The 113735-nt window shown below is 63.3% G+C and carries 109 protein-coding genes and 1 tRNA gene (1 of these 110 running past the window's edge); 79 read left to right on the forward strand and 31 right to left on the reverse strand.

The genetic code is table 11. The annotated features are described in order from the left end of the window. From BLT75_RS16485 to BLT75_RS16505, 5 genes are all read left to right on the forward strand, one after another. Positions 1 to 411 (forward strand): Lrp/AsnC family transcriptional regulator (locus BLT75_RS16485; protein WP_143028586.1); only part of this gene is annotated, 411 nt, incomplete at its 5' end. 161 nt (positions 412 to 572) lie between these two features. Beyond that, positions 573 to 1715 carry a glycine cleavage T C-terminal barrel domain-containing protein gene (locus BLT75_RS16490; RefSeq protein ID WP_093034597.1) on the forward strand — a complete coding sequence of 381 codons (1143 nt, stop codon included), beginning with the start codon at positions 573 to 575 and terminating at the stop codon, positions 1713 to 1715. A gap of 23 nt (positions 1716 to 1738) precedes the next feature. Beyond that, positions 1739 to 2188, forward strand: a complete 450-nt coding sequence (locus BLT75_RS16495; RefSeq protein ID WP_093034218.1) for an OsmC family protein — start codon at positions 1739 to 1741, stop codon at positions 2186 to 2188. Between the two features lie 22 nt (positions 2189 to 2210). After that, the gene (locus BLT75_RS16500) at positions 2211 to 3011 is read left to right on the forward strand and encodes an enoyl-CoA hydratase (RefSeq protein ID WP_093034221.1); all 801 of its coding nucleotides are present in this window, start codon (positions 2211 to 2213) and stop codon (positions 3009 to 3011) included. Between the two features lie 2 nt (positions 3012 to 3013). Continuing rightward, positions 3014 to 4645, forward strand: coding sequence for an acyl-CoA synthetase (locus BLT75_RS16505; RefSeq protein ID WP_093034600.1), 1632 nt, complete (start codon positions 3014 to 3016; stop codon positions 4643 to 4645). Between the two features lie 234 nt (positions 4646 to 4879). Here BLT75_RS16505 and BLT75_RS16510 read toward each other — a convergent pair whose 3' ends face one another. Then, positions 4880 to 5656, reverse strand: coding sequence for a DeoR/GlpR family DNA-binding transcription regulator (locus BLT75_RS16510; RefSeq protein WP_093034224.1), 777 nt, complete (start codon positions 5654 to 5656; stop codon positions 4880 to 4882). A gap of 255 nt (positions 5657 to 5911) precedes the next feature. Between BLT75_RS16510 and glpD the strand changes: the two genes are divergently transcribed. The 11 genes from glpD to tpiA all read left to right on the forward strand — a co-directional run bounded on the left by glpD (position 5912) and on the right by tpiA (position 18604). After that, the gene (glpD, locus tag BLT75_RS16515) at positions 5912 to 7510 is read left to right on the forward strand and encodes a glycerol-3-phosphate dehydrogenase (RefSeq protein ID WP_176828093.1); all 1599 of its coding nucleotides are present in this window, start codon (positions 5912 to 5914) and stop codon (positions 7508 to 7510) included. Positions 7511 to 7523: 13 nt separating this feature from the next. Continuing rightward, complete coding sequence (locus BLT75_RS16520) at positions 7524 to 8612, forward strand: ABC transporter ATP-binding protein (RefSeq protein WP_093034606.1); 1089 nt, start codon at positions 7524 to 7526, stop codon at positions 8610 to 8612. An 11-nt stretch (positions 8613 to 8623) separates the two neighbouring features. Continuing rightward, positions 8624 to 9700: an ABC transporter ATP-binding protein gene (locus BLT75_RS16525; protein ID WP_093034227.1), complete on the forward strand. Its 1077-nt coding sequence runs from the start codon at positions 8624 to 8626 to the stop codon at positions 9698 to 9700. Continuing rightward, positions 9700 to 10569 carry a carbohydrate ABC transporter permease gene (locus tag BLT75_RS16530; RefSeq protein WP_093034230.1) on the forward strand — a complete coding sequence of 290 codons (870 nt, stop codon included), beginning with the start codon at positions 9700 to 9702 and terminating at the stop codon, positions 10567 to 10569. Before BLT75_RS16525 ends, BLT75_RS16530 begins: the two co-directional genes overlap by 1 nt. A gap of 12 nt (positions 10570 to 10581) precedes the next feature. Then, a complete protein-coding gene (locus tag BLT75_RS16535; RefSeq protein ID WP_425441144.1) occupies positions 10582 to 11424 on the forward strand; it encodes a carbohydrate ABC transporter permease in 843 nt (280 codons plus the stop codon). 23 nt (positions 11425 to 11447) lie between these two features. Further along, positions 11448 to 11720, forward strand: coding sequence for a DUF2160 domain-containing protein (locus tag BLT75_RS16540; protein WP_093034236.1), 273 nt, complete (start codon positions 11448 to 11450; stop codon positions 11718 to 11720). 87 nt (positions 11721 to 11807) lie between these two features. Beyond that, on the forward strand, positions 11808 to 13526 hold the full coding sequence (locus BLT75_RS16545) for an ABC transporter substrate-binding protein (RefSeq protein WP_093034239.1): 1719 nt from the start codon (positions 11808 to 11810) through the stop codon (positions 13524 to 13526). Between the two features lie 137 nt (positions 13527 to 13663). Continuing rightward, entirely contained in the window at positions 13664 to 15151 is a 1488-nt protein-coding gene (gene glpK / locus BLT75_RS16550; protein ID WP_093034242.1) for a glycerol kinase GlpK, read from the forward strand. Continuing rightward, positions 15152 to 16297: an iron-containing alcohol dehydrogenase gene (locus BLT75_RS16555; protein ID WP_093034245.1), complete on the forward strand. Its 1146-nt coding sequence runs from the start codon at positions 15152 to 15154 to the stop codon at positions 16295 to 16297. It abuts the gene before it with no gap. A gap of 12 nt (positions 16298 to 16309) precedes the next feature. Next, positions 16310 to 17728: a pyruvate kinase gene (pyk, locus tag BLT75_RS16560; protein ID WP_093034248.1), complete on the forward strand. Its 1419-nt coding sequence runs from the start codon at positions 16310 to 16312 to the stop codon at positions 17726 to 17728. Positions 17729 to 17836: 108 nt separating this feature from the next. Then, the gene (gene tpiA / locus BLT75_RS16565) at positions 17837 to 18604 is read left to right on the forward strand and encodes a triose-phosphate isomerase (protein ID WP_093034251.1); all 768 of its coding nucleotides are present in this window, start codon (positions 17837 to 17839) and stop codon (positions 18602 to 18604) included. A 246-nt stretch (positions 18605 to 18850) separates the two neighbouring features. Here tpiA and truB read toward each other — a convergent pair whose 3' ends face one another. The 3 genes from truB to rbfA form a co-directional block, all read right to left on the reverse strand. Next, on the reverse strand, positions 18851 to 19768 hold the full coding sequence (gene truB, locus BLT75_RS16570) for a tRNA pseudouridine(55) synthase TruB (protein WP_093034254.1): 918 nt from the start codon (positions 19766 to 19768) through the stop codon (positions 18851 to 18853). A gap of 78 nt (positions 19769 to 19846) precedes the next feature. Continuing rightward, a complete protein-coding gene (locus BLT75_RS16575) occupies positions 19847 to 20584 on the reverse strand; it encodes a phosphodiester glycosidase family protein (RefSeq protein ID WP_093034257.1) in 738 nt (245 codons plus the stop codon). Continuing rightward, the gene (gene rbfA, locus BLT75_RS16580) at positions 20581 to 20976 is read right to left on the reverse strand and encodes a 30S ribosome-binding factor RbfA (protein WP_093034260.1); all 396 of its coding nucleotides are present in this window, start codon (positions 20974 to 20976) and stop codon (positions 20581 to 20583) included. Before rbfA ends, BLT75_RS16575 begins: the two co-directional genes overlap by 4 nt. A gap of 87 nt (positions 20977 to 21063) precedes the next feature. Between rbfA and dapB the strand changes: the two genes are divergently transcribed. The 5 genes from dapB to BLT75_RS16605 all read left to right on the forward strand — a co-directional run bounded on the left by dapB (position 21064) and on the right by BLT75_RS16605 (position 25897). Then, positions 21064 to 21873, forward strand: coding sequence for a 4-hydroxy-tetrahydrodipicolinate reductase (gene dapB, locus BLT75_RS16585; RefSeq protein WP_093034263.1), 810 nt, complete (start codon positions 21064 to 21066; stop codon positions 21871 to 21873). Positions 21874 to 21979: 106 nt separating this feature from the next. Beyond that, complete coding sequence (locus tag BLT75_RS16590; protein ID WP_093034266.1) at positions 21980 to 23404, forward strand: circularly permuted type 2 ATP-grasp protein; 1425 nt, start codon at positions 21980 to 21982, stop codon at positions 23402 to 23404. Positions 23405 to 23407: 3 nt separating this feature from the next. Further along, on the forward strand, positions 23408 to 24352 hold the full coding sequence (locus BLT75_RS16595) for an alpha-E domain-containing protein (protein ID WP_093034269.1): 945 nt from the start codon (positions 23408 to 23410) through the stop codon (positions 24350 to 24352). Positions 24353 to 24355: 3 nt separating this feature from the next. After that, positions 24356 to 25156, forward strand: coding sequence for a transglutaminase family protein (locus tag BLT75_RS16600; protein ID WP_093034271.1), 801 nt, complete (start codon positions 24356 to 24358; stop codon positions 25154 to 25156). A gap of 9 nt (positions 25157 to 25165) precedes the next feature. After that, positions 25166 to 25897 (forward strand): proteasome-type protease, encoded by a 732-nt coding sequence (locus BLT75_RS16605; RefSeq protein ID WP_093034274.1) that lies wholly within the window; start codon positions 25166 to 25168, stop codon positions 25895 to 25897. Positions 25898 to 25933: 36 nt separating this feature from the next. Here BLT75_RS16605 and BLT75_RS16610 read toward each other — a convergent pair whose 3' ends face one another. Next, entirely contained in the window at positions 25934 to 28147 is a 2214-nt protein-coding gene (locus tag BLT75_RS16610; RefSeq protein ID WP_093034277.1) for a DEAD/DEAH box helicase, read from the reverse strand. 148 nt (positions 28148 to 28295) lie between these two features. Between BLT75_RS16610 and BLT75_RS16615 the strand changes: the two genes are divergently transcribed. Beyond that, positions 28296 to 29036: an SDR family NAD(P)-dependent oxidoreductase gene (locus BLT75_RS16615; protein ID WP_093034280.1), complete on the forward strand. Its 741-nt coding sequence runs from the start codon at positions 28296 to 28298 to the stop codon at positions 29034 to 29036. On the opposite strand, the gene BLT75_RS16620 is transcribed toward BLT75_RS16615, so the two are convergent. Genes BLT75_RS16620 through pepT form a run of 3 tightly spaced genes read right to left on the reverse strand, consistent with a single transcriptional unit; the run spans position 29030 to position 32073 of the window. Beyond that, positions 29030 to 29977, reverse strand: coding sequence for an ornithine cyclodeaminase family protein (locus BLT75_RS16620; RefSeq protein WP_093034283.1), 948 nt, complete (start codon positions 29975 to 29977; stop codon positions 29030 to 29032). The two genes, BLT75_RS16615 and BLT75_RS16620, sit on opposite strands and share 7 nt — an antisense overlap. After that, complete coding sequence (locus tag BLT75_RS16625; protein WP_093034286.1) at positions 29974 to 30831, reverse strand: alpha/beta fold hydrolase; 858 nt, start codon at positions 30829 to 30831, stop codon at positions 29974 to 29976. The genes BLT75_RS16620 and BLT75_RS16625 overlap by 4 nt, the downstream gene beginning before the upstream one ends. A 3-nt stretch (positions 30832 to 30834) precedes the next feature. Then, positions 30835 to 32073, reverse strand: a complete 1239-nt coding sequence (gene pepT, locus BLT75_RS16630; RefSeq protein WP_093034289.1) for a peptidase T — start codon at positions 32071 to 32073, stop codon at positions 30835 to 30837. Between the two features lie 172 nt (positions 32074 to 32245). On the opposite strand from pepT, the gene fghA reads away from it, so the two are divergent. The 3 genes from fghA (at position 32246) to BLT75_RS16645 (ending at position 35427) form a co-directional block, all read left to right on the forward strand. Then, complete coding sequence (gene fghA, locus BLT75_RS16635; RefSeq protein ID WP_093034609.1) at positions 32246 to 33079, forward strand: S-formylglutathione hydrolase; 834 nt, start codon at positions 32246 to 32248, stop codon at positions 33077 to 33079. A 3-nt stretch (positions 33080 to 33082) separates the two neighbouring features. After that, positions 33083 to 34534 carry a Si-specific NAD(P)(+) transhydrogenase gene (gene sthA / locus BLT75_RS16640; protein WP_093034292.1) on the forward strand — a complete coding sequence of 484 codons (1452 nt, stop codon included), beginning with the start codon at positions 33083 to 33085 and terminating at the stop codon, positions 34532 to 34534. Between the two features lie 143 nt (positions 34535 to 34677). Further along, entirely contained in the window at positions 34678 to 35427 is a 750-nt protein-coding gene (locus tag BLT75_RS16645; protein ID WP_176828095.1) for a GntR family transcriptional regulator, read from the forward strand. Here the strand turns inward: BLT75_RS16645 and pqqE are convergent. The 5 genes from pqqE to pqqA are packed head-to-tail and all read right to left on the reverse strand — an operon-like array spanning position 35412 to position 38504. Continuing rightward, a complete protein-coding gene (gene pqqE, locus BLT75_RS16650) occupies positions 35412 to 36485 on the reverse strand; it encodes a pyrroloquinoline quinone biosynthesis protein PqqE (protein ID WP_093034298.1) in 1074 nt (357 codons plus the stop codon). The two genes, BLT75_RS16645 and pqqE, sit on opposite strands and share 16 nt — an antisense overlap. Then, positions 36478 to 36756, reverse strand: a complete 279-nt coding sequence (pqqD, locus tag BLT75_RS16655; RefSeq protein ID WP_093034301.1) for a pyrroloquinoline quinone biosynthesis peptide chaperone PqqD — start codon at positions 36754 to 36756, stop codon at positions 36478 to 36480. The genes pqqE and pqqD overlap by 8 nt, the downstream gene beginning before the upstream one ends. Next, positions 36753 to 37496 (reverse strand): pyrroloquinoline-quinone synthase PqqC, encoded by a 744-nt coding sequence (gene pqqC, locus BLT75_RS16660; protein WP_093034304.1) that lies wholly within the window; start codon positions 37494 to 37496, stop codon positions 36753 to 36755. The genes pqqD and pqqC overlap by 4 nt, the downstream gene beginning before the upstream one ends. Then, a complete protein-coding gene (gene pqqB, locus BLT75_RS16665; protein WP_093034308.1) occupies positions 37493 to 38380 on the reverse strand; it encodes a pyrroloquinoline quinone biosynthesis protein PqqB in 888 nt (295 codons plus the stop codon). Before pqqB ends, pqqC begins: the two co-directional genes overlap by 4 nt. 16 nt (positions 38381 to 38396) lie before the next feature. Continuing rightward, positions 38397 to 38504 carry a pyrroloquinoline quinone precursor peptide PqqA gene (gene pqqA, locus BLT75_RS16670; protein WP_093034311.1) on the reverse strand — a complete coding sequence of 36 codons (108 nt, stop codon included), beginning with the start codon at positions 38502 to 38504 and terminating at the stop codon, positions 38397 to 38399. 244 nt (positions 38505 to 38748) lie between these two features. On the opposite strand from pqqA, the gene BLT75_RS16675 reads away from it, so the two are divergent. From BLT75_RS16675 to BLT75_RS16780, 22 genes are all read left to right on the forward strand, one after another. Then, complete coding sequence (locus BLT75_RS16675) at positions 38749 to 39141, forward strand: c-type cytochrome (RefSeq protein ID WP_093034314.1); 393 nt, start codon at positions 38749 to 38751, stop codon at positions 39139 to 39141. Between the two features lie 82 nt (positions 39142 to 39223). Next, the gene (locus BLT75_RS16680) at positions 39224 to 40951 is read left to right on the forward strand and encodes a PQQ-dependent dehydrogenase, methanol/ethanol family (RefSeq protein ID WP_093034317.1); all 1728 of its coding nucleotides are present in this window, start codon (positions 39224 to 39226) and stop codon (positions 40949 to 40951) included. Between the two features lie 72 nt (positions 40952 to 41023). Next, on the forward strand, positions 41024 to 41818 hold the full coding sequence (locus BLT75_RS16685; protein WP_093034320.1) for a transporter substrate-binding domain-containing protein: 795 nt from the start codon (positions 41024 to 41026) through the stop codon (positions 41816 to 41818). After that, entirely contained in the window at positions 41815 to 43110 is a 1296-nt protein-coding gene (locus BLT75_RS16690) for an ABC transporter substrate-binding protein (RefSeq protein WP_093034323.1), read from the forward strand. The genes BLT75_RS16685 and BLT75_RS16690 overlap by 4 nt, the downstream gene beginning before the upstream one ends. A gap of 15 nt (positions 43111 to 43125) precedes the next feature. Next, positions 43126 to 44124 carry a beta-propeller fold lactonase family protein gene (locus BLT75_RS16695; protein ID WP_093034326.1) on the forward strand — a complete coding sequence of 333 codons (999 nt, stop codon included), beginning with the start codon at positions 43126 to 43128 and terminating at the stop codon, positions 44122 to 44124. After that, positions 44114 to 44875 carry a hypothetical protein gene (locus BLT75_RS16700; protein WP_093034328.1) on the forward strand — a complete coding sequence of 254 codons (762 nt, stop codon included), beginning with the start codon at positions 44114 to 44116 and terminating at the stop codon, positions 44873 to 44875. The genes BLT75_RS16695 and BLT75_RS16700 overlap by 11 nt, the downstream gene beginning before the upstream one ends. After that, the gene (locus BLT75_RS16705) at positions 44872 to 45663 is read left to right on the forward strand and encodes an ABC transporter ATP-binding protein (protein WP_093034331.1); all 792 of its coding nucleotides are present in this window, start codon (positions 44872 to 44874) and stop codon (positions 45661 to 45663) included. Before BLT75_RS16700 ends, BLT75_RS16705 begins: the two co-directional genes overlap by 4 nt. Beyond that, positions 45660 to 46541: an ABC transporter permease gene (locus BLT75_RS16710; protein ID WP_093034334.1), complete on the forward strand. Its 882-nt coding sequence runs from the start codon at positions 45660 to 45662 to the stop codon at positions 46539 to 46541. The genes BLT75_RS16705 and BLT75_RS16710 overlap by 4 nt, the downstream gene beginning before the upstream one ends. Before the next feature lie 44 nt (positions 46542 to 46585). Further along, positions 46586 to 48175 carry a class I adenylate-forming enzyme family protein gene (locus tag BLT75_RS16715; RefSeq protein ID WP_218128957.1) on the forward strand — a complete coding sequence of 530 codons (1590 nt, stop codon included), beginning with the start codon at positions 46586 to 46588 and terminating at the stop codon, positions 48173 to 48175. Beyond that, positions 48172 to 49899: a thiamine pyrophosphate-binding protein gene (locus BLT75_RS16720; RefSeq protein ID WP_093034337.1), complete on the forward strand. Its 1728-nt coding sequence runs from the start codon at positions 48172 to 48174 to the stop codon at positions 49897 to 49899. The genes BLT75_RS16715 and BLT75_RS16720 overlap by 4 nt, the downstream gene beginning before the upstream one ends. Continuing rightward, the gene (locus BLT75_RS16725; protein WP_245706564.1) at positions 49896 to 50699 is read left to right on the forward strand and encodes an SDR family NAD(P)-dependent oxidoreductase; all 804 of its coding nucleotides are present in this window, start codon (positions 49896 to 49898) and stop codon (positions 50697 to 50699) included. Before BLT75_RS16720 ends, BLT75_RS16725 begins: the two co-directional genes overlap by 4 nt. Before the next feature lie 10 nt (positions 50700 to 50709). Continuing rightward, a complete protein-coding gene (locus BLT75_RS16730; RefSeq protein ID WP_093034340.1) occupies positions 50710 to 51687 on the forward strand; it encodes a quinone oxidoreductase family protein in 978 nt (325 codons plus the stop codon). 11 nt (positions 51688 to 51698) lie between these two features. Beyond that, positions 51699 to 52163 carry an Ohr family peroxiredoxin gene (locus BLT75_RS16735; protein WP_093034343.1) on the forward strand — a complete coding sequence of 155 codons (465 nt, stop codon included), beginning with the start codon at positions 51699 to 51701 and terminating at the stop codon, positions 52161 to 52163. Positions 52164 to 52165: 2 nt separating this feature from the next. After that, entirely contained in the window at positions 52166 to 53392 is a 1227-nt protein-coding gene (locus BLT75_RS16740; RefSeq protein WP_093034346.1) for an acyl-CoA dehydrogenase family protein, read from the forward strand. Continuing rightward, positions 53389 to 54426, forward strand: a complete 1038-nt coding sequence (locus tag BLT75_RS16745) for a phosphotransferase family protein (protein WP_093034349.1) — start codon at positions 53389 to 53391, stop codon at positions 54424 to 54426. The genes BLT75_RS16740 and BLT75_RS16745 overlap by 4 nt, the downstream gene beginning before the upstream one ends. A gap of 26 nt (positions 54427 to 54452) precedes the next feature. Beyond that, positions 54453 to 54905: a (2Fe-2S)-binding protein gene (locus BLT75_RS16750; protein WP_093034352.1), complete on the forward strand. Its 453-nt coding sequence runs from the start codon at positions 54453 to 54455 to the stop codon at positions 54903 to 54905. A 14-nt stretch (positions 54906 to 54919) separates the two neighbouring features. Further along, entirely contained in the window at positions 54920 to 57187 is a 2268-nt protein-coding gene (locus BLT75_RS16755; RefSeq protein WP_093034355.1) for a xanthine dehydrogenase family protein molybdopterin-binding subunit, read from the forward strand. Between the two features lie 87 nt (positions 57188 to 57274). Beyond that, a complete protein-coding gene (locus tag BLT75_RS16760; RefSeq protein ID WP_093034358.1) occupies positions 57275 to 58318 on the forward strand; it encodes a TRAP transporter substrate-binding protein in 1044 nt (347 codons plus the stop codon). Positions 58319 to 58437: 119 nt separating this feature from the next. Beyond that, entirely contained in the window at positions 58438 to 59256 is an 819-nt protein-coding gene (locus tag BLT75_RS16765; RefSeq protein ID WP_093034361.1) for a TRAP transporter small permease subunit, read from the forward strand. Then, complete coding sequence (locus BLT75_RS16770; protein ID WP_093034364.1) at positions 59256 to 60704, forward strand: TRAP transporter large permease; 1449 nt, start codon at positions 59256 to 59258, stop codon at positions 60702 to 60704. Before BLT75_RS16765 ends, BLT75_RS16770 begins: the two co-directional genes overlap by 1 nt. A gap of 19 nt (positions 60705 to 60723) precedes the next feature. After that, complete coding sequence (gene bktB, locus BLT75_RS16775) at positions 60724 to 61902, forward strand: beta-ketothiolase BktB (protein ID WP_093034366.1); 1179 nt, start codon at positions 60724 to 60726, stop codon at positions 61900 to 61902. Positions 61903 to 62015: 113 nt separating this feature from the next. Continuing rightward, positions 62016 to 63134, forward strand: a complete 1119-nt coding sequence (locus BLT75_RS16780; protein WP_218128958.1) for an epoxide hydrolase family protein — start codon at positions 62016 to 62018, stop codon at positions 63132 to 63134. A gap of 60 nt (positions 63135 to 63194) precedes the next feature. On the opposite strand, the gene BLT75_RS16785 is transcribed toward BLT75_RS16780, so the two are convergent. Next, positions 63195 to 64007, reverse strand: coding sequence for a class II aldolase/adducin family protein (locus BLT75_RS16785; RefSeq protein WP_093034372.1), 813 nt, complete (start codon positions 64005 to 64007; stop codon positions 63195 to 63197). 103 nt (positions 64008 to 64110) lie between these two features. On the opposite strand from BLT75_RS16785, the gene BLT75_RS16790 reads away from it, so the two are divergent. From BLT75_RS16790 to BLT75_RS16830, 7 genes are all read left to right on the forward strand, one after another. Beyond that, complete coding sequence (locus BLT75_RS16790; protein ID WP_093034617.1) at positions 64111 to 65022, forward strand: LysR family transcriptional regulator; 912 nt, start codon at positions 64111 to 64113, stop codon at positions 65020 to 65022. Between the two features lie 181 nt (positions 65023 to 65203). Further along, a complete protein-coding gene (locus BLT75_RS16800; RefSeq protein ID WP_093034378.1) occupies positions 65204 to 65680 on the forward strand; it encodes a YaiI/YqxD family protein in 477 nt (158 codons plus the stop codon). Between the two features lie 785 nt (positions 65681 to 66465). Beyond that, a complete protein-coding gene (locus BLT75_RS16810) occupies positions 66466 to 67428 on the forward strand; it encodes a DMT family transporter (RefSeq protein ID WP_093034384.1) in 963 nt (320 codons plus the stop codon). Between the two features lie 10 nt (positions 67429 to 67438). Further along, a complete protein-coding gene (locus tag BLT75_RS16815) occupies positions 67439 to 68059 on the forward strand; it encodes an HAD family hydrolase (RefSeq protein ID WP_093034387.1) in 621 nt (206 codons plus the stop codon). Beyond that, a complete protein-coding gene (locus tag BLT75_RS16820; RefSeq protein WP_093034390.1) occupies positions 68056 to 68970 on the forward strand; it encodes an ornithine cyclodeaminase family protein in 915 nt (304 codons plus the stop codon). Before BLT75_RS16815 ends, BLT75_RS16820 begins: the two co-directional genes overlap by 4 nt. A 156-nt stretch (positions 68971 to 69126) precedes the next feature. Next, positions 69127 to 69543, forward strand: coding sequence for a universal stress protein (locus tag BLT75_RS16825; protein ID WP_093034393.1), 417 nt, complete (start codon positions 69127 to 69129; stop codon positions 69541 to 69543). A 38-nt stretch (positions 69544 to 69581) separates the two neighbouring features. Beyond that, positions 69582 to 71231, forward strand: a complete 1650-nt coding sequence (locus BLT75_RS16830) for a BCCT family transporter (protein WP_093034396.1) — start codon at positions 69582 to 69584, stop codon at positions 71229 to 71231. Between the two features lie 8 nt (positions 71232 to 71239). Here BLT75_RS16830 and BLT75_RS16835 read toward each other — a convergent pair whose 3' ends face one another. Continuing rightward, positions 71240 to 72133: a LysR substrate-binding domain-containing protein gene (locus BLT75_RS16835; protein WP_093034399.1), complete on the reverse strand. Its 894-nt coding sequence runs from the start codon at positions 72131 to 72133 to the stop codon at positions 71240 to 71242. 103 nt (positions 72134 to 72236) lie between these two features. Between BLT75_RS16835 and BLT75_RS24130 the strand changes: the two genes are divergently transcribed. Further along, on the forward strand, positions 72237 to 72464 hold the full coding sequence (locus BLT75_RS24130) for a hypothetical protein (protein ID WP_143028587.1): 228 nt from the start codon (positions 72237 to 72239) through the stop codon (positions 72462 to 72464). A 2-nt stretch (positions 72465 to 72466) separates the two neighbouring features. On the opposite strand, the gene BLT75_RS16840 is transcribed toward BLT75_RS24130, so the two are convergent. Next, positions 72467 to 73705, reverse strand: coding sequence for an MFS transporter (locus BLT75_RS16840; RefSeq protein WP_093034402.1), 1239 nt, complete (start codon positions 73703 to 73705; stop codon positions 72467 to 72469). A 150-nt stretch (positions 73706 to 73855) separates the two neighbouring features. On the opposite strand from BLT75_RS16840, the gene zapE reads away from it, so the two are divergent. Next, on the forward strand, positions 73856 to 74917 hold the full coding sequence (gene zapE, locus BLT75_RS16845; RefSeq protein ID WP_093034405.1) for a cell division protein ZapE: 1062 nt from the start codon (positions 73856 to 73858) through the stop codon (positions 74915 to 74917). Positions 74918 to 75056: 139 nt separating this feature from the next. Here the strand turns inward: zapE and BLT75_RS16850 are convergent, their stop codons facing one another. Genes BLT75_RS16850 through BLT75_RS16865 form a run of 4 tightly spaced genes read right to left on the reverse strand, consistent with a single transcriptional unit; the run spans position 75057 to position 81342 of the window. After that, positions 75057 to 76331, reverse strand: a complete 1275-nt coding sequence (locus BLT75_RS16850; protein WP_093034408.1) for a bifunctional folylpolyglutamate synthase/dihydrofolate synthase — start codon at positions 76329 to 76331, stop codon at positions 75057 to 75059. Then, positions 76328 to 77284: an acetyl-CoA carboxylase, carboxyltransferase subunit beta gene (gene accD / locus BLT75_RS16855; RefSeq protein WP_093034411.1), complete on the reverse strand. Its 957-nt coding sequence runs from the start codon at positions 77282 to 77284 to the stop codon at positions 76328 to 76330. The genes BLT75_RS16850 and accD overlap by 4 nt, the downstream gene beginning before the upstream one ends. Before the next feature lie 58 nt (positions 77285 to 77342). Then, positions 77343 to 78233 (reverse strand): CPBP family intramembrane glutamic endopeptidase, encoded by an 891-nt coding sequence (locus BLT75_RS16860; protein ID WP_093034415.1) that lies wholly within the window; start codon positions 78231 to 78233, stop codon positions 77343 to 77345. Further along, the gene (locus BLT75_RS16865) at positions 78223 to 81342 is read right to left on the reverse strand and encodes an ABC transporter transmembrane domain-containing protein (RefSeq protein ID WP_093034418.1); all 3120 of its coding nucleotides are present in this window, start codon (positions 81340 to 81342) and stop codon (positions 78223 to 78225) included. Before BLT75_RS16865 ends, BLT75_RS16860 begins: the two co-directional genes overlap by 11 nt. A 267-nt stretch (positions 81343 to 81609) precedes the next feature. Here BLT75_RS16865 and BLT75_RS16870 point away from each other — a divergent pair, with 267 nt between their 5' ends. From BLT75_RS16870 to BLT75_RS25110, 4 genes are all read left to right on the forward strand, one after another. Then, entirely contained in the window at positions 81610 to 82371 is a 762-nt protein-coding gene (locus BLT75_RS16870; RefSeq protein ID WP_093034421.1) for a DUF6478 family protein, read from the forward strand. 13 nt (positions 82372 to 82384) lie between these two features. Then, positions 82385 to 82762 (forward strand): hypothetical protein, encoded by a 378-nt coding sequence (locus BLT75_RS16875; RefSeq protein WP_093034424.1) that lies wholly within the window; start codon positions 82385 to 82387, stop codon positions 82760 to 82762. A gap of 115 nt (positions 82763 to 82877) precedes the next feature. Further along, a complete protein-coding gene (locus BLT75_RS25105) occupies positions 82878 to 84356 on the forward strand; it encodes a calcium-binding protein (RefSeq protein ID WP_093034427.1) in 1479 nt (492 codons plus the stop codon). Between the two features lie 329 nt (positions 84357 to 84685). Beyond that, a complete protein-coding gene (locus BLT75_RS25110) occupies positions 84686 to 86293 on the forward strand; it encodes a calcium-binding protein (protein WP_093034430.1) in 1608 nt (535 codons plus the stop codon). 185 nt (positions 86294 to 86478) lie between these two features. Here the strand turns inward: BLT75_RS25110 and BLT75_RS16890 are convergent, their stop codons facing one another. The 5 genes from BLT75_RS16890 to BLT75_RS16910 form a co-directional block, all read right to left on the reverse strand. Continuing rightward, complete coding sequence (locus BLT75_RS16890) at positions 86479 to 87810, reverse strand: S41 family peptidase (protein ID WP_093034433.1); 1332 nt, start codon at positions 87808 to 87810, stop codon at positions 86479 to 86481. Between the two features lie 6 nt (positions 87811 to 87816). Further along, positions 87817 to 88953: a murein hydrolase activator EnvC family protein gene (locus tag BLT75_RS16895; protein ID WP_093034436.1), complete on the reverse strand. Its 1137-nt coding sequence runs from the start codon at positions 88951 to 88953 to the stop codon at positions 87817 to 87819. Next, the gene (gene gpmI, locus BLT75_RS16900; RefSeq protein ID WP_093034439.1) at positions 88950 to 90467 is read right to left on the reverse strand and encodes a 2,3-bisphosphoglycerate-independent phosphoglycerate mutase; all 1518 of its coding nucleotides are present in this window, start codon (positions 90465 to 90467) and stop codon (positions 88950 to 88952) included. Before gpmI ends, BLT75_RS16895 begins: the two co-directional genes overlap by 4 nt. Before the next feature lie 255 nt (positions 90468 to 90722). After that, positions 90723 to 90798 (reverse strand) — tRNA-Ala (locus tag BLT75_RS16905). A 184-nt stretch (positions 90799 to 90982) separates the two neighbouring features. Next, entirely contained in the window at positions 90983 to 91303 is a 321-nt protein-coding gene (locus tag BLT75_RS16910) for a TIGR02300 family protein (protein ID WP_093034442.1), read from the reverse strand. A 101-nt stretch (positions 91304 to 91404) separates the two neighbouring features. On the opposite strand from BLT75_RS16910, the gene BLT75_RS16915 reads away from it, so the two are divergent. From BLT75_RS16915 to BLT75_RS16945, 7 genes are all read left to right on the forward strand, one after another. Further along, positions 91405 to 92085 (forward strand): M48 family metallopeptidase, encoded by a 681-nt coding sequence (locus BLT75_RS16915; protein ID WP_143028588.1) that lies wholly within the window; start codon positions 91405 to 91407, stop codon positions 92083 to 92085. 63 nt (positions 92086 to 92148) lie between these two features. Then, on the forward strand, positions 92149 to 94005 hold the full coding sequence (locus BLT75_RS16920) for an adenylate/guanylate cyclase domain-containing protein (protein ID WP_093034445.1): 1857 nt from the start codon (positions 92149 to 92151) through the stop codon (positions 94003 to 94005). Positions 94006 to 94049: 44 nt separating this feature from the next. Further along, positions 94050 to 94703, forward strand: a complete 654-nt coding sequence (locus BLT75_RS16925; RefSeq protein WP_093034448.1) for a GntR family transcriptional regulator — start codon at positions 94050 to 94052, stop codon at positions 94701 to 94703. A 69-nt stretch (positions 94704 to 94772) separates the two neighbouring features. After that, positions 94773 to 95786 carry an ABC transporter substrate-binding protein gene (locus BLT75_RS16930; RefSeq protein ID WP_093034451.1) on the forward strand — a complete coding sequence of 338 codons (1014 nt, stop codon included), beginning with the start codon at positions 94773 to 94775 and terminating at the stop codon, positions 95784 to 95786. A 6-nt stretch (positions 95787 to 95792) separates the two neighbouring features. After that, a complete protein-coding gene (locus tag BLT75_RS16935; RefSeq protein WP_093034454.1) occupies positions 95793 to 96560 on the forward strand; it encodes an ABC transporter ATP-binding protein in 768 nt (255 codons plus the stop codon). Next, positions 96553 to 97341: an ABC transporter permease gene (locus BLT75_RS16940; RefSeq protein ID WP_093034457.1), complete on the forward strand. Its 789-nt coding sequence runs from the start codon at positions 96553 to 96555 to the stop codon at positions 97339 to 97341. Before BLT75_RS16935 ends, BLT75_RS16940 begins: the two co-directional genes overlap by 8 nt. A gap of 41 nt (positions 97342 to 97382) precedes the next feature. Further along, positions 97383 to 98528, forward strand: a complete 1146-nt coding sequence (locus BLT75_RS16945) for a lytic murein transglycosylase (RefSeq protein ID WP_093034460.1) — start codon at positions 97383 to 97385, stop codon at positions 98526 to 98528. A gap of 89 nt (positions 98529 to 98617) precedes the next feature. Here the strand turns inward: BLT75_RS16945 and BLT75_RS16950 are convergent, their stop codons facing one another. Both BLT75_RS16950 and BLT75_RS16955 read right to left on the reverse strand, forming a co-directional pair. After that, positions 98618 to 99580: an acetyl-CoA carboxylase carboxyltransferase subunit alpha gene (locus tag BLT75_RS16950; RefSeq protein ID WP_093034463.1), complete on the reverse strand. Its 963-nt coding sequence runs from the start codon at positions 99578 to 99580 to the stop codon at positions 98618 to 98620. Positions 99581 to 99668: 88 nt separating this feature from the next. Beyond that, positions 99669 to 100265, reverse strand: a complete 597-nt coding sequence (locus BLT75_RS16955; RefSeq protein WP_093034466.1) for a LysE family translocator — start codon at positions 100263 to 100265, stop codon at positions 99669 to 99671. A 72-nt stretch (positions 100266 to 100337) separates the two neighbouring features. Here BLT75_RS16955 and BLT75_RS16960 point away from each other — a divergent pair, with 72 nt between their 5' ends. Continuing rightward, positions 100338 to 100790, forward strand: a complete 453-nt coding sequence (locus BLT75_RS16960; RefSeq protein ID WP_093034469.1) for an Lrp/AsnC family transcriptional regulator — start codon at positions 100338 to 100340, stop codon at positions 100788 to 100790. 134 nt (positions 100791 to 100924) lie between these two features. Then, positions 100925 to 101506, forward strand: a complete 582-nt coding sequence (locus BLT75_RS16965) for a PA14 domain-containing protein (RefSeq protein ID WP_093034472.1) — start codon at positions 100925 to 100927, stop codon at positions 101504 to 101506. Positions 101507 to 101542: 36 nt separating this feature from the next. Here BLT75_RS16965 and BLT75_RS16970 read toward each other — a convergent pair whose 3' ends face one another. Together BLT75_RS16970 and BLT75_RS16975 are read right to left on the reverse strand one after the other, a co-directional pair. Beyond that, entirely contained in the window at positions 101543 to 102163 is a 621-nt protein-coding gene (locus BLT75_RS16970; protein ID WP_093034475.1) for a hypothetical protein, read from the reverse strand. A 64-nt stretch (positions 102164 to 102227) separates the two neighbouring features. Continuing rightward, a complete protein-coding gene (locus tag BLT75_RS16975; protein ID WP_093034478.1) occupies positions 102228 to 103190 on the reverse strand; it encodes an L-malyl-CoA/beta-methylmalyl-CoA lyase in 963 nt (320 codons plus the stop codon). A 296-nt stretch (positions 103191 to 103486) separates the two neighbouring features. Here BLT75_RS16975 and dgcN point away from each other — a divergent pair, with 296 nt between their 5' ends. The 5 genes from dgcN to BLT75_RS17000 all read left to right on the forward strand — a co-directional run bounded on the left by dgcN (position 103487) and on the right by BLT75_RS17000 (position 108863). After that, positions 103487 to 104488, forward strand: a complete 1002-nt coding sequence (gene dgcN, locus BLT75_RS16980; RefSeq protein WP_093034481.1) for an N-acetyltransferase DgcN — start codon at positions 103487 to 103489, stop codon at positions 104486 to 104488. 78 nt (positions 104489 to 104566) lie between these two features. Continuing rightward, a complete protein-coding gene (gene dgcA, locus BLT75_RS16985) occupies positions 104567 to 105532 on the forward strand; it encodes an N-acetyl-D-Glu racemase DgcA (protein WP_093034484.1) in 966 nt (321 codons plus the stop codon). 12 nt (positions 105533 to 105544) lie between these two features. Next, a complete protein-coding gene (locus BLT75_RS16990) occupies positions 105545 to 106393 on the forward strand; it encodes a DUF6544 family protein (RefSeq protein WP_093034487.1) in 849 nt (282 codons plus the stop codon). 50 nt (positions 106394 to 106443) lie between these two features. Further along, positions 106444 to 107304 carry a D-amino-acid transaminase gene (locus BLT75_RS16995; RefSeq protein WP_093034490.1) on the forward strand — a complete coding sequence of 287 codons (861 nt, stop codon included), beginning with the start codon at positions 106444 to 106446 and terminating at the stop codon, positions 107302 to 107304. A gap of 365 nt (positions 107305 to 107669) precedes the next feature. Further along, positions 107670 to 108863 carry a CaiB/BaiF CoA transferase family protein gene (locus BLT75_RS17000; protein ID WP_143028589.1) on the forward strand — a complete coding sequence of 398 codons (1194 nt, stop codon included), beginning with the start codon at positions 107670 to 107672 and terminating at the stop codon, positions 108861 to 108863. Here the strand turns inward: BLT75_RS17000 and BLT75_RS17005 are convergent. Together BLT75_RS17005 and BLT75_RS17010 are read right to left on the reverse strand one after the other, a co-directional pair. Next, positions 108847 to 109161, reverse strand: coding sequence for a DUF1244 domain-containing protein (locus BLT75_RS17005; protein ID WP_093034495.1), 315 nt, complete (start codon positions 109159 to 109161; stop codon positions 108847 to 108849). The genes BLT75_RS17000 and BLT75_RS17005 overlap by 17 nt on opposite strands. A 67-nt stretch (positions 109162 to 109228) precedes the next feature. Further along, positions 109229 to 109966 (reverse strand): N-formylglutamate amidohydrolase, encoded by a 738-nt coding sequence (locus BLT75_RS17010; protein ID WP_093034498.1) that lies wholly within the window; start codon positions 109964 to 109966, stop codon positions 109229 to 109231. 117 nt (positions 109967 to 110083) lie between these two features. Here BLT75_RS17010 and pyk (BLT75_RS17015) point away from each other — a divergent pair, with 117 nt between their 5' ends. From pyk (BLT75_RS17015) to rplT, 5 genes are all read left to right on the forward strand, one after another. Next, complete coding sequence (pyk, locus tag BLT75_RS17015) at positions 110084 to 111529, forward strand: pyruvate kinase (RefSeq protein WP_093034501.1); 1446 nt, start codon at positions 110084 to 110086, stop codon at positions 111527 to 111529. Between the two features lie 28 nt (positions 111530 to 111557). Further along, the gene (locus tag BLT75_RS24135; protein WP_143028590.1) at positions 111558 to 111782 is read left to right on the forward strand and encodes a hypothetical protein; all 225 of its coding nucleotides are present in this window, start codon (positions 111558 to 111560) and stop codon (positions 111780 to 111782) included. 75 nt (positions 111783 to 111857) lie between these two features. Next, entirely contained in the window at positions 111858 to 113168 is a 1311-nt protein-coding gene (gene murA, locus BLT75_RS17020) for a UDP-N-acetylglucosamine 1-carboxyvinyltransferase (RefSeq protein WP_093034503.1), read from the forward strand. A 124-nt stretch (positions 113169 to 113292) separates the two neighbouring features. Then, on the forward strand, positions 113293 to 113493 hold the full coding sequence (rpmI, locus tag BLT75_RS17025; protein ID WP_093034621.1) for a 50S ribosomal protein L35: 201 nt from the start codon (positions 113293 to 113295) through the stop codon (positions 113491 to 113493). Positions 113494 to 113508: 15 nt separating this feature from the next. Then, on the forward strand, positions 113509 to 113735 hold the 5' portion of the coding sequence (gene rplT / locus BLT75_RS17030) for a 50S ribosomal protein L20 (protein WP_093034506.1). The gene runs 139 nt beyond the window's last position; 227 of the gene's 366 nt are visible here — the first part of the coding sequence; the start codon lies at positions 113509 to 113511; its stop codon lies beyond the right edge, outside the window.

Genomic DNA, 113735 nt, shown 5'->3' on the forward strand with positions numbered 1-113735 from the left:
CTGGCGGAGATTGTCAATTTGTCGCCGACGCCTTGTCTGGCCCGCCTTGCAAGATTGAAGGCCGGGGGTTTCATACGCGGCTATCATGCGGATATCGCGCTTGATCGCGTGTGCGATTTCACCCAGGTCGTCGTGACGGTTTCGCTGACACATCACCGCAAGTCTGATTTCGACCGCTTCGAGGGCCATATTCGGGCGCTGGACGAGGTCACGGAATGCATCGCCACCGGCGGCGGCATGGATTATGTCCTCCAGGTATTCACCCCGAACCTGGCGGTTTTTCAGGAGTTGATGGAAACCCTGCTTGCGGCCGAACTTGGGATTGACCGCTACATGACCTACATCGTGACGCGCCATGTCAAATCCGCCCAGCCGAATCTTGCCCGATTGGCGGCCAAATCCGGCAAATGACGAAACCCGTCTGAAAAGTCTGCCGGCCTGTCGGACATCAGTCCGTTTGGTCTCTCCAAGGCCTGTTTTCAGTCCACGCCCGGCCCGTCTGTGCGAGTAATTCTCACCCAGTTCAAAACAGTCCGCGGCTGACCGGCCCGGCGGTGCAAAGGGTGAAAGAAATGATGAAATCAGACGGCTTCGGGTTCGGCACACAGATCCGCAAATCTCCCTATTTCGACGCCACCGTGCGCTGGGGTGCCAAGGGGTTCTCGGTTTACAATCACATGTACATCCCGCGCGATTTCGGCGATCCGGAACAGAACTTCTGGAACCTCGTGAACGACGCGATCCTGTGCGACGTGGCGGTGGAGCGCCAGGTGGAGATCACCGGGCCCGACGCCGCGAAGTTCGTGCAGATGCTCACCCCGCGTGATCTTTCGAAAATGGCCGTGGGCCAGTGCAAGTACATCCTGATCACCAATGCCGACGGCGGCATCCTGAACGACCCGATCCTGCTGCGGCTGGCGGAAAACCACTTCTGGATCTCGCTGGCCGACAGCGACATCCTGCTCTGGGCGCAGGGTGTGGCGGTGCATTCGGGCATGGATGTGCAGATTGGCGAACCCGATGTCTCGCCCCTGCAGTTGCAGGGTCCGAAATCGGGCGAGATCATGCGTGCGCTGTTCGGCGAAAGCATCATGGATCTGAAATACTACTGGCTGCGCGCGGTCGAACTGGACGGCATTCCGCTGATCGTGTCGCGCACCGGCTGGTCGAGCGAGCTGGGCTACGAGCTCTACCTGCAGGACGGATCGCGCGGCGACGAGCTGTGGGAAAAGATCATGGCGGCGGGCAAGCCGTTCAACCTGCAGCCGGGCCATACTTCGTCGATCCGCCGGATCGAGGGCGGCATGCTGTCCTACCATGCCGATGCCGATATCAACACCAACCCGTTCGAACTGGGCTTTGACCGGCTGATCAACCTGGACATGGAAGCCGACTTCATCGGCAAGGCCGCGCTGCGCCGCATCAAGGAACAGGGTGTCAGCCGCAAGCAGGTGGGCCTGGTCATCGGCGGCGAGCCGCTGAAGGGGCCGAACACCACGTTCTGGGCGATCAACCGGAATGGCGAACCGGTGGGCAAGGTCACATCCGCGATCTATTCGCCGCGCCTGGAGCAGAACATCGCCCTGGCGATGGTTTCTGTCGACAACGCAGGGATCGGCACCGAACTGGAAGTCGTCACCGCGTCCGGACCGGTCCGCGCCACGGTTGTGGAAGTCCCCTTCTACGACCCCAAGAAATCGCTGGCCGTGGCCTGAGCGGAAAACGGGAGACACGCGAGATGTCTGACCTTTCCATCCAGTTGCACTGGCACCGCACCACGCCCGAGTTGAAGCCGGGCGCCTATTCGGCCGAGCACATGGTGCAGTACAACAGCAGCTTCGATGTCATGGCTGATGCCGCCCCGGATTGGGGCGGCGATCCGGCCAACACCAATCCCGAGCAGGCGCTGGCCGCGGCCCTGTCGAGCTGCCACATGATGACCTTCCTGGCGCTGGCGGCCAAGGCCGGATGGCCGGTCGCCAGCTATCACGATCACGCGGTCGCCCACCTGGGCAAGAACCCTCGGGGGCAAATGTCGGTGACACGCATTGACCTGCACCCGGTGGTCCGCTTCGACACCGGCTTTCAGGTCGGCGACGAGGAAATGGACCAGATGCAGGACCGCGCGCATCGCTACTGCTTCATCGCCAACACGCTCGCCGACAGTGTCGACGTCAACATCCTGTAACCCCGTCCAAGGAACGCCACCAATGCAAGCCGACGATATCCTTCTGCACGATCTGGATGACAAGGGCATCCTGCGCCTGACCCTGAATGACGGCGCCCGGCGCAATCCCCTGTCCGAGGCGATGCTGACCCGGCTTGGCACGGCCTTCGCCGAGGCCGGGGCCGATCCGGCGGTGCGCGTCATCATCCTGGCCGCGAACGGACCCGCCTTCAGCGCCGGTCACGACCTCAAGGAAATGACCGCCGGCCGGGCCGGTCCCGACCGCGGGCGGGCCTATTTCACCAGGATCCTGGGGATGTGCTCGGACACGATGCAGGCGATCATCACCTGCCCCAAACCGGTGATTGCCGAGGTCGCGGGGATTGCCACGGCGGCGGGCTGCCAGCTGGTCGCCAGCTGCGATCTGGCGGTTGCGGCGGATACCGCGCAGTTCAGCACGCCGGGCGTGCATATCGGCCTGTTCTGTTCGACCCCGATGGTCGCCCTGTCCCGCAATGTCGGCAACAAGCACGCGATGGAGATGCTGCTGATCGGCGACATGACGCCCGCTGCCCGCGCTGCCGAGATCGGTCTGGTCAACCGGGTGGTATCGCCCGAGGCGCTGCGCGGAACCACCCTGGAAATCGCCGGGAAAATCGCGGCCAAGTCCAGCATGACGCTCGCCACCGGCAAGCGCGCCTTCTATGCGCAGCGCGAGATGACCCTGGGCGAGGCTTACGATTACGCCACCCGCGTCATGGTCGAGAACATGCTGGCCCGCGACGCCGAAGAAGGTATCGGCGCCTTCATCGAAAAACGCAGCCCCCAATGGCAGGATGCCTGAACATGGCCAATCCTTATAACACCGGTCTCGACCGCAACCCGGCAAACTACCAGCCGCTGACGCCACTGACGTTCCTCGAACGGGCTGCCAGCGTCTTTCCCGATCATGTCGCCATCGTGCATGGTGCCTTGCGGCGCAGCTATGCCGAGTTCTACGCCCGTTCGCGGCGGCTGGCCTCGGCCCTGGCCGGGCAAGGGATCGGGCGCGGCGATACGGTGTCGGCGCTTCTGCCCAACACACCGGCCATGCTGGAATGCCATTATGGCGTGCCGATGTGCGGTGCCGTGCTGCACTCGATCAACACTCGGCTCGATGCGGCCATCATCGCGTTCCAGCTGGATCACGCGATGTCGAAAGTGGTGATCGTGGACAGCGAATTCATGCCGCTTATGCAGGAGGCGCTGGCCCTGGCCGAGGTGTCCCCGCTGGTGATCCAGTGTGACGACCCCGAATATGACGGTGCGCGCGTCGAGGTCGAAGCAGGGGATTACGAGGCTTTTCTGTCCGGCGGCGACCCCGACTATGCCTGGCTGATGCCGCAGGACGAATGGGACGCGATCTCGATCAACTACACCTCGGGCACCACGGGCGATCCCAAGGGCGTGGTCTCGCATCACCGCGGCGCCTATCTGCTGGCGCAAGGCAATGCGTTGACCACCTCGATGCGCAAACACGCGGTCTATCTGTGGACCCTGCCGATGTTCCATTGCAACGGCTGGTGTTTCCCCTGGACCCTGTCGGCGATCATCGGCACCCATGTCTGCCTGCGGCAGGTGCGGGCCGCGCCGATCTGGAACGCACTCGCGGACGAGGGTGTCACCCATCTGTGCGGCGCGCCGATCGTGATGTCGCTGATGATCTCGGCGCCGGAGGCGGAAAAGCGCCAGCTCGACCGGACCGTGCAGTTCTTTACCGCCGCCGCCCCGCCGCCCGAAAAGCTGCTGGCCGACATGAAAGAAGCCGGCTTCGACGTGACACATCTTTACGGCTTGACCGAAACTTACGGCCCGGCAGTGGTCAATGACTGGCACGAAACCTGGTCCGACCTGCCCAAGCCCGAACAGGCGGCGCTCAAGGCGCGCCAGGGTGTGCGCTACCTGCCGCTGGAAGGGCTCGACGTGCTCGATCCCGAAACCATGCTGCCGGTGCCGCGCGATGGCCGGACCATGGGCGAGGTGATGTTCCGCGGCAACGTGGTGATGAAGGGCTATTTCCGAAACCCCGAAGCCACCGGGAAAGCCTTTGCCGGCGGCTGGTTCCATTCGGGTGATCTGGGTGTCATGCATCCAGACGGCTATATCCAGCTCAAGGACAGATCGAAGGACATCATCATCTCGGGCGGGGAGAATATCTCGTCGATCGAGGTCGAAGAGGCGCTCTATCGCCATCCGGCCGTCGCCGTCGTGGCTGTCGTCGCCATGCCCCACGAAAAATGGGGCGAAACGCCCTGCGCCTTCGTCGAACTGGCCGAGGGGCAGCAGGCCGATACCGAAGCCTTGCGCGCCTGGTGCCGCGAACAGCTTGCTCCCTACAAGGTTCCGGGCAGATTCGTGTTCACCGCAATACCCAGAACCTCGACAGGAAAGATCCAGAAATTTACCCTGCGCGAGCAGGCACGGGAAATCGCCTCCTGATCGGGGGAGCAGCACTCCAGCCAATGGAGTGCACTGCATTCTAGACAGCCGTTCTGGATGACCAGGAAACTTTTGGGGGAAACCCCGCATCGCCAATGCACCGTGGCGCTCAACGCTTTCGGACATTGGCGATGATGCATTTTCAGGTATTCCCGGATCGCGTCAAGCAGGCCAAGAACCTTGGCCCGCATGCAAATCAGGCGAGCGCGCGTTGGTTGTCCGGGTCAATGGGATCTAGATCCCTTCCCTGCTTTCGGCCACGACCACCTCTGTATTCCAACCCCGACAGGCGGCCAGCAACTGCGGTGACAATTTCCTGTCCGTAAAAAGAACATCGACATCTGCAAGAGACGCGATCTTCGCAGGCGCGCTCCTTGAGAATTTCGTGTGGTCTGCGACCAGGAAGACCTTTCGGGACTGCCGGATAATGGCGCGGCTCACGCTCACCTCCTGGACGTCGAAATCCAACATGTCTCCGTCCTGATCGAGCGCGGAACAGCTGATGACGGCCAAGTCGAACTTGAATTGCAGGATCGAGTTTTCAGCAATGGTTCCGATGAGGCCGCCATCCGTGCGGCGGAGATGTCCTCCGGTCACGATGATCTGACAATCCTGGTTCTGAACAAGGATGTTCGCCACGTTCATATTGTTCGTCACCAGCATCAAGCCCTTGTGCTGGATCAGTTCCTGCGCCACGGCCTCGGTCGACGTACCGATATTCAGGAACAGGGAAATATTGTTGGGAATACGCGCGGCGCACACGCCTGCCATCCTGGTCTTGGCTTCCTGATTCAGCCAACGGCGCTCTTCGTAGCCGATATTTGTCGTGCCAGAGGGCAGAACGGCGCCGCCATGGACGCGCTCAAGCTTTCCGGCATCCGCCAGATCCTTCAGGTCGCGTCGTATCGTTTGCAGGGTGACTCCGAAATGATCCGCGAGACCTTCGACGGTAACCTTGCCGTCGGTGCGCGCGATTTCCAGAATTTCGGGGTGGCGGAATGTTTGAGACATGGTTGGTTTTTCGAATCCCCGGTTCGATGGGTGCCTGTACGCGGTCTGGACCGACTTTTGCCAGAAACGAACATTTTAGCAAATCAATTTTCGTAAAAGCACACAATTTCCAGTGTGATAGGGCCGAAAATTGACAAATAACCATCTGATATAACTGTATTAATCAAAAATCGAACAAAACCGAACAAAAGTGCTTGCCTAACGCTGCGTCGCTTGTCAAAAATAGAACATAAACGCGCCTTGGAGGAGATTCGCGTGAAACATTCCAGACAAACTGGGGCACTGGACCTATTCATCATCGGCGGCGGCATCAACGGGTGCGGCATAGCTCGGGATGCGGCGGGGCGTGGGCTCTCTGTCGGTCTGGCTGAGATGAACGATCTGGCCTCGGCCACATCCTCTGCGTCCACGAAACTCTTCCATGGCGGATTGCGGTATCTCGAGTATTTCGAATTCCGTTTGGTGCGCGAGGCGCTGATCGAGCGTGAGACGCTGTTGAAGGCGATGCCGCACATCAGTTGGCCGATGAGGTTTGTGCTTCCTTATCATGTAGATATGCGCTTTGAATCGGACACGCCGACGTCCAAGCTGCTTGGCCTTTTCATGCCCTGGATGAAGGGACGGCGCCCCGCTTGGCTGATCCGGCTGGGACTGTTCATGTACGATCACCTGGGGGGGCGCAAAATCCTTCCGGGGACGAATACGCTTGACCTGACTGGGACAAAGGAAGGTGCGCCGCTGCAGGAGCGCTTTGCCAGGGCTTATGAATATTCCGACTGCTGGGTCGAGGATTCCCGCCTAGTGGTGCTCAATGCCCGCGATGCCGAAGCGCGCGGCGCGCAGATCATGACGCGCACGCAGGTTATCAGCGCATCGAGCGAAAATGGCGTCTGGCGCATCGAAACGCGCAATACCGAAAACAACCAGTTGCGAACCTTTCATGCGCGCATGCTGGTCAATGCCGGTGGCCCCTGGGTCGGCGACATCATCCAGACCAAGGTGCGGCTGAATTCACGCGAAGGCGTGCGCCTGGTGCGCGGCTCCCATATCGTGACCCGCAAGCTCTATGATCACGACAAGTGCTATTTCTTTCAGGGCACGGACGGGCGGATCATCTTCGCCATCCCTTACGAGACGGATTTCACCCTGATCGGCACGACCGATGCCGAGCATGCCGACCCGTCGGTCAGACCGGAATGCACCCCGGAAGAACAGGACTATCTGCTGAGCTTTGCCAACCAGTATTTCAAGCGGCAACTGACGCGGGACGACGTGGTCTGGACTTATTCCGGGGTGCGCCCGCTTTACGATGACGGCGCCAGCAGCGCCACGGCGGCGACGCGGGACTACACGTTGAAAGTAGACACCAGCGCGGGCGCGCCGATGCTCAACATCTTCGGTGGCAAGATCACCACCTATCGTCGCCTTGCGGAAAGCGCGATGGAGAAGATTGGCGAACACCTGACCCTGGCGAAGGGGAAATGGACTGCCGGCGTTCCATTGCCCGGCGGGGACTTCCCGGTGGACGGTGTGGCGAGGCTGATCGCGGAACTCAAATCCGGATTTCCGTTTCTGACCGATTTCTGGGCGCGGCGGCTGGTACGGGCCTACGGCACGGAAGCGGTCGACATTCTCGGCAACGCCAAGCATGTTTCTGAACTTGGGCAGGATTTCGGCGCCACGCTGACCGAGGCCGAAGTTTCCTGGCTCATGACATATGAATATGCGCGCACGGCAGAAGACGTGATCTGGCGGCGCAACAAACTGGGGCTGCGGCTGACCGCCGAGCAAGTCCGCGCACTTGATGATTGGATGGCGCAGCATCGCCATCGCACGCCCGCGGCAGCGGAATAAGGAGGAGAACCTGATGACGCTGGAACTGAAAGGCGTATCAAAGACCGTCGAGGGGCAGACACATATCTACCCGACGGATCTGACGCTGGAGAAGGGCACGATGAATGTGCTGCTTGGGCCGACCCTGTCGGGCAAGACATCTCTGATGCGGCTGATGGCCGGTCTGGACGTGCCCGCCACGGGCCGGGTTCTCTGGAATGGCGAGGATGTTACCGGCCAGCGTGTCCAGGACCGCAAGGTCGCGATGGTCTATCAGCAATTCATCAACTACCCGTCGATGAGCGTTTATGACAACATCGCCTCGCCGATGAAGCTGATGGGTGTGGACAAGGCCGAGATCGATCGCCGCGTCCGCGAAACGGCCGAGCTGATGAAGCTCACACCCATGCTTGAGCGCAAGCCGCTGGAATTGTCCGGTGGTCAGCAGCAGCGCTGTGCGCTGGCACGCGCTCTGGTCAAGAACGCCGGTCTGGTGCTGCTCGACGAACCGCTGGCCAACCTCGATTACAAGCTGCGCGAGGAACTGCGGGTCGAGATCCCGAAGATCTTCGAAGCCTCGGGCTCGATCTTTGTCTATGCCACGACCGAACCGGAAGAGGCGCTTCTGCTGGGCGGAAACGTCGCCACGTTGTGGGAAGGCCGCATCACCCAATTCGGCCTGACGCCCTCGGTCTATCGCCAGCCGGTGGATGCCACCACCGCACGCGTTTTCTCCGATCCGCCGATGAACTTCCTGCCGATCTCAAAGACCGGCAACCGCATCATGTTCGGCAATGGTCAAAGCGCGCCAGCCACCGGCAAACTCGCCGAGCTGGTGGATGGCCGTTACACCGCCGGTTTCCGTCCGAACCACCTGGAAATCGGCCGGCATACGGCGGACGCGATGGAATTCAAGGCGACGTTGTCGGTGACCGAGCTGACCGGATCGGAAACCTTTGTTCACCTCGCCCACCATGGCGAACGCTGGGTCGGCCTGATCCACGGGGTTCATGAATTGACCCTTGGCGAAGAGCTCAGTGTCTGGCTCGACCCCCGGCACGTCTACATTTTCGGCGAGGACGGCAAGCTCGTGGCGCCCGCCGCCTATGCGCTTGCGGCCTGAGGGAGGACACAATGGCCAAGATCACACTCGATAATCTGGCGCATTCCTACCTGCCCAATCCGCGCAGCGAGGATGACTTTGCGTTGAAGGAACTGAACCATGACTGGGACGATGGCGCGGCCTATGCGCTGCTGGGCTCCTCAGGCTGTGGCAAGTCCACACTTTTGAACATCATTTCGGGGCTGTTGCACCCGTCGCAGGGCCGCATCCTGTTCGACGGCAAGGACGTGACCCGCGCGCCCACCGCCGAGCGCAACATCGCGCAGGTGTTCCAGTTCCCGGTCGTCTACGACACGATGACAGTACACGACAACCTGGCCTTCCCGCTGCGCAATCGTGGCCGGGACGAAGCCTATGTGGCGGAACGTGTTCAGGAAATCGCCCGCATGATCGGCATGGAGGACATGCTGAAGAAAAAGGCGCGCGGACTGACAGCGGATGCCAAGCAAAAAATTTCGCTGGGCCGCGGCATGGTGCGCAAGGACGTGAACGCGCTCTTGTTTGACGAGCCGCTGACGGTGATCGACCCGCATATGAAGTGGGAGCTGCGCACCCAGCTCAAAAAGCTGCATCACGATTTCGGCCACACCATGATTTATGTGACTCATGACCAGACCGAGGCCCTGACCTTTGCCGACAAGGTCGTGGTCATGTATGACGGGCGCGTCGTGCAGATCGGCACACCCGAAGAACTGTTCGAGCGGCCCGAGCATACTTTCGTGGGCTATTTTATCGGTTCGCCCGGTATGAACGTGATCCCGGCGCGGATCGACGGGAACAAGGCTTATGTGAACGGCTCCTATGTGCAGCTGGCGCGGGGCTACGGGGCACTGGACGGCAAGGTGGAGATCGGCGTTCGTCCGGAATTCGCCCGCCTGTCGCAGACCGAAGGCCTTCCGGTCAAGGTGCGCCGTGTCGAAGACGTGGGTCGTCACAAGATCATCCGCGCCGAGTTCTTCGGTACCGACATCAACATCATCGCGGGTGAAGACGACCGCATCAGCGCGGACATGAACCGCGTCACCTTCGATGCCGCGCATGTCAACGTCTACGCCAACGACTGGCGCGTGCAAGGGGAGGCCGCGTAATGGAAAAGACAGTCAACCAAAAGGCATGGTTCCTGGTCCTGCCTGTGCTTTTGCTGGTGGCCTTTTCGGCGGTGATCCCGCTGATGACCGTGGTCAACTATTCCGTTCAGGACACGTTCGGAAACAATCAGTTCTTCTGGGCCGGCCTCGAATGGTTCGAAGAGATGCTGCGCTCGGAACGTATGTGGGACGCGCTCGGCCGTCAGCTCATGTTCTCGGGGATCATTCTGGCCATCGAGATCCCGCTGGGCATTTTCGTGGCGCTGAACATGCCGAAATCAGGTTTCTGGTCCTCGTTCTGCCTTGTGCTGATGTCGCTCCCGCTGCTGATTCCGTGGAACGTGGTGGGTACGATCTGGCAGATCTTTGGTCGCGTCGATATCGGCCTGCTGGGCTACACGCTGGATGCGCTTGGCATCAACTACAACTACACGCAGGATATTCTGGCAGCCTGGGTCACCATCATCGTGATGGATGTCTGGCACTGGACCTCGCTTGTGGCACTCTTGGCCTTTGCCGGTCTGAAATCCATCCCCGATGCCTATTACCAGGCGGCCAAGATCGACCAGGCCTCGCGCTGGAAGGTGTTCCGCTTCATCGAACTGCCCAAGATGATGGGCGTGCTGATGATCGCGATCCTGCTGCGCTTCATGGACAGCTTCATGATCTATACCGAGCCGTTCGTCGTCACCGGCGGTGGCCCCGGCAACGCGACCACGCTGCTGTCGATCGACCTCGTCAAGATGGCGCTGGGACAGTTCGACCTCGGACCCGCGGCTGCCTTCTCGATCATGTATTTCCTCGTGATCCTTCTCATCTCCTGGGTGTTCTACACCGTGATGACCAACCTCGATAAGCGGGAGGGCTGAGTGATGGCCGACATGACCGTAAACCAAACCGCATCGCGCGGGCTGTCCCTGCCCAAGATCAACAGCCGCGCCGTGGTGATGACTCTCTATCTCCTGTTCCTGCTCTTGCCGATCTACTGGCTCCTGAACATGAGCCTGAAGACCAACACCGAGATCCTGAACGAGTTCACGCTCTGGCCGCGTGACCTGACATTTGCCAACTACGCCACGATCCTCACCGATCCGGCCTGGTACATGGGCTATGTGAACTCGTTGATCTACGTGAGCCTGAACACGGTGATCAGCCTCGCGGTGGCCTTGCCTGCGGCATATGCCTTCTCGCGTTATCACTTCATGGGCGACAAGCACCTGTTCTTCTGGCTGCTGACCAACCGCATGGCGCCTCCAGCGGTCTTCGCGCTGCCCTTCTTCCAGCTCTACAGCTCAGTGGGTCTGTTCGATACGCATATCGCCGTGGCGCTGGCGCACTGCCTGTTCAACGTGCCGCTCGCGGTCTGGATCCTCGAAGGGTTCATGCGCGGTGTCCCGAAAGAGATCGACGAGACCGCCTATATCGACGGCTACAGCTTTGGCGCCTTCTTCGTGAAGATTTTCACACCGCTGATTGCCAGCGGCATCGGGGTCGCCGCTTTCTTCTGCTTCATGTTCTCGTGGGTGGAACTGCTGCTGAGCCGGACGCTGACCACTGTGGACGCCAAGCCCATCGCCGCGATCATGACCCGGACGCAAGGGGCCAGCGGCATCGACTGGGGCGTGCTGGCCGCCGCCGGTATCCTGACCATCGTGCCCGGCGCGCTCGTGATCTACTTCGTCCGCAACTACATCGCCAAGGGCTTTGCCCTGGGCCGCGTGTAAGCCTGAAACAGGGAGAATTTCCAATGGACTGGATGGCATGGACCTGGCCGACCGCGATCTTCTTCGCCGTCATCGCCACGCTGCTGATCACCTTCACGGTGCTCGCGATCAAGTTTCCGGAAACGCCCCGCACGGGCATTCTTCGGATCGAAACGACGAGAGGCGACCGGCTTTTCATCACCCTACTGGGTTCGGCCTTCATCAATCTGGCCTGGCTCGGGATCGTCGGGGCGCATCAACCTTACGCCCTCATCGTTTGCCTTGCCTATGCCGTCACGGTCTTCCGCTGGGTATAGGCACGGGCTCCGTGGCCGGGACAGGAGGAGATCCGGCCACGTTCAAAAATTCCTCATTCATCGGTTCAAAATGGGAGGACAAAACCAATGAACCTTAAACTCAACCTCAAATCCACCACAGCGGCGCTGCTGGTCCTCGCGGGTCCAGCCTTTGCCGACATGGATGCCGCCAGGGCGTTCCTCGACGCGGAGATCGGCGATCTGTCGTCGCTTTCCCGCGCCGAGCAGGAAGCGGAGATGCAGTTCTTTGTCGACGCGGCCAAGCCGTTCGCCGGCATGGAGATCAAGGTCGTTTCCGAGACCATCACCACGCATGAATACGAAAGCCAGGTGCTGGCGCCGGCCTTCACCGCGATCACCGGCATCAAGGTCACCCATGACCTGATCGGCGAAGGTGACGTGGTCGAAAAGCTGCAAACCCAGATGCAGTCGGGTGAGAACATCTATGACGCCTATGTCAACGACTCCGACCTGATCGGCACCCACTGGCGTTATCAGCAGGTGCGCAACCTGACCGACTGGATGTCCGGCGAAGGCGCGGCAGTGACCCTGCCGACACTGGATCTGGAAGATTTCATCGGCCTGAGCTTTACCACCGGTCCGGACGGTAAAGTCTACCAGATGCCGACCCAGCAATTCGCGAACCTCTACTGGTTCCGCTATGACTGGTTCAACGACCCCAAGAACCAGGAAGACTTTAAGGCGGCCTACGGCTACGACCTTGGTGTTCCGGTCAACTGGTCGGCCTATGAGGATATCGCCGAATTCTTCACCGGCCGCGACCTGTCGCACCTGGGTGTCGAAGGCGAAGTCTTTGGCAACATGGACTACGGCAAGAAAGACCCCTCGCTCGGCTGGCGTTACACCGACGCGTGGATGTCGATGGCCGGCATGGGAGACGTGGGTGAGCCCAACGGTCTGCCCGTGGACGAATGGGGAATTCGTGTGAACGAAAACTCCCAGCCCACCGGTTCCTGCGTGGCCCGTGGCGGCGCGACCAACTCGCCCGCGGCCGTCTACGCCGTGACCAAGGCCATCGAGTGGCTGAACAAGTACTCGCCGCCCGCAGCCGCCGGTATGACCTTCTCCGAGGCCGGCCCGATCCCGGCGCAGGGCAACGTGGCCCAGCAGATGTTCTGGTACACCGCCTTCACCGCCGACACCGTGAAACCCGGCCTGCCGGTGATGAACGAGGACGGCACGCCCAAGTGGCGCATGGCGCCCAGTCCGCATGGCGTCTACTGGAAGGAAGGACAGAAGGTCGGCTATCAGGACGCAGGGTCCTGGACGCTGATGAAATCCACCCCGGTGGATCGTGCCCAGGCGGCCTGGCTCTATGCCCAGTTCGTGACGTCGAAAACCGTGGACGTGAAGAAATCCCACGTGGGCCTGACCTTCATCCGCGAGTCGACCGTGCAGCATGACAGCTTCACCGAGCGTGCGGACAAGTTGGGTGGTCTGGTGGAATTCTACCGTTCGCCCGCCCGTGTCGCATGGTCGCCCACCGGCACCAACGTCCCGGATTACCCGAAGCTGGCCCAGCTGTGGTGGCAGAACATCGGCGACGCCATGTCGGGCGCCAAGACCCCCCAGGAAGCGCTTGATGCACTCTGTGCCGATCAGGAGCGGGTTCTGGAGCGTCTGGAGCGTGCGGGCATCCAGGGTGACATTGGTCCCAAGCTGAACGAAGAGATGTCTGCCGAACACTGGTTCGCCCAGCCCGGCGCGCCTTATGCCAAGCTTGAGAACGAAGACGAAGAACCCAAGACCGTCAGCTATGACGAGCTGATCGCGTCCTGGAAGTAATCCGGGTTTCTTCCCAAGGAGCGAGGCGCACCAGCGCCTCGCTCCACCTTGCACAATCCCACCAAACCTCAAGCCCGAGCAGGGCGGTGTTGCCACCGCTCAAAAGTCTTGCGGCCAGTCGACAAGGTTGAGATCCCATGAAGTACGTTCTTGCTGTTGATCAGGGCACGACCTCCACACGCGCGATCCTCTTTGATGAAAACCTGAGGCTGGTGGCGACGTCCCAAGATGAATTTGCCCAACACTTTCCGCGCTCCGGTTGGGTAGAGCATGCCCCGGATGACCTTTGGGCCTCTTCCGCCGGAACCTGTCGTTCCGTGATCGAGCGCGCGGGCGTGGCACCGCAGGACATTGTGTCGATCGGCATTACCAACCAACGCGAAACCACGATCGTGTGGGACAAGGCCACGGGTCAACCGATCTACAACGCGATCGTCTGGCAGGACCGCCGTACGGCAGACTATTGCGAGGAACTGCGCAAAGCGGGTCATGGCGAAATGTTCGCCGACCGGACGGGCCTACTTGTCGATCCCTACTTCTCGGCCACCAAGCTCAAATGGATCCTCGATCACGTCGAAGGTTCCCGCGCGCGCGCCGCCCGTGGCGAGCTTCTTTTCGGGACGGTTGACACCTACCTGATCTGGAAGCTGACCGGTGGCAAGGTTCATGCCACCGATGCGACCAATGCCGCGCGCACCATGCTCTATGATATCCGCAAGGGTCGATGGAGCAGCACTATTTGCGCGCTCTTCGACATCCCGATGCAGATGTTGCCCGAGGTCAAGGACAGCGCTTCCGACTTCGGCAGAAGCCGCGCGGACCTCTTCGGCCGCGAGATACCCATTTGCGGCGTCGCGGGCGATCAGCAAGCCGCCACACTCGGCCAGGCTTGTTTTGAGCCCGGAATGCTCAAGGCCACCTACGGTACGGGCTGTTTTGCGCTGTTGAACACGGGCGGCACGCCGGTACGGTCGAAGAACCGCCTGTTGACAACGATTGCCTACCAGTTGAACGGAACGCCGACCTATGCTCTGGAAGGGTCGATCTTCATCGCCGGAGCCGTTGTTCAGTGGCTGCGAGACGGGTTGCGCATCATTCATGAAGCCTCGGAGACGCAGCCTCTGGCCGAAAAGGCGGATCCCTCCCAGAACGTCGTTCTCGTGCCCGCCTTCACGGGGCTCGGTGCACCTTATTGGAACCCGGAATGCCGCGGGGCCGTATTTGGCCTGACCCGGAATTCCGGTCCCAACGAACTCGCCAAGGCCGCACTGGAAAGCGTGGCCTACCAGACTCGGGATCTGCTGGATGCGATGACGTCGGATATGGGGCCAGCGGCTCAGGCCTCGGTCTTGCGGGTGGATGGGGGCATGAGCGCATCGGACTGGGCGATGCAGTTTCTGGCCGACATCATCAATGGGCCGGTTGACCGGCCGCAGATCCTGGAGACCACGGCCCTGGGGGTTGCCTGGCTCGCAGGTATGCAGGTCGGCGCGATGCCGGGGCAGGACGAGTTTGCAAGGCTCTGGGCGCTCGACCGCGAGTTCACGCCACAGATGGCACAAGCCGTCCGCGACGAGAAATACAGCGCATGGCGCCGCGCTGTCGAGAGCACCTTGGCGTTCTGAATGCAGACGGTCTTCCAAATCAATGTGCCGACATCCGTGCGGTTCGGCACCGGGGCGATCCAGGCATTGAGATCGCTCTTGCCCGCTCATCCTGGCCTTGTTTTGCTCGTGCGTGGGGCCTCGGCGGAAACGTCGAAACCCGTCCGGGACGTTTTCGAGGCGTCGGGCATCGCCTTTTGTCAGGTCCAGGCCCAGGGAGAGCCGACCATCGCATCGGTCAACGCCGCCTTCTCCGAGGTCGCGCCGAAGGATGTGTCGGCCATAGTTGCTTGTGGTGGCGGATCGGTTCTGGATACGGCCAAGGCCCTGCGGTTTTGCATCGATATCCGCTCCACATTGCCCGACGATCTGAGCGCGCTGGATGCAGAGGCGCTGAACCGCCCTTCGTCATTGCCCCTGATCGCCATTCCAACCACCGCGGGCACCGGGGCCGAGGTGACTTGCAATGCGGTGCTGGGCACCGCGACATCCAAGACCAGTATCCGCGGTCAGGGTCTTTATCCCGATGTGGCGCTTGTTGATCCCTCGGTCATGTCGTCGGCGCCGAAGCACGTCATCCTCGGCGCGGGACTTGATGCAGTCACACAAACGATAGAGGCCTATACATCCTGCAAATCCACGCCGTTCACCAACGCATTGACGGAGCCCAACGTGCGGATTGGGCCACAAGCGCTGCGCGCTGTCGTGGAACGAGGTGACGTCGCCGGGTGGAACCGGATTGCCTGGGTCAGCCTGAGCAGCGGCCTTGCACTGTCCAACGGAGGGTTGGGCGCGGCGCATGGTCTGGCGGCCGTACTGGGGGCGCGTCTGGGCGCACCGCATGGCCTTCTCTGCGGGCGGCTTCTGGGACCGGTCTTGCTTAGGAACCGCGCCGGAGCAGAGCGCGGCTCTGACACGTTCCGAAAGCTCGAAGCCTGCATCGGAGCTCTGGCGGACGCCTTTCCGTCCCAAGACATGAGCGCGCCCTTGTCGGGTTTTGATGCCTGGCTGCAGACACATCAGGTTCCGCGACTGAGGGACTATGGGGCCGAAGTCTCGCGCTTTGACACGGTTGCCGAAGCGGCAGTCTTTGCCTCGTCCAGCACAAAGAACGCCGTTCCTCTGAAAACGTCGGATTTCAGGGAAATCCTTGATGCCGCTTTTTGAACCTGGAATGCCATGACACCCAACCGAACGAACACAAAAATACTCGCAACGCTGGGTCCCGCATCCCGCGACAAAGATGTCATCCGGGCACTATTCGAACGAGGGGCCAATGTCTTTCGGTTGAATATGAGCCACGGCGATCACGAAACGATTGCCAAGACCCATGCAACCATCCGCGAGATCGAGACTGAACTTGGCCGTCCCATCGGGATCCTCGCCGACCTGCAGGGCCCAAAGATCCGCTGCGGCACATTTGAAGCCGGGACATATATCCTGCAACCAGGCGACACGTTTACGTTTGACGATAACCCTGCACCGGGGAACAGCGAACGCGTGCAGCTTCCGCATCCCGAGATCCTTGCGGCATTGAACGTGGGTTCGACAGTGCTTGTGAATGATGGAAAACTGCGGCTCGAAGTGCGCGCGTGCTCGGAGACATCGGCGACCTGCGAGGTCTTGGTCGGCGGACAAATATCGGACCGCAAGGGCGTGAACCTGCCTGATGTTCTGTTGCCTCTGAGCGCACTCAGCGACAAGGACCGGCTCGATCTGGAATTCGTATGTGAACTGGGGATCGACTGGCTCGCCTTGTCCTTTGTACAGAAAGCCTCGGATATTGCCGAGGCAGCCTCGCTGGTGAAGGGCAGAGCACGGATCATCGCGAAAATCGAAAAGCCGCTGGCGGTCGAAAACTTCGATGCCATCCTCGCAACGGCCGATGGAATCATGATTGCACGCGGCGATCTCGGCGTCGAGTTGCCGGTTCATCAGGTCCCGCGGGTGCAGCGGAGCCTGGTCGCCAGGGCGCGCGCTGCCGGCAAGCCAGTTGTCGTCGCAACTCAAATGCTTGAGAGCATGATTGATGCGCCGGTTCCGACCCGGGCAGAAGTCTCTGACGTTGCAACCGCGATTTATGACGGGGCAGATGCCGTCATGCTTTCGGCGGAAACCGCCGCGGGCGCCTTCCCCCGAGAGGCGGTCAGCGTGATGTCAGCCGTCGCGCGGGAGACGGAAGCCGATCCCAAATATGCTGCGCTCATGAAGGAGCGTGAACCAGATCTCGCTGAAATAGATACGTCCCACGCCATTGCGGCTGCGGCGCGGGAAATCTCGGACCGGGCCCGGATCTCCGCGATCTGCTGCTTCACGCAGTCCGGCACGACGGCCTTTCTCGTTGCGCGCGAAAAGCCGAGCAAACCTGTTCTGGCGCTTACGCCCAGCGTACAGACCGCGCGGCAACTTTGCCTTGTCTGGGGACTGCAAAGCGTGGTCGTGCCCCAGGCTACTCGGTTCAAGGAGGCGGGACAGTTCGCCTGTGCACAATGTCTGACGCATGGCGTTGCCCGGAAAGGCGACGAAATCGTTTTCACGGCGGGCGTGCCGATTGAGGACGCCGGAACCACCAACATTCTCCGGGTTTGGAGAGTTTGATTTTGCATAAGATGTTAGCGCTAAAGGTGGTGTGGCGACAGTATCAGTCAATGGGGCTGATCGGATTGAACGCAATCTCCTGCGCATGATCCTGAAAGGGGTAGGGAAATGAACACAGTGACCTCTGATGCGCCGTTCCTCGTCATCGGAAACTGGAAGATGAACGGGTCGCGCACGCTTCTGGGCGATTTCGCTCGAGAGTTGTCAGCCCAAAGCCCGGCGGGCTGCAAACGGATCCTCTGTCTGCCCTCCGTGCTGCTGACTTCAGGTGTTGTCTCGTTGTCCGACGTTGACGTGGAGCTTGGCGCGCAAGATTGCAGCGAGGCACCATCGGGGGCACGGACGGGGGAAGTGTCCGCCGGTATGCTTGTCGAGGCCGGGGCGCGCTGGGTGATCGTCGGACACTCCGAAAGGCGAGCGGCGTTTGGGGAAACAAGCACAGCGGTGCGCGACAAAGCGCACGCCGCCGCTGCTGCCGGACTTGTTCCCATCATTTGCATCGGAGAAAGCAAGACCGATCGGGATGCGGGGCGGCACCTTGATGTCATTCTCGAGCAGCTGGAGTTGTCGATGCCGCCGGTCGCGAATGAACTCCTGTGTGTCATCGCCTATGAACCGGTCTGGGCCATCGGAAGTGGCCAGAGCGCATCCGCGGATCAGGTTGCGGAGGCGCATGGTGTGATCGCAAACTGGCTCAATAAGAAAGATTGCCGGATACCGGTGCTGTATGGTGGTTCGGTCAAGCCGGATTCGGCGCCAGAACTTGCGCGGCTGCCACATGTGGATGGCTTTCTGGTCGGCGGTGCGTCGCTTGAGCCCGCGTCGTTTGAAGACATTGCCAAACAGGCTGCCAAGGCGCGGTTGCCGATGTCGTGAAGGTTAATCCGACATCCTGTCCGGAAAGATATGCCACTCCGCCTATGTTGTTTGGATCAATCTTCCAAATCATCCAGAATCTCGCGGCCGTCGGTATGAGTGTCCGCTCTCCCTTGTGCTTGGCAGTTGACCGTTACAGCAGGTTTCGGTCCTGCACCTGCGCGTATCGTCAAGCCGTTCCGCAGGTGACAAGCTGTCGTGCGGTCATCAGGGCGCACGCTGTTCGATCTCCGTAAAACAGGTGCTTTACCCTTCCGAAGGCGTGACAAAGACCCTCACCGGGTGCAACTCGCCCGATTTGTAGATTCCGACGGCAACCGGGCGTCCCTGGAACGAAGCCCAGGCCTCCTCGCCGTATTCGGCGTCTCCGGGATAGACCATGCCGGGATTGCCGTTGCGCAGACGCACAACGCCTTCGGGTGTGCATTTCAGTTCGGGCAGGTCGGCCAATCCGGCTTCGAGCGGCATCAGGTATTCGTCGAGCGCGGGCGTCTTGGCCAGTGCATCGACCTGCTCGAGGCTGATGCCGTCCTCGGCTTCGAAAGGGCCGGACCAGATGCGGCGCAATTCCCTCACATGGCCGAAACACCCCAGGGCCGCGCCCAGATCACGGGCGATTGCGCGGACATATCCGCCCTTGCCGCAAGTCATTTCCAGCACCACATGATCGGCGTCTGGCCGGTCCACCAGCACCAGTTCCTCGACCCAGAGAGGGCGGGCCGCGATTTCGAAATCGGCATCTTCGCGGGCCAGTTTATAGGCGCGCTGCCCGTCGATCTTGACCGCCGAGAACTTGGGCGGGACCTGCATGATCTCGCCCAGAAAAGGCGTCAGCGCCTCCTTGATCTGTGTGTCGGTTGGTCGCAGGTCGCTTTCGGCGATCACCTCGCCTTCGGCATCGTCGGTGTTGGTTGCCTGTCCCAGCCGCACGGTAAACACATAGGCTTTCAGCGCATCGGTGATATAGGGGACAGTCTTGGTCGCCTCGCCCAGTGCGATCGCAAGGACACCGGTGGCATCTGGGTCGAGCGTACCCGCATGGCCGGCCTTGTTGGCGCCCAGAGCCCAGCGCACCTTGTTCACGACAGCGGTCGAGGTGATGCCGGCAGGCTTGTCCACCACCAGCCATCCCGAGATATCGCGTCCCTTGCGTTTGCGTGCCATGTCGTCCTCATTCGATCCAAGGCGCGCCGGTTAGCCCATTGTCGTCAGCCTGTCAAATCGGCATGGGACACTGGCCGGTCACGAACCGGCTTCGACCACACCCACGATCGGCCCCATTGAGAAGCCCGGGTCCGAACGCCCCAGTTGCGGGGCGAAGAGGCGCGAAATGTTGCCATCGAAATAAAGCGCGTTGGGCGTTTTCAGCACATCCCGGAACAGGCCGGCAAATTCGTGGAACGTCACCGAATTGCCCGAGATCGCAAAAACCGCGCGCGTGCCGTCCGCGCTGGTGCCGACCCCGTTTCGGAGGTAGCGCGAAGTCGAATCCGGCAGAAAACGCGGATGCAGCGCGCCGTCGATCACCAGCATCGGGCCCGACTGGGTGGCATGGGTGCAATCGGGTTGATTGGCCTGATAGGCCAGCGTCTCGATGACATCCGCGCGTTGGGGCCGGATGCAGAATACCCCGTTGGGAAGCAGGCCAAAATTGCCGGGACCCGCGTTCGGGATCACGCGCTTTTGCTCGATCCCGTTTTCCACGTAGTGCCCGACCGGCGAGCGATCGACGTGATACATCCCGGCGTTCATTGCAAATGCCAGCCGTTTGCCCTCGGTCTGCAGGGCCGAGGCCACTGCCGAAAACTGGCCCAGAAGACGGCCTTCGCCATCGTTCAGGAACAGGCGCAAGTCCTCTGTGCGCGGATCGACTTCGCACACGGAATAAAGATTGCCCTGATGGGTCAGGTCACGGCAGTCCACCGCAGCGGCAGAGCCGGCTACGACAAATGCGAGGAAGGCCGCAACCGTGCGGATCACTCGTCAAGATCGCGGCGCACCGCGTCCTGATCGAACATGCGCCGGGTTTCGTCGAGCCGGTCAAAGGTCTCGTCTAGCCGGAATCGCAGGTCGGGGGTAAATTTCAGTCCGAGCTTCTTGCCGACGATGCGACGCAGTTCGCTCTTGTTGCGGGCGAGGAGTTGCAGCACGTCCTCCTGCCCCTTGCCGCCCAGCGGCAGGACGAAGGCGGTCGCGATCTTGAGGTCGGGTGAGGTGCGCACCTCTCCAACCGTGATCGACAGGCGGTTGAGATCGGGGTCATGCACATCGCCGCGCGCCAGCACCTCGGACAGGGTGCGGCGGATCACTTCGCCTACACGCAACTGCCGCTGCGACGGGCCGGGGCCATCGTGGAACTTGTTCTTTGCCATGGTTTCGATCTACGCCCAAAGCCGGGCTTTGCCAAGCGGCCCCGAACAGGCTAGGACGCATATTGCCAAGGACAGGAAGGACGACCCATGACCCATATCCCAGGTATCGTGATCACCGGAGCCTCGGGCCGCATGGGTCAGATGCTGGTGCGGACCGTATCGGCCAGCGACAAGGCGCGTCTGGTGGGGGCGGTGGAGCGTCCCGGTCATGACTGGATCGGACGGGATGTGGGCGAGGCGATGGGCGGCCAGCCTCTGGGCGTCATCGTCACCGACGATCCGCTCGAGGCGTTTTCCAAGGCGCAGGCGGTGATCGACTTCACGGCGCCGGTCGCAACGCTGGAATTTGCCGCCCTGGCGGCGCAGGCCCGCTGTGTTCACGTGATCGGAACGACCGGTATGACGCCCGAACAGATCGCGGCGCTGGAGCCCGCATCGCGTCATGCCGTGATCGTGCGCGCGGGCAACATGAGCCTTGGCGTCAACCTGCTGGTGCAACTGACGAAGAAGGTCGCCGCCGCGCTGGACGAGGAATTCGACATCGAAATCATCGAAGCGCATCACCACCACAAGGTCGATGCGCCTTCGGGAACCGCGCTGATGCTGGGCGAGGCCGCCGCCGAAGGGCGCGGGGTGATTCTGGATGAGGTGGCCGATCGTGCGCGCGACGGCATCACCGGCGCCCGCCAGCGCGGCGCTATCGGGTTTCACGCCATTCGGGGGGGCGATATCGTCGGCGAGCATGATGTCCTGTTTGCCGCGCCGGGCGAGCGGATCGTGCTGCGCCATCTGGCGACCGACCGGGCGGTGTTCGCGCGGGGAGCGCTCAAGGCCGCGCTCTGGGGGCAGGGCAAGGCACCTGGTCAATATGACATGGTCGACGTTCTGGGGCTTTGAGCTGACTTCGTCCGCATTGCCTAATTTTTGAGCACGAATCGGGAAACCATAGGGCGTCCCATGCAAGGCGATTGTCTTTCCTCTGGGTCTGCCTAAACTCGACCCCATGAAACAAGGTCAATTGTTCGACGAGATGTGGGGAATGGACGGCGCGCTGCGCGAGGCCTATTCCGATTTCAACGGTTGGTTCGAAAGCGAAGATCCCTCCCGTTTGCGCAAGAAACAGGCAGAAGCGGAACGTCTGTTCCGCCTTACCGGCATCACCTTCAATGTCTATGGGCGTGCCGAGGCGACCGAGCGCCTGATCCCCTTCGACATCATCCCCCGCATCATTTCGGCCCGCGAATGGTCGCGCCTGTCCCGCGGCATCGAACAGCGGGTAAGGGCAATAAACGCATTTCTGCACGACATCTATCATCGCCAGGAAATCATCCGTGCTGGTCGGTTGCCTGTCGAAATGATTGCGAAGAACGCGGCGTTCCTGCCGCAGATGATCGGCGTATCGCCGCCGGGTGGAGTCTATACCCACATCGTGGGTATCGACCTTGTGCGCACCGGGCCCGACGAGTTCTTCGTGCTTGAAGACAACGCCCGCACCCCTTCGGGTGTCAGCTACATGCTCGAAAACCGCGAGACCATGTTGCACATGTTCCCCGAACTGTTCTCGCAGAACCGGGTGCAGCCGGTCCAGAACTACCCCCGTCAATTGCGCCGTTCCCTGGCGGCTTGCGCCCCGACTTCGGCGGGTGACAGGCCAACGGTGGCGGTGCTTACTCCGGGCATCTACAACTCGGCCTATTACGAACACAGTTTCCTGGCCGACAAGATGGGTGTCGAACTGGTCGAGGGTCATGACCTCAGGGTGGTGGACGGGCGCGTCGCGATGCGCACCACGCGTGGGTACCAGCCGATCGATGTTCTTTATCGCCGGGTCGACGATGATTTTCTCGATCCGTTGAACTTCCGGCCTGACTCGGCGTTGGGTGTTCCGGGTATTCTCGACGTCTACCGCGCCGGTGGAATCACCATTGCCAATGCGCCCGGCACCGGCATTGCCGATGACAAGGCCATCTACTCCTACATGCCCGAGATCGTCGAATTCTACACCGGCGAGAAGGCTTTGTTGAAGAACGTGCCGACATGGCGCTGCAACGAACCGGAGAGCCTGGCCTATGTTCTCGATAATCTCGCCGAGCTGGTCGTGAAAGAGGTACACGGATCGGGCGGGTATGGCATGCTGATCGGACCTACTTCCTCGAAACGAGAACTGGAGGAATTCCGAAAGAAGCTGAAGGCCAAGCCAGACAATTACATCGCCCAGCCGACACTTTCGTTGTCGACCGTGCCGATATTCACCAAGTCCGGTCTTGCGCCAAGGCATGTTGATCTGCGCCCCTTCGTTCTGGTTTCGCCGCAAGGGGTCGATATCACCCCCGGCGGCCTGACCCGCGTCGCATTGAAAAAGGGCAGCCTGGTGGTGAACTCCTCGCAGGGGGGCGGCACCAAGGATACCTGGGTGCTGGAGGACTAGGATATGCTGGGAAAGACCGCTGGCGGCCTCTTCTGGATGTTCCGCTACCTTGAGCGCTCGGAAAACACCGCCCGCCTGATCGAAGCGGGCCAGCGCATCGCGCTGACCCGGTCCAGCTCTGCCGAGGACGAATGGGCCAGCGTGCTGCAATCGGCAGGCGCTTTTGGCGGATATGTCGAAAAGCATGGATCTGAAGTCAATCGTGATGGCGCGATCGACTGGATGCTGCGCGATCCGGACAATCCGTCATCGGTTCTGAACATGGCCGAAGCCGCGCGCAACAACGGCAAGACGGTACGCACCGCGTTGACCCGCGAGGCATGGGAAAGCGTGAACGAGAACTGGATGACCCTCCGCGATGCGCTGGCGCGCAAGGTTCCCGAACGCGACCTGCCCGACGTGCTGACCCTGATCCGGCAGCGTTCGGCCTTCGTGCGCGGGGCCATGCACGGCACGATGCTCCGCAACGATATTTACGATTTTGCCCGCATCGGCACCTTCATGGAACGGGCCGACAACACCGCCCGCATTCTGGACGTGAAATACTATGTCCTGCTGCCGTCGGTGGTGGCGGTGGGCACGTCCATCGACAACGTCCAGTGGCAGACCATCCTGCGCTCGGTTTCGGCCGAAGGCGGTTTTCACATGACATTCGGCCAGGACGCCCGGCCGCGCGAGATCGCGCAATTCCTGATCCTGGACAAGCGGATGCCACGTAGCCTGGCGTTTTGCGTGGACAAGATCCAGTCCAATCTGGGGTATCTGGCCACGGACTACGGCGTCCGGCTTTCCTGCCACGATCTGTGCGACCAGTTGGCCGATCACACCATGTCGCATTCTATCGACGAAATCATCGAGATGGGTCTGCACGAGTTCATCAGTGACTTCCTGAAATCTCTCGCGGCACTCGGCAGCCAGATCGAAATCGACTACAGGTTCTACAACTGACCCATGCGCCTCAGTATCAGTCATACGACCCGCTACACCTATGACCAGCCGGTGCCTTACGCCCTGCAACAGCTTCGGCTGACGCCAAAGTCGGGGCATGGACAGACAGTGCACAGTTGGAACGTAACAGTCGAAGGTGGACAGAAGGAACTGAGTTTCGAAGACCAGCATCACAATATCGTCGATCTGATCAGTTTTGCTCCGGGCACGAGCGAGATCACCGTGCATTGCAGCGGAGTAATCGAAGTCGAGGAAACCCACGGCGTCATCGGCCAGCACGGCGGTTACATGCCCATGTGGATGTTCTTGCGAGCCACCGAGGCCACGAAAGTCGGGCCGCTGGTCCGAAAGCTGGTTTCCGGTCTGAGTGGCGATCCGGGTGGCCTGGAATGGTTGCACGCACTTTCGGCGGCCATTCTCGCGGCGGTGACCTATGAAACCGGAAAGTCCGACGTCGGCTGGACGGCCGAGGACGCGCTCGAAGCCGGTCACGGCGTGTGTCAGGACCACGCGCACGTTTTCATCGCCTGTTGCCGGCACATGGGTGTCCCGGCCCGTTATGTCTCGGGCTACCTGATGATGAACGACCGTATCGAGCAGGAGGCGACCCATGCCTGGGCCGAGGCAAATGTCGACGGGCTGGGCTGGGTCGGTTTCGACGTGTCCAACGGGATTTCCCCCGATACCCGCTACGTGCGCGCCGCAACGGGGCTGGACTATGCCGAGGCGGCTCCGGTATCAGGGACGCGGTTCGGCACCGCGGGCGAAGCGCTGACGGTGCAGGTTCAGGTCCAGCAGCAATAAAGGCGTGCGATGACATATTGCGTAGGGATGCGGCTCGACCGCGGTCTCGTCTTCATGTCGGATACCCGTACCAACGCGGGCGTCGACAATATCTCGACCTTTCGCAAGATGTTCACCTTCGAGGAGGCGGGAGAGCGGTTCATCACCATTCTGACCGCTGGCAATCTGGCTACCACCCAGGCGGTGATCTCGATGCTCGAGGAGCGCACAAAGGCGCCCGCCGAACGCAGCCCCTCGATCATGGACGCGCCGTCGATGTTCCAGGTGGCGCGGTTGGTGGGTCAGACCCTGCGCGAAGTGATCGCGGCCAATGCCGAAACAGGCCAGCGGGCCGATACTGCCTTCAACGCGACCCTGATCGTCGGCGGCCAGATCGCGGACAGCCCGCCGCGGCTGTTCATGGTCTACCCCGAGGGAAATTTCATCGAGGCCGGTGAGGACACACCCTATTTCCAGATCGGCGAAACCAAGTACGGCCGTCCGATCCTGGTGCGGGCCTACGAGCCGGACATGAGCTTCGAGGCGGCAGTGAAACTGCTGCTGGTCAGCTTCGATTCGACGATCAAGGCAAACCTTTCGGTGGGCCTGCCTCTGGATCTGCAACTCTATGAGGCTGACAGTTGCAAACAGGGGCTGTCACGCCGGATCGACGCCGAAGACCCCTATTTTCAGGCCATCTCGACAGGCTGGGGTTCGGCGCTGAAACGCGCCTTCGACAGCCTGCCTGACATCACGCTCTGAGCCGCCGCCCGCTGGCGCGGGCGTCGGGTTCGGCTATCACCCTTTACGGCGCGGCGGTGCATCGCCGCCTCGTGTAGCGGGCTTGCCCGCAGGCCGTGCGCCGGGTTTGGCAGGCTTGCCGGCGTTCGGCTTGGCAAAGCGGGCGGGTTTGGTCCCCTCGGGTTTGCTGCCCCGGTAGGGCTTGTCACCATCGGGCTTGGCGAAACGTGTAGGTTTCCCGCCTTCGGGTTTGCCGCTGCGGAAAGGCTTTTCACCGCCTGGTTTTCCGGGACGGGAGGGTTTGCCTCCCTCGGGCTTCTTGAACCGCGCGGGTTTGTCCCCCTCGGATCTTTCCGCCCGGAAGGGTTTGTCACCGCGCGGCTTGGTTGCGCGGAACGAACGACTGCTGTCCGCCGCGTCAGATGAAGCGGGGCGAGCGGACTTGAAGGGCTTTTTCGCCACGGGCTTCGCCTCGACAGTCTCCTTGCGGTCAGCGAACTTGTCCGACTTCGGCTTCAGGCGCGGTTTCGGCGCCGGCGGCGGGGTTTGCTCACGAACCGGTTCCGGCGACCAATCACGCGCTTCCGCCGTTTTTTCACGCGGTGGGCGGGGCTCTTTCCGGGCCGGTCGCGGCGCACGCTCGGCATCGCGGTCAAAGCGCTTCTTGGGCGCGCGCTGGCGCGGTTCGTCCGCTGGCACGCCCTCGATCGCTTTTGCCGTGATCTCGCCTTCGAGCACTCCGTTCGGTCCCAGATGGGCGAGAAACCCCTGAACCGCCGCTTCGGCCAGTTCGACATGGGTTTCGTCCGCCTGCATCCGGATCTTGCCGATCTGGCTTTTTTCCAGGTTGCCCGCACGGCACAAAAGCGGCAGCAGCCAGCGCGGTTCGGCCCGCTGGTTGCGTCCGACCGACAGCGCCACCCAGGCCGAAGGACCAAAGCTTGCCGCCGGATCCGCGCGCACATCCGCGCGCATGGGTGCGCGGTTCAACTCTTCGGGCGCGGTCAACCCGGCGCGGTGCAGCCGCAGACAGGCAATCGCAATTTGCTCCGCGCTGAACCGTTCCATCAACTCGGCGGCAAAGCGGCTTTCGTCCTCGTCCACTTCGGCGGTCCAAAGGGGGTTGTCCAGCAGCCGCGCCTCATCCTTGGCAAGGATGTCCTCGGGCGTCGGGGCAAAGGTCCATTCGGCCTCGATCTTGGCCCATTTCAGCAGCCGCTGCGCCTTCTTGGCGATCTTGTCCGACACGATCAGCGCCGAAATGCCCTTGCGCCCCGCCCGGCCGGTCCGGCCCGAACGGTGCAGCAGGCCCTCGGTATTGATCGGGAGATCTGCGTGGATGACCAGGTCGAGGTTCGGCAAGTCGATGCCGCGCGCGGCCACGTCGGTCGCCACGCAGACCCGGGCCCGCCCGTCGCGCATCGCCTGCAACGCATGGCTGCGCTCGTCCTGGCTCAACTCGCCCGACAGGCTGACCACGGCAAACCCGCGGTTGGCGAAACGCGCGGTCAGGCGCGCGACGGCGGCGCGGGTATTGGCGAAAACGATGGCAGTGGGCGCATCGTGGAACCGCAGCAGGTTGATGATGGCATGTTCGGCGTCATGGGCCGCCACCTGTACCGCCTGATAGGCGATATCGGCGTGCTGGCTTTTGGCGGAAATCGTCGAAACACGCACAGCCTCGCGCTGATAAGTCTTGGCCAGTTCCGCGATGGCGGGCGAAACGGTGGCCGAGAACATCAGGGTGCGACGCCCTTCCGGCGCCTCGCCCAGCATGAACTCCAGATCCTCGCGGAAGCCAAGGTCGAGCATCTCGTCGGCCTCGTCCAGAACCACGGCACGAATGTCGCTCAGGTCCAGCGCGCCGCGCTCGATATGATCGCGCAGCCGGCCCGGGGTGCCGACGACGACATGCGCGCCGCGCTCCAGTGCGCGCCGTTCGGTGCGGGCATCCATGCCGCCGATGCACGTGGCCACGCTGGCGCCCGTCCGGGCATAGAGCCAGATCAGTTCGCGGCTGACCTGCATCGCCAGTTCGCGCGTGGGCGCCACGATCAGCGCCAGTGGCGCGGCAGGCGGGTCCAGGCGCTCGGCCTCGCGCAGCAATGTCGGCGCAATCGCAAGGCCAAAGGCCACGGTCTTGCCCGAACCGGTCTGGGCAGAAACCAGAAGGTCCGCTTCGGTCAACTCGGGCGCGGTAACGGCCTGTTGCACGTCGGTCAGCGTATCAAAGCCGCGTTCGGCCAGCGCATCGAAAAGAGGGGAAGTCATAGGGGGAATGTCCAGCAGGGCGCGGGACTCACCCGTCGCAAAGTCTGCGCGTATAGGGGAGACGGGCAATCTTGTCCAGCCTCATGCATGGGACGGATTGCGAAAACCGGGCTGCTTCTGTTTGCTGTGGACCAGGAGGAAGTCGACCATGAAATTTACGGGAAAGCGCGCCTTCGTGACCGGCGGCAGCCGGGGCATCGGACGCGGCATTGTCGAGGCGCTGGCGGCGGAAGGCGCGGAGGCAGGCACATGCGGCCGCGGGGCGCGGCCCGAGGATCTGCCGGACCGCATCCATTGGCACCAACTCGACGTTGCCGACCCGCAAGCCGTGCAACGGCTGGCCGACGCGGTCGGCGGCATTGACATTCTGGTGAACAATGCCGGTGTGCAGGTCGAAAAGACGGTTGCCGACAGTACGGACGACGACTGGGACCACGTGATCGGTACAAACTGTCGGGGTGTCTTCAACATGTGCCGCGCCTTCATCCCCCGGATGGGGCAGGGCGGCAGCATCGTGAACATCGGCTCGATCTCGGGCCAGTTCGCTGATCCCTCAATGGCGCTCTACAATGCGTCCAAGGCTTTCGTCCACGGCCTCACCCGGTCCATTGCCGTCGATCACGGGCCCGCAATCCGCTGCAACGCGATATGTCCCGGCTGGATCGAGACCGGAATGCTGGAGGCCGCGTTCGAGTTGTCGTCGGATCAGGTCGCGGCACGTCGCGATGCGCTGGCGCGCCACGCGGTGCGGCGTTTCGGCCGGCCTGCCGATATTGCCGCCATGGCGATCTGGCTGGCCTCTGACGATGCGGCCTTTGTCACGGGGCAACTCTTTACGGTCGATGGCGGGTTGACCGCCGCCTCGCCGATCAACCCCGCGCTTTACTGAACCGTGTTCCAGACATGGTCGGCGCAGGCAAGATCCTGCGCGGCGATCCCGAGCGAGCGGTAGAGCGTGATCCCATCCGGGCCGCTGCGCCCCGGCACGGCGCCAGCCAGGACCTCGCCGATCTCTGCCTGAACATGATCCTTGGTCATTGTGCCGCTTTCCAGCGCCGAAATGATCTCGCGCGCCTGGGCAAAGGCCGAGGGGCGGTAATCGACGAATAGCTGCGATTTCATGACCAGCGCCGCGTCGATTTCCTGCATCGAGGGGATCGAGGCGCCCACCGCGTTCACATGGGTGCCGGGGCCGATCCAGTCGCCGTGCAGGACCACCGAGGCCGAAGAGGTGACCGTGCAGACGATATCGGCCCCTGCAACCGCCCGTTCCGCATCCGGAGCGGCGGTAAAGGCGATGCCGGGATGATGATCCGCCATCCGCCGGGCAAATTCGGCAGCGCGCTCGGGCGTGCGCCCCGCGATCCTGATTTCGGAGACATCGCGCACAAGTGTCAGCGCCTCGACATGGCTTTCGGCCTGTTCTCCGGTGCCGATCAACGCCAGCACCCGTGCGTCGGGCCGGGCCAGCGCCCGCGTGGCCACGGCGGTTGCGGCTGCGGTACGGATCGCGGTGATCGCATCGGCATCCATTGACACGCTGGGCCGCCCGGTCTCGGGGTCGAACAGCAGCACCGTGCCGATATGCGAACTCAGCCCCCTGGCGGGATTGCCGGGAAACAGGCTCAGAACCTTGACGCCGTAGATCGTCGGGTCACTCAGTGCGCCGGGCATCACGCCCAGCCGGTTGGTGCCGTCGATATCCATCACCGTGCGCAGCGGCAGATTGGCCTTTCCCTGCGAAACCCGGATCATCGTTTTTTCGACGATCTCGATCGCGTCCAGTATCGGCAGGTGCCGACGAACATCCTCTGCGTTCAGAACTTTCATGACAGGCTCTCCTCTCCGTCGGTCCAATAGGTGCCACCGGACGGCAGGCCCAGAACTTCGCGCAGCAGTGCGGTATAGGCCTCTGGTCCGGTAACATAGGGAAAGTGACTTGCAGCTCGGAAACGGAAGGTGCGTGCCGGGTTCAGTGCTGCCTTCAGACCAGCCCGCATCTGCGGATGGATCAGATGGTCGTCATCGCTTTCGACCGTGAAGATGCGGTTTTGCGGCAGGCACTGCGCGGGCAGGTCCGGTGCCGTCTTCAGCGCCTGCAACCGGGCGCGCAATTCCCCTTCGGGAATGCGGCCGCGCACTTCGCGCAGCAGCAGAGCCGCCAGATCGCGATAGCGGTGATCGTTGGCGCACCACCCCTGCAACCCGGTCTCGAATCCGGCCCGCAGTGTGTCGATCGGCGTGGCCATCAGGTCCAGCGAATATGGCGGCACCTGGTCGATCCCCTGGACCGAGGCCAGTGTATTGGCCGCCACCAGCCCGCCGCAAAGCTCGGGTCTGATGGCGGTCAGATATTGCGCCAGATACCCGCCCAGCGACGAGCCGAGCACCGTTGCGCCCTGCAGTCCGGCCTCGGCGATCAATTGCGCCAGATCGTCCGCCCAGTCGGGGATGCCACCCGAGGCGGGATAGCTGACCGAGAGGATGCGTGCCTCGCCCGACAGCGCCACGATCTGTTGCCAGAAGATATCGGCCCGGCCCAGCGTGCCGGGTATGAGCAGCAGTGCGGGGCCGTTTTGCCCCGCCCGGATCACGCCCCAGTCGCGGCGATGCACGACATGGCGTGCCTCGGGATGCAGCGTCGCGAACCGGTCACGTTCGGCAACAAGATCGCGTGTCGCCATGCCTCAGCCCCTTGCCGCCATCTGCGCCAGCGTCAGGCAGGTGCGCGTTGCGGTGGCCATGTCCTGAACCGAAATCCATTCCAGCGGGCCGTGGATGCACTGCATGCCGGTAAAGATGTTCGGTGTCGGCACACCCATTTCGGTCAGGCGCGACCCGTCGGTGCCGCCCCGGATCGGGACCGAGACCGGCTCCACCCCCTGCGCCCGCGCTGCCTCGCGCGCCAGCTCGACCGGGGTCATGTCCTTTTCCAGCCAATAGCGCATGTTTCGGTACTGCGGGTAGATCTCGCATTTGATCGCCGCGCGCGGCTCGCCCGCCTGCACGGTGGCGCAGACCTGGCGCAGCAGCTCGCCCTTGGCAGCCAGCCCGTCCCGCTCGAAATCGCGCAGGATGAACTTGATCACCATCTGCGACGAGCCGCCGTCCATGTCGGTGGCGTGGATGAATCCCTCGCGGTCGGCGGTGGTTTCGGGGGTCATCGTTGCCTGTGGCAGGGTTTGTACAATCTTCGAGGCGAGGTGGATCGCGTTGACCATCTTCTCCTTGGCCCAGCCAGGATGGATCGACACGCCCGTCACCGTCACCACCGCGCGGTCGGCCGAGAAGCTTTCGTATTCGATCTCACCCACTTGTCCGCCATCCAGCGTATAGGCGAAATCGGCGCGCAGGTCCTTGGGCAACCGTTCGTTCACGCCGCGCCCGATTTCCTCGTCGGGGGTAAAGGCCACCCGGACCGGGCCGCGCCCGATGTCGGGGTTGTTCAGCAGATGCCGCGCCATGGTCATGATGATGGCCACGCCCGCCTTGTCATCGGCCCCCAACAGCGTGGTGCCCGAAGCGGTGATCAGGTCGTGACCGATCTTTTCCGCCAGATAGGGGTGCTCGGCGGGCGACAGAACCAAAGCGGGATCGTCAGGAAAGGTGATGTCGCCGCCATTATATCCCTTGATCACGCGGGGCTTTACCCCGGTCGCATTGAATTGCGGTGCGGTGTCCACATGGGCGAGGAAGCCGATGGTTGGTCCCGGCGCGGTACCGGGGATGGTGGCCAGCACGGTGCCGTAATCGGTCAGTTCTACATCCTGCGCGCCCATTGCGGCCAGTTCGTCGCGCAGCAGGTTCAGCATGCCGAACTGGCAGGCGGTGCTGGGGGTGCCGGGTGCGGTCTCGTCGCTCTGGCTGTCGATGGCGGCATAGCGTACAAGCCGCTCCTGAAGCTCCTGATCGAATTGGTCTTGCATGTCATCTCCTGCGGTTGCCGCGATCAAAGAGGCGGGACCGGGTCAAGTCAAGCGGGCCGCTACGCCACCTTCGAGTGCCGCAAAAAGACGGGCGGACTGGCCAGCATGCTTTACCTCTGGGCCCCGGACCGCTAGCCATTGCGGGAAACCAGAGGGAAAGGACCGTGCCATGATCGAAACCGTCTCGGAAAACGCCTGTTTCGGGGGCGTTCAGGGGGTCTATCGCCATGCCTCCGCAGCCACCGGTTGCGACATGACCTTTGGCCTGTTTCTGCCGGTCGAGGCCAAGGACGGCCCGGTGCCGGTGCTTTGGTACCTGTCGGGTCTGACCTGCACCCACGAGAACGCGATGGTCAAGGCGGGTGCACAGGGCTGGGCCGCCGAACAGGGCATCGCGCTGGTCTTTCCCGATACCTCGCCGCGCGGCGAGGGCGTGGCCGACCACCCCGACTATGACCTGGGTCAGGGCGCGGGCTTTTACGTGAACGCCACGCAGGAGCCCTGGGCACCGCATTTCCGCATGTGGGATTATGTCGCCGACGAGCTGCCCGCGCTTTTGGCGGAACATTTCCCCATCGACCCCGAGCGGCAGTCGATCACCGGCCATTCCATGGGCGGGCATGGCGCGCTGACCCTGGCGATGAACCTGCCGGGCCGTTACCGCTCGGTCTCGGCCTTTGCGCCGATTTCGAACCCGACGGGCAGCGACTGGGGCCGCAAGCAACTGACCGCCTATCTGGGGGATGATGAGGCCGCATGGGCCAAACATGATGCGACGCTGATGATGAAGGCCAAGGGCTTTGACGGTCCGATCCTGATCGACACCGGCACCAACGACCAGTTCATCGACCTGCTGCGCCCCGAGGCGCTGGCCGCCGCCATCGCTGAACGCCGCCAGCAGGCGACCATGCGGCTGCAACCGGGTTATGATCATTCCTATTTCTTCGTGTCCAGTTTCATGGAGGACCACGTGAGTTTCCATGCCGACGCCTTGTACCGGGATTGATCCATGAACGGCCATGACTACGATCTGATCATCATCGGGTCCGGCCCCTCGGGGCGTGCCGCCGCGATACAGGCGGGAAAACTGAAGCGCCGGGTGCTGGTGATCGACCGCAAGGACCGGCTGGGCGGTGTTTCGGTACATACCGGTACAATCCCGTCCAAGACCCTGCGCGAGACGATGCTGAACCTGTCGGGCTGGCGCGAGCGCAGCTTTTACGGCCTGTCCTACCGGGTCAAGGACCGGATCAGCGCCGAGGACCTCAAGGCGCGGCTGCACATGACGCTCGATTACGAGGTCGACGTGCTGGAACATCAGTTCAACCGCAACCATGTGGACACGCTGAACGGGCTGGCCCGGTTCGTCGGCCCGCACGAGATCGAAGTCGCGACCGAGGCCGGGGAAACCACGCGCCTGACCGCGTCGAAGTTCCTGATCGCCACGGGAACCAAGACCTATCGTCCGGATTACGTTCCGTTCAACGGGCGCACCGTGGTCGATGGCGACGAGTTCCTGGAGATGGAGGCGATCCCCCGCTCGCTCGCCGTGATCGGTGCGGGCGTGATCGGTGTGGAATATGCCACGATGTTCTCGGCGCTGGATGTGCGGGTTACGCTGATCGAGCCGCGCGAGACGTTTCTCGACTTCATCGACCGGCGTCTGATCGAGGATTTTACCCATCAGATAAGGGAAAACGGGGTCGATCTGCGGTTGGGCTCGGCAGTGGAAAGGATTGAGGATGCCGGCGATCATGTCGAGATCAGCCTTGCCAACAAGCGGCATGTGCGGGCCGAAATGCTGCTGTTCGCCGCCGGACGCATGGGCGCGACCTCGGCGCTGAACCTCGATGCGGTGGGGCTCAAGACCGACCACCGCAACCGGATCGCGGTGGACCGCAGGACCTATCAGACGGCGGTTCCGCATATCTATGCGACCGGCGACGTGATCGGGCATCCGTCGCTGGCCTCGACCTCGTTGCAGCAGGGGCGGGTGGCCGCCTGCCATGCGCTGGAAACCCCGACGCTGCCGGAAAGCCCCTGGTATCCCTACGGAATCTACTCGGTGCCCGAGATGTCCACCTGTGGCATGTCCGAGGAGGAGTTGCAGGAGCGCGGCATCCCCTACGAGGTGGGCGTGGCGCGGTTCCGCGAAACCTCGCGCGGACATATCATGGGGCTGGAACATGGCATGTTGAAGATGCTTCTATCCTTGAAGACAAGGCGGGTTCTGGGCGTGCAGATCGTGGGCGAGGGGGCTACCGAACTGATCCATATCGCGCAGGCGGTGATGAACCTCAAAGGCACGGTGGACTATTTCGTACAGAATACGTTCAACTACCCGACGCTTGCCGAAGCCTACAAGATCGCCGGACTCGACGCCTTCAACCGGATGCCGATCCCCGAGGAATTCAAGGTGCGCCGCAAGGAAGCCATCACACCGGAAGACCCGCAGAACTGACCGTTTTGTACCCGTCGGGCGGGTCAATCGTCTGTTACGCGACACCGCGTAAAACGATATCCCAGCCGTGACAAAGTGTTCATGAGCGACTAAGTTGGAGAGAAAAGACTGAATTCCGAGTTCAGTGTATCTGGAGAATGCGCGTGCAACGATTGTCGAGCGTCCCGAGCAGGACCGAGCAGGTTTATCAATCCGTTCGGGAAAGCATCTGTGATTGTGTCCTGGAACCGGGCACCCATCTGATTCAGGAGGAACTGGCCGCAACGCTGGGCGTGTCCCGCCAGCCGATCCAGCAGGCGATGCTTTTGCTCAAGAATGACGGGCTGGTGGTCGAGACCGGCGGGCGCGGGCTCTATGTGGCGCCGATCGACCGCGCGGGCATGGAGCATCATTATCAGATCCGGATGGTGCTGGACCAGCTTGCCGCGCGTCTCGTGGCCGAGCAGTCGCGGTCGGACTCGGCCTTTCGGTCGCGGCTGCGGCGCGAAGGCGACGCCATTCTGGCCACCGGCTCGGGCGCGCTCGAGAGTGGCAGCGCAGCGGATGCCGTGCGCCATGACGTGGCGTTTCACACTTTCATCTATGACATGTCGGGCAATCCCCAGATCCGACCAACGGCCGAGGCGCATTGGCTGTTTCTCAGGCGGGTCATGATCGGGGTGCTGTTGCACGCCGAGCGGGGACCGCTGGTCTGGGCGCAGCACGAACACATCCTCGATGCGCTGGTTGCGGGCGACGTGGAGGGGGCGGTTGCTCTGGCCACGGAACATGTTACCGGCGCAAAGAACGCGCTGCTTGCCGCCATGGCGTCGGGGAAGGCGGACCATTTGTTCGCGTCCCCGGGCGAAGCGGATGCACGGCCTCAGAGCGGCGAGATTCAGGTGCGGCGATAGATATAGGTGTCGTCGGCTTTGCCCTCTTCGGCCAGGAGGGCATCCAGCACGGCGCGGCCTGGGCTCTTGCGGCAGACGGGGTCGGGGGCAGAGGCATCTCCGAGGATCGCAAGGGCCTGGCAACGGCAGCCGCCGAAATCCACTTCGCGGCGGTCGCAGGACCGGCACAGATCCGGCATCCAGTCGGTACCGCGATAGGCGTTGAAGGCCGGGCTATCGTGCCAGATTGCAGCCAGCGGACGATCCGTGACACGTTCGAATATGAGATGCGGGATTGTCTGCGCCGCGTGGCAAGGCAGGACAGTGCCATCGGGGGTCACATTCAGCCCGGTTGATCCCCAGCCGCTCATGCAGGCTTTCGGCAGGTCGGAATAGTAATCCGGCGGCACGAAATCGATGACCAGCCGTCTCTTCATCTGCTCGACGGCATCGCGCACAATGCCTTTCGCCCGATCAACCTGGGCGCGGGTGGGTTGCAGACGCGCCCGGTTGGCCAGGGCCCAGCCCTGGAACTGCACGCAGGCGATTTCGATCCGGCGCGCGCCCAGCCGTTCGGCCATGGCAATCGTGGCGGGCAGGTCATCGAGGTTGTCGCGGTGCATCACCGCGTTCAGCGTCAGCGGAAATCCCAGGCGCGCGATATGATCCGCGACCTGCATCTTGCGGTCGAAACCGCCCTTGTAGCCGCCGATCCGGTCGGCGATCTCGGCGCGCACGCCCTGCACCGACAACTGGATGTGATCCAGCCCGGCGTCGTTCAGCGCCTCGAGCCGCGCCTCGGTCAGGCCGATGCCGGAGGTGATGAGATTGGTGTAGAGCCCCGCTTCGCGCGCGGCGATCACAAGCTCGACAAGATCGCGGCGCGAGGCAGGCTCGCCACCGGACAGATGCAGTTGCAGAACGCCCAGATCGGCCGCCTGACGGAATACGTCGGCCCATTGTTCCGTGGTCAGTTCCCTGTCCCGCGCGGTCAGTTCCTGCGGGTTGGAGCAATAGGGGCACATCAGCGGACAACGGTGGGTCAGTTCGGCGAGCATCGCCAGCGGCAGGTCAGGCATGTTTGAACTCCACAAGGCGTTTTTCCGCCAGATCGCCAAGGTATTCCATCACGTCGGTTTCGATCTGGTCCCGTGGCGCGGCGAAGGTTCGGGCCAGATCCTCGCTGATCGCGCGAACCGACTGTGTCCCCGTCACGCGCGACAGCACTTCGGTTCCGATCTGATCGAGCATCAGCACCCGCTCGGGGCCCAGAAGGACCGGAACACCGCGCACCCGGTCATGCGCGCAGCGCACGCCGCGGGGCAGGTAGGGGACCGACTGCGGGGTCACAACAGCCCCTCGCCGGGTTGCCAGGCGCCGGGCGGGATGCGGCTGGGTTCCACGTAGGCGGACCAGAGCGCGTCAAGCTGGGCCCAGAGAACCTCGGTCTTGAAGATGAGCGCGCGCGCGGCGGCGTCCTGATCTGCCTTTGTCACGGCGCGATCGAGGACCCAGGCCAGGCCAAAGGCCACGTCCTGCGGCGCCTCGGTCAGGCGATGCTTGAAATAAGAGATCGTGGTCTCATTTGCGAATTCGTAGTGTTTCAGCAGCCCGGCGATCCGGTCGGCGTGGATCTTGGGCGCGAACAGCTCGGTCAGCGACGAGGCGACGGCAAGCAGCAGCGGCTCGTCGCGCACGAAACGGACATAGGCATCCACCGCAAAGCGGGTGGCGGGCAGGATGCCGACCTCGGAGGCCACGTAATCCGGGTCAAGCCCGACCCCTTCGGCCAGCTTCAGCCAGCGGGCGATGCCGCCTTCACCGGGGGCCCGCCCGTCGTGATCCTCGATCCGCGAACGCCAGGCGCGGCGCAGCGCGGGGTCGGAGACGCGCGACATGAAGGCTGCGTCCTTCATCGGGATGCGTGACTGGTAATAGTAGCGGTTGATGACCCAGGCGCGTACCTGATCCGGCGTGCAATCGCCGGAATGTAGGCGCTGATGGAAAGGATGCCTGTCGTGATAGCGTTCTTCGCCGATGGCGCGCAGGCGCGCTTCGAAAAACTCTCTGGTGTCCGGCCTGGCGGTCATGGCGTGATCTCCTGTCCGTCCCGTGCGATTTCCCATCCGGCGCGCATCAGCGCGGCGCGCTCGGGGCCGTCCGGTTGCAGCACGGGGTTGGTGTTGTTGACGTGGATAAAGACCTTGCGTGCATTGATCGGAGCAAGGCGGGCGAGGCTGCCCATGTCCCCCTGCATCGGGAGATGGCCCATCCGCGCCCCGGTCTTTTCCCCGGTGCCGGTGCGGGCCATGTCGTCGTTCTCCCAGACCGTGCCGTCGAACAGCAGCAGGTCAACGTCACGGAGTCGGTCAACCAGCCAATCGGGCAGGGCGGCACAGCCGGGGATATAGGCAACCTTGCGCCTGCCGTCCTCGATCATCAGCCCGATGGTCTGTTCGCCGATCTCCTGCAAACCGACGGTCTCGCCTTCGAGAAACAGCGCCACCTTGCCCGGCACGGCAAACGGGGTCAGAGTCAGGTCGGGCAGGGGGGTTATGGTCTGTTCCAGCGCAAAACCGGTTCGGGGAATCAAAGTCCGGTCCATCACGTCGAAGATCCGGTTGGCTTCGAGCGTCTGCAGGATGTCGGCGGTGCCGAAAACCGTGAACCCGGTCTTTTCGCGCAGAGTCAGAAGGCCGGCGATGTGATCCACATCCGCGTTTGTAAGCACCACGGCGGCAATCGGCGTGTCGCGAAGCCCCCGAGGGTGCAGCGCCGGCGTTGCCTGGATCTGTGCGCGAATGTCGGGCGATGCATTCAGCAGCACCCAGGACGCGCCGTCTACCGAGATCGCCACCGAGGACTGTGTCATCGGGGCGATCCTGCCTGCTCGGGCATCGGTGCAGTTCCGGCACCCGCAATTCCATTGGGGCAGCCCGCCTCCGGCTGCTGCCCCAAGTACCTTCACGATCATGAAATCCGACGGCGAATCAGATCACGTCGCGGCCGGACTGGCGATCATCGTCTTCGCCGGGGCCGTACATGTTGATTTCCATACCGCATTTGATTTCGCGAGCGACGGGTTTGCTCCAGGCCATGGTGTCTCCTCCTTTTACTTGAGCGAGGAAAGAATACCGAATTCGGAATGCAAGACAAGAATGAAGATTCTGGCTGATGCCGAAAGGATCGGGGCTGGAGCCGATTCGCACTTGATTTCCAAGGCTAATGCGCTGGTGGATAACACATATTTAATTTGCGTCTTTCCGCGCTTGACAATGAGGGACTGTATTCCCCATTCTGAATTCAGAATTCGGAACCCCGAATCCTGATGGGAGGAATCACATGCCGATGAGGCTGAACACGCTGTCCGCAGTGTCCGGGATCGTTTTTGCCCTTGGGTTTGCCGTGGTGTCGCAAGGTGCGGTCGCCGATGCCGCAACCGTCACGACCGCCGTGCCCGCCGAGGTCATGGAGGAGGGGGCAGCGCTCTACAAGAAAAATTGCCGCTTCTGCCATGGCACAAATGGCACGTCGGGCAAGCGGCTGGCCGGGAACGAGATGCTCGCCGACTCCGATTATGTGGCGACCGTGATCCTGACCGGTCCCGGCTACATGACACCGTTCGAAGAACATCTGAGCGACGAGGAAATCGCGCTGATCACGACTTACGTCCGCAACGCCTGGGGTCATGCCTATGGCCCGATGCAGGCGGATGATGTGGCGCAGCTGCGCTGACAATACCCGGGCTGGAGGAGAGTCCCGGGTTTTCACCAAAGCCCAAAGGCAGGGTGCCAAACGGGCAAATAGGGAGACTGACATGAAACGCAAATCCTGGCTTCTGGCCACATCCCTGGCGGCGCTGAGCTTCGCCGTGCCGCTTCAGGCAGGCGAGATCGCCGATTACGCAAGTGTGACCGCCGAGCGGCTCGCGGCGCCGGAAGACGGCAACTGGCTCTTGACCCGCCGGACCTATGACGGTCAGGCACACAGCCCGCTCACCGAGATCACCAAGGATAACGTCGCGGGTCTTCAGGTCGCCTGGAGCCTGCCCACCGGCCCCTATGTGAAGCTGTCCGATTTCGCAGCACTGCCCGCGCGTCCGGCGCATCAGGCGCCTGCGCTGGTCAATGACGGTGTCATGTTCATGACCACGCCGGATCAGCAGATCATCGCTGTCGACGCCGCCACCGGTGCCGAGCATTGGCGCTTCCGTCACGATCTGCCCTCGGAGATCATCCCGGTCCACCCGACCAACCGTGGTGTGGCGCTTTGGGAAGACAAGCTCTTCATGGCGACGCTGGATGCCAAGGTCGTGGCTGTCGATGCCAAGACTGGCGCCAAGCTTTGGGAAGCGACCATGGAGAACTGGGAGAACGGCTATTATAGCACGCTTGCCCCGCTCGTCGTGGATGGCGTCGTGATGGCCGGTGTCTCGGGCGGCGAATTCGGTATTCGCGGTTTCGTGCAGGGTTTTGACGCCAACACCGGTGACAGCCTGTGGAAGACCCATACCATCCCCGCACCGGGTGAACCGGGTTCGGAAACCTGGCCGGGCGACACCTGGAAGACGGGTGGCGGTTCGGTCTGGATCACCGGCAACTACGACCTCAAGAACGGCTTGGCGATGTGGGGCGTGGGCAACGCGGCACCCTGGATCGGCGACATGCGTCCGGGTGACAACCTTTACACCACCTCGACCATCGGCATCGACCCCAAGACCGGCAACATCGACACGCATTTCCAGTACCACTGGAACGACAGCTGGGACTGGGACGAAGTGGTTCCGCCGACCCTCATGACGCTCGACGGTCAGGACCTTGCCGTGCGTTTCGCGCGCAATGGCTGGATCTACAAGATGGACCGCACCGGCGGCGCCTTGAAGTTCATCGAAGGCACGCCCTACGTCTTCCAGAACGTCTTCACCGGTCTGGATGAGAACGGCCGCCCCTCCTACAATCCCGACCACGTGGCGGGCACCGGCAAGCGTGCCGATTTCTGTCCCTCGGCCTGGGGCGGGCGCGACTGGCCGGCCGAGGCCTATAACCCGAACCTCGCCACGGTCTTCATCTCGGTGAACGAGAACCACTGCGGCTCGGCCGAAGGCTCTCCGGTGGAATACGAACCGGGCGTGCTGTTCCTTGGCTCCGGCCTTGAGATGGCCCCGACAGAGGCCGCCAAGGACCATATCGGCGCGCTGCAGGCCTGGGACATCCGGACCATGGAGAAGAAGTGGCAGGTCAACTTCAAGTCGCCGAACTGGGGTCCGGTCTTGTCCACAGAGGGTGGTCTGGTCTTCGTTGGCGGCACGGGTGACGCGATGTTCCGCGCCTTCGACGCCGAGTCGGGCGAGGTGCTGTTCGAGCACCAGATGGACGGCGGCATCATCGCGCCTCCGACCAGCTTCGAGGTTGACGGCAAGCAATACATCGCCGTGACCACCGGCTGGGGCGTCGATGGCGACCGCTTCCAGGGATACATCGATGCCGGCATGGGCACCGAGACCAAGATCCCGCAGGGCGGCACCATCTGGGTCTTCGCACTCTGATCCTCCCCCCGGGGCGGGCGTTCAGCGCCCGTCCCACCTCTTCCTGTCTGACTGGCCCCGTGGAGATCCGTAATGTTCCGTTCGCTTGCCCTTTCCGTGCTGACGCTGGCAATTGCCGCGCCTGCCGCGGCCTGGGAGCTGGCGGTATGTTCAGATCCTGCGGGGCTTCCTTATTCTGCGCGTGACGAAAGCGGGTATGACAACCGCATCGCCGCGATCCTGGCCGATGAACTGGGAGCCGATCTGCGATTTGTCTGGATGCCGGATAACCGCCAGCGCACCGCGCGCGGTTTTCTGCACGAAGGCGCCTGCGATGTGATCATGGGCGTGATCGACGGTCAGAACGGCACGCTGACCAGCCATGCCTATTACCGCACCACCTATGTGTTTGTCAGCCGGGATGGCGCTGTGACATCGCTCGATTCCCCGGAACTGGCGGATATGCGCATTGGTGTGATCGGCGGCGCGCGACGCACGACGCCGGCCTCTGTCGGGCTGATGCGGCGGGGCTATCTGAGCCAAATTGTGCATTTCGGTGCTTCCGCGACCGCAGGCGAAACCGAAACCGCCATGCTGGATGCGCTTGAGACGGGCGAGATCGACCTCGCTATTCTCTGGGGTCCGATGGCCGCGCATCTGGAACGCGACGGTCTGGTGACCTCTCCGGTTGCCCCCGAGATCGACATTCCCTTTCTACCGATGTTCGCCGCGCTGACCGTCGGCGTGCGTCCACAGGACGAAGCGTTGCGCGATGCAATTGACCATGCGCTGGCCCAGCGCTGGGACGATGTGCAGGCCGTGCTGACCGAGGCTTCGGTGCCGGTGTTGTACCTGCCGCAACCACAATTGCCGGAGGCCACGCAATGACCGCGCGTATGACCCGGCGGAGCCTTCTGGGCGGTATGGTGGTCACGCCCGCGCTGCTGACTGCGGCTTTTGCGCAAGGCGGATTTGACCTGCGCGTAGGTGTCGTGCTTCCTCTGGGTGGCCCTTCCCGTTCGGAAGGCACTGAAAACCTTGAGGAGATTGCCGAAATCGCGCGTCAGGGCGCGATCATGGGCGAAGAGGAAATGGGCCGCAACGGCGCCCTCTTTGGCCATCAGGTCACGCTGTTGCAGGCCAACGCGCCCGGCGCCGAGGCGGCGGAACGCGCTGCGCGGCGCATGGTGGCGCTGGACGGTGCGCAGGTGCTGGTCGGCGGCTTTTCCGAGGCCGAGGCACGGGCCCTGGGAAAGGTGGCCGAAGATACCGGCATCCTGTTCCTCAACATCGCGGCGACAAGTGACGCGCTGCGCGCCGAATGCGGCAGCCAGACCTTCCACATCGAGGCCAGCGCGGCCATGTATCTCGACGCGCTGGCGGGTTGGTATGTGCGCGCCGGGCATCGGCGCTGGGTGATCCTGCATGGGACCGATCCTGAAGGCGCCGCGCGTCTGGCGCGCGCCCGGGCCAGCCTTTCCAACCGGCACTGGGGCGCAAAGATCGCCGCGACAGTACCGGTCGAAGGGCGAGAATTCGCCCCTGCGTTGGCGGCTGTCGCGTCGGAAAAGCCCGACGCGGTGCTGCTTTTGACCGACTGGCATACCCAGCTTGATTTCCTCGCCCGCTACGAGGCCGAGGGGCTGCGCGTACCCGTGGCCGCCTTCCCCGAGGCCGCCACCCAGACCCGCAGTTTCTATTCCGCCGCGATGGCCGCCGCATCTCATGCCGGTGCCGGGCACCGCGCCGCGCTCTGGGAACCGACGCTTGATGCCTATGGCGCACGCGAGTTGAACGCACGGGCCGCCGCACGCTGGGGCCGGCCGCTGGATTCCGTTGGTTGGGCGGCATTTCAGGCGATGAAGATAGCCTATGACGCGGCACAATTCGGCGGCGCAGCAGAGGGCAAGGCTATGGCGGAATGGCTGGCACGCGAGGGCAGCGTGCTGGACCTGCACAAAGGGATCGGCGTCAGCTTCCGACCCTGGGATCATCAACTGCGCCAGTCGCTGTATCTGGTCGATCTGAACCCCGAGGCGGGCACCTCGCGCGACGTGGACGCGGTCAAGAACCGGGCGCATTTGGTTGGCGAATTGCCCGCCATCTACATGCCCGGCACCGATCCGGTGGAACGGCTGGATCAACTGGGTGACATCACACCGCGCGGCAAATGTGAATAAGGGGGAGGACACAACATGCTTTGCAAGACCTTGACGGCAATGGCGCTGATTTTGACGGCAACGGTGTCCTCTGCCGAACAGTTCCGACTGTTCGTCTCGAACGAATATGGCGCGAACCTGTCGGTGCTTTCGTCTGACGCCAGCCAGCACGGCGAGATCGAGATTTCGGGTCGTCCCGGCGATGTCCGCCCCCGTGGCATGGCCCTCAGCCCCGACGGCAAAATCGTCTATGTCGCGGTGAGCGATTTCCTGCCGCAGACGGAAAAGCCCGAGGATGCCATCGTTGCCATCGACGTGGCCAGCAATGAAATCCTGCGCCGCTACCGCGCGGGCGGCAATCCCGAACGCATCGCCATCAGCCCCGATGGCAAGCAGATCTGGGCCGCCCTGGAAGCCATAGCCCAAGGCGTCGGCATCGACGCCGTGACCGGCGAGGAACTGGGCCGTTTTCCCACGGGTGTTGAACCCGAGGGTGTCGACGTCAGCCCCGATGGCCGCTGGGCCTATATCACCGGCGAGACCAGCCATACCGTCACCGTGATCGACACGCAGGCGCTCAAGATCGTCACCCATATGCTGGTCGGCAACCGCCCTCGCGACGTGGTGTTCTCGCCAGACAGCACCCGCGCCTATGCCAGCGCCGAGATCGGCGGAACGATTTCCGTAATCGATGTCACTCAGCACCGGGTGATCGGCACGATCTCGCTGGGGCTGGATTCACGTCCGGTCGAGGTGGACCTGAGTCCGGACGGCAAGCTGTTGTATGTCGCGGGCGGCGGGACCAGCGCGGTCTATGTGGTCGACACCGAAAAGGGCGAGGTCGCCCATGTGATCAAGGAACGCATGGGGCGTCGCCCCTGGGGCGTGACGGTCAGCCCCGATGGCAGCACTGTCTATACCGCCAACGGCCTCAGCGACAGCGTAAGTGTGATCGACACCGCCTGCATGTGCGTGACGGATGAAATCGCAGCAGGGCGTGGTGCCCATTCCATCGAGGTTGGCCATGTGGACTGATCGCATTGCGCTGAGCGCCGCTCTGGCCGCATTGATGATGCCCGCATGGGCGGACTATGCAAATGCGCCATTCCATGATCGCGCCTACGAGGTGGCCGATACCGCCCTGCGTGTGCTGGAGGGCGAGGCTGTGGCCGTTCCGACGGAGGACGCGCCGCTGGCGGCCGCTGTGGCGGCGCTGCTTCTGATTTCTGAAGTCGGCCTAGCCGAGGCGTTTGAAGAGGCGGTCGAGGGGGATGACGAGGAGGAGGACGCAAGCAACGGGGATGGCTACGCCAATGCCTACGCCTTATTGCAAACCGTCCGCCCCTGGGTGGCCGCAGTGCCGTCTGATGCCGAGATTGTTGACCTGATGGGTCGGCTCGACGCGTTGATGCCCACAGCGGAGCGTCCGGAAAAGCTCGATGCCGATCCCGAGGCCGCCGAGGTTGTGGCGCAGGCCCTGGTGGGGCAACTGGAGCGGGCGGCGAATGCCGATCTCTATCTGGGGCGTGATCTGGCCCGGGCCATGGCGACGGTGTCGCAACTGGCCGCGCACGGCTGCGCCTATGATGAAGCGGTCCGTCCACGCTGGTTCGAGATTGCAGCACTTTATTTCGAAGACGCGCTCGAAGCGCCGCTTTCGGTCATGGCGGCGGACCCGGCCGAGCAGATCGAGGACGGGCTGGAGCGCTTGCGGGATGGCGATCTGTCGGCCTGCGATTCCGTGGGCAAGGCTTTCGTGGATGCAAAAGAGAGGCTGTTCCCATGAGTGCTGTCCCTATCATCGAGGCCCGCGAACTATCCCGCCGCTTTGGCGGAAGGGCAGTGGTCACGAATGTCAGCCTGAACCTGAATGAAGGCGAGTCTCTGGCACTGATCGGACCGAACGGGGCCGGCAAGACCACCACGCTGGGCATGCTGACCACGGCGTTGCGCCCCGACAGCGGCTCTGTGCGGATCGCCGGACAGGACGCGCTGGCCGATCCGCGCAGGGCGCGCGCAATGCTCGGGGTGCTGTTCCAGGACCCGGCGCTGGATGATCGCATGACCCCGCGCGAGACCTTGCGCCTGCACGCCGCGCTGCATGGGTTGCCTCGGAGGGACACCGCGGCGCTGGTGGCCGATGCGCTGGAACGCGCCGGGCTGTCCGAGGCGGCGGACCGGACCATTCGCGGCTTTTCCGGCGGCATGAAGCGGCGGCTGGAACTGGCCCGCGCTCTGATGCATGAACCGCGCCTGCTGGTGCTGGATGAACCCACGCTGGGGTTGGACCCGCAGGGGCGGCTCGATCTCTGGGCGCGGATCGGGGCATTGCGGGCGTCCGGCATGGCGGTGCTGATGACCACCCATGTGTTGAGCGAGGCCGAAAGCTTTGACCGTGTCGGCATTCTGGATGGCGGGCGACTGGTGGCGCTGGATACGCCCCGGGCACTGAAACTGGCACATGGCGGGTCGTCGGAGGCCAGCCTTGACGATGTGTTCTTTCATCTCACCGGCCGGGCGCTGCGCGATGGCGACGCGCCCTTGCGCCCCGCGCTGGTTCGGAGGCGGGCATGATTGCCGCGGACCAAATGACCGGCGCAATTGATACGCGTGTGATCTGGGCGCTGTGGCGGCGCGAGGTCACTTCATATCTGCGCGACCGGTCGCAGGTCTTTGGCGGTTTCTCGCGCACCGTGCTGTGGCTGGTGATCCTGGGCTTCGGGCTTGGCGCAACGCTGCGCGAGATCGAGGGTTATTCCTATTCGCAATACATCCTGCCCGGTGTAATGGTTCTGAACGTGCTGTTCGCGTCGATGCAATCGGCTTTTGCCCTGGTTTATGACCGCAAGCACGGGCTCTTGCGTCAGGTGCTGGTGTCGCCTGCGCCGCTCATGTCGGTGACGCTTGGCAAGCTGTCGGGCGGGGCCACGATTGCGGTGCTGCAAGGCTCCATCCCGCTGCTGTTCGCGCCGGTGATCGGTGTACCGCTGAGCCTGCCGGGCCTGCTGGCGGCCTGGGCGGTGATGTTCGCCATGGGATTCGCCCTGACCGGGGTGGGGGTGGTGATCGCCCTGCGCCTCAAGGGATTGCAGGGCTTCGGCAGCATCTCGAACGGGGTGATCCAGCCGCTTTACTTCCTGTCAGGCTCGATCTTTCCGCTCAAGGGCATCGTTGGCGGGATCGGTTTTCTCGATATTCCGCAAGGCTTGCGTGACGAGCTGCGCAGCCACGGCATTTACGCCATCGGTGGAGGCTGGGTCGTGGAACTGCCGCTCTGGCTTGAGGTCATCGTGCGGGCCAATCCCATCAGCTACCAGCTTGACCTCATGCGCGAGGCGCTTTTGGGGTATCATCAATTGCCCCAGGACTTGGGGCTGGCAATCTGCGCGGGCTTTCCGCTGGCCGCACTGGCGGCTGCGTATTGGGCGCTGAGCAACATCCGGCAAGGTTGACAAAAAATGAAAACTCTGAATTCTGAATTCAAAAGGAGGCTGACGTGACCAAATCCCTGTTGACCTTTGGGCAGATGCTGGACGGGTTTGCACGCCTGCGGCCCAATGACCTTGGCGCGCGGGATCTCGAACGCGCGCTGACCTTTTCGCAATGGAACGAACGGGCACGGCGTCTTGGCAATGCCTTGCTCGGGCTGGGACTGAGCACGGGCGATCGCGTCGCCGTGCTGGCCTATAACCGGCTGGAATGGGCCGAGATCTATGCCGCGACGGCCAAGGCCGGGCTGATCGCGGTGCCGTTGAACTTCCGCCTCAGCGCGCTGGAAATGCGCTTCATCATCGAGGATTGCGCCGCGGCGGCCGTCCTGTCGGAACATGGGCTGCACGGGGCTATCGAAGAGGTCCGGGCCGATCTGGCGATTCCGGAATCGCGCTATGTGCTGTTTGGTGGTCGCGCGGCAGGCTGGCACGACTACGAGGATCTTCTGAGCCGCGCGGCGTCCTCTGCGCCGGATGTTGCCGTCAGCGACACGGATCCTTGGGCGCTGATGTATACATCGGGCACCACCGGAAAGCCAAAGGGCGTGATCCGCAGCCACCGCAGCCAGGCGCTTGTCGGGCTGGTGACCGAGATCGAGCTTGGCATCGGCGCGCGTGATGACGCGCTGCTGGTCATGCCCATGTGCCACGCGAACTCGCTGAATTTCTTTTCGTCCTTCAGTTATCGCGGCGGTGTCACCTCGATCTTTTCGCGCGCCAGTTTCGACGCCGAAGAGGCGCTGGACGTGATGGAACGCTCGGGGGCGACCTTCACCTCGCTGGTGCCGACCCATTACATCATGATGCTGGAACAGGCCAAGGCCGAGAGCCGCACGCGCGACCTGGGCCGAATGACCAAGCTGATGATCTCGTCCGCGCCGGCGCGGGCCGATACCAAGCGCGCGGTGATGGAAATGTTCCCCAATTCCGGCCTGTTCGAGCTTTACGGTTCGTCAGAGGGCGGCTGGGTCACGATGCTGCATCCCGACGAGCAATTCACAAATCTGGGCACCGTGGGCCGCGAATGCGTGGGCACCGCGCCGATTCGCCTGCTGGACGATGATGGCAACGAGGTGCCGGACGGGCAGCCGGGCGAGTTGTTCCACTGCACGCCCTACACGTTCGACGGTTACTGGAACCTGCCCGAAAAGACCGCCGAGGCCTTCCGCGGGGAATATTGCACCGTGGGCGACATGGCGCTCAGGGACGAGAATGGTTTCATCAAGCTGATCGACCGCAAGAAGAACATGATCATTTCCGGCGGCGAGAACATCTATCCCGCCGAGGTCGAAGCGGTGCTGGGCGCCGCGCCTGAAGTGCGCGACGTGGCAGTGATCGGCTTGCCGGACGAGAAATGGGGTGAACGCGTCCATGCGGTCGTCGTCCTGAAGGATGGTGCGCGGGCCAGCGAGGCCGATGTGATCGGCTGGTGCGGCGAACGGATCGCACGGTTCAAGCGCCCGCGCAGCGTCAGTTTCGTCGCCGCCGAGGACATTCCGCGCACCGCCACCGGGAAGATCCAGCACGGAATACTCAAGGAAAAGCTCCTGACCGGGGCCTTTGACAGGACACATATGGCAGGAGCAGCAGAATGAGCCAGGATCTTAACAGCGACGGTTTGAGCGTTGCAGCATGGATCGCGCGTTTTCTTCAGGCGCGGGGTGTGGACCGGATCTTCGGTCTTCAGGGCGGGCATATCCAGCCGATCTGGGACTTTGCTGCGCAGCGCGGCATCCGCATCGTCGATGTGCGTCATGAATGCGCCGCGGTGCACATGGCCCATGCCCATGCCGAGCTGACGGGCGGATTTGCGGTGGCCATGGTCACCGCCGGGCCGGGTGTGACCAATACCGTGACCGCCATCGCCAATGCGTCGCTGGCCCGCATCCCGGTGCTGGTGATCGGCGGTTGCACCTCGCGCCCGCAGGCCAATATGGGTCCGTTGCAGGACATCCCGCATGTGGACATCATCAAGCCGGTGGCGCGCCTGTCGAGGACCGCGCGCGTCGCCGATCAGGTGATCCGCGAACTGGACGAGGCCGTGGCGCGCGCGATGGGCGACGGCGGCGAACCGGGGCCGGTCTACCTTGAGATCCCGACGGATGTGCTGCGCCAGCACGTGCCGGAACACATGGTGCTGGATGACTGGATGTCGCCCAAGGCGCCGCGTGTCATGCCGCCCGATCCGACCGCGGTGGCCGAGGCGGCCAAGGCGCTGTGGACCGCGAAACGCCCGGTGGTCGTTGCGGGCCGCGGCGCCAATGGCGCGGCCGAGGCGCTGAACCGGCTACTCGATGCCTCGGGAGCGCTTTATCTCGACACGCAAGAGGCGCGCGGGCTGGTCTCGGGCGAACATGGCTCTTTCGTGGGGGCGATGCGCGGGCAGGTGATGCAAGAGGCCGATCTGGTCATCACGGTGGGCCGGCGGCTGGACTACCAGCTTGGGTATGGGTCTCCGGCGGTGTTCCCTCATGCGCGCTTCATTCGCATTTCGGACACGGCGTCGGAACTGATCGACAACCGGCGCGGTACGCCTGAACTGCTGGCCACGCCAGCACTGGCATTGGACGCGATTGCCGAGGCGGGCACGGCGCTGGGCGCTCCGGCGCTGGATCGCGACTGGGCCGAGGGTACGCGGGCGAAACATGTTGCACGCGCCTCGGGTGGCAATCGCGAGGTGCCGCAAACCGGCAAGGACGGCAAGATCCACCCGATGGCCATTTTCGACGCGCTCAAGCAGGTGGCTGACAAGGATTACATCGCGGTTGCCGATGGCGGCGATTTCCTCAGTTTCGCGCGCGTCGGGCTGGAGGCGAAAACCTATCTTGATGCCGGGGCCTTTGGCTGTCTGGGCGTGGGTGTGCCTTATGCCAATGCCGCGTCTCTGGCCTTCCCGGACCGCCAGGTGGTCTGTGTCACCGGCGATGGGGCCTATGGGTTGAACGCGATGGAGATCGACACTGCGGTGCGGCAGGGCGCCAAGCCCGTGATCATCGTCTCGAACAACGCCGCCTGGAATATCGAGCGTTTCGACCAGGCTGACAACTACGGCGGGCGCATCGTGGGCACGTTGCTGCGCCATTCCGATTACGCCGGCATGGCGACCGCGCTGGGCCTCTATGGCGAGCGGGTCGAGGACCCCGCCGACCTGCCTGCCGCGATCCGGCGCGCGCTGGAGAACGCGCCTGCGGTGGTCGATGTGGTCACCTCGCAGGATGCGGTTTCGTCGGATGCCAAGAAGGGCCTGGGCTTTGTGCCCGATTACCAGCCGCTGACCGTCTGGGACGATGCCGAGCGCAAGCGCCGGGGCCTGGCATGATGCGCGATCTTGCCAAACCGTCGCCGGCTCTGGCCGAGCGGTTTTCGCTGGCCGGCCGTCGCGCGCTGGTCACTGGGGCCTCGGGCGTGCTGGGCGCGCGGTTCGCACAGGTGCTGGCCGAGGCGGGCGCCGCCGTCACGCTGGCGGCACGCCGGGTCGAGCCGATGCTGGCGCTGCGGGACCGGATCGAAGGCGCGGGCGGACAGGCCTGTGTCGTGCCGCTCGATCTGGCCGATGCGCCCACCATCGCCGCCGCCTTCGATACGGCGGAGGAAGCCCTGGGCGGACCCGTTGACCTGGTGGTGAACAATTCCGGTATCGCGTCGCCGGGGCTGTTGCTGGAGCAGTCGGAAGATGACTGGGCGCAGCTGATGGCCGTCAATCTCGATGGCGCGCGCCGCGTGGCGGCCGAGGCCGCGCGCCGTCTGGTGGCGGCGGGCGAGGGGGGCAGCATCGTCAATGTCGCCTCGATTCTCGGGCTGCGGCAGGGGGCGGGGGTGGCGGCCTATGCCACGTCCAAGGCGGCGCTGGTGCAGCTGACCAAGCAACAGGCGCTGGAATGGGCGCGCCATGGCATTCGCGTCAACGCGCTCTGCCCCGGCTATATCGAGACCGATATCAACCGCGATTTCTTTGCTTCCGACGCCGGGCAGGCGCAGGTCAAGCGCATCCCGATGCGGCGACTGGGCCGGCCTTCGGAACTCGACGGGGCGCTTCTGCTGCTGGCCTCGGAGGCGGGCAGTTTCATGACCGGCACGGCGCTGGTGGCCGATGGTGGCCACCTATTGAACCCCTTGTAGGGAGAAAATCATGCAGGATTACAGGATCGTGGCACGCGAACCGGGCGGATCGGAGGTGCTGGAGCGCCGCGATTTCACGCCTGACGCGCCGGGGCAGGGCGAGGTGCTGGTGCGCCATGAGGCCATTGGGCTCAATTTCCTCGATATCTACCACCGCAGCGGGCTCTACCCCTGGGCCGCGCCGCGCGACCTGGTGCCCGGCTCCGAGGCGGCAGGCGTTGTCGAGGCGGTGGGGCCGGGTGTCACCGGTCTGAACCGGGGCGACCGCGTCGCCTATACCCATCCGCTGGGCGCTTATGCCTCGGCGCGGGTGATTGCCGCCGACCGGCTGCTCAGGCTGCCGGACGGGATCTCGTCCGAGGTTGCCGCGGGGGTGATCCTCAAGGGCCTGACGGCGCATTACCTGATCCATGACAGCTATGTGGCGCAGAAGGGCGACACCGTGCTGGTGCATGCCGCTGCGGGCGGGGTTGGTCTGCTCATGGGTCAATGGCTGGCGGCTAGGGGTGTCCGGGCCATCGGCACGGCAGGCGGGGCCGAGAAATGCGCGCTGGCGCGGTCGCATGGCTATGACACGGTGATCGACTACAGCGCCGGCGATTTCGTTGGTCGGGTCATGGAGTTGACCGGCGGCGCCGGGGTGCAGGCCGTCTATGACAGCGTCGGCGCCGATACCTGGCGCGGCTCGCTGGCTTGTCTGGCGACCCATGGCAGCTTTGTGAATTTCGGCCAATCCTCTGGGCCGATCACGGGTTTCGCCTTTGGTGATCTGGCCAAGGGCTCGTTCTTTGCCACGCGGCCCGTCCTTTTCCACTTCACTGCCGATCCCGCCGAATTGCAGCGCCGGGGCGCGGCGCTTTTCGCCGCTTTGGGCGATGGCACGCTGGTCAGCGAGGTGCGCAATCGCTTTGCGCTGGCCGATGCCGCCAAGGCGCATGACGCGCTGGAAAGCCGGAGCACGACCGGCACGACCGTCCTCATTCCCTGAAGGAACACGCCATGAAAACCATCTACGCCACGTCCTGCACCGCAACCCACGAAGCCCGCAATGGCTCGGTCCGCTCGGAGGACGGCCATCTCGACGTCAAGCTTGCCGCGCCGAAAGAACTGGGCGGGCCGGGCGGCGGCACCAATCCCGAGCAACTGTTCGCCGCCGGCTATGCGGCCTGTTTCACCTCGGCCATGTTGCGCGTGGCGCGCGAAGCCAAGACCCCCATCGGCAAACCCGCAGTCACCGTGCATTCCGGGCTGCGTTCGGATGGACCGGATCGCTATGCGCTGATTGCCGAGGTCAAGGTGGCGCTGTCCGATCTGGACCGTGACACGGCGCTGTCCATCGTGCAGGGCGCGCACCGGATCTGTCCGTTTTCCAAGGCCGTGGGCGAGAGCCTGGGCGTGACCGTCACGCTGACCGACTGGCAGGGCGCGACCGATGGTGAAACGCTGGAACTGGAGCGCGCGTAACCATGGATTTCACGCTTTCCCCCCGTATCGAGGACTATCGCGCCCGGATCGCCCGGTTTGTCGAGGATGAAATCCTGCCGGTCGAAGAGAACCGCGCCAATTGGGATGCGCATGGCAATATCGCCAGCGCACCGCTGGAAATCCTGCGCGACAAGGCGCGTGCCGAAGGTCTGTGGTGCTTGCAGCTGAAGCCCGAGACCGGCGGGCAGGGGCTGGGCCGCGTCGGCATGGCGGTCTGCTACGAGGAGATGAACCGCTCGATATTTGGTCCGGTAGTGTTCAACTCTGCCGCGCCCGATGACGGCAACATGATGGTGCTGGAACAGGCCGCGACCGAGGCGCAGAAAACCCGCTGGCTTGACCCGATCGTGCGCGGCGAGGTGCGCTCGGCCTTTGTCATGACCGAACCGCATCCCGGCGGCGGGTCGGACCCCGGCATGATGCTGACCACCGCGAAGAAACAGCGTGACTCTTATGTGATCCGGGGCCGCAAATGGTTCATCACCGGGGCCGAGGACGCGGCGCATTTCATCCTGATGGCTCGCACCTCGGACGATCCGCGCCGGGGGTTGACCGCCTTCCTGCATCACCGCGACGAGCCCGGCTGGCGCATCGACCGGCGCATTCCGATCATGGGGCCCGAGGAACATGGCGGCCATTGCGAACTGGTCTATGAGGGGATGGAACTGCCCGCCGACCGCGTGCTGCTGGGCGAAGGGCTGGGGCTGAAGCTGACCCAGATGCGGCTTGGCCCCGCGCGGCTGACCCATTGCATGCGCTGGCTGGGGCTGGCCAAGCGCTGCACCGAGATCGCGCAGGAATATGCGCAGAACCGACATGGTTTTGGCGTGCGCCTGTCGGACCGCGAAAGCATCCAGATCAAGATGGGTGATCTGGCCATGGGGATCGAGATCGGCCGCCTGCTGGTGATGAAGGCCGCCTGGGCGCTCGATCAGGGCAGTTTCGCGCGCAAGGAAGTGTCCATGGCCAAGATCCATGTGGCGAACCTTTTGCACAAGGCCGCCGATGTGGCGATCCAGGTCAATGGCGCGCGCGGCTACAGCTGCGACACGGTGCTGGAATGGATCTACCGCTATGCCCGGCAGGCCCGTCTGGTCGATGGCGCGGACGAGGTGCACCAGATGGTGCTGAACCGGTTCCTGGGCGACGAGGGGCGGGGTTTCTGGACCTGGCCGGTTGCGCCGCACGTGGCGGGGGCGGCGGAATGAGTGATCTGGACCTCACCGCGCTGGAAGGCTGGCTGGCGGGCAAGACCGCTGGCGGTGATCTGCGCCTGGAACGCATCGGCGGCGGCCAGTCGAACCCGACGTGGTTCGTCGACTGGGGCGAAAGCCGCTATGTTCTGCGCAAGAAGCCGGCCGGGCCGATCCTGCCCGGCGCGCATGCCATCGAACGGGAATTCCGCGTGCTGCGCGCGCTGGAGGGCACGGATGTTCCGGTGCCGCGCGCGCTCTGGCTGGAAGAGGATGCCAGCATCCTCGGCACCCCTTTCTACGTGATGGAGCGGCTGGACGGGCGGGTGTTCACCGACTGCACCCTGCCGGGTCTGACGCCGGAGGATCGGCGCGCGATCTACCTCGACATGGCGCGCACGCTGGCGCGGCTGCATGCGGTGCGGCCCGAGGCCGTAGGCCTTGGTGATTTCGGCAAGCCGGGCAATTACTTCGAGCGCCAGATCAACCGCTGGGGGCGGCAATACCGCGAAAGCCCCGGCGGGCGGGTCGCGGCGCTGGACCGGCTGCTGGACTGGCTCACGGCGAATATGCCCGAAGATGATGGCGCGGTGTCGATTGCGCATGGCGATTTCCGGTTGGGCAACATGCTGTTCCACCCCACCGAACCGCGGGTGATCGGCGTGCTGGACTGGGAATTGTCCACGCTGGGTCATCCGCTGGCCGACCTCGGCTTCTGCGTGATGCCCTGGCATACCGCGCCGGACGAATATGGCGGCCTAGTGGGCACCGGCTGGCAGGATGCGGGCATTCCGACCCGCGCCGAGTTCGAGGCGGAATACCACGCTCACGCCATCCCGACCGCGCCATTGACCGCATTCCACATGGCCTTTGCGCTGTTCCGTTTCGCGGTGATCTTTGTCGGCATCGCCGACCGGGCGCGGGCGGGCAACGCCGCCTCGGACGAAGCGGCGACGCTGGCGCCGCTGGCAGAGCGCTTTGCCATCCGCGCGCTGGAGGTGATCCGGGGCGGACATCAGACGACATCCAAGCAACGACGACACGCCTGACCAGGCGCAACCCAGGGAGGAGACCCATGAAGAAACTGACCATCAACGGCATCCAGAAGGAGGTGGCCTCGGACGGCCAGACACCTCTGCTCTGGGTCATTCGCGAAGAACTGGGCATGACCGGAACCAAGTTCGGCTGCGGCCAGGGGCTGTGCGGCGCCTGCACCGTGCATGTGGGCGGACAGGCCGTGCGTTCCTGCCAGACCTGGCTTGAGGATCTCGACGAAGGGGCCGAAGTGACCACGATCGAGGGTCTGCATCCCACCGGCGAGCATCCGCTGCAACTGGCCTGGATCAAGCATCAGGTCCCGCAATGCGGCTATTGCCAGTCCGGCCAGATCATGCAGGCGGCCGATCTTCTGGCCAACAACCCCGATCCGTCTGACGCAGAGATCGTCGAGGCCATGAACGGCAACCTGTGCCGCTGCATGACCTACGAAAGCATCCGCGCGGCCATCAAGACCGCGGCGAAAGCCTGAGGGAGGACAACAACATGACAATTCAGCAAAAACCGGGCGTCAGCCGCCGCGCCTTCCTTGTCGGTGCAAGTACGGCAGGTGCAGCGGTCACCATGGGATGGGGTCTGCTCTCGCCAACCTCCGCCGATGTGCGCAGCATGATTTCACCCACGCTGTTCTTCGACATTCACGCAGATGAAAGCGTGGTGATCCACATCCAGAAGGCCGAAGTCGGTCAACACGTCGGCACCGCGCTGGCGCAGATCGTCGCGGACGAACTGGAAGTGGACTGGAAGAATGTTTCCATCGACTACATCGGCTTTGATCCGCGCCTTGGTCTGCATCTGACCGGTGGTTCGTGGTCGATCAACTGGACCTTTGATGCGCTGTCGCGCGCCGGCGCGTCCGGCCGGATCACCATGCTGGAAGCCGCGGCCGAGAAATTCGGCGGATCGCCCAGCGACTATACCGCAAAAAAGGGTGTCATCACCGGTAACGGGCATATGGTCACCTATGGCGCGCTGGTTGCGTCCGGCATCACCGCGCGCAGCTTCTCCGAAGAAGAGATGAAGGCGATCACGCTGAAGACAGCGGATCAGCGCCACTATGTTGGCACCAGCCTCGAAGCGCTTGATATCCCTGCCAAGTCGCGCGGTCAGGCCATGTATGGCATTGACGCAAAAGTGCCGGGCATGGTTGTCGCGACACCGCTGATCCCGGCCGTGCGCAACGGCGCGCGGGTAGTTTCGGTCGATGACAGCGAAGCCAAGTCGGTCAAGGGATATCACGGCTATCACGTCGCCGAAGGCGATGTGATCGAGCACTACTACACCGGTATCGTGCTGGCCGTCGCGGACACCTACTTTGCGGCCCGCAAGGCCGCCGAGCTGATCAAGGTCGAATACGATGTCGGCCCGAATGCCAAGTTGTCCCTCAAGGATCTGCGCGCCGAAAACCTGCGCCTGATCGAAAGCGGCGAGGCGGAATCGCACTTCCTCAAGGAAGGGGATGCCGAAGCGGCCATCGCCAATGCCGAAAGCAAGGTCGAAGCCATCTACGAAGTCGGTGTAAACCTGCACGGCGCTTTGGAACCGCAAACCTGTCTGGTCGACATTCAGGATGGGGTCTATCATGTCTATACCGGGACACAGATTCAGACCTTCATGGTCGAGGATCTGAAAAAACTCGGTATTCCGCAGGAAAACATCGTGGTGCACCAGCAGCTTCTGGGCGGATCGTACGGTCGGCGTCAGTATTCCGACCCGCATATCCTTGCGGCGATGGCAGCAAAGCAGTTTGGCAAGCCGGTCAAGGTCATCTACTCGCGCGAATTCGAACAGGTGATGGACTATTCGCGCCCGGTGAACGCTGTAAAGCTGACTGCGGGCCTGAACGGTGGCAAGATCGACGGAATGCGGGCCGCGAACGCCGGTTCTTACTTGATCCCGATCCTTGCTCCGCCTTTCATGGCACCGGACAAGACCGGCAAGGAAGGCGCTCCGATGCACGATCCCTTTGCGGTAAACGGGTTGGATCACTGGTATACGGTGCCAAACCAGACCGTTGTGACCTCGCTCAATCAGGTCGCACAATCCGCGTTGCCGCCGGGCGCGGTGCGGGCGGTAGGCCCGGGCTACCAGTATTTCGCGCTGGAAAGCTTTATCGACGAGATCGCGAACGAAATCGGCAAGGACCCGTTGTCGCTGCGTCTGGAACTGCTGGACGGAACCGGCAAGAACGCGGGTTCGGGTGCACAGCAGGATGGCGCGAAACGTCTGGCGGCGGTTCTGCGCGAAGCGGTCAACCGCTCCGGCTATGGCAAGCCGCTGCCGGCGGGTGAATCCATCGGTATTGCCTGTTCGGCACCGCAGGAACGCGCCTCGGCGATCTGGAACGCCTGCGCGGCCCATGTCGCGGTCGATGCTGAAACCGGCGAATTCGAGGTGAAGAAGCTGACGCTGGTGTCCGAACACGGCACGCTGGTGAACCCGCAGATGACCCGTGACCAGCTGATGGGGGCAGCCCTCTGGGGTCTGGCCTTTGCTGCGCTCGAAGATGTTCAGTTTGAGGATGGGCGATTGATCGCGGAGTCGTTCCAAGATATGAACCCGTTGCGTCAGGAGCACCTGCCGGAACTGGATCTGACCGTATTGGACAGCGGTCACTATCCGGTCGGCGTGGGCGAGGCCGGGGCCACCGTGATCGCACCCGCGATTGCCAACGCCATCTTCAAGGCGGTTGGTGCACGTGTTCGGTCGCTGCCGATCACGCCGGAGAAGGTCAAGGCCGCCATGTCGGCCTGACGCTAATAAGTCAAAGGGGCAATGCACATGTAGCGTTGCCCCAATAAGATGCCCCTAAGGGCTGAATACCAAGGGAGGAGAAAACCCATGAAGACCATTGCAACCGTCGCCGTGGCGGCATGTCTGACTGCCGGTGCCGTTCAGGCGCAGGAAGTGTTCGAGATGACGAGCGCTTTCGGAAAAAACCTGCCGATCCTGGGCACGGCCGGTGTCGATTTCGTCGACAAGATCAATGCAATTTCGAGCGAGGTTGAATTCAAGCATTACGATCCCGGTGAACTGGTGCCGACCTTGGAAGCGCTCGACGCGGTGTCGAACGGCTCGGTGGATGCGGCCTATACCACCTCGGGTTACTGGCAGGGCAAGATGGCGGCTGCCTCGCTTTTTGCCGCCGTGCCCTTTGGCCCGGAAGCGGGCGAGTTCCTGGGCTGGATGCTCTATGATGACGGCGCCGCGCTGTTTCAGCAGATGTATGACGAAAACGGCTATAACGTTAAGGTTCTGCCCTGCGGTGTGATCGCGCCGGAGACTTCGGGCTGGTTCAAGAACGAAATCAACTCGCTCAAGGATCTCGAAGGTCTGAACATGCGCTTCTTCGGCCTGGGCGCCGAGGTGATGCAGAAACTGGGCGTGTCGACCTCGCTGCTCGCGGGTGGCGACATCTTCCCGGCGCTGGAGCGCGGCGCGATTGACGCGACCGAGTTCTCGATGCCGCGTATCGATGCGCGTCTCGGCTTCCACCAGATTGCCAAGTACAACTACTTCCCCGGTTGGCACCAGCCCGCGACCCTGTTCGAACTCCTGATCAACAAGGATCGCTGGGAAGATCTGGACGAGTCCGCGCAGAAGCAGATCGAGATCGCCTGTCTCGCCAACATCACCACCAACTTCGCCGAGGGCGAGGCCACGAACTTCCCGGCCATGGTGGACAATGTCGAGAATAACGGCGTGACCATCAAGCAATGGACCCCCGAGCAACTGTCCGCGTTTGAAGCAGCCTGGAACGAGGTGGCCGGCGAACTGGCGGCCGAGGATGCCTTCTTCAAGAAGGTCTGGGATGACCTGAGCGAGTACCGTGAAGGCTACAAGACCTGGGGCAACACGATCTATCTGCCGCGTCCGCGCGACTGATCGGGCGGCGCTTCCGGCTGAGACGGGACAGGCCCGAATACGGGCCTGTCCCTTGCTGCACCCGCAAAACCGCACCTGCACATTATCGCTGCCGCGCCTGCGCGCGGTGAGGGGGACACATGCATGAAGAAGAAACAGTAATCGGGGGGGACGAGCCGAGCGTTGCGATCAATGATCCCGGCGAGATCGACCGGGGCGAGCATGGTCGTGGCGACAGGTTTGTCGTCAACCTGTCCAATGTGGTGGCCTGGCTTTTTCCCATCCTGATGATCGCCATCTGCGCCCAGGTCGTGCTGCGCCAGGCAGGCAACAACCAGGCCTGGCTGGACGATTTCCAGTGGTGGCTGTACGGCGCGGCGGTACTGGTGGGCGTGGCCTATGCGGTGACCACCAACAGCCATGTGCGCGTGGATATCTTCTATGACAATTTCGACCCCAGGCGCAAAGCACGCATCGACGTCTTTGCGCTGGCGTGGTGTTTCCTGCCCTTCGTGATCCTCAGCTGGGATGTGACGCTGGGCTATGCGATTTCCTCGGTGGTCGCCGATGAAGGCTCGGACAGCCCCAACGGGCTGCACAACCTTTGGATTCTCAAGGTGGTGCTGAACCTGTCCTTCGTTCTGATCGCGATGGCAACCTGGTCGATGTACAAACGCCGCCTAAAGGTGCTGACCGCGCCGACGCTGGGGCGCAAGCTGCTCTATGCCCTGCCGTCCACCATGTTCGCGATCAACCTCGCGGCCTATTACGCGATATACGTGTATCACTGGCTCACGTTGCCCGAGGGCGAAAACCCGCGCGCCATCGCGCGCAAACCGATCTTCGACGAGTTCGAGGCCGGGCCATGGGATATCAAGTACACCATCGTCATCACCGTGGTCCTGACGATCGTTGTTGTCGGTCTCGCGCTTCTGCGTGACGCACGGAGGGCGCGCTGATGCTGAGCTTTGTCGGTCAATTCCTGACGCTGAACGAGATCGCGGTGATCTTCATGTTCGGCGGTTTCATCGTCATGCTGTTTCGCGGCGTACCGGTGGCGATGGCGCTGGTGGGGATCAGCCTTATCTTCGTGCTGATCGCCGAATTCCTGCTCGATCCGTTCCGCGGGACCTTCCGCGATATCATCGATTTCAACCGCACCGGGATCGAATACCAGAAACTGCACGCCCTCTCGGGGCGGCTGTTTGGCTCGATCGTCAAGAACCCGGTGCTGGTGGCGCTGCCGATGTTCATCTTCATGGGGTTGATGCTGGACCAGTCCGGCGTGGCGCTCCGCATGATGCAGTCGATGCAGAAACTGTTCCGGGGGTTGCGCGGCGGGCTGTCGCTGACCGTGCTGCTGATCGGGATCATCCTTGCCGCCTCGACCGGGGTGATCGGCGCATCCGTCACGCTGCTTGGCGTGATGGCGCTGCCGCAGATGATGAACCAGAACTATTCCAAGCCCATCGCCACCGGCACCATCGCCTCGGCGGGGACGCTGGGCATCCTGATCCCGCCGTCGATCATGCTGGTGATCATGTCGGATCAGCTGGCCATCAGCCTTGGGGATCTGTTCATGGGCGCATTGTTCCCAGGGCTGTTGCTGGGCGCGCTTTATATCGTCTTCATCGTGATCTACGGCTTCATCAATCCCAAGGCGATGCCCGCGCCGGAGAAATCCGAGCATGTCGGCTGGCCGGTGGTCAAGGAGGTGCTGCTGGCGGTGGTGCCGCCGATGCTGCTGATCCTTCTGGTTCTGGGCTCGATCTTTGCGGGTTTCGCCACACCGACCGAAGCCTCGGGTCTGGGGGCGCTGGGGGCGACGCTGCTGGCGCTGGCCAACCGCAAGCTTGACCTGAAGGTGCTGGCCACTGTCAGCCGATCGACGCTGAATACCTCGGGCTATATCGTCGGCATCTTCCTCGCGGCGAACTTCTTTGCCTTCATCCTGCGGCGCTATGGCGGGGACGAGATCATCGAGCACATGGTGCTGAATGCCTTTGACGGGCACCCCTACTGGACCGTGGCGTTCATCCTGTTCATCGTGTTCCTGCTGGGTTTCCTGCTGGACTGGATCGAGATCACGATCATCATCATGCCGCTGATGCTGCCGGTGATCCTGTCGCTGAACTTGCCGATCGAAGGCTACGACACGGTCAATCAGCCGTCCGTCGTGTGGTTCGCGATCCTTGTGGCGGTCACATTGCAGACCAGCTTTCTGACGCCGCCGGTGGGTTTTGCGCTGTTCTACCTCAAGGGGGTCTGTCCGCCCGGCGTGTCGCTGAGCCACATCTACAAGGGCGTGATCCCCTTCGTCATGCTGCAGCTTCTGGGCCTGTTCATCGTCTTTGAATTCCCGGCCCTGGTGACATGGTTGCCGGCCTACGCCTATGGCACTCAATAATTAGATCGGGGATCTGCACATGAAAGACATCGTCATTGCTTCAGCCGCCCGTACCGCCATCGGCGATTTCGGTGGCGCGTTGAAGGACGTCAGCCCCACCGAACTGGGCATTGTAACCGCCCGCGCGGCCATCGCGCGGGCGGGGATCTCGGCCTCCGATGTGGGGCAGGCATTCTTTGGCAATGTTATCCATTCCGAAGCTCGCGACATGTACCTGTCCCGCACCATCGCGATGGGCGCTGGCGTGCCGGACAGCGCGCCTGCACTGACAGTCAACCGTCTTTGCGGCTCTGGGTTGCAGGCCATCGTGTCGGGCATACAGGCCATCGCCCTTGGGGATGCCGAGGTTGTTCTTGCCGGCGGGGCGGAAAGCATGAGCCGCGCGGGCTATCTGATACCTTCTGCGCGCTGGGGGCAAAAGATGGGGGATGCGCAGGCCATCGACATGATGACCGCGGTGCTTCACGATCCCTTCGGTCACGGCCATATGGGGATCACCGCCGAGAACGTGGCCGAGCGTCACGGGATCGACCGCGCGGCGCAGGACGCCTTTGCCGTCGAAAGCCACCGGCGCGCGGCGGCGGCCATCGCGGCGGGGCATTTCCGCGAGCAGATCGTGCCGGTGGTGCAACAGACCCGCAAGGGCGAGGTGGTGTTCGACACCGATGAACATGTGCGCGCGGATGCGAACCTTGAGGGCATGGCGGGCCTGCGGGCGGCATTCAGGAAGGACGGGACCGTGACGGCGGGCAATGCCTCGGGCATCAACGACGGCGCGGCCTCGCTCATCCTGATGAGTGCCGAGGCGGCAGAGCGCCTGGGCGTGACGCCACTGGCGCGCGTGGTTTCCTACGGTCATGCCGGGGTAGCACCCGAGGTGATGGGGCTGGGTCCGGTGCCCGCGATGCGTATCGCGCTCGGGCGGGCGGGGATCACGGCGGGGGACCTGGACGTGGTGGAAAGCAACGAAGCCTTCGCGGCCCAGGCCTGCGCCGTCACTGCGGAACTCGGGCTTGATCCGGCACGGGTCAACCCCAATGGCGGGGCTGTTGCGCTTGGCCATCCCATCGGGGCCAGCGGGGCGATCATTACCACCAAGCTGGTTTATGAAATGCGCCGAACGGGCGCCCGAAAGGGCGCGGCGACCATGTGTATCGGCGGCGGGCAGGGGATTGCCCTGATCGTCGAGGCGCTGTGAACGGAGGCGGCGGGTTCACATCGCGAACAAGGAGGCAACGCATGAAACCGGGGGTATTGCGGTGCTTATTCTGATGGTCGGTCCCGTGCTGGCGCAACAGCCGGTCACGGACGATGCCGACACAGGCGAAAGGCTCCGAAATGCAGGCTTTCGAGCTTGAGATTGCGCAGGGGCAGATCGACGATCTGCACGACAGATTGGGCCGGACCCGGCTGCCGGATCGCACGCCCGGCCCGGATTGGGCTTTTGGCACCGATCCGGACTGGTTGGCCGATCTGATCGGCTATTGGCGCGACAGGTTCGACTGGCGTGCCCAGGAGGCGGCGCTGAACGCCTTCGAACAGGTCATGCTGCCGCTGCACGGGATCGATCTGCACACCATCATCGCCAAGGGGCAGGGACCATCGCCCAGGCCGCTTCTGTTGCTGCATGGCTGGCCGGGATCGGTGTTCGAATTCCTCGACATCCTGCCGATACTCACCGATCCCGCGCGGTTCGGCGGCAGGCCGGAGGATGCCTTTACCGTGGTCGCCCCGTCGCTTCCGGGGTTCGGACTGTCCTTTGCGCCAGGGCAAAAGCGCTTCAGCGTCCAGGAAATGGCCGCGCTGTTTGCTGATCTGATGAGCGCATTGGGATACCCGCGGTTTGGCGTTCAGGGCGGCGATTGGGGCGCCTTCACGGGGTCGGCACTGGCCCTGCGCCATCCCGACCGGGTGACGGGGTTGCACCTGAACTACCTGCCCCTGCGGCCTGAGCCGTCGGAGTTCGAGCGGGAGGAAACCGCCTATGCGATCATCCAGGGCACCAAGCCGCAGACGCTGGCCTATGCCCTAACCGACTCGCCTGCCGGGCTGGCCGCCTGGATCGGCGAGAAATTCCACCGCTGGACAGATCACGGCGGCGACCCCTTTACTGCGGTCAGCCGCGACCGGATGCTGGCCAATATCTCGCTCTATTGGTTCACAGGTGCCATCGGCTCGTCGTTCTGGCCCTATTATGCGCGTTTGCATGGCGATTGGCCGGTGCCCGACGGTGCACAGGTCCGCGTGCCCATGGGCCATGCCGCCTTCCCGCGCGAAATCCGCAGGCCGGAACGGGAGGCTGCGGCGCAGATGTTCCCGGATATCCGCCGTTGGACCGGGATGGAGAAGGGCGGACATTTCGCCGCCATGGAGCAGCCCGCGGCGCTCGCGGCGGAGATCCGGGCCTTCTTTGCGGACCTGCCTGCTTAAAAACGTTCACCCGCAACAGTGTGCTGCGGGTGAAGTTGGCATGGAATCGGGGGCCCCGATTCAGTCGAACATGTCGGGCTGATCCTCGACCAGCTGGTTCCAGATGGTCTGGAAATGCAACCAGCCGATATACTCGCTGCCCACATGCTCGCGGCTATAGCGCGCCCGGCCTTCGGGGATGCGGATCGGCTCGATGCCGCTGGCGGCGATATCGAGCTGCTGCTTGCAGCAGCGCTCCAGAGCGATGAACCAGAAAGCCGCCGATTCAATAGAATGGCGCGATGCGGTGAGCAGCCCGTGGTTTTGGTGCAGCGCGGCCTTGACGCCCTTGAACGCCTTGGCCACGTCGGAACCCGCGTGATTTTCCACTGCCACCTGGCCGCCCTGTTCGCCGATCACCACGTGATCCTCGAAAAAGGCGCAGGCATCCTGGGTAATCGGGTCGATCGGCCGCCCGGTCGCGCACCAGGCGGTGCCATAGATGGTGTGCGCATGGCACATCGCGATGATGTCGGGATGTTCCTCGTGGACATTGGCGTGCAGCACAAAGCCAGCGCGGTTCACGGCGTAATTCCCCTCGATCACCTTGCCCGCATGATCGACGAGGATCAGGTTGGACATCCTGACCTTGTCGAAATGCACGCACATCGGGTTGGTCCAGTAAAGCTCCGGGCGTTCCGGATCCCGCACGGTCAGGTGGCCCGCAAAGCCATAGTCAAAGCCCTGCTGGGCAAAGGCGCGGCAGGCGGCGACAAGACGCTCCTTGCGATGGCGCCGTTCGTCTTCGACAGTGTCGAATTCAGGGATTTCGGGAAAGATCAGCCCTTCCTGTTCGGGCTGGTAGATCGAGATTCGGTTGCCAAGATCCAGCATGGCGGTCCTCCTGTTGCGCGATTTCGCGAATATTGAATGCAGCGCGTTTTTCGCTCAATGTCGTTGCGGCAATAACTGTTATCACAACTGCAATGACGGCATGATGCGCGACGACAGGCTGGTGGAAATGCGGGTGTTCCGCGCGGTGGTCGAGACCGGCGGTTTCAGCGCTGCGGCGCGCGTGCTGGAGGTCAGCCAACCCTTTGTCAGCCAGACGATCCAGCGGCTGGAGGCGCGCCTTGGCGCGACCTTGCTGCACCGGACGACGCGGGGCCACAGGGTGACGCCCGAGGGCGCGCGGTTTCTCGACATTGCCCGCCGGCTGCTGGCAACCATTGAAGAGGCGGAGGCGGAGTGGCAAAGCGATGCCGTCCGGATGGAGGGCTTGCTTCGCGTTTCGGCCCCCATCGCCTTCGGTCTTGACCGGGTCACACCGCTGATCCCGGAGTTTCTAGCCCGACACCCGGGCCTGTCGCTCGATCTTCGGCTCACCGATGACCACGAAAACCTGATCGAGGGCGGTATAGATGTGGCCATTCGCATGGGCGCCCTGCCCGATGCGAGCCTGATGCACCGCAAGCTGTGCCGGTTGCGGCGGTTGGTGGTGGCCGCACCCGGCCTGGTGGCGCGTCATGGATTGCCTGACTCCGTGGAGGACCTGTCCTCCATGCCCTGCCTCGCCTGGGACGCCAGCCGCGAGCACCTGAACCGCTGGCGCTTTGTTGACGGGGACAGAACCGTCACCTTCCACGCCAGGAGCCGCCTGCGGGGCAACCAGGGCATGTCGCTCTTCCAGATGTGTCTTGCCGGTATGGGCGCGATGCGCGTGGCCGAGCACCTGGCCAGCCCGGCGATAAGGGACGGGCGCCTGGTCCGGCTTTTGCCCGGCCTGCGGCCCGCCGACGACACGGCCATACAAGCGGTTTTCCTGCCGGAACGTCAGATTGTCCCGCGCATCCGCAGCTTCGTCGATTTCGCGGCTCGGGCCTTTCGGGCCCCGGACTGGGAAACGTGATCATTTCCGTGCTTCTGCAAGACGGCGTCCTGCATCGCCTGATTTCAGGTAACCGAAGGTTCCGCCTGCGCCACGAATGTCTCCTTCGAGGGACCGCCCTGCTGCATCCTGTGCCCAGGGGCGAAGATCTGCTTCGGGCCGGCTCTTTCATCTGCGGCCCGGACCCGGTAGAGGTTGCGGCATGACGACCCTGTATATAGATGCGGACGCCTGTCCGGTGAAAGCCGAGGCTGAGCGGGTTGCCACCCGCCATCGGCTGCGGATGGTGCTGGTATCGAACGGGGGGCTGCGCCCTTCGGCCAATCCGCTGGTCGAGGTGGTGGTGGTGCCCGAGGGACCGGATTTTGCCGACATGTGGATCGCCGAGCGTGCGGGGGCGGGGGACGTGGTCGTCACTGCTGATATTCCGCTGGCGGCGAAATGCGTGACGGCGGGGGCGCGGGTGCTGCGCCACAACGGCGAGGCCTTTACCCCGGCCAACATTGGCCAGCAGCTGGCCATGCGCGACCTCATGGCCGACCTGCGCGCCGCGAACCCGCTGGGCATGGCGGGCGGCGGCAAGCCGTTTTCGAAGGCGGATCGCTCGCGGTTCCTCGACGCGCTGGAACGCGAGATCAGGGCCGCCCTGCGTGACGGGCCATCGCGCGCAGCTCCGTGAGGGTTGCGGTTCTTGCGATCTGACAGGCACGGACGGCAGGTTTGTCTCGTGCGGGAGGCAGCACGCCGCGAACCTTTCGGGAGCCGGAGAGGTGGATCCCCCGGGGAGTCTTGCGAGGCTCCGCCTCGCGCTCCGGAGTATTTTGGACCAGAAAGAAGCGGTACCGGATTTGCCTCATTCCGAACCGGGTTCGGACTTTGACAGGACGGGGACGGAATGCAACGCTGTTGCCGAGATGCCGATTTGAACCACGCCTTTGGGCAATTTGTCAGATGACAATCAAACGCGTGCCCGTGCTTTGGATTGCCTTTTTCTGTTTGCGCTGGCTACAGGTGCCCGCGAGACCGCGCCGCAGGATGCGGCGCCGAATGCCGTTCTGATCCGGGGTGCAAGGATTTTAACGAGTTGTTCGCCGGACCTGATCCGGGGACAGGACGTCTATGTCGCCGGCAAGCTGATCTCGCGCATCGGGGCGGGACTGGAGCCGCCCGCTCTTGCGACCGTCATCGAGGTGAATGGGCGGGTGCTGGCGCGCGGGCTGATCGACGCGCGGGCACGGAAAATCCGCCACGGCCACGATCGCCAAGCTCATGAAGATGTCTGGCTCGGCTTGCAGCCGTTTCTGGATGACGGGGATGCGCCGCCACTGAACGAATTTCAGAAGGCCAAGTACAAGTGCGTCACCGACGGTACCGCGAGTCGCGCGACCCTCGGGTATCGGTTCTGCGCTTGCCCCTGCCGGCCGTTTCGGACACTGGTGTGCGGGCAGGCGAGGGAGCGGGTCGATGAGCGGCGAGGTCAGGGTGAACGTGCTGGGCCTGTTGGCCGCGATGGGGGCCGGGATCTGCTTTTCCGTCATCGACGTGGTGTTCAAGTTCTTTTCCGGCGACTATCCGCTGTATCAGATGGTGCTGATCCGGTCAGTGGTGGCGATGGTGGTGCTGCTGGCAGTCTTCGTGCCGCTGGAGGGCGGGGTGCAGGTGCTGCGGACGCGGCAGCCGCGCCTGCACATGGCGCGCAGTTTCGCGGTGCTCTGCGCGAACCTGTTCTTTTTCACCGGGCTGGCGGTCATGCCGCTGGCCGAGGCGGTGGCCATCGCCTTTGCCACGCCGCTGATCGTGACCGCGTTGTCTGTCCTGTTCCTGCGCGAGAGGGTGGGGCCGTGGCGTTGGGGCGCGGTGTTTGTCGGGTTCCTCGGTGTGCTGGTGATCATGCAGCCGGGGACCGAGGCGTTTCAGCCTGCGGCGGTGCTGCCCTTGCTGGGGGCCTGCGGTTATGCCTCGCTGCATGTGCTCACGCGCCGGGCGGGCGGGGCGGATCGGGGTGCGACGCTGACCTTTTATCCTCTGCTGGCCTTTCTGGTGGTCAGCGCGCTGGTGGGGCTGACGCTCGGTGACGGACGGCTGGCGGGGAGCGACAGCGCGGCGCTGGATTTCATCCTGCGGGCCTGGCGCTGGCCGGAGCCGGAGCACTGGAAATTCTTTCTGGCGATGGGGGTGGCCGGTTCGGTCGGCGGCTACCTGACGGCGCAGGCCTACAGGCTGTGCGAGGCGGGACTGGTGGCGCCGTTCGAATACATCGCGATGCCGATGGCGGTGCTCTGGGGCGTGCTGATTTTCGGCGAATGGCCCGACAGGGCGGTCTGGGCCGGTTCCGGCTTGATCATCGGCGCAGGTCTTGTTTCAGTCTGGCGCGAGACCCGGCGCGGCCGTACCCCGACCCGTCCGCGCCCCAGATCACAAAGCTGAGGAACACACTATGCCCATCGAGGCCGTCATCTTCGACATCGGCAACGTGCTGATCGAGTGGCAACCGGAACGCTATTACGACCGCACCATCGGCCCGGACCGTCGGCGTGCCATGTTCGCCGAGGTCGATCTGCACGGGATGAACGACCTGGTGGACCAGGGGCATCATTTCACCGATACGATCTATGCCTGGGCCGAGAAACATTCCGCCTGGCGCGACGAGATCCGGGCCTGGCACGATAGCTGGATTGAACTGGCCGCGCCCGAGATTCCGCATTCGGTGCGCCTCATGCGCGCGCTCAGGGCAAAGGGTGTGCCAGTGTTTGCGCTGACCAATTTCGGGGTGCAGAATTTCGACTATGCCTGCACGGTCTATCCGTTCCTGACCGAGTTCGACCGGGCCTATGTCTCGGGACGGATGCGGATGGTGAAGCCGCACGCACCGATCTATGCCGCGGTCGAGGCCGATTGCGGGCTGGCGCCGGACAGGCTGCTGTTTGCCGACGACCGGATCGACAATATCGACACCGCCCGCGTCCGTGGCTGGCAGGTGCATCATTTCACCGGGCCTCAGGGCTGGGCCGCGCGCCTGGTGGCCGAAGGGCTTTTGACCGAAGGAGAGGCCGCATGAGCATTACCTATATTCCCTTTGCCGAGGGCGAGGCCAAGCTGGACTGGCTGGAACTGACCCGCGCGCTGGCCGATGGGCATAGCTTGCCCAAGGCGGAAATCGGCGACACGTTCCTCTATCGCGATCCCGACACGATGCTGACGCGGTCCGCCTGGATCGACGGGCTGGGGATCGCGGTCAAGACCGCCAATATCTTTCCGCGCAATCCCGAGCGGGGAGATCCGATGATCAACGGGGCGGTAAACCTTTACAGCGATCACGACGGGGCGCTGTCGGCACTGGTCGATTTCCACCTGGTGACCAAGTGGAAGACGGCAGGCGACAGCCTGCTGGCGGCGTTGCGGCTGGCCGATCCTGATGCGCGCGAGGTGCTGGTGGTGGGTGCGGGCACCGTGGGCCTGTCGCTGTGCGAGGCGTTCGGGGCGGGGTTCCCCAAGGCGCGCCTGAAGATGTGGAACCGCACCCGGTCCAAGGCCGAGGAGGTGGCGGCGCGCTATGAGGGGCTGGAGGTGGTCGACGATCTGGCGCAGGCGGTGAACCGGGCCGACATCATCGTCACCGCCACCATGTCGAGCGAGCCGGTCATTCGCGGCGAATGGCTGCGCCCCGGTCAGCACCTGAACCTGATCGGCGCCTATCGGCCCGACATGCGCGAGGCCGATGACGAGGCGATGCGCCGGGCGCGCATCTTCGTGGACAGTTTCGACACCACGCTCGACCATATCGGAGAGCTGATGATGCCGCTGGCCGACGGGGTGATCGCCCGGTCGGATGTGCTGGCGGATTTCTATAATCTGGACGCGTTCAAGGCGGACCGGGACGATATTACCCTGTTCAAGAACGGTGGCGGCGCGCATCTGGACCTGATGACGAGCCGTTACATACTCGACAAGTGGCAGGAACAGGGGTGACTGGTCCTGGCCCGTGTATCTCAATGGGCAGGAAATAATTGAAATTTCTCGGGAAATGCGTTTGAATGGAAAAGTTGCAACTGTGAACCCCGCAGGGGGTGGCATTGCAGTACCCGGAAACGGACCGCCAACAGCCGGTCGGAAACAGGAGGGGACATGTTCCGTAAAATCGTTATTCCCGTTGATCTTGCCCATGCCGAACGGCTGGACAGGGTGCTGCGGATCGGTGCCGACCTTGCCCGGCATTACAAGGCCGAGCTCTGCTTTCTTGGCGTCACCACGACCACGCCGGGGCCCGTCGCCCGGACGCCCGAAGAGTTTGGGCAGAAACTCGAAGCCTTTGCGCAAGAGCAGTCAGCGCAGCATGGCGTGACCACGTCGAGCATCGCGCTTGTCGATCACGATCCCTCGGTGCAGTTGGACAGGACGCTGCTGGAGGCGACGGAGAACTCGGGCGCAGACCTGGTGGTGATGGCGACCCATCTGCCCAATGTGACCGATTACATCTGGTCCGGCCACGGTGCCTATCTGGCTACGCATTCCGAAGCATCTGTGATGCTGGTCCGTGGCTGACGATTTCTGTTCTGGAGTTTGACGAAAGGAGGCCACCCATGGCCGACCAATCGAATGAAATGTCCGAGGGGATTCCCAGCCCCGAGGGCGCTGCGCACATCATTGAGACCGAGTACGAAATCGGTCAGGACAACCTGGAAGGCAGTGTCGGTCCGTTCGGGTTCGATATTCACAACCCCGTCTTCCTGATCTCGGGCATGTGCATTGTCGCCTTCGTCTTTTATGCGCTTGCCCTGCCGGATCAGGCAGGGGCACTGTTTTCCTGGTTGTTCAGCGCGGTGACCAAGGGGTTTGACTGGTTCTTCCTCGGGGCGGCGAACATCTTTGTCATCTTCTGCCTGCTGTTGATCGTGACGCCCTTGGGCAATGTGCGGCTGGGCGGCACCGCGGCGACACCGGATTACAGCTATGTCGGCTGGTTCGCGATGCTGTTCGCGGCCGGCATGGGCATCGGTCTGATGTTCTATGGCGTGGCGGAACCAATGAGCCATTTCTCGTCCTCGATGGGCGGCACCGCTGCCGAGAACGGCGTGCGCACCGACTGGGCGCCGTTGGGCGCCGCGGCAGAGGATCAGGCTGCGGCGATGCGGCTGGGCATGGCGGCGACGATCTTTCACTGGGGGCTGCACCCTTGGGCGATCTATGCCGTGGTGGCGCTGGCGCTGGCGCTGTTCAGCTATAACAAGGGCCTGCCGCTGACGATCCGTTCGGCGTTCCATCCGATCTTTGGCGATGCGGTCTGGGGCTGGGTCGGTCATGTGATCGACACGTTGGCGGTGTTTGCCACGCTGTTCGGGCTCGCCACCTCGCTGGGATTCGGGGCGACACAGGCCAATGCGGGGCTGAACGAACTGTTCGGCATCCCCGTTGGCCCCACGACCGAGGTGATCCTGATCTCGGTGATCACCGCAATTGCGCTGGTGTCGGTGCTGCGGGGTCTGGATGGGGGCGTCAAGGTTCTGTCCGAGATCAACATGGGGCTGGCGTTTCTGCTCTTGATCTTCGTGCTGCTGGTCGGGCCGACCGTGTTCCTGCTGACGCTGTTTGCGGATTCGCTTTTGGCCTATTTCCAGTTCCTGCCGGCGCTCTCCAACCCGGTCGGGCGCGAGGACGTCAACTTCAGCCAGGGCTGGACCTCGTTCTACTGGGCATGGTGGATCAGCTGGTCGCCTTTTGTCGGCATGTTCATCGCCCGTGTCAGCCGGGGCCGGACGGTGCGTGAATTCGTGGTTTGCGTTCTGCTGATCCCGTCGCTGGTCTGTGTGCTGTGGATGTCGGTGTTTGGCGGTACCGCGCTCTATCAGGTGGTCAATGAAGGCTACACAGCCGCGCAGGATGCGTCGCTGGAACTGAAGCTGTTCAAGATGCTCGACATGCTGCCGCTGGCCGGGATCACCTCGCTGGTGGGGATCGTTCTGGTGATCGTGTTCTTCGTCACCTCGTCGGACTCCGGCTCGCTGGTGATCGACACGATCACGGCGGGCGGCAAGGTCGATGCACCGGTGCCACAGCGCGCGTTCTGGTGCATCTTTGAAGGCGCGGTCGCAATCGTGCTGCTGCTGAGCGCGGGCGGGTTGCAATCGCTGCAATCCATGGTGATCTCGACCGGCTTGCCGTTCACCGTGGTGCTGTTGCTGATGTGCTGGGCAATCTACAAGGGCCTGATGAGCGAACGCCGAGCCCAGTAGCGCGACGGTCAGGGGCTGGTCGTGAGGGCGTTTGCGGCCTCGTCGATCAACCATTGGCGGACTGCGCGCACGGGTTTGCGCCGGTGCGCGCGGCTGTTGACGGCAAGGTAGTAGCCGCCAAAGGGCAGCGCCACCGGGGCAAGCTCGACCAGCGCGCCCGACCGGCGTTCGGGCTCGCACAGGTTCTCGTCCATCAGCACGGCGCCGAGACCGGAGACCGCCGACTGGATCGCCAGCAGCGCGCTGAGCGGATGGGGCAGGTCGAGCGGCGGAAGCTCGGCCAGCCCCGCCTGTGCGAACCACGCAGGCCAGAGGCGGAAGGTCGCTTCCTCGATCAGCGGGCCACGGGCCAGCGCGGCAAGGTCGAGCCGCCCATCCGCCATCGGCGCGAAACCGGGCGCGGCATAGGCGTGGACCATGGAGTGCAGCAGCAGGTCGTAGCCCTGCGGCGGCTCGGATCGCAGGTAACGCAGCCCGATGTCGAAATCATGCGCCTCGATATCCATGACCTGGGTGCTGACGGAGATTTCGAGACTGATGTCGGGATGCAGCGCCCGGAGCTTGCCCAACCGGGGGACCAGCCATTTCTGGGCGATGGTGCTTTCGGTTGTCAGCGTCACCTTGCCCTGCGGCGGGACCGAAAGCGCCTCGGTCGCCTCGGTGATGAGATCGAAGGCCGGGGTAATCTGCGCCAGGTAGGCGCGGCCCTGATCGGTGAGCTCGACGCCGGTGTTACGGGTGCGGAAGAGATGCACGTTGAGCCGCTGCTCCAGCCCCCGGACATGCCGCGAGATCGCGGAATGCGACACGTTGAGCTCGGCGGCGGCCCGGGTGAAGCTGCCCAGCCTGCCGGCCGCCTCGAAGGCGCGCAGGGCGTTCAGCGGGGGCAGGACACGGGGCATGGTCCTTTGTGACTTTTTGGAACAATGGCTGTCAAGGAACGGCGTTTGAGAGGCCGCGCCGGACGGGCGCAAGATGGGGTCAGGTCATCGACGGAGGTTTGACATGGCACATCTGGATCATCGGACGGGCATCGTTGTTCAAGTTTCGTCCCGGCATGTCGCGGGACTATTCCGGGGTTTGGGCCGCCGGTTGTTGGGCGGTTTCAGGGTAAATTTTCGCTCCGCACCGGGTGTGGAGCATCTGTCGGCCAGGTTGCGCCGGGATGCGGGGCTGGACGAGCAAGGTGCGAAGTGGGAGGCGGCGCGCAAGGCGCCGCTGATCCGGGGGTGATCCTAGGCGGGCACCGCTACCGTTCTGTTCTCGCGGATTGGCAGGTGGACGATGGCGCTGAAGGCACCGACGCCGACCCCGATCCACCAGACCATGGTGTAATCGCCATAGAGGTCGTACATCCGTCCACCCAGCCAGACGCCGAGGAACCCGCCCAGCTGGTGGCTGAGGAAGATGATGCCATAGAGCGTGCCCATGTAGCGCAGCCCGTAGAGATGCGCGACAAGGCCCGAGGTCAGCGGCACGGTGGCAAGCCAGAGCGACCCCATCGCCACCGAGAACAGGATCACCGACAGCGGTGTGATCGGCAGAAGGATGAACGCGGCCCCGATCACCGTGCGGGCGGTATAGATGCCGGCCAGCAGGTATTTCTTGGGGAAGTGCTTGCCCGCCCAGCCCGCCGTCAGCGTGCCCGCGATATTGGCCAGCCCCACCAGCGAGATTGCCACCGCGCCGAGCGCGGAGGTGGTGGTGATTCCCATCGAATGCAGCACGCCACCGGGCAGGATCGGCCCACACATCTCGGTCACGAAGGCGGGGAAATGCGCGGTGATGAACGACAGCTGGTAGCCGCAGCTGAAAAAGCCCAGAAAGATCAGCGTATAGGACGGGTCGCGAAAGGCGCGGGACAGGATCTGGCTCATGCTCTCTTGCAGCTCGGCCTTGCTGACGGGTTCTGGCGCGCGCAGCATCGGCAGGGTCAGGACCAGCGCCAGGACCGCCACCGCAAAGACGATGAACACCTGTTGCCAGGGCAGGAAGGTCAACAGCCATTCCGCCGTGGGCGCGCCGATCACCTGTCCGACGCTGCCGGCGGCGGTGATGAGGGCGAGGCTCATCGAGCGGTTCTCGTCGCTGGAGGCGCGGGCAACCACCGCGAGGATCACGCCAAAGCCGGTGCCCGCGATACCGAAACCCACCGCCCAGGCGTAGATCTGATGCTCCAGCGGTGTGGTCGACCAGGCGCTGAGCACCATGCCGCCAGCGTAAAGGAGCGCGCCGAGGAAGATCGCCTTGCGGTCGCCGATCTTTTCCGAGATCGCGCCAAAGATCGGCTGGCCGATCCCCCAGGCGAGGTTCTGGATGGCGATGGCCAGCGAGAAATCGGAGCGCAGCCAGCCGAATTCCTGTGCGATCGGGATCTGGAACACGCCGAACGAGGCGCGGACAGCAAAGCTGATGGTGATGATGATGCAGCTGACGATCAGGATCGGATTGATCAGGCGGGCCGAGCGGTCCATTGGCGGTCTCCGGAGTATTGCCCGGCGGACCCTAAACCCAAACGCGGCGGCGTCAATTCAGGAGTTCTGCAGGCATCATTCAAGAAAATTGATGCGAACGGCGGGAAGGCGCCGCTTTTCAAGGCCGGACAGGTTGGGTATGGCTGCGAAATGACTGCTGTTTCCGCTCTTTACGCCGCCCGTGTCGCCGAGGGCGCCTTGCATGCCGATGTCGCCCAGGAGGCGGCGCTGGCCGAGTTCGACCGGATCTATGAGGCGTTGAGCGTGCCGGTGAAACGCGGCCTGTTCCGCAAGGCACCGCCGCCGCCCCGGGGCCTGTACCTGTGGGGCGGGGTCGGGCGCGGCAAGTCGATGCTGATGGACCTGTTCGTCGAGGCGCTGGGCGACAGGGTGCCGGTGCGCCGGGTGCATTTCCACGCCTTCATGCAGGAGATCCACGCGGGCATGCATGCGGCGCGGGGCAAGGGCGTGGCCGATGCGCTGGCGCCGGTGGCCGATGCGGTGATCCGCTCGGTCAAGGTGCTGGCCTTTGACGAGATGCAGATCACCGATATCACCGACGCGATGATCGTGGGGCGACTGTTCGAGGCGCTTTTCGCGGCGGGCGTGGTGGTGGTGACCACCTCGAACCGGGTGCCCGACGACCTCTACAAGGACGGGCTGAACCGGCAGCTGTTCCTGCCTTTCATCCAGTTGATCAAGGAGCGGATGCGGGTGTGGGAAATGGTCTCTCCCACCGATTACCGGCAGAACCGGCTGGAGGGAGCGCGGGTCTATTTCACGCCCATCGGACCCGAGGCGCGGGCCGAGATCGAGGCGATCTGGCGTGATCTGACCGGGGGGGCGGGCGGGCCGCTGATCCTGAAGGTCAAGGGCCGCGACGTGGAGTTGCCGGCGTTTCGCAACGGGATCGGGCGGGCCAGTTTCTATGATCTCTGCGGGCGGATGCTGGGGCCAGGGGACTATCTGGCGGTCGCCGAGGCGGTCAGGGTTCTGGTGCTGGAGGACATCCCGCGCCTTTCGCGCAACAATTTCAACGAGGCCAAGCGCTTCGTCACCCTGATCGACGCGCTCTACGAGGCGCGGGTGCGGCTGATCTGCTCGGCGGCGGCCGAGCCGGAAATGCTGTACGTCGAGGGCGAGGGCACGTTCGAATTCGAACGCACCGCCTCGCGCCTGCGCGAGATGCAGGACAAGGACTGGGGGAGGTAGGGGGCGCTGCCCCCTCTTGGCCTGCGGCCAATTCACCCCTGGAGTATTTCCGACCAGAAAGAAGCGGCTCCGGTTTTCCGGCGGATGACGTCGAAATCCGCTGCGCGGCGGTGCCCGGACGCCCGGGGGCGGTTCGGTCTCAGCCGTTTTCGCGCAGGATGTTTCCGGCCAGATACAGCGAGCCGCAGATCAGGACTCGGGCCTCGGGTTCGGTCTCGACGATGCGGGCGAGTGCCGTGGCCACATCCGGCGCGGTGCGGGCGACCATGCCGACGGCTTTTGCGGTGGTTTCGGTCTGCTCGGCGGTCAGCGTGTTGGCTTCGCCCGGGATCGAGACAGCGGTGAGGCCGGAGACATGCGCCGCGAGCGGGCGAAGGTATCCCCGGACATCCTTGGTATTCAGCATGCCGCAGATCAGGTGTGTCGGACGATCCGGAAGGCGGGCCAGAAGAGCCGCGAGCGCCTCGCCCGCCGCAGGGTTGTGACCTCCGTCGAGCCAGAGTTCGGCCCGCGGCGCGGCATCGGTCAGCGGGCCGGATTTCAACCTCTGCATCCGGGCAGGCCAATAGGCATTGGTCACGGCCGCTTCACAAGCGGCTTCGCCCATTTTCAGATAGCGCAATGCCGCCAGTGCGGCGCCCGCGTTCTGGATCTGGTGGCTCCCCAGCAGATTGGGCAGGGGCAGGTCGCACAGGCCGGTCTCGTCTTCGAAGACCAGACGGCCATGTTCTTCCCGTACATGCCAGTGCTGGCCATGGGCGACGAGAGGCGCGCCCAGACGGGCGGCGGTGGCTTCGATCACCTCCATCACCTCATCGGGCTGAGGGCCTGCAACGACCGGAACGCCGCGTTTGATGATCCCCGCTTTTTCGCCTGCGATCTTGGCCAGCGTGTCGCCCAGATATTGCTCGTGATCCATCGAGATCGGCGTGATGATCGACAAGGCGGGTCGCGCGATCACGTTGGTTGCGTCCAACCTGCCGCCAAGCCCCACTTCGAGCAGCGTGTAATCCGCCGGCGTCCGGGCAAAGGCCAGCAGCGCCGCGCAGGTCGTGATTTCGAAATAGGTGATCGTCTCATCGCCGTTTGCGGCGTAGCACTCGTCCAGAACCGCCACGAGGTCAGGTTCCGAGATCAGTTCGCCCGCAACGCGGATGCGTTCATGGAACCGCGCCAGGTGCGGCGAGGTATAGGCATGCGCGGTCTTGCCCGCGCCTTCGATCCCGGCGCGGATCATCGCCTGGGTCGAACCCTTGCCATTGGTGCCCGCGATATGGATCACTGGCGGCAGGCGGTCCTGGGGATTGTCGAGCGCGGCCAGCAGGCGCCATACCCGGTCCAGCGTGAGGTCGATGATCTTGGGGTGGAGCGCCATCATCCGCTGAAGGATGACATCGGAACCGGGCGTGGTCATGATTTGGCCGCAGCCTTGGGCTCGGTGGGTTTGGAGGCGGCTTCGCCTGCCGCCGGTTCGGTCGTTCTGGCCACAGGCGCCGGCAGATCGCCGCGCACCGCCGGGGGCAGCTTCATCAGCATCCGGGTGATGGTGATCAACTCGTCCCGCAAATCCGTGCGCTTGACGACGCGATCGAGCATGCCGTGGTCCAAAAGGTATTCGGCGCGCTGGAACCCTTCGGGCAGGGTTTCCCGGATCGTCTGTTCGATCACACGAGGCCCGGCAAAGCAGATCAGCGCATTGGGTTCGGCGATATGCACATCGCCCAGCATGGCATAGGACGCGGTGACCCCCCCGGTGGTCGGGTGGGTCAGCACGACGATATACGGCAGGCCGGCCTCTTTCAGCATTTGCACGGCAACCGTGGTGCGGGGCATCTGCATCAGGCTCAGGATGCCCTCCTGCATGCGGGCCCCGCCTGCGGCCGAAAAAAGGATCAGCGGACGCTTGAGCCTGACCGCCTCCTGGGCCGCGGCTATGATGGCATTGCCGACATACATGCCCATCGATCCGCCCATGAAGGAGAAGTCCTGCGCGGCGGCCACGATCGGTGTGCGGCCGATCTCGCCGGTGGCGACGAGCATGGCTTCTTTTTCACCCGTGCCTTTCTGGGCGGCTTTCATGCGGTCGGGATATTTTTTCTGGTCGCGGAAATGCAGCGGGTCGGCGACCGGTTCGGGCACCTCCACCTCGACGAACACGCCGCCGTCGAACAACCCGGCAAAGCGGGCGCGCGGCGTGATGTTCATGTGATGGCCGCATTGGGTGCAGACGTTCAGATTTTCAGCCAGTTCCCGGTGGAACAGCATCGTCCCGCATTCGTCGCATTTCTGCCAGAGATTCTCGGGCACTTCGCGACGGGAGAAGATCGAGTTGATCCTCGGGCGGACGTAGTTCGTGATCCAGTTCATTTGGAAACCTTGTGAAGCTGCACTGGGGTCAGATAAGGCGCTGCGCTCGGAATTGCAATCAGCGTCGCAGGGCGACGCGGGCGACCAGCCAGGTTACGATCATCACCGCGAAGTCCACCGCAAGCCAGGCGCGCAGGTTCCCGGTGTCGGCCATGTCATACGGCAGCAGGTAAAGCGACAGGCCGCTCAGGTTGTTGGGAAGCGCGACGATCAGAAGTGCGACCATGTTGTTGAACATATGCAGCGCAATCGCGGGACCCAGCGTTCCGGCGCGGGCGGTGATATCGGCGGTCAGCAGGCCGAACACAAACGACCATACCGCGATCAGCACCGCGTTGTCACCTGCTTCGGCCGGCAGGTAGTGCCCGAGGGCGAAAAGCAGCGATGGCACCACCATCCAGACCAGAGGGCTGCGGAACCGGGCGGCCAACGCCTGCTGGATGTAACCCCGGAACAGGATCTCCTCGGCTCCGGTCTGGATGCCAATGGCCAGAAGCGACAGGGGCAGCAACAACAGCCATCGGGCAAAGGGCAGATTGGCCTGCAATGGCTCACCCATGTCGTAGGGCGGCAGGATCAACAGGGCCAGTCCCAAACCGAGAAGCAGCCGGAACACCCGCCAGAACTGCCGGACGGCCAACCCTGGGGGGCCCAGGATGCCGGTTGGGGCACGACGCTGAAACAGGCGTGCCGCGACCGCGACGGCGAGAATGACAAAGCCGAAACTGCCCAGTAGCAACAACAGGCCCAACGAACTGGAGCCGGAAAGAAAGGCCGCTGCCCAATCGGTTGGAGCAATTTGGGAAACAGCGGTCAGGACGACGGCATTGCACAACAGGACGAAGGCCGCGATCAGCACAAGACCCGCCAGCAGACGCCATAATTCCGGCTGGTTCCGGCCAGGGGCGACAAGCACTTCGTGCGGAGCATATGCGCGGTTATCGGTCATCGGCTGCCTGCTTCATGCTTGACCGGGTATTCACGCTGGCCCCGGGATCGGTAAAGTCGACGATGTTGAGGCGCGCCGCGCGCAGGACATCGCCCGCCTCCACAAGGTGACGTGCCACCGTCTGCAACAGTTGCAGCGATACGCCGTTGTCGTGTTCGATCACGGCGCGGAACTCCTCGGCCCCGATGCGGAGAAACTTGCTGTCGGTTTCCGCGATCAGGTCCATTGGGCGCGCCTGCTGGGTGATGATCGACAAATCGCCGATCAGGCGACCGGGCTCGACCATGGTTATGGGGCGTTCGCCTACCGTATCTTCAGGCCAGCGCAAGGCCGCGCGGCCCTGCAGGCAGAGATAGGCTGCATCGGCTCTCTGGCCATGCGAAAAGATCACCTGACCGGCGGCGACCTCATACCATTGCGCCGAAAACGCCAGAAGACGCTGGTTGCGGGTATCGAGGCCGGAAAACAGCGGCGTAGCAGCAATGATCTTGAGCTTGCGGTCGAGATCGGCGGAGGCATCTTCTCCGAGGTCGAGATGCGCGCGGGACACGCCATCAATGCGGCCGTGCCTGATCTCCACGAACAGGTCATATGTCTCGGGATGGGCGAAGCTGTCCTCCATGAACAGGATGATCGATTTCGGTAACAATTCGCGCAACTTCTTACGTGTGCGCAGGCGGCTTTCGGAATCGTGGCTGGCCAGCGCCTTGTCCAGCACGAGAATGTCGGGCCGCTTGATCGCCGCGCGGGAAAACGCGGTGCGTTCCTGGAATACGGTCGGCAGATTGGTGCCGCCCAGCCCGGCCGGCAGATCGTATATGATCGCGGCCATGCGACGGCGCAGCCCCGCCTCGTTCAACACTTCGGCGACGGTGTCCTCGATCTGTTCGGCCTTTGCGCCGGCCATGATCGAAACTCGGCCGAACAGCGCGTTTTCAAGCACCGTCAAACGCGGAATGTAGGTTTCGGGATCGACGGTCACGAAACCGTCGCCAACCAGCCTGCGCAACCGGTCGGCGCGTGTCCGGCGGATCTCCAGGATCTTGTCCTTGTATTCGGCCGGAAAGGCAGGGCCGATCTGTTCCGCGGTCAACAGGAACGGAACCGTCATCAGCAGGTTGCGGTCACCTTCGGACAGCGTGTCCGACCCCTGTTCGGCAACGCGGTCGGCCACGTCCAGCAGGCGAAGATAGGTCTCTTCCTCAAGCCCGAGCTTGCGGAACAGTGGATGCTGCGTGCTGTCGCGGCCAAAGGTCTTGCGCAGGGTCGCGACCACGCCCAGCGCCATGGACAGGGCTGCGTCCGCCAATCCCTCGTCCCGCAGCATCTGGATGAAACGGCCATCCGAGACCAGTTCTTCCTGGGAAATGTCGCGTGCCGGCGCGGCGAACAGCAGGTTGCCGCCCAGGGGCACCGCCGGGTTGAACCGTTCGGGATCGAAACGATGCACCATATCGTCCAGACCGCGTTCGACCAGGCGCTCGTGGACGGTGTCGCGCAGCGCGACCACCTCTTGCGCAAGGGCCGAATGCACGCGCGCGTCGATCATCGAGCGCAGTGTACGGCGGAACATGAACTCGTCGATCCCCATCGCCTCGACCAGCTGGAACCACCAGTCACGGATCTGGTCGCTGTCGCTGAGGCCCGCCAGCGCCGGATCAACCCAATCGGCATCGAGACTATCCCCACTGTTGCCGGCCTGTAGAGCTTCGATCTGCTTGCGCGTGGGTTTCGCAGGTGCCAGGCGGTCTGGCTGAGGCCCTGTGCGCAACGGCATCAGCAGGTTGTCGCCAAGAGTGCCGTCGAACAGATAGGGGCGTGAATGGGCATAGCCGATCCGGGCGGCGATGACCGCCTGATGCAAGCTGTTCATTGGTCGCCCGGAGAGGAACACCTGTCCGCGGGACGGCAGGATCTCGCGCGTCAGCAGTTGTGCCAGCGCCGCGCGTTCGGCAGGGCGGTCGGACTGGATGGCCACCCGTGCGCCGGGCGGGATGGTGAGGTCGATATCCTCCAGAACGATGTTGCCATCCTGATCGCGCACGGTGACATCCCGCAATTCGATGGGTCCGTCGAGGCGTGGAATATCGTCCGGTTCGCCTTCGAACAGTTCGGACGGGATCATGTCGCGCGGCGCAAAGCGTTCGGTGACGACCTGCCAGCGCAAGGACATGTCCTGGACCTGATTGTAATAGTCCAGCAGTTCCTTCCAGGGGCTCGAAAGATCCTTGTAGGCGGCCAGCGCCGCCACCAGCGCGCCCACGGTGATCTGGCCGTTGATCGCAAGGTAGCCGCCCACCGAATAGAACAGGAACGGCGTCATCTGGGAAATCAGGTTGTTCAGGAATTTCATGAAGAATTTCTTCTGATAAATCCTGAACCTGATATCGAACAACCGCCCCAGGCGGTCGGTGAACTGCGCCTGCCTGTAGCGCCAGCCGCCGTTGGCGCGCAGGTCCGAGATGCCTGCGGCCGTTTCGCCGATCTCGGAACTCAGCTTGCGCACTTCCTGAATGCGGGCCTTGTTCAGCAGGTTGATCTGGCGTTGCAACCGCGGAATGATCCAGGCCTGAAGCGGGATGAGTGCCACCGAAGCCAACCCGAACCATACGTTCTGCATGAACAGGAATGTGACGATCGTCAGCATCTGCCCGGCCTGAAACACCGGTTGCGCGATCGCGTCGCCCATCAGCCCGCCCATCGGCTCGGCCTCGGAGGTGATTATCGACACCAGTTCACCCTGGCTTGTGGTCTGGTAGTAGCTGCGCGGAAACCGCATCATCCGGCCGATCAGCTGGTAGCGAAGCCGGCGCAGCATGCGCTCACTCAGCACACCCTTCATGGTGTTGAGCCTCATCTTCATCAGGCCACTGATCAGCACCATCGCCAGAAACGCCAGGCAAAGGGCGAACAGATACTGGATCTGGGTCAGTTCGAAACCCCAGACGACCACGCGGACGGCTTCGGCGCCGATCGCGTCGTTGATGATCCGCTTCGGAAGCTCAAGAGAGGCATAAAGAAATGGAAACGAGGCCAGCGTAATGGCCAGCAGGACAAATTGCTGTTTTCTGGAGTGCTTCCAGATAAAGGAAAAAAGACTGGGCTCCATGTGCCACCTTTCGCCGCCGCAATTCGCGCCCACGACCCGCCGCCCGAGATGTGATCCGGGCTGGGATTTGGACGGTAAGCATTGCGGTGACTGAATACAAGACTTGCCGGCATGGCACGGCCCTGGGTACGCGATCAACGAACCTGACCGGTTTCGAAGGTTCTGCGCCGCAAAAAAGTGCGGGGCACTCCAGCAACTGGGTTTGTTTAGTTAACGTCCTTTCGTTAAACAAAGAAAACGACAACACATCGCAAAGACAGGCCGGGAATGGGCAGGCTACTGGACAGATTTTTTCACTTGCGCGAGATGCGGCGGTGGCGCCGGGCTGCCCGGAACTCGCAGACAGCGCCGTTGTCCGAACTGCGTCGCCAGCGCAATCGCGCCCGCGATCTGCGTACCCATCTCGATCGCCTGATCAATGTTGCCGATGGACGGCTGGCCTTGCCCCTGGTGGGTTCATCCTATTTTCCCAAACCGCATGGGACCGACTGGTCCTGGCGGCCCGAGTTGTGGCGTGGCCCGCTGCCGGTGCCGGGCCTGTCGTCCGTCCCGACCCGGTCGATGCTCGGAGGGGAAGTCACGCTGTTCCACGACTGCGAGTTTTCCGAGCTGACCCTGCGCCAGTTGCGCAATATCCGCGAGGCGGATCTGGCCCCGTATGGCCTGCGGATGGACGTGTTCAAGTTTGATGGCTCGTTTCTGTCCCTGGTCATAGATTTGCCGGCCGAGGCCGCCAATGCGATGACCCGTACGCATCTGTTGCGGGTCGATACGATCATCGAAACGGAAAAACCGCTGGAAATCTTCGCCCGCCTCAACATCCGCCACGGGCCGAACACGGAACAGATCGTACGTGAGTTGCCGCTGCATGAACAGGACGTGATGGTGGAGTTCGATCTGGCCTACACGCGATTGAACGAGAAACGGATCGAAAAGATCTGGCTGGACCTGATCTTCGAAGCGCCCGAGATGAACCAGGTGGTGATCCGCGATCTTACCTTCTGCAGGCATCGCCGCGCGGCCTTGTGAACGGGGACATGACATGACCGACTTATCGCTGACCAAGATCCGGTTTCGGAACTCTGTATGGGAAGGGCGCATCGCCGGTGCGCCGACGACCGGCAAACGACCCGACATCAAGGTCTCTCATCTGGATCAGCCGGTGCCGGGGGTCGAGTTGAAGGAAGGCACCGACAGCACGTTCTGGACCCTGACCATACCAATCCCCGACGAGGCCATTGCGGATGGGGTACAGACCTTTCTGATCTGGGATGCCGCCGCCGACGTGAAACTGGGCAGCTTTACCATCATTGCAGGTGAAAGCGTTCCCGACGATCTGCGGGCCGAGGTCGAACTGTTGCGGGCAGAACTGGACATGCTGAAGCGGGCGTTTCGGCGGCATTGCCTGGAAACCACATGAATTGAGGGAAAATCCCCACACTATTTTGCTTTCAGGAAGCGGCTGATTGAAACGATGAGTTGTATCGTGCCACTGTGATATAAAACGGCATAAATCGGGCGAAGGGCAGTTTCACATGGCAATCATCACTTTGTTCGGCGACACCGGCTTCTTTAACCCCGATGTCGGCATTCCCGGATCGATCGTTTCGGCGACATCGGGATTGGTGGTCATCCAGGACTTCACAGGCATCCGGCACGAACTGACTGGCACGTTCTCCATTGATCCCGCGGGCGATCCGCAGAGTGGCACCATTTCAGGGATCAGGGGGTACGACAACGGAACCCTGGTTCTTGAGGCGCGCGAACTGTCGGTCTCTTTTGGTTTGGTGCTGATAGCTATACTATCGTCGGATCCCGATTTCTCGGAGTTTCTGGACAATGTTTTGTCCGATGTGGATTTCCTGACCGGATCTGATGCCGGAGAGAGCATATATGCCGGGGACGGCAACGATCTGGTCATCGGCGGGAATCGCGACGATGTCTTTTTCGCAGGTTTTGGGAACGATACCATTCAGGGCGGGGCTGGCACCGACGTGGCCGTTTTTTCCGGTGTCCTGGCCGAGGCGTCGTTCCGGCAGGATGGCGACAGGATCCTGGTTCAGTCGCGGGATGGGTCGGACGTATTGCGCGGCATCGAATGGCTTCTCTTCGAGGATGCCGTGTTTACCGTGTCCGAGCTCTACGAACCCGCGACCGCGGGCGACGACGTCCGGGCCGGCAGCCGTGCAAGCGAGTTTTTCGCGGGTCTTTCCGGCAACGATCATTTGAGCGGGCTGGCGGGCAATGACACGCTGAGCGGTGATGCGGGCCATGACACTCTCTACGGTGGCGAAGGCGACGACTCGCTGAGTGGCGGTTCGGGGCACGACCTGTTCGGGGGCGGAAATGGCCATGACAGCCTTTTCGGCGGCGACGGCGACGACCTGTTGTGGGGTGCGGCGGGCGATGACCTGCTGCAGGGTGACAGCGGCAACGATACACTGGGTGGCGGTGCCCAGAACGATACCCTGTGGGGTGGCTTTGGCAACGATCAGCTATGGGGCGGTACCGGGCATGACCGTCTCATCGGCGGCCCCGGTTCCGATACGCTGGGCGGCTACGATGGCCACGACTATCTGCAAGGCGACCTGGGTAACGACCAGTTGTGGGGCGCGGCGGGCGACGACACGCTCGTCGGCGTCGATGGCGATGACACGATCGGTGCGGGCGGGGGCGATGACTCGATCGTTGGAGGCGACGGGCATGACCTGATCTACGGCGGCGCAGGCAACGACACGCTGGACGGGGGCGAGGGGCACGACACGATCTATGCGGGCACCGGCAATGATGAGATCGTGTTTTCCGGGGGAGTGGACGTCATCTATGGATTTGTGCCCGGCGAGGACCGGATCAATCTTACCTCGTTCCTGAACCTGACAAGTTATGCGCAATTGCAGGCCGATCATCTGGCTCAGGTGGGGGCAACCGCGGTCGTCCTGTTGAACGACGACAACTTCCTTCGACTGGACGGAGTTCAGTTGGCGGAGTTGAGCGCCGACAATTTCATTTTCTGAAACAGATCCCGCAAGTCACCGTTTCAGGACAAGTGTGCGCCGCCAAGGTACTGCCGTGCAGCACGTTCGCGTGACACTGGGAGATTTTTCGCGCCAGTTCTTTTCCGAGTGCTGAAAAGCCGACGGTGGTGGTCTCTGTTCCGTCTGTCGCCCTGGGAATATCCGGCGCGGCCCTTGTCGGCCTCGTATGTCCACGGTTTTTGTAATTTTAAATCAATTACTTGCCGTCTCCTGAAATGGCATTTCCGACTCTCCGTTTATGAGCAGGGAAAAAAACATGGTATGTTTGCATCGTTCAGCTTCATTTTGGCTTTTCGAGGGGGAGTGCCATGGTCACCGTCAATCTGTTCACCGCCAACGATTTCATCAACGATCCTGACGACTTCGACGGAGACGTCACGATAGCGTCCCCGACACTTATCCGTCTCGACGATGGTGCGGGGAATCGCGAGGATTACACCGGGTCGTTCATCTTCAACGGTTCGGGCGAACTGATTGGCGGAACCTTGACCGGCTACCGGGAGGTGCGCGGAAACGTTCTTGTGGTAGAAGCGAGCGGCCTGAATATTCCCGCTCTTCAGGCGGCGAACGCAGTTCTCAACGATCAGTTCGCTTCTCTTTTCCCGATTGCCTTTGCCGGCAATGATACAATCAACGGATCCAGTTTCGACGACCAGTTCCTTGCCTTTGCGGGCAACGACCGCCTGGTGGGGAACGGCGGCAATGACACGCTTCACGGTGGTCTGGGCGACGATTTCATCGAAGGCGGAACGGGTATTGACCGGGCGGTTTTCGGGGTTCACTCGAGCAACGCGACCGTGACGCAGGATGGGAGCAACCTGATTGTCACCTCGACCGAAGGCACCGACACCCTGAGCGGGGTCGAATTTCTTGTATTCTCCGACCGCACGGCCAGCGCGGACGAGTTCGACAACGGACCGACCGCGGGTGACGATACGCTGAATGGCACCGCCGGTCCCGACCTGATCGGCGCTCTGGGCGGAAATGACAGCGTGTCGGGCGAGGGGGGCAACGACACGCTATACGGCGGTCCGGGTACTGACACTCTCGATGGCGGGGTCGGCGACGACCTGCTGGGCGGTGGGGACGACAACGATCTGTTGAACGGAGGTGACGGTAATGACCAGGCCTACGGTGCCGCCGGCAACGACACCATCGGCGGCGGAAACGGCCACGATACTTTGGGCGGCAGCGGCGGCAACGACATGTTGAATGGGGCCGACGGAAATGATGCGCTCTGGGGCGCTTTGGGCAACGACACTCTGGAAGGTGGTGCGGGCAACGACACGCTGGGCGGTGCCGCCGGAGACGACTCCCTGTCGGGAAGCACGGGTGCGGACGAATTGTGGGGCTCGGTGGGCAACGACACCCTGTTCGGCGGCGATGACAACGATACGCTGGGTGGTTTCTCCGGAAACGATCAACTGTTTGGCGACGGTGGCGATGACGAGTTGTGGGGGGCAACCGGGCTTGACAACCTCAATGGCGGCGCCGGCAATGATCGGCTGGGTGGAGGTACGGAGAACGACACCCTTGCCGGTTGGACTGGTGATGACGAGCTGTTCGGTGGCGCAGGCGATGACCTTTTGCGCGGCGATGACGGCAATGACACACTGTACGGAGCAGCCGGAAATGACACTTTGAATGGTGGAGCGGGCAATGACGAAATTTTCGCCGGACCCGGGCTCGACGAAATCTTCTTTTCGTTCGGCAACGATACCGTGCGCTTTTTCTCGACGGCGGATGATCGCGTGAACCTGACGACTGCAAACGGCATAGTCGACTTCACAGATCTTCAGAACAACCACCTGAGCCAGGTCGGCGGAAACGCGGTCGTGACCGATGGTCTGGGGAACACGATGACATTTGTCGGTATTTCGGCGACCGATCTTTCAGCGGACGATTTCATATTCTGAGCCGGTCTCGGTCTCCGGTCGGAGAAAGCGCGCCGCCGCAGACAAGCCGAGGGAATCTCCGGTTCAGCGTGGCGGCCCTATGCGCTGCTGTCGCGCCGGGAACCGGAAAATCGGTTCGAGAAGGGTCACAAAGGAAAAGGGCCGCCCGGGTATGGACGGCCCTTGGCTGTTTCGAAGCCCGGAGTCTATTTCCCGGGGGTAAAGGCTGACAGCCCCTTGAGAATGTCAATGGCATAGGCCAACTGGTAGTCTTCCTGCCGCAGTTCGGCCGCGGCTTCGGCCTTGGCGCGGTCCTCTTCGATCTGGCGGATTTCATCCTCGCTCAGGCTGTCGTTGTTCAGGCGACCGCGCAGATCTGCCTCGGAGCGGGTGAGCGGGCTTGTCGCTTCCTCTTCGCCCTCAGTACGGCGGCGCGGTTGCTCGACCACGATGTCGGGGCTGACGCCCAGATTCTGGATCGAGCGGCCCGAGGGGGTGTAATAGCGGGCAGTGGTCAGGCGCATCGCGCCTTCGCCACGCAGCGGCATCACCGTTTGCACCGACCCCTTGCCGAAACTCTTGGTCCCGACAACGATGGCCCGGCGATGATCCTGCAACGCGCCCGCCACGATTTCCGAGGCAGAGGCCGAACCGCCGTTGATCAATACGACCACCGGCTTGCCCTGTGCCAGGTCGCCTTCGGTCGCGTTGAACCGCTCCCCGTCTTCCGCGTTGCGGCCCCGGGTGGATACGATCTCGCCACTGTCGAGGAACGCATCCGAAACCTTGATGGCCTGGGTCAGAAGGCCACCGGGATTGTTGCGGAGATCCAGCACGATACCGTTGATCTTGTCGATGCCGCCGACTTCTTCGATCTGTTTTTTCAAACCCTCTTCGAGGTTCACGTAGGTCTGGTCGTTGAACGTGGTCACACGCAGCACGACCGAGGTCCCTTCGATCCGCGCGCGCGCAGCTGTCAGCTTTATCGTGTCGCGAATGATCGAGACGTCGAACGGCTCGTCCTCGCCCTCACGAACCACGGTGATCACGATCTCGGATCCGACCGGGCCGCGCATCAGTTCGACAGCCTTGTCCAGAGTCAGGCCCAGCACGCTTTCCCCGTCGACATGGGTGATGAAATCGCCCGACTCGATCCCCGCCTCGTCAGCCGGTGTTCCGTCGATGGGCGAAACCACCTTGACGAAGCCTTCTTCCTGGGTGACCTCGATCCCGAGACCGCCGAACTCGCCCCGGGTCTGCACGCGCATTTGCGCCGCGTCATCGGGCGAGAGATAGCTGGAATGAGGGTCGAGCGAAGTGAGCATGCCGTCGATGGCCGCCTCGATAAGTTCGCTCGCATCGACTTCTTCGACATATTGCGCGCGGATACGCTCGAAAATGTCGCCGAACAGGTCGAGCTGTTCGTAGACGTTGGTATTCGCTTTTGCCTCCTGCGCAACCAGCGGGCCGGCCACTTGCGTCGTTGCAATGATACCCGCCAGGGTCCCGGCCAGACCGGCCACAACGAATCTTTTCATGCTCGTCTATCCATCCTTGTCGGTTCGGAACCACGTTTCCGGGTCCACAGGGCGGTCGCCCTCTCTGATCTCTATATAGAGCGTTTCTGACCTCTCAGTACCAGAGCCATCACCGCTTGTTGACAGAATTGCGCCGATTTCCTGGTTTGCCCCCCCCATCAGGCCAACCGGAGAGCCTGCCGGGATGACCTCACCTGTTTTGCCATACACCTCTTGCAGGCCCGAGAGCACGAACAGCAGGTCGGCTTGCGGCTCGAGGATCACCACATTGCCAAGGTCCAGCAACGGACCACGGTATCGGATTGTGGCAGCGGTCGGAGAGGACACGAGCGCGCGTGGCCTCGTGGCGATAAGGATACCGGCACGTGTCACGCCCGCAGCATCGGCTTGCCCGGCCCGGCGCAGCAAAACGCCCTGAACCGGCAAGGGCAACTCTCCCTTGAGGCTGCTGATGTTGGCTGCCGTCTCGGAGATCTCGCCCTCGGCGATCTCGGAAAGGCCGCTGGCAAAGCCATCCAGTGTTTCGGTCGAGGAGACGAGAATCGCGGTGCGCACCGGATCCTCGGTAAAGCGACGTGGGAGGTCGGTGCGGTCGGCGATCGCCTGGCTCAGATCGGCGCGGGCTTGCTGGATGCCGGTCAGTCCCTGTTGCAGGGTTTCCGCTGCGTTCTGCTGTAACGCCCGCAGCCTGCGCACCTCGTCCAGGTCGCGGGCAAGCCGGTCGACCTGCGCCTTCAGTTCCGGAGTGACTTCCGCCAGCATCATGCCCGATCGCGCCGCGCCAAGCGGGCCCGAGGGATGCAGCAGCAGGACAGGCGGTGGCGAGGTCTCGATGGTTTGCAGGACGCCCAGCAGTTGCGACACCTCGTCTTCGCGCGCCTTGAGTCGCGCCGCGATCTCGCCCTCGCGAGCGCTTGCGCGGCGCAGCCCGTCGCGCATGGCGGCAAGCCCTGCCTCGAAGGCGTGCACAGTGTCCGAAAGGGCCCGGACCCGATCGCGGGCGCTTTCGGCCTCGGAAAGGGCGATGGATGCGTCTTCGAGCATCTGCGCCGCCGCACGTGCCGCCTCGGCCGGGTCGGTCTCGGCGCTTGCCGCACCCGTCCAGAGGCCAAGGATCAGGAACAGGGCGGCGCGGAGGATCATGAAAGCAGGCTCTTTCCGGTCATCTCGGGCGGTATCGGCAGTCCCATCAGCGCCAGCACGGTCGGCGCAAGATCACTGAGCCGGCCATCGTGCAAGCTGGCGCCTTCCGGTCCACCGACCAGAGCAACCGGCACCGGGTTCAGCGTGTGCGCGGTGTGCGGCCCGCCCGTGACGGGGTCCACCATCATCTCGCAATTTCCGTGATCGGCGGTGACGATCATCGCGCCGCCCGCCTTTTCCAGCGCGGAGATGACGCGGGCCAAACCCTGATCTACCGCTTCGCAAGCCTTGATCGCGGCTTTCAGATCACCGCTATGCCCCACCATGTCGGGGTTGGCATAGTTCGTCACGATCAGGTCGTAACCCGCGGCGATCGCCTCGACGAACTTGTCGGTCACCTCTGGCGCGCTCATCTCGGGTTGCAGGTCATAGGTCGCCACCTTGGGCGATTTCGGCATGAACCGGTCTTCGCCCGGTTCGGGGTCTTCCTTGCCGCCATTCAGGAAAAAGGTGACATGCGGATACTTCTCGGTCTCGGCCAGCCGAAACTGGCGCAGCCCGTGCCTGGCGACCCATTCGCCCAGCGTGTTGACGATCTCGCGCTTGGGAAAGACCGTGGTCATATAGGCATTATGGCCTTCGGAATATTCCACCATGCCCATCAGGGCGGCCAGCGCGGGCCGGGGGCCGGTGTCGAAATCGGCAAAACCGGGTTCGCCGATGGCGCGCAGGATCTCGCGCGCCCGGTCAGCGCGGAAGTTCAGGCAGAAGAAACTGTCGCCGTCCCTGACGCCCTGATATCCCTCCAGAACCGTCGCGGAAATGAACTCGTCGCTTTCCGACCGGTTATAGGCGTGGTCGATCGCCGAATGGGCGGTCGAGACCTCCCGTCCCCGCCCCTTGATCATCGCGTCATAGGCTTCCTGCACCCTTTCCCAGCGGTTGTCGCGGTCCATGGCAAAGTAGCGCCCGGTCACGGTGACGATGCGGGCGCCTTCGGGCAGGCGGTCCTCAAGCTCGGCAACATAGCCGTAGGCCGATTTCGGCGCGACGTCGCGCCCGTCGGTAATGGCGTGCAGCGCAACCGGTACGCCAGCGTTGGTGATCGCCTGCGCAGCGGCGACGATATGGTTCAGGTGGCCGTGTACGCCGCCATCGGACACCAGCCCCATCAGATGTGCGGTCCCCCCGGAGGCCCTTGTTCTGGCAATGAAATCCAGCAGAGCAGCATTTCCGAAGAAAGACCCGTCCTCGATTGCGAGGTCGATCTGCCCAAGATCCATCGCCACCACCCGTCCGGCGCCAATATTGGTGTGGCCAACCTCGGAATTGCCCATCTGCCCGCTGGGCAAACCAACGTCGGGGCCGTGGGTGATCAGCCTGGCATGCGGTCCCTTGCTCATGATCGCGTCGAATGTCGGCGTATGCGCCAGATAGGGTGCGTTCGACTGCGTGTTGTCGGACAGTCCCCAGCCATCGAGAATGCACAGCACAACAGGTTTGGGGGCGGTCATGATCGGTCTCCGGTAACTGCTCTGGCGGTCTTCTACCCTGTGCCCGCACGGGGGTGAACCTGCTTTTTGTACCGGCAGCGTGGGTTTCTCCATGTTGCGAAACGACAGCGGGAGACTTTCCCGACACTCTTGTCGACGTGCCACTGTTCGCCCAAGGTGTCACGTTTCCGGTCGGACGACGCGGTTATGAATGCCGCGAACCCAAGCAGGGTTGCGCTGAAGTCGTGCGAGAACGTTCGAAAAGGCGGATTGATCTGGTGGAGCCTAGGGGAGTCGAACCCCTGACCTCTTGCATGCCATGCAAGCGCTCTCCCAACTGAGCTAAGGCCCCGATCCGGTCAGCAACCATGCTGGCGCTGCGGTGTGCGTCGTTTAAGAGAGGCCGCAAGCGAGTGCAAGCCAAAAATATGTGCCACGGCGGAAAATCTTTGATCGGTCCCGGGCTGGCATGAACCGGTTTCGCAAACGAAAAGGGCGGGTTCGAACCCGCCCTTTCCCTGTATCCTGATCCTGGATTAGTCTTCGTCCGAGGACATGTCGGTGATGTCATCGAGCGAGACGTTATCCTCGTCATCGTCCTCGAGGATATCGTCTTCGATGTCCATGTCGACGCTGTCGTCATCATCATCGAGCACGATATCGTCGTCATCCACGTTCTGACGGGCCTTGCGCGATGCGGAATCTTCGGCGTCCGCCGCAATCATGCGGCCCTTGCCGAGATCCAGTTCGACGATCTCGCCCGTGTAGGGGCTGACGATCGGATCCTTGTTCAGGTCGTAAAAACGCTTGCCGGTGGTCGGGCAGACGCGCTTTACACCCCATTCTTCCTTGGGCATGTGAAATCCCCTTGATATCTGGTGAGTCGCAAAGACGATTCCGGCCTCGTGCCACATGAGGTGGGGCGTGTCAAAGCCTTTACGCCAAGGGGAGCGCGCATATGGGGCAGCATCACATTCCGGGCACGCCACCGGTACCGCTGACGCTCAGGCGTTCCGCGCGGGCGCGCCGAATCAGCCTGCGGATTTCCCAACTGGACGGGCGGGTTACGTTGACCTTGCCACGCGGTGTGGCCGAGCACGAGGCGATCGAATTCGCGCGCAGCAAGGAAGACTGGATACGCAGCCATCTTGCGGAACGGCCGCCGCGCAGCGTTCCGGTGGTGGGCGGCCTGATCCCCATCGAAGGGGTGCCGACGCGAATCGAGGCGGCTCCGGGTGCGCGCATCCTTTGGCAGACGGACGTGATCCGCGTGCCGGAGGCCGCGCTGACGGTCAGGCTGCATCGGTTTTTGCGCGAACTGGCGCGCGATCGGTTGGTCGCGGCCTGCGATTTCTACGCGGCAGAACTGGGGCGGCCATATGCCCGGATCAGCCTGCGTGATACCCGCTCGCGCTGGGGGTCGTGCACAGCCGATGGCGGGCTGATGTTCTCCTGGCGGCTGATCCTGGCGCCACCGTCGGTACTGCGTTATGTCGCCGCGCACGAAGTGGCGCATCTGGCCGAGATGAACCACTCAAGCCGGTTCTGGGCCGAGGTCGCGCGCATCCATGGTCCCTATGAGGCGCCCCGCAGATGGCTGCACGACAATGGCGCCGAACTGCACAGCTACCGGTTCTAAGTCTGTTGGTCCGGGCAGGGCGACTTGTTAAGGTGACCTTGCGGAAGGACGGATGGAAATGCCATGACCGGACAGGAACAGCGGCGGCTGGCGGCCATCATGATGCTGGATGTCGCCGGGTTTACCCGCCTGATGGGCGAGGACGAGTCGGGCACTCTGGCCAGGATTCTCGATGTGCGCCGCTCCCTTGTCGAACCGGCCTTGGCGAAACACGGCGGACGATTGGTCAAGTTGATGGGAGACGGCGCGCTGGTGGAATTTGCCACCGTGACCGGTGCACTCGACTGTGCCAGCGACATCCAGGCCGGGATGGAGACGCATCCGCTGAAGGTGCGGATCGGCATCAATCTCGGAGAGATCATCGTCGAGGAGGGCGACATCTACGGCGACGGGGTGAACGTGGCCTCGCGGATCGAGGGCCTGGCCCGTCCAGGTGGCATAGCGGTGTCGCGCAGCGTGTACGAGCAGGCCCGGAGGCGGGGCGACTATCGGTTCGTCGATGGTGGCAGGCACAAGGTCAAGAACGTGGCCGAACCGGTCGCGGTCTATCACCTGTCTGTCGGAGACCGGGGTGCGCAGGAAACCACCTTGCGCAGCCTTTTGCGCCGGCGTTTGGCGCCTCTCCTGGCCGCTGTCGTTCTGGTAGCCGCCGGTTTGTCCTATGCCTTTCTGGGGCGCGACCTCGGCATCGGCACAACCGAAATTGCAGCCATCGGCGTTCCGGTCACCGAGGACCGACCTTCCCTGGTGGTCCTGCCCTTCGCCAACCTCTCGGGCGATCCCGAGCAGACCTATTTCAGCGACGGGATGACCGACAACCTGATCAACGACCTCAGCCAGATCGGTGGTCTCCTGGTCATCGCCCGCAACACCAGCTTCTCCTTCCGTGACCGGCAGGAGGCGATGGATGCCCGGACCGTGCACAAGGCGCTGGGGGTTCGCTATGTTGTCGAAGGCAGCGTGCAGCGCGCCGGCGATCACGTCCGCATCAATGCCAACCTGGTCGACGGGATGACGGGGTTCCAGCTGTGGGCCGGGCGGCTGGACCGCGAGTTCAGCGACCTGTTCGCGTTGCAGGACGAGGTCGCCTCGCAGATCATCGCCGCGTTGAAGATCGAATTGACGCAGGACCAGAAGCGCCGCTTGTCGAAGCGTTACACCGACAATCTGGCAGCATATGACCTGTATCTGCGCGCCTGGGAGGAAATCTGGCGTTTCAACGATGAGTCGCGCCAGATCGCCCAGGGGTTCTTGTGGTCCGCCCTGGATATCGACCCCGATTTCGCGCTGGCCAAGGCGATCCTGGCCACGACATTCACCAATCGCACCGGCGTTTCGCTCACGACGAGCGCGGAGTCCCTGGAGACCGCCTATCGGCTGGCGAGCCAAGCCGTGGCGACCGACCCTGAATTGCCCGCTGTTCATGCCTCTCTGGGATTGGTCCACATGTTCCGCAGGGAATACGACAAGGCCGATGCGGCGTTCGCGCGTGCGGTCGAGCTTGATCCGAACTATGCCGATGGTTTCGGGATGCAGGCGTGGAACTGGCATTATGCGGGCGATCCCGAGCGCGCGCTGGCCGGGTTCGAATATGCGCTGCGTCTGAACCCGCGGGCACCGTTTCCCTATTTGAATGCCATTGCAGAGGTGCATTTCAGCCTTGGCAATGTCGACGATGCGTTGGCGCAGAGTACCGAGGCGCTGAAAAGAAACCCCGAGGCACTGCGTCAGCGCCTCTTGCAAGGCGCGATCCTGGCCGAGATGGGCCGGACCGAGGATGCGGAATGGGAAGTGATGGAGGCGCTCGTGCTTCAGCCTGGAGTTACGCTCGCCAATCTGCCGGATATCTATCCCTATCGCGAAGGAGACACTCTCAAACGCCTTGAACAGGCGCTGCGCCTGGCTGGTCTGCCGGAGTGAACGGTGTGGCTTGACGCTGCCGGCGGATGTGATCACATGGGAATATGCAGAGCCCGCGCCCGACCGATCAAACCATTACCGCCGCAGCCCATGACAGGGTTTATCGTGCCCTGCGCACCCGCATCATGCATGGCGAGATGTCGCCGGGTCAGGCGCTGACCCTGCGGGGGATCGGCAAGGAATTCGATGTTTCGATGACGCCCGCCCGCGAGGCGGTGCGCCGGCTGGTGGCCGAGGGCGCGTTGTTCCTGTCCAGCTCCGGGCGGGTATCGACGCCGGAACTGGGCAACGACCGGATCGAGGAACTGGCGGCGCTGCGCGCGCTGCTGGAAGTGGAACTGGCCAGCCGCGCCCTGCCGCGCGCCCATATGGCGCTGATCGACCGGCTTCAGACCATCAACACCTCGGTGGCCGAGATGGTGTCGAAGCGGGATGCGGTGGGATATATCCGCACCAATCTGGAGTTTCACCGCACGCTCTACCTGCGGGCACAGGCCCCGGCCATGCTGGCCATGGCCGAAACCGTCTGGCTGCAACTGGGGCCGACGATGCGCGCGCTCTACGGTCGTCTGCGCCGCACCGATCCGCCGCAGTATCACAAGCTGATCATCGCGGCACTCAGGGCGGGGGACGAACCGGGCCTGCGACTGGCGGTCCGGACCGACGTCACCCAGGGTCTGCGCCTGCTGGTGAGCTGATCACACGCGGTTGCGTGCGGCTTGGGCTTGGTCTTAAGGTGAGATCCATATTCAACGGGGAGAGAGATCATGAGCAACCTTTCGCGGCGCGGCGCGCTGGGACTGATCGGTGGCGCGGCCACCCTGCCGATGCTGGGTACGCCGGCTCTGGCCAATACCAAGATGACGGTCGGCGCATTGCGCTTCACCAGCCATGCCGCCTCTTTCGTGGCCTTCGAGCGCGGTTATTTCACCGAAGAGGGGCTGGACGTCGAATTCAAGTTCTTCGAGGCGGCGCAACCGATGGCGGTGGCAATCGCCAGCGGCGATGCAGATTACGCGGTGACTGCGATCACCGGCGGCCTGATCAGCCTGGCGGAAAAGGGCGCGGCCAAGGTGATCGGCGGCGCGCTGAGCGAGGAAAAGGGCATCGACGGTCAGATGATCCTGGCCTCGAACGCGGCCTATGACGCGGGCCTGACCAGCGCCGCCGCGCTGGATGGGCGCAGCTTTGCGGTGACGCAGCCGGGTTCGTCCTTTCACTACATGGGGGCCAAGATCGCGGAGGCCGAGAGCGCTTCGGTCAAGTTCACGCCGCTGCAAAAGGTGGGTGCGATCATAGGGGCGATGAAGTCGGGACAGGTCGATGCCTGGACGATCGTGCCCCATATCGGCAAGGCGCTGGCCGGTGGCGGCGCGGTCAAGCATATCGGCATGGTCGCGGACTACCTGCCCGATTACCAGGTGACGACCGTCTTTACCTCGGCTGCCAATGCCTCCGGCGAACGGGCGCAGACCGAGGCGTTCCTGCGCGCCTTCTCGCGCGGGGCCGAGGATTTCAACGCAGCCCTGGTGGACAAGACCGCCGGTGAAGAGGCCGCGACCGAAATGGTCAAGCTGCTGCACGGTTATGTCTATCCCGACCAGCCCTTCGAGAAGGCCGAGAAGTCGATCCGCAATGGCGCGATGCGACTGAACAAGGATTCGGCCCTGAACATGGGCTCGGTTCAGGACCAGCTGGGCTGGTTCCAGTCCGAAGGGCTGGTCAAGGACAGCATCACGACCGAGGTGCTGGTCGATTCCTCCTACGCGCCGATGATCTGACGGCGCATGGAACTTGCGGTTCGCGGTCTGACCCATCGCTATGGCGACATGGTGGTGCTGGACGATGTTTCGCTGCATATCCCGGCGGGCGAGATCCTGTGCGTGGTCGGCCCGTCGGGCTGCGGCAAGTCCACGCTGCTCAGGATGTTGGGCGGGCTGGAACAACCCGACTGGGGCGAGGTGCTGCAAGGCGGCACCCCGCCCGAGGGATGCCTGAACCCGCTGACCTATGTATTCCAGGATTTTGCCCTGCTACCCTGGCGCAGCGTGGCGGGCAATGTCTCGCTGGTACTCGAAGATCACCGCCTGCCAGGTGACCGGGTGCGCGCGATCATCGAGGATGTGCTGGCCCGCACCCGGCTGTCGGATTTCCGCGATGCGCTGCCCCGGCAACTTTCGGGGGGGATGAAGCAGCGGGTCGCCATCGCCCGGGCGCTGGCGGTCAACCCGGCGGTCATGCTGCTGGACGAGCCGCTCTCGGCGCTCGACGCGCAGACGCGCGAGCTGCTGATGGAGGACCTTGTGGGCCTGTGGGAACGGCAGCCCTTCACCGGCGTCTATGTCACCCATAACCTGGCCGAAGCGGTGCGCCTGGGCCATCGCATCGCGGTGCTGTCGCGTCGTCCGGGCCGGGTGCGCGAGGTGATCGAGGTGCCGGGCCCCCTGTCGGAACGGCAGACCGGAGACCCGGAACTGGAAGCGATCCAGGCGCATCTCTGGGGGCTGATGCGCGACGAGGCAATGGCCGCCGATCAGGAGTTGCTGGATGCCTGATATCCGGGTTCCCTTTCGTGGCGGCGGTTTCCGCCCCGAGGCGAGGCGCGGCACCGGCATCGCCGTGTTCGTGCTGCTGCTCTTTCTCATCGAATGGGGCACGCGGGCGGGCTGGATCTCGAACCTGACGCTGCCGCGCCCCTCCGACGTGGCCGCGACACTGGCCGATCTGGCGAGGTCCGGTGCGCTCTGGACGCATCTGCTGCCGTCGCTCAGCCGCCTTGCGGTCGGCTCCGCGCTGGGGGTCTCTGCCGGTATCGGCATCGGGGTTCTGATCGGGCTCTTCTCCTACATCCGGGCCGGGCTGGTGCCACTGGTGGCGGCGATTTTCCCGATTCCCAAGATCGCGCTCTTGCCGCTTTTCGTGATCTGGTTCGGCATCGACGAAGGCTCCAAATACGCGCTGATCGCCCTGGGCACCTTCACGCCGACGGTAGTGGCCACCTATGGCGCGGTCGACAATGTCGACCGGGGGCTGATCCGCATGGGGCAGAGCTTTGGCCTGGGATGGTGGTCGATCGTGCGCAAGATCGTGCTGCCCGGCGCGTTGCCCGGCATCCTGTCGGGGCTGCGGGTGTCGCTGGCCATCGGCATCATCCTGCTGGTGGCGGCCGAGATGCTGGGCGCTCAATACGGCATCGGCGCCTATATCCTGCAGGCCGGGGCTCTCTACGATCTTGAGCGGCTTTTCGCCGGGGTTGTCATTCTGTCCTGTCTGGGCGTGCTGACCAGCTGGGCCATCGGCAAAATCGAGAAACGCTTGCTGGTCTGGCGCGGCTGATCACGGTATCCTGCCTCAAAACAAACGAGCAGGACTTCATCATGATCGATCGTCGTTTCTTTACTTTCGGGTTGGGGGCGCTGACGCTTTCGGCCTGCGGCGGGGCCACGACCGCGCCGCTCCCTGCCGCGGCAGAGAACTGGCCCACCGTGCCCAATGCCGGCTGGAGCGGCTGGGTCGCCTCCTTCAAGGGGCGGGCGGCGGCGCAGGGCATTTCCGCCTCGACACTGGACAGCGCGTTTCGCGGGGCGGGCTATATCCCCAAGGTGATCGAGCGGGACCGCAACCAGACCGAGTTCAAGCGCTCGCTGGAGGATTACCTTGCCATCGCCGCCTCGGACGAGCGCATTGCCACCGGCAAGCAGATGCTGGCCCGGCATGGCGCGCTGCTGGACCGGATCGAACAGCGCTATGGTGTCGACAAGGCCGTCGTCACAGCCATCTGGGGGCTGGAAAGCCGCTATGGCACCCGGCGCGGCGATGTGCCGATCGTGTCGGCCCTGTCGACGCTGGCCTATGACGGGCGGCGTGGCGCATTCTTTGAAAAGCAGCTGATCGCGGCGCTGAAGATCCTGCAGAACGGCGACACCTCGGCCCGCAACATGACCGGAAGCTGGGCGGGCGCAATGGGCCATACCCAGTTCATCCCGACCTCGTACCTGGCCTATGCTGTGGATTTCACCGGCGACGGGCGGCGCGATATCTGGTCCGAGGATCCGACCGACGCGCTGGCCTCGACCGCTGCCTATCTCGCCAATGCCGGCTGGGTGCGTGGCCAGCCCTGGGGCGGCGAGGTCGGCTCGGCCGCCGCCAGTTCGGGCACGCCGCTGGCGGTGCTGCAACCGCAGGTGCCCGGACCCAGAATTGCGGTCTTCAAGAATTTCAACGTGATCAAACGCTACAACAACTCCGACAGCTACGCCATCGGCGTGGGCCACCTGTCGGACCGGCTCAAGGGCGGGGGACCGTTCAAGGCCTCTTTCGGACCGGACGAGACCGGCCTGACGCTGGACGAGCGCAAGGAATTGCAGACCCGCCTGACCGCGGCCGGATATGACACCGGCGGCGCGGACGGGGTGATCGGCGGCAAGAGCACGGCGGCGATCACCGACTACCAGCGCGCCAGGGGCCTGCCGGTCACCGGCACGCCTTCGATCGAATTGCTGCGGATGCTGCGCGCCGGCTGAGCGAAGAGGGGGCGCTGCCCCCGTCGCCCGTTGGGCGACTCCCCCGGAGTATTTCAGGCGAAATGAAAGGGCGCGTGTGGCGCCTTTTCTTATGCGGCCAGCCCCTTGGACCCCAGATCGAGGAATTTCTGGCGGCGGTCCTTGATCAGCGCGGCGCCGTCCTTGCCGTCGAGATCCTTGAGCATGGCGGCAATGGCGCTGCCCACGGCCTCCATGGTTTTGGTCTTGTCGCGATGGGCGCCGCCGCGCGGTTCCGCGATCACCCGGTCGATGACACCCAGTTTCAGCAGGTCCTGCGCGGTAAGGCGCAGCGCCTCGGCGGCTTCGCGCATCTTCTCGGCGTTCTTCCACAGGATCGAGGCGCAGCCTTCGGGGGAGATCACCGAATAGATCGAATGTTCCAGCATCGCCACGCGGTTGGCGGTGGCGAACGCGACAGCTCCGCCCGAGCCGCCCTCGCCGATTACCACCGAGACCAGCGGCACGCCGATCCTGAGGCACATCTCGGTCGAGCGGGCGATTGCTTCGGACTGGCCGCGTTCCTCGGCGCCTTTGCCGGGATAGGCCCCGGCTGTGTCGATCAGGGTGATCACCGGCAGACCGAAACGGCCGGCCATCTCCATCAGGCGCACCGCCTTGCGATACCCTTCGGGTCGGGCCATGCCGAAATTATGAGCGATGCGCGACTTGGTGTCCGAGCCTTTCTCGTGGCCGATTACCATGACCGGGCGGTCGTTGAATCGTGCCAGCCCACCCATCACCGCCAGGTCGTCGGCGAAGTTGCGGTCGCCGGCGAGCGGCGTGTATTCCGTAAAGATCTTCTCGATGTAGTCGCGGCAATGCGGGCGTTCGGGATGGCGGGCTACCTGGCATTTCCGCCAGGGGGTCAGATCCTTGTAGAGTTCATCCAGCAACTTGGCGGCCTTTGCGTCAAGCGCAGAGGCTTCTTCGGTCACGTCCATCTCGGCGTTCGCGCGGGCCAGCGCCCGCAACTCCTCGGCCTTGCCTTCGATCTCGGCCAGCGGTTTTTCGAAATCCAGATATTGGGTCATGGCGCCCTCTCGTCGCGGGGTTTCCCGCTATATGACCTCAGGGCGCGCCGGATGCAACTCGGCAGACGCGGCCAGCGCCCCGTTCCGGTCAACCAGGCCAGAGCACCGGGTAGAGCGAGACGACCAGAGCCAGGGCCATTGTCCAGTTGAACGCGGCCAGTCGGCGCGGGTTGGTCAGAAGGCGCGCCATTTGCTGCCCCAATACCGTCCAGGTGCTGACCGAGGGCAGGTTGACCGCTCCGAAGATTGCGGCAACCAGAAGCACGGCGGGTAGGGTCTGGCCCGGCGCATAGGCCGAAATCGCGGTCAGCGCCATCGCCCAGGCCTTGGGGTTGACCCACTGGAAGGCCGCCGCCTGCAAAAAGCTCATCGGCCGGCCGCTGGATGTACCGCCCTGCACCGGGGCGGCATGGGCGACCTTCCAGGCAAGCCAGAGCAGGTACAGCACCGAAGATATTTTGAGCAGGACATAACTGGGCGGCCATGCTTCGAAGACCTGTACCAGCCCTGCGCCCACCATCAGTACCATGAAGCTGAAGCCCAGACCGATCCCCAGCATATGCGGGACCGTGCGGCGAAATCCGAAATTGGCGCCCGAGGCCATGAGCATCAGGTTGTTCGGCCCCGGCGTGATCGACGAGACGAAGGCAAACAGGACAAGAGCGATCAGGATGTCATGGGTCATGCGCAGAATCTCTGTCGGAAATGCGCGAATGAAATTGCGTTGTTGCGAAATTTAGGTCAGAATTCGCAATTAATGATCAAGATTGATGAATTAAACCGCAAGATATTGCGTGAGCTGTCGCGGGACGGGCGGATCAGTAATCTTGATCTGGCGTCGAAAGTCGGCCTGTCGCCCTCGGCCTGTCTGCGCCGGGTGCAGGATCTGGAACGTGCCGGGGTGATTGCTGGCTACCGCGCGGTTCTGAACCCGGCGGCACTGGGTCTCGGGTTTGCCGCCTATATCGGTGTCGGTCTCAGCGAGCATACAAAGGCGGCGCAGGAGACATTTGAACGCGCAGTGTCACGCGCGCCGGAAGTGGTGGAGTGCCACAACATCACTGGAACGATCGAGTATCTGCTGCGTGTCGAATGCGCCGATCTGCCCGGCTACAAGACTTTTCACACCGATGTGCTGGGCACGTTGCCGCATGTGAATTCGATCACGACCTATGTGGTGATGGGGTCTCCCAAGGATATGCGCGCCTGAACGGCCGAGGAGGAAGTGCGCACGCACGCGCCACTTGCCGCACAAAACATTGAACCCTAGGCTGAACACGATTTCGTTGCGCGAAGCCGGAGGGAAAGACCGGTGCAACACGTTAACAACCGGGAGACCATGAGATGAAATCCATCTGGATCGGTGCGATTGCCGGGCTTGGACTTACACTCGCCAGTGCCTTGTCGGCGGCTCCGCTCAAGCTGCAACCTGCCAGTCCGCAGCCGGGCGGGCTCAGGGGCGGGTTGTCCGTAACCTACGGCTATGCCAAGGAAGGCCAGCATATCAAATACTTGTCTGATGCAAGAAGTGTGTTGAAGTCCGGTGCGCAGAGAGGCCAGGCTTTGCGGGGGCTCGACTATCGCGACACCAACAAGGGCGAAAACACACTGACTTCGAACCGCGCTGAAAACGTGGCCGCGTCGATCCAGGGTTACATCAAGTTCGACAGGCCCGGTGTCTACGAGATCGATTTTTTCACCAATGACGGGATAGACGCGCGAATCGGTGGGCAGCAGGTCGGCCTGTTCGATGGTCGTCAGACCTGCGACAGCACGATCGTGTCCGAAGTCGAGGTGCCGCAGGCGGGCTGGTACAAGGTGGACATCACCTATTTCAACCGGCTCAATACCTCGTGCCTGATGATGCGCTGGGGGCAAAAGGGCAAAGGCCTGAAATGGGTGCCCAACACCGTGTTCGGTCATTGAGGTTGCAAACTGCGCGGACCGGGCCAGCCGCCGCGCTCAACATGCCTTCAGGCCCAACGCGGCTTTCAGCGCCAGTTCGGGGGAGGACAAGACCGGCACGCCAGCACGACTGAAACCGGCTGCATCCGCCATCGAAGCCTGGGCGAGAACAACACAGGCGATGTCGGGTAGAAGCGCCAGTTCGGAGTCGATCCGGCTGCCGATCGCCTGCGCGAACCGGTCCTTGTCGCCTGCGGTATACATCGGCCAAAGGTCCTGTAACGCCAGAGTGTGATAGCGGGGTGGCCGTCCTTCCTGACCAAAAGCTTCCTCCAGAAGGTCGCTTGACGGGATCCGGGTGCTTTCCAGGCAGAATACAAGCAAGACGACCCCGCCGCTGCGGGCCGCCGCCTGCATCATCGGCCAGTCGATCCGGACCGCCCCGGCCGCGCCCGCAACTGTGCCGATCGTGGTGCATGTGCACAGGCAACCGGGGACAGCTTCAATGGTTTTTGTGATCTCTGTCCTCAGGTCGTCATCAATGCCGCCCTGTGCCCTCGCCAGCCAGTCTGGCCGCACGACATGGGTCAATCGCGCATCCGGCGCGATCCGCGCGGTCAGGGTGTCGAAGGTGGCGCGATGTGCCTCGGCGGTATGGAACAGGGTCAGCTGTGTCATGCGATCTTCTGGATGCCGAAAAGGGCGCCCGATGGACGCCCTTTGCAACAGAATACCTGGCGCATCAGCCGTTGGCGGCGATCATCTCGGCCTGGCGCACGATAACCTCGGCCTGCTTGATCGAGGCGATGTCGACCAGCCGGCCCTTGTAAACGGTCGCGCCCTCGCCGTTGGCCTTGGCCGTCTCCATTGCGGCCAGGATCTCGCGCGCTTCGGTCACCTTGGCCTCGGACGGGGTAAAGACCTGGTTGGCCAGCGCGATCTGCTTGGGGTGGATCGCCCACTTGCCCACCATGCCCAGCGTCGCCGAGCGGCGCGCCTGCGCGATGAAGCCTTCATCGTCCGAAAAATCGCCGAACGGCCCATCGACCGGCAGGATGCCATGGGTGCGGCAGGCGGCGACGATGGCGGCCTGCGCCCAGTGCCACGGATCGGACCAGTATTTGGCGCCCTCGCGCAGCATGTAGTAATCTTCCTGCGTTCCACCGATGCCGGTGGTCTGCATTCCCATCGAGGCGGCGAAATCGGCCGCGCCCAGGCTCATCGCCTGCAAGCGGGGGCTGGCGGCGGCGATCTCCTCGACATGGGCGATGCCGGCGGCGGATTCGATGATCACCTCCAGGCTGATCGGCTTGGTCCGCCCGGTGGCGCGCTCGATCGCGGTGACCAGTGTGTCAACGGCGTAGACATCGGCGGCGCAGCCCACCTTGGGGATCATGATCTGATCGAGCCGGTCGCCCGCCTGTTCCAGCACGTCCACCACGTCGCGGTACCAATAGGGCGTATCCAGCCCGTTGATCCGAACCGACATGTACTTGTTGCCCCAGTCGATGGTGTTCAGCGCCTCGATCACGTTGGCGCGGGCAAATTCCTTGTCGCTGGGGGCGACCGAATCCTCGAGATCGAGGTTGATCACATCCGCCGCCGATGCGGCCATCTTGGCAAACAGCTTCGTGTTCGAGCCGGGCCCGAACAACTGGCAGCGATTGGGGCGCGCGGGCGCGACGGGCTGGATGCGGAAACTCATGGGCGGGCCTTTCCGGAGTAATGAAATTACGATTTTGCCGCCCCATGAGGTATTAAATTGCGCAGTTTTGCGCAAGCGCCTTTCTGCGCTTGCAGCATTGCGTGCGTAATATCTTCGCTCTTGCAGAGAGAATTGCTGATTAATGATTGATCAGTTTGAAAACTTCGAAGATTTTTGAGCATTTTGGCGATTTGGCGCAAGATTCGTCCAATCCTCCGGAACCAAATGGACCAGAAAGCAAAATGCTCGTTGATCGAGACCTTTAGTCTGTGTCGGAATCAATGGAGTGCACCGCAATGATCGAAACCCCCTATCTGCTGTTTCTGGGCGATGCCCCCGACCAACTGGCCGCCAAGGTGGCGCAGGGCATCAAGGACTGGCGTCCCGAGAATGCCGTGGGCCAGTTCCGGATGGACGGCTGCAAGGCCGACCTGGGCCTGAAGGACATGGACCTTGTCGAGGCGCGCGAAGCCGGCGCCAAGACACTGGTGATCGGTGTTGCCAACCGGGGCGGCATGATCAGCCAGGACTGGAAGAAGGTACTGGTGATGGCGCTGGAAGAGGGGTTCGACCTCGCCTCTGGCCTGCACAACCTGTTGCGGGACGAGCCCGACTTGGTCGCCGTGGCCGAAGCCTGCGGCCGCAAGCTGCACGATGTGCGCATCCCCTCGGTCAAGTATCCGATCGCCAATGGCGTCAAGCGCAAGGGCAAGCGTTGCCTGGCCGTAGGCACCGACTGTTCGGTCGGCAAGATGTACACCGCGCTGGCCATGGATGCCGAAATGCGCGAACGCGGCATGAAGTCGACCTTCCGCGCGACCGGTCAGACCGGCATCCTGATCACCGGCGACGGCGTGCCTCTGGACGCGGTGATTGCCGATTTCATGGCCGGTTCCATCGAATGGCTGACACCGGACAATGACGAGGATCACTGGGATCTGATCGAAGGGCAGGGCAGCCTGTTCCACATCTCCTATTCCGGCGTGACGCTGGCGCTGGTGCATGGGGGGCAGCCGGATGCGCTGGTGCTGTGCCACGAACCGACCCGCGCCCATATGCGCGGCCTGCCGGGCTATCAGCTGCCGTCGCTGGAGGCGGTGCGCGATACCGCGCTGGCGCTGGCCAGGGTCGGCAACCCGGACTGCCAGGTGATCGGCGTATCGGTCAATACCCAGCACATGAGCGAGGAAGAGGCGCGCGCCTATCTTGCCAAGGTCGAGGTCGACATGGGCCTGCCCGCGACCGATCCGTTCCGCTTTGGCGCTGGCAAGCTGGTGGACGCGCTGGCCGCCGTGTGATCTGAACGACCCGCCGGAGGCCGACGAAAGGTGCCTCCGGCGGGAGTATTTGAGGCAAAGTGAAAAGGAACGGGCGGTATGCAGATCGAGGTGACGCGCGACATTTTCCCGCTGGCGCAGGTGTTCACCATCTCGCGCGGGTCGCGGACCGAGGCCAAGGTTCTGACGGTGCGGGTGTCCGACGGCACTCATCAGGGCTGGGGCGAATGCGTTCCTTATGCCCGTTATGACGAGACACTGGAGTCTGTCGAGGCGCAGATCGCAGGACTGCCCGCAGATATCACCCGCGCCGGGTTGATGGATCTGCTGCCCGCAGGGGCCGCGCGCAATGCGGTTGACTGTGCGCTTTGGGATCTGGAATGCAAGCGCGCGGGCAAGCGGGCGTGGGAACTGGCGGGCCTGCCGGTTCCGGGGCCCGAGATCACCGCTTATACCCTGTCGCTCGACACGCCCGAGGCGATGCGGGCGCAGGCGCAGAAGAACGCACACCGGCCCTTGCTGAAGATCAAGCTGGGCACGCCCGACGACATGCCGCGGCTGGAAGCGGTGCGGGCGGGCGCGCCGGGTGCCAAGATCATCATCGACGCAAACGAGGGCTGGTCGGCCGAGGTCTATGCCGACCTGGCGCCGCATCTGGTGCGGCTGGGCGTGGCGCTGGTGGAACAGCCGCTACCGGCCGGACAGGACGAGGCGCTGATCGGTATGAACCGTCCGGTACCCGTCTGTGCCGACGAGAGCTGCCATGATCGGGCCAGCCTGCCCAAGCTCAAGGGCAAGTATGACGTGGTCAACATCAAGCTGGACAAGACCGGCGGGTTGACCGAGGCGCTGGAACTGCGCCGCGCCGCCCTGGCCGAGGGCTATGACATCATGGTGGGCTGCATGGTCGGCTCGTCTCTGGCCATGGCGCCCGCGACGCTGGTGGCGCAGGGCGCTCTTGTCACCGATCTAGATGGTCCGCTGTTGCTGGCCGAGGATCGCGAGACGCCGCTTGAATTCGATGCCGCTGGCGTGCATCCGCCCAGCGCGGCCCTCTGGGGCTGAGGCGCGCGGGCAATGGCGGCCTGGGCCATTGGACTGGCGGGCGCGTGTCTTGCCTGTCTGACTGCCCTGGCGCTGTGGCGCTGGCGTGACCTGCGCGCGGACCAGGACGAGGCGCTGCGCCTTGCGCGCTTTCAGCCTGCCGCGCCCGAACGGTTCGACCCGCAGATGGTGGATGGTCTGCCCGCGCCTGCACGCCGGTTCTTCCTCTGGGCTATTGCGCCCGGTGCCGAACTCTTCACCGTTGCCGAGTTGGAGATGCAGGGCCAGTTCGGCATGGGGGACAAGGCGCGCCCCGGCTACATGCCGATGACCGCCCGGCAGACCCTTGCCAGCCCGCAGGGCTTTGTCTGGGCCATGCGGGCCGGGCGCGGCCTGCGCCGGTTGTCGGGCTCGGATTCCGGCAGTTGGACCCGGTTCTGGCTGGCCGGGCTGGTGCCGGTCGCGCGCTATGGCGGCACGTCTGATCATCGCCGTTCGGCCTTTGGCCGCTATGCCGCCGAAGCGGTCATGTGGACACCGGCCGCGGTCCTGCCGCGACCGGGTGTTACCTGGACGGGCACTGACGAGAATGTGGCCCGCGTGACCATCGAACATCAGGGGATGAAGCAGGCGATAGACCTGACGGTGGATGCGTCGGGTGCGCCGGTGCAGATGGCCTTTACCCGCTGGAGCAATGCAAACCCCGAAGGCGTTTGGCGCGAACAGCCGTTTGGTGCCTTTCTTTCCAATGGCCAGGTTTTCTCAGGTATCCGCATCCCGACCCATGTCGAGGCGGGAAATCATTTCGGAACCGATGCCTGGTTCCCGTTTTTCATTGTCGATGTCACCGACCTGCGCTTTCCGCAGCTTGGTCGGACTTGACGCAGACCCCTAATCGCCGCAAGAGGCGGCATGTCCCAAAGGAGCCACACATGACCCGTACCGTTTACGTTAATGGCGAATACCTGCCCGAGACCGAGGCCAAGGTTTCCATCTTCGACCGCGGCTTTCTGATGGCGGATGCGGTTTACGAGGTGACCAGCGTTCTGGATGGCAAGCTGATCGATTTCGAGGGCCACGCCGTGCGCCTCAAGCGGTCGCTGGACGAGCTGGACATGGCCGAACCCTGCACCAAGGAAGAGCTGCTGGAGATCCACCGCAAGCTGGTCGAGCTGAACGGTATCGACGAGGGACTGGTCTATCTCCAGGTCAGCCGTGGATCGGATGGCGACCGGGATTTCGTGTTCCCCTCGGCCGACACCCCGCCGACGCTGGTGTTGTTCACCCAGAACAAACCCGGCCTGGCCGACAGCCCGGCGGCGAAAAAAGGTGCCCGGATCATTGCGATCGAGGATATCCGCTGGGGCCGTCGCGACATAAAGACGGTGCAGCTTCTCTACCCCTCGATGGGCAAGATGATGGCGAAAAAGGCGGGCTGCGACGATGCCTGGATGATCGAGGACGGCTATGTGACCGAGGGCACCTCGAACAACGCCTATTTCGTCAAGGCGGGCAAGATCGTGACCCGGCCGCTGTCCAACGACATCCTGCACGGGATCACCCGCAAGGCGGTCCTGCGGCTGGCGCAAGAGGCGCAGATGGAAATCGAGGAGCGGCTTTTCACCATCGACGAGGCCAAGCAGGCTGACGAAGCCTTCACCACCTCGGCCAGTGCCTTTGTCATGCCGGTGGTCGAGATCGACGGAGTTGCGCTGGGCGACGGCACGCCCGGCCCCATCGCGCGCCGGTTGCGCGAAATCTACCTGGACGAGGCGCGCAGAACGGCCATCTGAGCTGTCGGCCAGCAGGCGGTGTGCGGCGGCGAAGGCGTTTGATGGAAAACCGCCTCGCCGCTGTTTCCATTGCCGATGCCTTTGGCGCTACAGATGCATTTGCAGGCGACGAGGACGCGGTCCATGTCCGCATCTGATCTGGTCGGGCATTCTGCGGGAAAGCGTCGAGCATGCGGGCAGCCCGGTCCTTGCCGAGTCGCACAACCTCGGTGAACGCATTGCACACGCGTGCCCCGCAGGATGGCGGCATGGGTGCAAAGGTTGGAAATTCGCCAATCCGGCCAGAAACGACGTCGGGATGACGCCCGCAGTCATGCCGCACGGCAGTCGTGCCGACAGGCTGGTCGCAGATCAGTGGAGATGCGATGCGACCGTTCGAAAACATCCGGGTGCTTGACCTGACTCATGTGTTTGCGGGTCCATTCTGCACCTATCAACTGGCCGTGCTCGGAGCCGAAGTGATCAAGATCGAGCCGGTGGACCGGCCCGACATGACGCGTGCCGAAGGTTCGGATCCGGATCTGAACGCCGTTGGCATGGGGTTGACGTTCCAGGCACAGGGGAGCGGAAAGCGGACCCTCGCGCTCGACCTGAAATCCGAGGCAGGGCGGGCGATCTTCGACCGGCTGGTGGCAACCGCGGATGTGGTGGTGCAGAATTACACCGCGAAGGCGGTCGCCGCGCTGGGGTTGGGATACGACAGGCTTGCCGTGCTGAAACCGGACCTCGTATATTGTGCAATCTCCGGGTTCGGTGCCACCGGGCCCAAGGCGGCGCATCCCGCCTATGACGTGGTGATTCAGGCTTTTACCGGCGTGATGGCCGCCAATGGCGAGGCCGACAGCCCGCCGGTGCGCATCGGTCCGGCGGTGATCGACTATGGCACCGGCGCGCAGGCCGCGCTGGCGATCTCGGCGGCATTGTTCGCGCGGGCGCAGACCGGGCTGGGGCGGCGGATCGACGTGGCCATGGCCGATTGCGCGCTGATGCTGATGAACTCCAGCACCTTCGCCACGCTGAACAGCGGCGCGGCCCCGCGCCCGCATGGAAACCGGGACCCCAAGCTGGCTGGCTATTCCGCCTATGAAACCGCCGAGGGAACGCTGATGATCGGCGCCTATACCAATATCCAGATGGCGAACCTGATGCGGGCCATCGGTCAGCCCGAAATGGCGGCCGAGATCGAGACAACCCGGCGCGACGGGATCGGAGCGCGGCGGGACTGTGACGCGGCCTTGCTGGAGCAGGTTCTGAAAACCCGCTCTGCCGTTGAATGGGAAGAGATTCTGAACGCCTGTCACGTTCCTGCGGCGCGCATTCGGGACCTGAAACAGGCACTGGACGAGCCGCAATTCGCCGCCCGAGGCGTGGTGCAGGAACGGGGTGGACAACCGTTCACCGTCGCCGGATTTCTCTATGACCACGGCGGGCCGGAACTGACCGCCCTGCCTCGGAGGCATGGAGAGGACAGCCGGACGGTGCTGGCCGAATTGGGAATCTGTGCGGCGGAATTCGATGATCTCGCCGCAAAAGGCGTGGTGTTCAGCCCTTGTCGGTGACGTTTTCCTTGAATGCCACCTCGAAAGCCGCCTGTTTCTCGGCGCCGGCCTCGGTCTGGTGGTTGGCCTTCCACTCGTCCATGGTCATGCCGTAGAAGATTTCGCGCGCCTCTTCCTTGCCCATCTCGATGCCCTTGGCATTGGCCGCTTCCTGATACCAGCGCGCCAGGCAGTTGCGGCAGAACCCCGCCATGTTCATCAGGTCGATGTTCTGCACATCGGTGCGGTCCTGCATCAGGTGCTGCTGCAGGCGGCGAAAGGCGGCGGCCTGCAGCTCGATCTCGGTTTGCTGATCCATGGGAAGTCTCCTTGACTGCTGCATCACAGGTAACAACCGCATCCGGTCCGGGCAAGCTTGCCGGCGCTCAAATTCCGCTGTCGAGAAGGGCGTGGTCCAGTATCGGAGCCAACCGTTCTGCCCAGGCGCGTTGCCCGTGGTGTTCGCCGATCAGGTCGTTGCGGATCTCGATCAGGGCGTTGGGGCGGTGGAAGGCGGTGCAATGCTTGTCGATCGCGTCGCCTGGCAGCACGCCGGTATAGGGTTCGTTGACCCCCACGCACAGATCGCCTTCGGCCTTCAGCCGTTCCACCAGCGGGCGCGACAGGCGTTCGTCTTTGGTGTGCAGGATACCGATGTGCCACGGACGAGGGTCGCGTCCGCGCAATTGCCGGGTGAACGAATGCATCGACACGATCACCGCGCCCGGCCGCGCCGCCAGCCGCGCCAGCGCGTCGTGATAGGGACGGTAGCACATGTTCAGCCGGCGCTCGCGCTCGGCCGCGTCCGCGTCCCGGTTTCCGGGGATGATCGAACCGTCGTAGAGCTTCATCAGCAGGGTGGGATCGTCCTCACCCCGGTTCGGGTCGATGACCAGACGCGAGAAATTGGCCGCGATGACGGGCGCGTCCAGCAACTCGCCCAGGTGGCGCGACACCTCGTAGGCGCCCACATCATAGGCGATGTGACGTTCCATGTCCTCGCGCGCCAGCCCCAGGTCGCCGCCACAGATGTCGGGGGGCACGATGTTGGTGGCGTGATCGCATGTGATCAGCCAGCGGGACGGGCGATCCTCGCCGTGTACGAAAAACGGGGTGTATGTCATGGGCCTGTCATCCAGTTTGTCGCAGGTGTAGGGCAGTTGCCTGCAAAAGGGAATTGGGCCATAACGGGCCTGCCGACTGTTTGCGGTAACAATTTCAAGACGAGGGAGCGGTAGAAGATGCGTCGCCTGAGAAAAGTGAAGATTGTGGCAACGCTGGGACCGGCGTCGGACACATACGAAACGATCCGCGCCCTGCACGAGGCCGGTGCCGATGTGTTCCGCCTGAACATGAGCCACGGCACCCATGACGAGATTCGCGCCAAGCACGAGATCATCCGCCGGGTGGAAAAGGATCTCGACAGCCCGATCGCCATTCTGGCCGACCTTCAGGGTCCGAAACTGCGGGTCGGCGCCTTTGCCGACGGCTCGGAGGACCTGGCCGAAGGCGCCGCCTTCCGGCTCGATCTCGATCCGGCGCCGGGCGACGCGGCGCGAGTCTGCCTGCCGCATCCCGAGATTTTCCAGGCACTGGAAGCCGGGGCGCATCTTCTGGTCAATGACGGCAAGATCCGGCTCAAGGTCGTGACCTGCGGCCCCGACTTCGCCGACTGTACCGTGATCACCGGTGGTACCATATCGAACCGCAAGGGGGTCAATGTGCCCGACGTGGTGTTGCCGCTGGCGGCGCTGTCCGAAAAGGACCGGAGTGATCTGGAATTTGCCTGTCAGCTTGGTGTCGACTGGCTGGCGCTCAGCTTCGTGCAGCGCGCCCGCGACGTGTTCGAGGCGCGCACGCTGGCCGATGGCCGCGCCGCGATCCTGTCCAAGATCGAGAAACCCGCCGCGGTCGAGGATTTCGATGCCATCCTCGATGCCTCGGACGGGATCATGGTGGCGCGCGGAGACCTTGGGGTGGAGCTGCCTGTCGCTGCCGTGCCGCCGATTCAGAAACGGCTGGTGCGTCGCTGCCGCGCCGCCGCCAAGCCGGTGATCGTCGCCACCCAAATGCTGGAAAGCATGATCGAAAGCCCGATGCCCACCCGCGCCGAGGTCTCGGACGTAGCCACCGCCATTTACGAGGGCACCGACGCCATCATGCTCAGCGCCGAATCCGCGGCAGGCCAGTACCCGGTCGAAGCGGTTCGGACCATGGACAAGGTCGCCATCGAGGTCGAGGCCGATCCGACCTATACCCAGATTACTGCCGCCTCGCGCACCGCCAAGGGCACCACCGTCGCCGACGGGATCGTCGCGGCCGCGCGCGAGATTGCGGAAAAGACAGATATCAAGGCGATCTGCTGTTTCACCCAGTCCGGCACCACCGCGCTGCTGACCGCGCGCGAGCGCCCCGGTGTGCCGATCATCGCGATGACCGCGCTGTTGGCCACGGCCCGCAGGCTCTGCCTCAGCTGGGGGTGTCATTGCGTGATCACACCCGAACTGGAACGGTTCAAGGGTGCCGTGGTCAATGCCGCGCGGGCGGCCCGCGCGGGTGGCTTCGCAACGGAAAAGGACCAGATCGTCGTGACTGCCGGTGTGCCCTTCAATGTGCCGGGCACCACGAACATCCTGCGTGTCGCCCCCTGTGACGAGCGTTTGATCTACAACACCGACCCGGGTTAACCTTCTGCGGAGGGCACGGAGAAGCAGCATGGACCCAGATACGGTTTTTGTCATTGGTCTGGTACTTGCTGCATTTTCCATACCAGCCGGGGTGTCGGCCTACAGCGAAAGCCGGCGCCCGGTTTCAGGGATGGTTTCGCTGGTCGTTTCCGGCTGCATGATGGTCTATGCCAGCCGCCTGCGCCCCGGCGGCTACGCGCTGGCAGACATTCCCGAGGTCTTCTTTGGCGTCGTTGCCCGGATGATACCGTGAATTGGATATCGGACGTCTTTTCACCCGGCGACGCGCCTGCTAGGGCAGTCGGAGAACTAGGCAGGAGCACAAGGCATGGCGGTATCGCACCCAAAGGAGCGGATCGAGTATATCATTGAAGGCGGGCGGCGCCTGTCCGGAACGATCACGCCATCGGGCAACAAGAATGCGGCATTGCCCATTGTTGCGGCTGCCCTGCTGACCGAACATCCGGTGACACTGACCAATGTGCCGCGCATCCGGGATGTCGAGGCGCTGGTGACCCTGATCCGCTCGGTCGGGGCCGAGGCCGAATGGACGGGCCGCAATGCCCTGCGCATCCATGCCAAAGAGTTGCGCGCTGCGGCGCTCGATCCCGATCTCTGTTCGCGCATCCGCGCCTCGATCCTGCTGGCCGGGCCAATGCTGGCGCGCTGCGGCCAGATCACCCTGCCGCCGCCGGGCGGCGACGTGATCGGCCGCCGCCGTGTTGACACCCATTTCCTGGCGTTGCGTCAGCTGGGTGCCGAGATCGAGCTGAACGACGCCTATGTTCTGACAGCGCGCGAACTCACTGGCGCCGATGTATTTCTTGATGAACCGTCTGTCACGGGTACCGAAAACGCCCTTTGCGCGGCGGTGGCCGCGCGCGGCACCACCGTGTTGCGCAATTGCGCGTCCGAACCGCATGTTCAGGATCTGGCGTATTTCCTGATCGCAATGGGAGCCGAGATCGAAGGGATCGGCACCAACTGCATGACCATCCACGGCGGCCACAGCCTTGGCCCGGTCGATCACCGGATCGGCCCCGATCATATCGAGGTCGGCTCGCTCATCGGTCTGGCCGCCGTCACCCGGTCGGACCTGCGCATCGCGGGGGCGGGGGTGGAGCACCTGCGCTCGACCCTGATGGGGTTCGAACGGCTGGGTATCCGCTGTGCCACCGAAGGCGATGACCTGCTGATCCCCGCGAACCAGGAGATGCGGATCGTTCCCGATTTCGGCGGCCATGTGCCCAAGATCGAGGACCAGCCCTGGCCCGCCTTTCCGGCTGACACCATGTCGATCGCCATCGTCACCGCCACCCAGTGCGAGGGCATGGTCCTGATGTTCGAGAAGATGTTCGAATCGCGGATGTTCTTCGTCGACAAGCTGATCGCCATGGGCGCCCGCATCGTGCTGTGCGATCCGCACCGGGCGGTGGTCTCGGGCCCGGCGAAACTGCGCGCCGCTCGCATGGAGAGCCCGGACATCCGCGCCGGCATGGCGATGCTGATTGCGGCCATGGGGGCCGAGGGCACCTCGATCATCAACAACGCCCAGCAGATCGAACGCGGCTACGAGCGGATCGACGAGCGGCTGAACGCGCTGGGCGCCCGGATCACCCGTAACCCGCCGCGCGACTGACGGCCTGCGGCCAAAAAGGGCTTGCCTCCCAACCGCTTTCTGCGTAAACGGCGCCTCTATTCGCGCGACCGGCCGGTGTGGCATGCCGAGTCGCGCGCAAACCGAACCCAAAAAGGAGACGGAAATGCCCAAGATGAAGACCAAGTCGAGCGCCAAGAAGCGCTTCAAGATGACCGCAACGGGTAAAGTCATGGCAGGTCAGGCCGGCAAACGCCACGGCATGATCAAGCGTACGACCAAGTTCATCCGCGACGCCCGTGGCACCACCACCCTGTCCGCCCCCGACGCCAAGATCGTCAAGGGCTACATGCCCTACGATCGCTAAGAGGAGATTTAACAGATGTCCCGCGTTAAAGGTGGAACCGTAACCCACGCCCGTCACAAGAAAGTACTCAAGGCCGCCAAAGGTTACTATGGCCGCCGCAAGAGCTCGTTCAAGGTGGCGACCCAGGCCGTCGACAAGGCCAACCAGTATGCAACCCGCGACCGCAAGGCCCGCAAGCGGAATTTCCGCGCGCTGTGGATCCAGCGGATCAACGCCGCCGTGCGCAGCCATGACGAGGCGCT

The organism is Ruegeria marina (genome assembly GCF_900101475.1).
Taxonomy (GTDB): domain Bacteria; phylum Pseudomonadota; class Alphaproteobacteria; order Rhodobacterales; family Rhodobacteraceae; genus Ruegeria_B; species Ruegeria_B marina.

Excerpts from the sequence above, each read along its gene's own strand:
- dapB (WP_093034263.1), top strand. The coding sequence starts at position 21,064 with ATGACCCATATCCCAGGTATCGTGATCACCGGAGCCTCGGGCCGCATG.
- BLT75_RS16595 (WP_093034269.1), top strand. The coding sequence starts at position 23,408 with ATGCTGGGAAAGACCGCTGGCGGCCTCTTCTGGATGTTCCGCTACCTT.
- BLT75_RS16500 (WP_093034221.1), top strand. The coding sequence starts at position 2,211 with ATGCAAGCCGACGATATCCTTCTGCACGATCTGGATGACAAGGGCATC.
- BLT75_RS16700 (WP_093034328.1), top strand. The coding sequence starts at position 44,114 with ATGTGGACTGATCGCATTGCGCTGAGCGCCGCTCTGGCCGCATTGATG.
- BLT75_RS17010 (WP_093034498.1), bottom strand. The coding sequence starts at position 109,966 with ATGACATACACCCCGTTTTTCGTACACGGCGAGGATCGCCCGTCCCGC.
- pqqE (WP_093034298.1), bottom strand. The coding sequence starts at position 36,485 with ATGCCTGACCTGCCGCTGGCGATGCTCGCCGAACTGACCCACCGTTGT.
- BLT75_RS16940 (WP_093034457.1), top strand. The coding sequence starts at position 96,553 with ATGCCTGATATCCGGGTTCCCTTTCGTGGCGGCGGTTTCCGCCCCGAG.
- BLT75_RS16750 (WP_093034352.1), top strand. The coding sequence starts at position 54,453 with ATGAAGAAACTGACCATCAACGGCATCCAGAAGGAGGTGGCCTCGGAC.
- BLT75_RS16835 (WP_093034399.1), bottom strand. The coding sequence starts at position 72,133 with ATGCCCCGTGTCCTGCCCCCGCTGAACGCCCTGCGCGCCTTCGAGGCG.
- BLT75_RS16615 (WP_093034280.1), top strand. The coding sequence starts at position 28,296 with ATGAAATTTACGGGAAAGCGCGCCTTCGTGACCGGCGGCAGCCGGGGC.
- BLT75_RS16935 (WP_093034454.1), top strand. The coding sequence starts at position 95,793 with ATGGAACTTGCGGTTCGCGGTCTGACCCATCGCTATGGCGACATGGTG.
- BLT75_RS16860 (WP_093034415.1), bottom strand. The coding sequence starts at position 78,233 with ATGACCGATAACCGCGCATATGCTCCGCACGAAGTGCTTGTCGCCCCT.
- glpK (WP_093034242.1), top strand. The coding sequence starts at position 13,664 with ATGAAGTACGTTCTTGCTGTTGATCAGGGCACGACCTCCACACGCGCG.
- BLT75_RS24135 (WP_143028590.1), top strand. The coding sequence starts at position 111,558 with ATGGACCCAGATACGGTTTTTGTCATTGGTCTGGTACTTGCTGCATTT.
- BLT75_RS16840 (WP_093034402.1), bottom strand. The coding sequence starts at position 73,705 with ATGGACCGCTCGGCCCGCCTGATCAATCCGATCCTGATCGTCAGCTGC.
- BLT75_RS16895 (WP_093034436.1), bottom strand. The coding sequence starts at position 88,953 with ATGATCCTCCGCGCCGCCCTGTTCCTGATCCTTGGCCTCTGGACGGGT.
- BLT75_RS16490 (WP_093034597.1), top strand. The coding sequence starts at position 573 with ATGATGAAATCAGACGGCTTCGGGTTCGGCACACAGATCCGCAAATCT.
- BLT75_RS16865 (WP_093034418.1), bottom strand. The coding sequence starts at position 81,342 with ATGGAGCCCAGTCTTTTTTCCTTTATCTGGAAGCACTCCAGAAAACAG.
- BLT75_RS16965 (WP_093034472.1), top strand. The coding sequence starts at position 100,925 with ATGAAATCCATCTGGATCGGTGCGATTGCCGGGCTTGGACTTACACTC.
- BLT75_RS16850 (WP_093034408.1), bottom strand. The coding sequence starts at position 76,331 with ATGACCACGCCCGGTTCCGATGTCATCCTTCAGCGGATGATGGCGCTC.
- BLT75_RS16760 (WP_093034358.1), top strand. The coding sequence starts at position 57,275 with ATGAAGACCATTGCAACCGTCGCCGTGGCGGCATGTCTGACTGCCGGT.
- BLT75_RS16820 (WP_093034390.1), top strand. The coding sequence starts at position 68,056 with ATGAGCATTACCTATATTCCCTTTGCCGAGGGCGAGGCCAAGCTGGAC.
- BLT75_RS16530 (WP_093034230.1), top strand. The coding sequence starts at position 9,700 with ATGGAAAAGACAGTCAACCAAAAGGCATGGTTCCTGGTCCTGCCTGTG.
- BLT75_RS16960 (WP_093034469.1), top strand. The coding sequence starts at position 100,338 with ATGATCAAGATTGATGAATTAAACCGCAAGATATTGCGTGAGCTGTCG.
- BLT75_RS16680 (WP_093034317.1), top strand. The coding sequence starts at position 39,224 with ATGAAACGCAAATCCTGGCTTCTGGCCACATCCCTGGCGGCGCTGAGC.
- BLT75_RS16890 (WP_093034433.1), bottom strand. The coding sequence starts at position 87,810 with ATGAAAAGATTCGTTGTGGCCGGTCTGGCCGGGACCCTGGCGGGTATC.
- BLT75_RS16610 (WP_093034277.1), bottom strand. The coding sequence starts at position 28,147 with ATGACTTCCCCTCTTTTCGATGCGCTGGCCGAACGCGGCTTTGATACG.
- tpiA (WP_093034251.1), top strand. The coding sequence starts at position 17,837 with ATGAACACAGTGACCTCTGATGCGCCGTTCCTCGTCATCGGAAACTGG.
- BLT75_RS16590 (WP_093034266.1), top strand. The coding sequence starts at position 21,980 with ATGAAACAAGGTCAATTGTTCGACGAGATGTGGGGAATGGACGGCGCG.
- BLT75_RS16785 (WP_093034372.1), bottom strand. The coding sequence starts at position 64,007 with ATGCTGGATCTTGGCAACCGAATCTCGATCTACCAGCCCGAACAGGAA.
- BLT75_RS16685 (WP_093034320.1), top strand. The coding sequence starts at position 41,024 with ATGTTCCGTTCGCTTGCCCTTTCCGTGCTGACGCTGGCAATTGCCGCG.
- BLT75_RS24130 (WP_143028587.1), top strand. The coding sequence starts at position 72,237 with ATGGCACATCTGGATCATCGGACGGGCATCGTTGTTCAAGTTTCGTCC.
- BLT75_RS25110 (WP_093034430.1), top strand. The coding sequence starts at position 84,686 with ATGGTCACCGTCAATCTGTTCACCGCCAACGATTTCATCAACGATCCT.
- BLT75_RS16720 (WP_093034337.1), top strand. The coding sequence starts at position 48,172 with ATGAGCCAGGATCTTAACAGCGACGGTTTGAGCGTTGCAGCATGGATC.
- BLT75_RS16800 (WP_093034378.1), top strand. The coding sequence starts at position 65,204 with ATGACGACCCTGTATATAGATGCGGACGCCTGTCCGGTGAAAGCCGAG.
- BLT75_RS16995 (WP_093034490.1), top strand. The coding sequence starts at position 106,444 with ATGACCCGTACCGTTTACGTTAATGGCGAATACCTGCCCGAGACCGAG.
- accD (WP_093034411.1), bottom strand. The coding sequence starts at position 77,284 with ATGAACTGGATCACGAACTACGTCCGCCCGAGGATCAACTCGATCTTC.
- zapE (WP_093034405.1), top strand. The coding sequence starts at position 73,856 with ATGACTGCTGTTTCCGCTCTTTACGCCGCCCGTGTCGCCGAGGGCGCC.
- BLT75_RS17000 (WP_143028589.1), top strand. The coding sequence starts at position 107,670 with ATGCGACCGTTCGAAAACATCCGGGTGCTTGACCTGACTCATGTGTTT.
- pqqC (WP_093034304.1), bottom strand. The coding sequence starts at position 37,496 with ATGACCGCCAGGCCGGACACCAGAGAGTTTTTCGAAGCGCGCCTGCGC.
- pyk (WP_093034248.1), top strand. The coding sequence starts at position 16,310 with ATGACACCCAACCGAACGAACACAAAAATACTCGCAACGCTGGGTCCC.
- BLT75_RS16950 (WP_093034463.1), bottom strand. The coding sequence starts at position 99,580 with ATGACCCAATATCTGGATTTCGAAAAACCGCTGGCCGAGATCGAAGGC.
- BLT75_RS16520 (WP_093034606.1), top strand. The coding sequence starts at position 7,524 with ATGACGCTGGAACTGAAAGGCGTATCAAAGACCGTCGAGGGGCAGACA.
- bktB (WP_093034366.1), top strand. The coding sequence starts at position 60,724 with ATGAAAGACATCGTCATTGCTTCAGCCGCCCGTACCGCCATCGGCGAT.
- BLT75_RS16915 (WP_143028588.1), top strand. The coding sequence starts at position 91,405 with ATGGGGCAGCATCACATTCCGGGCACGCCACCGGTACCGCTGACGCTC.
- BLT75_RS16975 (WP_093034478.1), bottom strand. The coding sequence starts at position 103,190 with ATGAGTTTCCGCATCCAGCCCGTCGCGCCCGCGCGCCCCAATCGCTGC.
- BLT75_RS16780 (WP_218128958.1), top strand. The coding sequence starts at position 62,016 with ATGCCGACACAGGCGAAAGGCTCCGAAATGCAGGCTTTCGAGCTTGAG.
- BLT75_RS16690 (WP_093034323.1), top strand. The coding sequence starts at position 41,815 with ATGACCGCGCGTATGACCCGGCGGAGCCTTCTGGGCGGTATGGTGGTC.
- pepT (WP_093034289.1), bottom strand. The coding sequence starts at position 32,073 with ATGCAAGACCAATTCGATCAGGAGCTTCAGGAGCGGCTTGTACGCTAT.
- dgcA (WP_093034484.1), top strand. The coding sequence starts at position 104,567 with ATGCAGATCGAGGTGACGCGCGACATTTTCCCGCTGGCGCAGGTGTTC.
- BLT75_RS16510 (WP_093034224.1), bottom strand. The coding sequence starts at position 5,656 with ATGTCTCAAACATTCCGCCACCCCGAAATTCTGGAAATCGCGCGCACC.
- BLT75_RS16525 (WP_093034227.1), top strand. The coding sequence starts at position 8,624 with ATGGCCAAGATCACACTCGATAATCTGGCGCATTCCTACCTGCCCAAT.
- BLT75_RS16725 (WP_245706564.1), top strand. The coding sequence starts at position 49,896 with ATGATGCGCGATCTTGCCAAACCGTCGCCGGCTCTGGCCGAGCGGTTT.
- pyk (WP_093034501.1), top strand. The coding sequence starts at position 110,084 with ATGCGTCGCCTGAGAAAAGTGAAGATTGTGGCAACGCTGGGACCGGCG.
- BLT75_RS16875 (WP_093034424.1), top strand. The coding sequence starts at position 82,385 with ATGACCGACTTATCGCTGACCAAGATCCGGTTTCGGAACTCTGTATGG.
- BLT75_RS16600 (WP_093034271.1), top strand. The coding sequence starts at position 24,356 with ATGCGCCTCAGTATCAGTCATACGACCCGCTACACCTATGACCAGCCG.
- BLT75_RS16695 (WP_093034326.1), top strand. The coding sequence starts at position 43,126 with ATGCTTTGCAAGACCTTGACGGCAATGGCGCTGATTTTGACGGCAACG.
- gpmI (WP_093034439.1), bottom strand. The coding sequence starts at position 90,467 with ATGACCGCCCCCAAACCTGTTGTGCTGTGCATTCTCGATGGCTGGGGA.
- BLT75_RS16620 (WP_093034283.1), bottom strand. The coding sequence starts at position 29,977 with ATGAAAGTTCTGAACGCAGAGGATGTTCGTCGGCACCTGCCGATACTG.
- BLT75_RS16790 (WP_093034617.1), top strand. The coding sequence starts at position 64,111 with ATGCGCGACGACAGGCTGGTGGAAATGCGGGTGTTCCGCGCGGTGGTC.
- BLT75_RS16740 (WP_093034346.1), top strand. The coding sequence starts at position 52,166 with ATGGATTTCACGCTTTCCCCCCGTATCGAGGACTATCGCGCCCGGATC.
- BLT75_RS16825 (WP_093034393.1), top strand. The coding sequence starts at position 69,127 with ATGTTCCGTAAAATCGTTATTCCCGTTGATCTTGCCCATGCCGAACGG.
- sthA (WP_093034292.1), top strand. The coding sequence starts at position 33,083 with ATGAACGGCCATGACTACGATCTGATCATCATCGGGTCCGGCCCCTCG.
- BLT75_RS16555 (WP_093034245.1), top strand. The coding sequence starts at position 15,152 with ATGCAGACGGTCTTCCAAATCAATGTGCCGACATCCGTGCGGTTCGGC.
- BLT75_RS16910 (WP_093034442.1), bottom strand. The coding sequence starts at position 91,303 with ATGCCCAAGGAAGAATGGGGTGTAAAGCGCGTCTGCCCGACCACCGGC.
- BLT75_RS16930 (WP_093034451.1), top strand. The coding sequence starts at position 94,773 with ATGAGCAACCTTTCGCGGCGCGGCGCGCTGGGACTGATCGGTGGCGCG.
- rpmI (WP_093034621.1), top strand. The coding sequence starts at position 113,293 with ATGCCCAAGATGAAGACCAAGTCGAGCGCCAAGAAGCGCTTCAAGATG.
- BLT75_RS16625 (WP_093034286.1), bottom strand. The coding sequence starts at position 30,831 with ATGGCGACACGCGATCTTGTTGCCGAACGTGACCGGTTCGCGACGCTG.
- pqqB (WP_093034308.1), bottom strand. The coding sequence starts at position 38,380 with ATGATCGTGAAGGTACTTGGGGCAGCAGCCGGAGGCGGGCTGCCCCAA.
- rbfA (WP_093034260.1), bottom strand. The coding sequence starts at position 20,976 with ATGGCAAAGAACAAGTTCCACGATGGCCCCGGCCCGTCGCAGCGGCAG.
- BLT75_RS16540 (WP_093034236.1), top strand. The coding sequence starts at position 11,448 with ATGGACTGGATGGCATGGACCTGGCCGACCGCGATCTTCTTCGCCGTC.
- BLT75_RS16920 (WP_093034445.1), top strand. The coding sequence starts at position 92,149 with ATGACCGGACAGGAACAGCGGCGGCTGGCGGCCATCATGATGCTGGAT.
- BLT75_RS16675 (WP_093034314.1), top strand. The coding sequence starts at position 38,749 with ATGCCGATGAGGCTGAACACGCTGTCCGCAGTGTCCGGGATCGTTTTT.
- BLT75_RS16755 (WP_093034355.1), top strand. The coding sequence starts at position 54,920 with ATGACAATTCAGCAAAAACCGGGCGTCAGCCGCCGCGCCTTCCTTGTC.
- BLT75_RS16970 (WP_093034475.1), bottom strand. The coding sequence starts at position 102,163 with ATGACACAGCTGACCCTGTTCCATACCGCCGAGGCACATCGCGCCACC.
- truB (WP_093034254.1), bottom strand. The coding sequence starts at position 19,768 with ATGGCACGCAAACGCAAGGGACGCGATATCTCGGGATGGCTGGTGGTG.
- BLT75_RS16810 (WP_093034384.1), top strand. The coding sequence starts at position 66,466 with ATGAGCGGCGAGGTCAGGGTGAACGTGCTGGGCCTGTTGGCCGCGATG.
- BLT75_RS16830 (WP_093034396.1), top strand. The coding sequence starts at position 69,582 with ATGGCCGACCAATCGAATGAAATGTCCGAGGGGATTCCCAGCCCCGAG.
- BLT75_RS25105 (WP_093034427.1), top strand. The coding sequence starts at position 82,878 with ATGGCAATCATCACTTTGTTCGGCGACACCGGCTTCTTTAACCCCGAT.
- BLT75_RS16730 (WP_093034340.1), top strand. The coding sequence starts at position 50,710 with ATGCAGGATTACAGGATCGTGGCACGCGAACCGGGCGGATCGGAGGTG.
- BLT75_RS16770 (WP_093034364.1), top strand. The coding sequence starts at position 59,256 with ATGCTGAGCTTTGTCGGTCAATTCCTGACGCTGAACGAGATCGCGGTG.
- BLT75_RS16990 (WP_093034487.1), top strand. The coding sequence starts at position 105,545 with ATGGCGGCCTGGGCCATTGGACTGGCGGGCGCGTGTCTTGCCTGTCTG.
- BLT75_RS16870 (WP_093034421.1), top strand. The coding sequence starts at position 81,610 with ATGGGCAGGCTACTGGACAGATTTTTTCACTTGCGCGAGATGCGGCGG.
- BLT75_RS16710 (WP_093034334.1), top strand. The coding sequence starts at position 45,660 with ATGATTGCCGCGGACCAAATGACCGGCGCAATTGATACGCGTGTGATC.
- BLT75_RS16545 (WP_093034239.1), top strand. The coding sequence starts at position 11,808 with ATGAACCTTAAACTCAACCTCAAATCCACCACAGCGGCGCTGCTGGTC.
- BLT75_RS16925 (WP_093034448.1), top strand. The coding sequence starts at position 94,050 with ATGCAGAGCCCGCGCCCGACCGATCAAACCATTACCGCCGCAGCCCAT.
- BLT75_RS16705 (WP_093034331.1), top strand. The coding sequence starts at position 44,872 with ATGAGTGCTGTCCCTATCATCGAGGCCCGCGAACTATCCCGCCGCTTT.
- BLT75_RS17005 (WP_093034495.1), bottom strand. The coding sequence starts at position 109,161 with ATGGATCAGCAAACCGAGATCGAGCTGCAGGCCGCCGCCTTTCGCCGC.
- BLT75_RS16815 (WP_093034387.1), top strand. The coding sequence starts at position 67,439 with ATGCCCATCGAGGCCGTCATCTTCGACATCGGCAACGTGCTGATCGAG.
- pqqA (WP_093034311.1), bottom strand. The coding sequence starts at position 38,504 with ATGGCCTGGAGCAAACCCGTCGCTCGCGAAATCAAATGCGGTATGGAA.
- BLT75_RS16745 (WP_093034349.1), top strand. The coding sequence starts at position 53,389 with ATGAGTGATCTGGACCTCACCGCGCTGGAAGGCTGGCTGGCGGGCAAG.
- murA (WP_093034503.1), top strand. The coding sequence starts at position 111,858 with ATGGCGGTATCGCACCCAAAGGAGCGGATCGAGTATATCATTGAAGGC.
- BLT75_RS16605 (WP_093034274.1), top strand. The coding sequence starts at position 25,166 with ATGACATATTGCGTAGGGATGCGGCTCGACCGCGGTCTCGTCTTCATG.
- BLT75_RS16765 (WP_093034361.1), top strand. The coding sequence starts at position 58,438 with ATGCATGAAGAAGAAACAGTAATCGGGGGGGACGAGCCGAGCGTTGCG.
- BLT75_RS16535 (WP_425441144.1), top strand. The coding sequence starts at position 10,582 with ATGACCGTAAACCAAACCGCATCGCGCGGGCTGTCCCTGCCCAAGATC.
- BLT75_RS16945 (WP_093034460.1), top strand. The coding sequence starts at position 97,383 with ATGATCGATCGTCGTTTCTTTACTTTCGGGTTGGGGGCGCTGACGCTT.
- BLT75_RS16955 (WP_093034466.1), bottom strand. The coding sequence starts at position 100,265 with ATGACCCATGACATCCTGATCGCTCTTGTCCTGTTTGCCTTCGTCTCG.
- BLT75_RS16495 (WP_093034218.1), top strand. The coding sequence starts at position 1,739 with ATGTCTGACCTTTCCATCCAGTTGCACTGGCACCGCACCACGCCCGAG.
- dgcN (WP_093034481.1), top strand. The coding sequence starts at position 103,487 with ATGATCGAAACCCCCTATCTGCTGTTTCTGGGCGATGCCCCCGACCAA.
- BLT75_RS16735 (WP_093034343.1), top strand. The coding sequence starts at position 51,699 with ATGAAAACCATCTACGCCACGTCCTGCACCGCAACCCACGAAGCCCGC.
- BLT75_RS16505 (WP_093034600.1), top strand. The coding sequence starts at position 3,014 with ATGGCCAATCCTTATAACACCGGTCTCGACCGCAACCCGGCAAACTAC.